Below are 111394 nucleotides of genomic sequence, written 5' to 3'. Positions count from 1 at the left end.
CTCCTCCCTCAGGGAGGCGGCACGCCTGAGATAGGAGCGCGCAGCGGGGCACAGGCAAATCCGCCCGCTTCCGCGGCTAGCCAGCCCGGCGGATACAGCCTCGACCAGCAAGGTTTCGGAAACGATTTGAAGCGAGCCATCGCCGAGGTGCAGTGACAGGGCCGGGCCCTCGCATGCCTGCTCCCGCGCCTCGCCGCGCGCCAGGAACCTCAAAAGTTTCACCATGGCCTTGTTCGCGTCATTCATTCCCGAATACCCCGTTCGATCGAAACACAGAATTGACCGTCCCTTCGACGGCCGCGACGAATTCGTCGAACGCCGGATCGTCACGGCGATCCTCGACGACATGGCAAGCATGTCCGACCGTCGTGCGGTCACGGCCGAAGGCTCCACCGATCTCATAAAGCGGGATCTGGAGAGCGACATGGCAGACATACATGGCGATCTGTCTGATATGGCAGAACGTGCGGCGCCGATCCCGACGCATCTGGATGCGATGGCTGGCAAGCATAACCATCTCGGTGGTGATCTGCGCGCAGATCCGGCACACAGCGCGGACAGACATCGTTGCGGGAGGTGAGGCAAAACCAGAGGCCGCGCCTTGCGCCGTTGCTACTTGGGGAAAGGATGGCGCAGAGGCGCCTGGCAAAGCAAAATTTGCATCGGCATACGAACTCCTAAAATAGGAATTAATTCATACACCCTACACAGGAAAGAAGAAGCCGCGACAGCGCAACTTTCTGTTGTTTTGGTTCGTCAATTTCTTTAACGGGCGGAAATAAATAGGATTATTTTCCGCATGCATTCACCCCAAAAACACAAAGCCGGGCTTCCGCCCGGCTCTACAGGATCAAATCCTTGGCAAAATCAAACGCGTCCGCGCTTGCGACGCTGACCGAGCCCCATTTCCTTTGCGAGGCGCGAACGCGCTTCAGCATAGGCCGGCGCTACCATCGGGTAGTCGACAGGGAGCTCCCACTTCTCGCGGTATTCTTCCGGCGAAAGGCTGTGATGGGTCATTAGATGGCGCTTCAGCGACTTGAAGTTGCCACCGCATTCCAGGCAGGTAATCTGCTCATCCTGGACGGATTTGCGCACCGATACAGCCGGCTTCTGCTTCTCGACGACCGCTGTTGCAGTCTGCGGCGTCGACGTGTTGCTGAGTGCCGAATGCACGTCCGAGATCAAGTTAGCGAGATCGCCAACTGGCACAACGTGGTTGCTGACATAGGCGGCGACAATATCTGCGGTAAGCTCCACCAGCAATTCCGGCCCGCTACCGGCTGCAGTATCCGTCATATTACGTTTCTCCTGTTTCAATGCTCCAAAGGTCTCGACCCCTTAAGACAAGACCGTCATCGTAGAGCAACAGCAAAAAACCCAGGCTACGGCTACCTGTTTCGAAAAACTGAAATCCACCCCTAGATTCCTGAGGCCGAAACCCGTTCTTATACTGCCTGATTTCGAATTAGTACGCTATCACGCAGCCCACTTCCTCAATTAAACACTGAAATTCAAAGCCAAGGAGGAAATAAGCAACGTGATTCTAATTCAATATCAGAACTCTACTTAGACCATCAAATATCACCGTTTTGCGAAAACGCCAATTATTATTTCATATATATCTACCGAAAAATGCACCTTCGCAAGAATTGTTCATCGAGAACCCAAACATTAACCATTAAGAAATCTGCAAGTGGGTGCAAAAATCAACTTAAAATACTGAATCGGAAGCGCTCTCATCTTTTGGCGAGGTCATCGCGCACGGATTGAGGGCCGAGGCGGTATCCTGTCTGATGCGCGGCCTTGGCAAGGAGGTGCGTCGCGACCGGCGCCGTCAACAGGAAGAAGACGAAGCCAGCAAGCGCGCGCGCAAAGGTCGCGACCTCGCCCGATGCGACTCCAGCGGCAAAGAGCAGCATGCCCGAGCCCACTGTGCCCGCCTTGGACGCGGCATGCATGCGCGTATAGAGATCCGGCAGCCGCACAACGCCAAGAGCGGCGACAAGCGCAAACCCCGAACCGGCAAGTAGAAGGAAAGCGACGAGGAGCGCTGCCGCGTAGTCCATCATTTCTTGCCCTTCCTGTCTTTCTTGCCGCTGCGTTTGGCCGCCACTTTGGGCTTTTTCGAGGCACCCCCCGCATTTTCGCTGTACCGTTCCGCGACAGTCGCGCGCGACATGACAAAGCGCGCGAAGGCGACGGTCGCCAGAAAGCCGACCAGGCCCAGCGAAATCGCAATATCGATGTAGAGGCTGAAGCCCGTTTTGACCGCCAGCACGGCAATGAAACCGATCGCCGTGCCCGAGAGCGTATCGAGCGCCAGTATCCTGTCGGGCAGCGTCGGCCCGGCGAGGACCCGCCAGCCGGCCAGAAGGAAGGCAACGCCAAGGATCATCAGAGCAATCGCGGCGGCCGTGGAAATGATCGCGAGCGGTTCGATCATCGGAAGGCCTCCATGATCCGGCGCTCGAAACCGTTGGCGATATTGCGTTTGGTCGCCTCGGGATCGGAGCAATCCAGCGCGTGGACGTAAAGCGTCATGCGGTCGTCGGAAACATCGACCGACAGCGTGCCCGGCGTCAGGGTGATCATGTTGGCAAGAAGGGTGATCTCGAAATCGCGGTCGACAGTCAGCGGAAAGGCGAAAATGCCGGGCTGCAGCCGCATATTGGGCGTCAGCACCGTGACGGCGACCTTCCAGGCCGAGATCGCCAACTCCTTCAGGAACAGAAGTGCAAGCTGCACGATCGCCCACGACCGGCGAAGATACCCCCGGCTGCCATAGGGTTCGCGAACAACGGACAAGCACAAGGCGCCGATCGCAAAGCCGAAGAGGAGGTTGTGCGGCGATGCATTGCCGGTGACGGTAGCCCAGGCGACGGCCAGCAGGACGTTCAGCAGGAGGGCAATCATGGCATCCCTCCATCCGGAAAGACCGATTGCAGATAGGGCGTCGGATCGATGAGACCGTTCGCTGCTAGCTGCGCCATGTCAAGCAACTGTTCGGGCAGTATGCCGAACGCGACGACGAGAGCCGTCAGGATGGCGAGCGGCAATCCCGCCTGCCAGCCGATGGAGGCTGCCGCCTGCGGCGCCGCCGCCGGCCGCCAATAGGCGAGCAGGAAGACGCGCCCGAAGACCACCGTCAGCAGGAAACCGCCGATCAGGATCGCCGCGGCCAACCACCAGGCGCCGACGTCGATCGACGCCCTGACCAAAATCACCTTCGGCCAGAAGCCCGAAAAAGGCGGCAGTCCGCAGGCGGCCACGAAGAGGATGAAGGAGAGCGCAGCAAAGCCGCTGCTCTTGCGATAAAGGCCGCCGAGCCCTGCTAGCGAGAAGCCGCCAGCAAGGGCAGCCGCCTGTCCGGCCAGAAGATAGAGCGCCGTCATCAGCACGATCGAATGCAGCGCGTAAAAGATCGCGCCGGACAAGCCGCCCGGCGTGCCGAGCGCAATGCCGATCAGCATGTTGCCAATGCCCGATATCACGACGTAGCCGAGCAGTTTGCGGATATCGTCCTGCGCCAGCGCCCCAAGCGCGCCGATGATGATGGTCGCTGCCCCGGTTGCCGCGATCAGCAGGCTCAATTGCTCGCGCTCGACCGGCAGCAGCATGACGATGATGCGGATCAGGGCGTAGACGCCGACCTTGGTCAGCAGACCGGCAAACAGCGCCGACACGACGATGCGCGGCGTATGATAGGAGGCCGGAAGCCAGAAATTGACGGGAAAGGCCGCGGCCTTCATCGCAAAAGCCAGCAGCACGAGCGCCGACAGCGTCATCAGCGGCGCGGTGTCGCGCACACTTTCCACCTTGCCCGCGATGTCGGCCATGTTGAGCGTGCCGAAGACCGCGTAGACGATGCCGACCGAGATCAGGAACAGCGTCGTGCCGATCAGGTTCAGCACCGCATATTTCATCGCCCCGTCGATCTGCCCGCGCTCCGAGCCGAGGATCAGCATCCCGAAGGACGAGATGAGAAGCACCTCGAACCAGACGTAGAGGTTGAAGACGTCGCCCGTCAGGAACGCTCCCGAAACGCCTGCCATCAGAAGCAGGAGGAAGGGGAAGAAACCGTATCGCCGGCCGCTTTCGGTGACGTCCTTCAACGCATAGAGCCCGCCTGCGAGCGCCGCGATGGCGGCGGTCAAGGCCATCAGCGCGCCGAAGAGATCGACGGTGAAGGCGATACCGAAGGGCGGAAGCCAGCGCCCCATCACCATGGTCAGCGGACCATGCGCGACGACCTTTGCCAGCAGCGCGGCATCCAGCAGGACCAGAACGGCAAGGCCCGGAATGGCGACCTGCGCCTGCAGCCGCATCGAGTTGCGCATCATCAGCAGCACGGCGCCGAGCGTAATGCAGAGCGCGACAGGTGCGATGACGAGCCAGTTTGAAAGAGGCACGGGCGCTGTGACCATCGCAGCCGAGAGATCGGCGATCGTGTTCGTCGGGGCCGCCATCTAGTACCCCATCGGTGGCAGCGGCGGATCGGCGGGCTCGGCGACACGCATCTTGTCCGTGTTGTCGGTGCCGATGTCCTGATAGGCGCGATAGGTCAGCACCAGCAGGAAAGCGAGGAAGGAAAACGAGATGACGATCGCCGTCAGGATCAGCGCCTGCGGTAGCGGATTGGCGGCGCCTTCGGGGAGCGTATCGAGGTTTGCAGGGATGATCGGCGGCACCTCGCGCGTCAGCCGCCCTGCCGTAAACAGCAACAGATTCACCGCGTTGCCTAAGACGGCGATGCCGAGCATGATCCGGATCGAGAATTTCGACAGCATCAGATAGATCGCGGCGGCGAAGAACAGGCCGACGAGGATGGCAAACAGCGGCTCCATCACTCGACCTCCCTTTCCTCAAGCGCCAGCGCGATCGAGGTGATGGCGCCGACGACGACCAGGTAGACCCCGATATCGAAGAGCATGACGGTCGAGAGCGGCACTTCGACACCTGCTACTTCAGGATAGACCCACAGCCCGGTCATGAACGGTACCGCAAAGACAATCGAGAACAGACCGGCGCAGGTCGCCATAAGAAGACCGGCGCCCGATATCGACAGCGGATGGAAGACGATGGCCCGGCGCACGGCCCCAACGCCGCGGGCAATGCCGAAGATCGCCAGCGCCGAGGCGGCAATCAGCCCACCGATAAAGCCGCCGCCCGGCTCGTTGTGGCCGCGCAGCAGGACGAAGACGGAAAAGAGCAGCATCAGGGCCGTCAGCACCGGCGCGATCGTGCGGAAGATCAGCGTGTTCATGGGCGCTCGACTCCGAGATCCTCAGGCGCATCGGGATCGTTTTCCGCAAGCTTGCGCTCGGTCTGCGCGCGGATGCGAATGAGGGCGAGGATCGCAAGGCCGGTGATGGCAACGACCGCGATCTCGCCCAGCGTGTCGGTGCCACGGAAATCGACGATGATGACGTTTACGACATTGGCGCCGTGCGCGATGGTCCTCGAGTAAGTGTTGAAGAACTCCGTCAGCGCGTTGTTGAAGGGCCCCTGAGTGGCTTTCATCAGAAGAAGCGCAAAGCCGCAGCCGCAGGCGATCGCGATGCAGCCATCCAATATCTTCTGACCAAGCGGCCGCCGATCGGCCGGCGACAATTGAAGGCGGGTCATGACCAGCGCAAGGATGACGACCGACAGGGTCTCGACCATGAACTGCGTGAAGGAAAGGTCGGGCGCACCGAACAGCAGGAATATGATGGCGACAGAGAAGCCCTGGATGCCGAGCGAGACGATCGCCGTCAGCCGGTCGCGCGCGATGACAACGCTGAGCAGGCCAAGGACGGCGAGCAGGAAGATCGCCCATTCGTGGATCTGGACCTCTCGCGGCCAGACGGGCAGCGCCGGCATTTCGCCAAAGAGCCAGAGCGGAACAAGCAGGGTGGCCGCGACGCAGAGGAAGGTGCAGGTGATGTAGAGTTCAAGTCGTCCCGGCTGGACGAAACGCGTCACGCGGACCGACAGTCTGATGAGGCCGGTGATAAAGTAGTCGAACCCACGATCCGGTCCGGGTCCGAGCCTTCGCAGCACCGCCGCGATGGTCAGGCGCTCTTGATCTATCCGCCAATAGACAAGAATGCCGAGCGCGATCGTAAGAGCAGAAAGAAGCAGTGGCACGCCAACGTGCGGGACCAATGAAATCTCGATCATGCTCGACGATCCACGGATAGCGGACGCCGCGGGAGACGAGATGTAGAGGTGCGCGGTTGCAGAGAAGACCGCACCGATCAGGCCCAGTAGTGCCAGGACCACGGGACCAATCCACAGCAAGGGCGGGGCCTCATGCGGGCGCTTTGGCGTTTTCAGGAGCGGCCCGAGAAACGGCTTCAACGCCACCGCGAATCCGACCGCGAACATCAGCGCATTTCCGACCACTGCAACCAGCGTAAAAACGATCGATCGCGGGTCCGCATGCGCCAGCGCGGCATAAATCTCTTCCTTGGCGAGGAAGCCGAAGAACGGCGGCAGACCGCCCATGGAAATCGCCGCGGCGAGTCCGGCCGCAAAGGTCAGCGGCATCGCCGACCTCAGGCCGCGCAGTCTGGTAATGTCGCGCGTGCCGGTCTCATGGTCGATGATGCCGGCGACCATAAACAGCGCGCCCTTGAAGAGCGAATGCGCCACGAGGTAGAGCGCCGCTGCCTCGATGGCGTAGCGCGCGTCGAAGCCCGTCAGCAACACCAGAAGGCCAAGCGACGAGACCGTCGTATAGGCAAGCTTGAGCTTGAGATCAGTCTGGCGGACCGCAAGCAGTGTGCCAACGATCAGCGTCACGCCACCAAAGAGCGGCAGCAAGATCGCCCAGGCTGATGTCCCGCCCATCACCGGATTGAGCCGCATCAGGAGATAGACGCCCGCCTTCACCATCGTTGCGGAGTGCAGGTAGGCGGAGACGGGCGTCGGCGCCTCCATCGCGTTCGGCAGCCAGAAGTGAAACGGAAACTGCGCCGACTTGGTGAACGCGCCGCCGAGAACGAGGATCAGGATTGCCAGATAATACGGATTGGCGCGCAGCAGATCACCCGATCGCAGCAACGTCGACAGGTCGGTCGCGTTTGTTGTGCTCCAGATCAGGAGCAGGCCCGCCAGCAGCAGGAGGCCGCCGCCGCCGGTGACGACGAGCGCCTGCAGGGCGGCGCGACGGGCAGCCTCGCGCTCATGATCAAACCCGATCAGCAGGAAGGACGTGATCGACGTCAGTTCCCAGAAGATGAAGAGCATCAGCAGGCTGTCCGATACGACGAGGCCGAGCATGGCGCCCATGAACAGGAAGATGAACGAGAAGAAGCGCCCCTGATCCGGATGGCCTTTGAGGTATCCGCCGGCGTAGAGGACAATCAGCGTGCCGATCCCGGTAATCAGCAGCGCGAAGGTCACTGAAAGACCGTCGAGCAGCCAGGAAAAACGGAGGTCGAAGCTCGGCACCCAGGCATAGCCACCGGTAATCACCCCGCCGCCTGATATCGCGGGCAGCAGGCTGGCAAAGTGCGCAAAGGCCAGCAGCGGCGCGAGCGCCAGCGGCCAGGCGGCGTTTGCACCAAAGACGCGAACGAGAAAAGGAGCGAGAACGGCGCCGAGAAGTGGCAGACACAAGGCCGCAAATGTCAAAGCCGTGACACCGGCCATGTGCCCTCCGCTGCTGGCGACGCTTCGTGGAGCCGGCCAAAGCCGGAAGTCCCGTCAGGTGTACGAGAACAGGCGCGCTGTCACAAGTCTTGTTCGACAGAGAGCAACCGCCAACGGCAGATAATCACAGGGAACGATCGTTTCGGGTCTGCAGACTGCTTGCGGCATCTTCGAGGCGCTCGTTGAAGCGATATCAACCGAGGCGGTCCAGGGCGCTTTAGGCCTCCGCAGCGACCAACATTCTCGACGAAGCATCAACGAGATCGCAGTTTTCGCCGGACCGGGATGCTGCCTTGACGAGCTCGGCGTCCCTTGATCCATGCGGCCTTCCGCACCACATTGCTGTCGAAAATCAGAGCCGTACCCCCGGCGCGAAAGGAACAAGCCATGGCCGATACGACAATCGCCAAAGTTCACAAGACCGACGCGGAATGGAAGGAACAGCTGACCCCCGAGCAATACCGGATCACCAGGCAGCATGGCACCGAGCGTGCCTTCACAGGACCCTATTGGGATTCGTTCGAAACCGGGCTCTATCGCTGTGTCGGCTGCAACTCGCCGCTGTTCCGCTCGGATACGAAGTTTGATGCCGGTTGCGGATGGCCGAGCTACTTCGAAGCGGTCTCGCCCGACGCGGTGACCGAACACCGCGATACGACCTACGGCATGGTCCGTACGGAAATTCGCTGCGGCACCTGCGATGCCCATCTCGGCCATGTCTTTCCCGACGGCCCGCCGCCGACCGGCCTGCGCTACTGCATCAACGGCCACGCGATGGTATTCGAGCCGGAGCAATAACGCTTCGGCCCGAAGGCCGGTCAGAAGCGTTCGACGACCGCGCGGACGCTTTCATCCAATGACAAGCGGGACGTGTCCAGTATCGCGCACTTCTTCGCCACGGCCTCGCGGCGGAGGAAGGATGCCCAGATCATCATTTCGGCGTTGGCAAGCTCGGGCTGCCGACGCTCGACAGCCAGGCGATGCGTTCTTGTTTCGTCATCGCAATCGGCCAGCAGCGGCAGATAGGCAATGCCTGTTGCCGCTGCCGCTTCTTCCAGAAATGCAAGGCGCATCTGGCCTTCGAGCAGTTGATTGCGGCCTGAGTGCTGCGCCTGCGCGAGGCTCTCAAACCACTTGAAGGTCATGGCCCGCTGCCAACCAGCCGGCGAGCCGTAGTCCGCCGCCATCCTTGAGAGGGGGGGAACGCCGATGTCATCGAAATGGTAGACGTCGATCTTACCTGCGAACCGAGCGGCAACCGCCTTGGCAATCGCCGTCTTGCCTGATCCAGAAGCGCCGGTGAGGATGATGAGGCTCACTTCGTGACCCTAAGCTCCATGCAGGTCAGATCCAGCCAACGGCCGAACTTGGTACCGACTTCCAGGAAGGTTCCGGTAATACGGAAACCAAGCTTTTCGTGCAGTTTGATGGAGGCCGTATTCGCGGCCTCGATGCCGGCGATCATCACATGGATGTTGGCGTCGGCGGCGCGCTCGATCAACGCCCGCATCAGCAATTCACCGATGCCCGCGCCGCGGCAATCCTTGTCGACGTAGACCGAGTGTTCGACCGTGTGGCGGTAGCCATCGAAGGCCCGCCAGTCGCCATAGGAGGCATAGCCCGCGACCTTGCCATCCTTCTCCGCAACGATGACCGGGAAGCCCTTCGTCTTCCTCGCCTTGAACCATTCGATACGGTTGTCGAGATCGACCAGCGTGTCGTTCCAGATCGCAGTCGTGTGCTCGACAGCGTCATTGTAGATATTGCGGATCGCCGGCAGATCGGCTTCGGTGGCATCGCGCACGAGAACGGCGTCGGTCATTTCAGGTCCAGTTTCGTTCGGTTCCGGCAAGCGGCATACGCCCGGCATTCAGCGTTGTAAACCAGCTAGATCGAGCGCACGCCGCATTGGACATAGCCATTGGGGCCGTGTCTGAACGCAACGATCAGAGCCCAGCGTTTGCCATGCTGAAGCAGGTGAGTACCGCCGAATAGTGCACGGCCGCCGCGGCCACCACGAAGCCGTGCCAGATGGCGTTCTGGAAGCGCAGCTTCTCCCACACGTGAAAGATGACGCCGAGAGAATAGATGACACCGCCGACGAGGATCAGGAGCATCGAAACATAGGGGATGCGTTCCGCCACCGGCCCGGCAACCAGGATGCCGCTCCAACCCATCCCGAGATAGAGAAGGATGGCAAGCTTGTCATAGCGGCCGGGAAACGCGCATTTCAGGAGGATGCCGAGCGCTGCGATCGCCCATATGCCGATCAGCATGCCTAACAGCAGCGGGTTGTCGGCACCGCGCTCGAGGAAGGGCGTATAGGTCGCGGCGATCAGGATGAAGATCGAGGAGTGATCGAGACGGCGAAGGAACCACTTCGTCCGCGAAACCGGCCAGGCGTTATAGGAGAAGGAGATGCCGATCGTCAGCACCAGGCCAACGCTGTAAATCCAAGCAGCGGCGAGTTCACCGTGGGAGCTCCAGAGCGTGGCGTAAAAGATCAGGACGGTCGCACCGATGAGCGCAAACGCCAAGCCCACGCCATGGACGACGCCGTCGGCGATCAGTTCATATTTGTCGTAAGCCCAGCGAATACCGTTGAACTCTGTCATGCTGGGAACCCCTCACCTTTCCACCCGATCGTCGCACCGAAACGGTGTGCAGGCAACACAACAGAGATGGCGAACCATTAAATCTTCGTGAGCTTTGGACACCGATTCTTGCGCTTGGAGATATACGGGCGAAAAAGGGTAGCCGTGAAAGCGCCACCCCTGATAGCACGACAGACAAATCAGCCCATGCAATCCTCGCAAAGGGGCGCATAGGGAACAGCGCCAAGGCGCTCCTTGGAGATCGGCAGGCCGCAGCGCACGCAGGTGCCATAGGTGCCCTTTGCGATCCGGTCGAGGGCAGCACCGATGGCCCGCAGCTCTTCCTGACCGGCCTGCCCAAGCCCCTCGAGCACTTCGTCGTTTTCGCTCTCTGTCGCGCGATCGTCGCTGTCCTGCTCCTTGGTGCGCCCGAGATCGACGTCGATGCGGTTCAACCGCGATTCAAGCTCGCGCTGGCGATCGCGCAGGATCTTCTCATAGGTCTGCATGTCGGTCATGGATGTTCCTCCATCGGTCCTTTGCCGTTTTTCTTCTTAGCGCTGCCTATCGACCAGCACCGAGCATTTGGCATGCCTGACGACACGGTCGGCGGTGGCGCCGATGAAGTAGTTGCTGAAGTCGGGGGTATGTGAAGCGACGATGATGAGATCCGCACCATGCGCTTCCGCGGCGGCGAGGATGCTGTGGGCCGGGCGGCCGTGACCGATCTCGATCATTGCCGGTATGCCGCTCGTTCGGATCAGCATGCCGAGCTTTTGCTCGGCATCATCGATGGCGTTCTGGATCAATTCGGCGGGCAGATCGATCGCAACATAGGTGGGCACGTCCTCGACAACGTTGAGCAGGACGATCTCGCCTCCCGTATCAAGGAGCGTGGATGCCTTGCGGAATGCCCTCTCGCCGCGGTCCAACGCGCCAATTTCGATCGGAACGATGATTTTCTTATACATTCAGGCCCTCCAGCGGTGCCGTTTCGAACTGCCCACATCCTCTCAGGAGATAAATAAGGCGCTTTGATCAAGATCAAGATCGGCACCGATTGTCGTCAATGATTGTCGAACGCTGAATCGCCAAAAACTGGGCTTCTGTGAACAATCGAAATCCGCCATATAGGGACCAAGTACAGCAACCAAGGATCTCTGAGGCACATGAACCGGCGCAAATTCCTTGGTATCGCTACGGGCGGCGCTTTCGCCGCCACCGCCGGTACGCCTCTCTCATCCAAGGCAGGAGAAAGACGCATGACCACTGAAACTTCCTACGCTCTGACGCGCCCTGCCTATGTCGACCAGTCGCATCTCGTCGTTACCGACCTGCCGCTGGTTTCCAGTTTCTATCAATCCATGCTTGGCCTTGAGGTCATCGAGAATAGCGCCAGCGGCGAAGTTCTCGGTGTGGACGGCACGCCGCTTCTGACGCTGACGACAGGCAAGGATGTCCGTATCGCGCCGCGCAATGCCGCCGGTCTTTTCCATACGGCCTTTTTGATGCCCAGCCGCACCGAGCTTGCCCGTTGGCTGCGCCACGCAGCACACAACAACGTCGTGCTGGACGGCGCATCCGATCACCTCGTCAGCGAGGCCATCTATCTCTCCGATCCGGAAGGCAACGGTATCGAGATCTATGCCGACCGTCCGCATGAGCAATGGAAATTCCATCAAGACGGCCAAGTGGAAATGGCGACGCTTCGGCTCGATCTCCAGTCGCTCTACAACAGCGCGCCTGACGACGCCTGGGACGGCATGGCCGGCGGCACAGCCATCGGCCACATCCACCTGCAGGTCGGCAATATCCCGGAGGCCGACACCTTCTACCGCGATGTGCTCGGTCTGAAACTGATGGCGCAGCGTCCCGGCGCCAGCTTCTTCGCGACCGGCGGCTACCATCATCATGTCGCCGCCAACGTCTGGAACAGCCGGGGCGCCGGACCCCGCGCGGACGGCATGACCGGTCTCTCGGACTACACGCTTTGCTTCAACGACAAGGCTTCGCTCGACAAAGCCGTCGCCAAGCTCGACGAACTCGAGATCAACAGCGAAAAGCGCAATGGCGGCGTCTTCCTGCACGACCCCTGGGGCATCGGCCTGACGCTCTCTGCCTGACCCCTCAGGAACCTCAAGGGGTTTCCACGCGTTTCCGTCGCGAAGCATCTGGGCTTCCGGGGGACCTTGTAACGATGGGAATTGCCAACGGCATCCGCAAGCAGGCCAGCAAGATCACGATGGGCGAGCGCCCTGTCAGTGCCTGGGCCGAAAAACTGAGCCAAGACGCGGAGGAGATGCCGCAGGCGCCGACGCGCCGCGTCGAAAAGGACGGGCTGGATATCACGATGGCCTGGGCGGTTATCGGCATCTTTGCGGTACTGGCTCTTTCGGCCATCTACATGATGTCGCTCATTCTCGTCCCGGTGACGCTTGCTGTGGTCGTCGGCATGATTCTCGGGCTGCTGGCGGAAAAGCTCAGCAGACTCGGCGTTCCACGCATCACCAATGCCGTCATCCTGTCGACCGGCGTCGCGCTGGTGATCATTCTCGTCGCCAATTCGCTTGCCGGACCGCTGACGACCCTTGCCAATGAGGGTCCGGCTTTTGTGGAAAAGACTTTCAACCGGCTGATGCCTTATCTCGAGCGGATCAGGTGGCTGCACATTACGCCCGAGACCTTCCAGGGCGGGCCGATGTCGAGCGAAAAGCTCCTGGAAAACACCGGCAACGTGCTGCATCTCATCGGCGCCAACCTTACCCCCGCCCTTGTCCAGGCGCTGATTTTCTTCGCCGCGCTGCTGCTCTTCCTTGCCGGACGTGTCAACCTGCGCAAATCGATCATCATGGTCTTCCGGACTCGCTCACAGCGGCTTGCCGCCATCCGGGTGATCAACGGCGTCGAACAGGTCCTCGGCTTCTACTTTGCCACGGCTTCGCTGATCTATGCGTGCCTCGGCGTCGTCATGATGGTGATTGCCTATCTCGGCGGCCTCTCAGCGCCGGTGCTCTGGGGCTTCTTTGCCTTTCTTTCGAGCTTCATCCCCTATCTCGGCATTGCCTCCATGACGCTGGCCGTCGCCATCGCAGGCATCCTCACCCATGATGGCCTCGTGGTGGGGCTCGCGCCGGCCGCGGCCTTCTTCATCGTCCACCTCGTCATGGAAAATCTGGTCTTCCCCGCTGTGATGGGAAAGCGCTTGGAAATCAATCCTTTCGTGGTGTTTCTGGCAATTCTGTTCTGGACTTGGATGTGGGGCGCGGTTGGTGCTATGCTGGCTTTGCCACTATCACTGATTGTCATGACCATCATCGATGAACTTTTCGTCGAGGAGAGACCGCAGCCGCAATTGCCGAAATAATTGAGGTAAGACTCGTCAGATGGCAGAAATCGATCTTGCAGAGTCCAGCCAGAACCGGCTGAAGAGCGGCACCCCCCCGTGGAGCCGTGCCGGCACGAAACCCGCCTACCAGCCACTTCAGGATAATCTCAAGGTCGACGCGATGATCATCGGCGGCGGGATTACCGGCGCGCTGATGGGCCAATACCTTTCCGAACGCGGCCTTTCGGTGGTCGTCATCGACCGCGAGACACCCGGCCTCGGCAGCACTACGGCGAGCACGGCCATGCTGCAATGGGAAACCGACCGGACGCTCGGCGAACTCGAGCACTTCTATGGCTTTGAGCGCGCCGTCGGCATCTACAGGCGAAGTGCCGCCTCGGTCGCAGGCCTCTCCAAGCTGATCGTCGCCAACCGCATCGCCTGCAATCTGCTGCCACGGCAATCGCTGTTCCTGACCAGCAACCAGGAGGGCGCGGGTGATCTTCTGAGAGAGGTCGAGCTTCGTCGCCGGGCCGGTCTGCCGAGCCGGTATCTGGAGCATTGCGATCTCTTTACCGAGTTCGAATTTGACCGCGACGCGGGCATTCTGTCCCGCGGCTCTGCGGAGGCAGATCCGCTGCTCCTGACCTGGGGGCTGCTGGAGATTGCCGTGAAGCAGGGTGCACATCTCATTGGCGCTTCGGTAACCAAGCTTCACAGCGAAGGCGGAGATGTAACGGCGGAAACCGACGGCTCTTTCGTCATCGAGGCGAAAACCGCGGTGCTTGCCACCGGCTATGTCATGCCAGGGATCGAGATGCCGAAACTACATCGGACGACGTCGAGCTGGGCTCTGGCGACAATCCCGCAGGATCCTGCGGCGCACTGGCGGGACCAAGTGCTGATCTGGGAAGACAGCCACCCCTATCTCTACATGCGCACGACGCCGGACGGGCGGATCATCGCCGGCGGCGAGGATGACGACACTATTGATCCTGATGCCCGCGACGCCAAGCTTGCCGGGAAGATCATGGCAATCCGGGAGAAGATGAAGCGGCTCTGGTCGAGGGCCGACACCCGCGTCGCGACGGCATGGTGCGGCACCTTCGGCGAAACGTCGGACGGACTGCCGCTGATTGGCCCGGTTCCCTCGATGCCGCAGGTCTATGCCGCCTACGGCTACGGCGGCAACGGCATCACCTTCTCTTATCTTGCGACACAGGTTATCGGCGCAATGATCGGTGGGGGATACCGCGACTGGTTTGACGATTTCGCCCTCGATCGCGATGCGCCGGCGTTCGTTGAGCGTCTGAGCATCGGCGAGGACAGCCGGGAGGTCGCCCTTAGCTAACTCACTGCGTCGTCTGGTCGTCGCCCATGTCGTCGACATCCTGCAGGCGGACGAATTCGACGCCCTTGGCCTTCAGGTCGAGGATCGCTTTGGCGACGCCCTCGCCGGCCGCATGGGTCGGCTGATTGATGTGGGAGATCACCACGTCGCCGTCCTTGGCGGCTGCAATCCGCTTTTCTGTGACACCAGCGCCGAGCAGCGAGCCGCCGTCGCCGTTCACGGAATAACCGGCGATGCGGTATCCCATTTCACGGATCTGCACGATCGAGGAGCGGTCGTATTTGGCCGTCGAGCCGCGGAACCAATGCGGCGGGGCAATGCCGGCCGCAACCATAGCATCGGCGCCACCCTGCACTTCCTGGCGCACGGCCTCCGGCGACCCGGCTGCCGCAATGCCGTAAATCGAGACCGGCTTGTCGACGGCTGGAGTGTGGTTCTGCCCGTGATTCTCGATTTCGAACAGATCGGGATTCTGAAGGAGGACCTGCAATGCCTGCGGATTGTGCTTCAGCCAGCGCGCGGTGACGAAAATGGTCGCGGAGATCCGCTCGTGGACCAGCACCGAGAGGATACGGTCGTCGGCTTGGCCCATGCAGGCGTCAAATGTCAGCGCCACGCGTGCGTGACCCTTGACGCCCGACGCGCCAATGCGCAGCCGCGGCTCCACCAGCTTGGGCCCGACCGCCTTAGGCGCCTGCGCGACATTCGGCGGTGCAGCGACGATGGTCTCGTCCTGCGCGGGAAGAGCGGCAGCAGCGGCTGCCGAGACGGAGGCGATCACCAGCGCCGAAACAAGAAAAAGACGATTCATGCCAAAGAGAAGCCATTCATGGTTCAAGCACTGCATAATGCACGCAGCGCGCCGGCGCCATGTGGTCTGATGCCGCTTGCGATTCGCGCCAGCATCAACGAAAGAGCTGATGCCTGAGGACTAAGGCTTCACAAAGGCAAAGCAGGAGAAGGCCTCTCCGCCACGCAATCAGTCATAGAGATAGTACTTTTCCCACTTCTCGCGCGGGACCTTCCCGCCGATCGTGTATTGCAGATCGCGGACGTTCATGTGCTGCGGACCGGTGATGCAGGTATAGGACAGATGATACCAATCACCCTTGCTGCGGAAGACCGCGCCGGGCGCCTCCAGCTTGTCGTCGCTAGGGACCGGATCCTTGAAGGTATAGGCAATCACCTTATCGGGCTTGTAACCGGTCTCGTCCTTGTTGATTCGGCTCATGGCCTCTGTGTCGCAACTCTGTTCGAGACGGGTCGCGGGATCGAGCTTTTCGAGTTGCTTCTTGATTGCGGGATCGACTGCGAAGGCTGGAAAGGCAAGGCTAAATGCGGACAGAAGCAACACGAGACGTTTTGGCATTACGGTGGGATTCCTTTGCATTCTCATTCCGGAATCGCCTGTGGAGAACCGAGGTTTCCGCAGTCGTACAAGGGGGCAAATTCCGGGCGACGTAGCGGACTTTCTTAAACAATGTGGTGACATCAAGGCAACGTGAGCATTCCTTCGGTTTTGCCGCTGACCTGTCTTCGGCGCTTGATCGAAGGCATCCGCGTCTCTATCTCTTGCCCACCTGACACCACGCATCCGGAGCCTTCCTTGACTGTCTTCAAGAACCTGCCGAACCCGCCCGCTGCCGCCAAGAAGCCGACCTCGGATACGCGCCACGGCATCACCCGCACCGACGACTACGCCTGGCTGCGCGCCGACAACTGGCAGGCGATGTTCAAGGATCCGTCGATCCTCGATCCCGCGATCCGCCAGCATCTCGAGGCCGAAAATGTCTACATGAACGCGGCGATGGAAGACACCAAGGCGCTGCAGAAGACGCTGTTTGCCGAAATGCGCGGCCGCATCAAGGAAGACGACAGCTCCGTGCCGATGAAGGACGGCGACTACGCCTACGGCACCTTCTTCGTCACCGGCGGCGAACAGCCGCGCTACTTCCGCATTCCGCGCAACGGCGACGTCAAGGACGAGGCGATCCGCAGCGTCCTGCTCGATGGCGACAAGGAGGCCGCCGGCAAGGCCTATTTCCGGCTCGCCGGCCTTGACCATTCGACTGACCACCGCCGCGGCATCTGGGGCTATGACGACAAGGGCTCCGAGTTCTATGCGCTCCGCGTCCGCGATCTTGCGACCGGCGAGGATATGGCCGACGTGATCGAGAACACCGGCGGTGGCGGTGTCTGGGCGCCCGACGGCAAGAGCTTCTTCTATTCGGCGCTCGACGAGAACCACCGTCCCTCGAAGGTGTACCACCACATTCTCGGCACGCCTCAATCCGAAGACCGGCTGGTCTACGAGGAGAAGGATGCGGGCTTCTTCATGGGCGTCGGCGGTTCGCTGCTCGACGACTTCATCTACATCGACATCCACGATCACGAGACCTCGGAATACCGCCTGCTTTCCACGAAGGACCTGACGGCCGAGCCGAAGCTGGTCGCCGAGCGCGAGGAAGGTATCGAATACTCGATGACGGAAGGCGGCGACGTCTTCTACATCCTGACGAACGACGGCGACGCCAAGGATTTCAAGATCATGGAAGCGCCGGTTGAAAACCCGGGCAAGGTGAACTGGCGCGAGGTCGTGCCGCACAAGCCGGGGACGCTGATCATCAGCCACATGGCCTTTGCCCACCACCTGCTGTGGCTGGAGCGCAAGGACGGCCTGCCACAGATCATCATCCGCGACCGGCGCACCGGCGAGGAACACGCCATCGCCTTTGCCGAGGAGGCCTATTCGCTCGGGCTGCAGGGAGCCGCGGAATATGACACCGATGTCATCCGCTTTTCCTATTCCTCGATGACGACGCCGTCGCAGCTCTACGACTACAACATGGTGACGCGCGAGCGCACGCTCCTGAAGACCCAGGAAGTGCCCTCCGGCCACAATCCGGACGACTATGTCACCCGCCGCGTCTTCGCCCCGGCCTGGGATGGCGAGCAGGTGCCGGTTACCCTGCTCTATCGCAAGGACACACAGCTCGACGGTTCGGCGCCCTGCCTGCTCTATGGCTACGGCGCCTATGGCATCACCATTCCGGCCGGCTTCAACACCAACTGCCTGTCGCTCGCCGACCGCGGCTTCGTCTATGCCATCGCCCATATCCGCGGCGGCAAGGACAAGGGCTTTGCCTGGTACGAAGACGGCAAGATGGAGAAGAAGACCAACACCTTCAAGGACTTCATTGCCGCCGCTGGCTATCTGAATCAGGAGAAGTTCACCTCCTACACCAACATCATCGCCGAGGGTGGCTCGGCCGGCGGCATGCTGATGGGCGCCGTTGCCAACATGGCACCGGAAAAGTTCGCCGGCCTGATCGCCGCCGTTCCCTTCGTCGACGTGCTGAACACCATGCTCGACGACACGCTGCCGCTGACCCCGCCGGAATGGCCGGAGTGGGGCAACCCGATCGAGAGCAAGGAAGAGTACGAGCAGATCGCCGCCTACTCGCCCTACGACAATGTCGGCGCACAAGCCTATCCACCGATCCTGGCGCTCGGCGGCCTCACCGATCCGCGCGTCACCTATTGGGAGCCGGCGAAGTGGGTGGCGCGGCTGCGCGAAAAGACGACCGGTTCGGCGCCGATCCTCTTGAAGACCAACATGGACGCCGGCCATGGCGGCGCTTCGGGACGCTTCCAGCGCCTCGAGGAAATCGCCTTCGAATACGCCTTCGCGATCAAGGTTGCGGGCAAGATGTAAGAGGCTGGGAGAAGCCCGTGACGGTCTATGTGGCGCTCCTGAGAGCCATCAATGTCGGCGGCACGGGCAAGCTGCCCATGGCGACGCTGAAGGCGGTCTGTGAAGAGCTCGGCTTCAGCGATGTGAAGACCTACATCCAGAGCGGCAACGTGCTGTTTCGCGCCGATGCGGCGGAGGCCGAGGTCGAGCAGAGGCTGGACGACGCGCTTGGAAAGCTGCTCGGCAAGAAGCCCGGCGTGATGCTGCGCAGCCGCAAGGAGCTGGAAGCGATCGCCGCCAACGCGCCCTTCCCCGACGCCAAGCCCAACTATCTGCTGGTGAGCTTCCTCCCTGGAGCACCGCCAGCCGATGCACTGGACAAGATGGTCGCCCCTGATGGCGAAGGGGCTGTTGTCGCCGGGCGCGAAATCTACGTCCACTTCCCTATCGGTTCCGGCAGATCGAAGCTCAAGCTGCCGGCCCTGAGGCCGGGAACGGCGCGCAATCTGAATACCGTGCGCAAGCTCGCCGAGATGGCGGCTCAGATGGAGGATGGAGGTTAGGCTCCGTTCCTGGCCTCAGTGCTCGACGGCGTGTGCGGCCTTGCCAACCTCGTGACCGCTGATATCGGCGCCAGCGCTCCGCGAGAAGCGCAGGTTCCAGAAAGTCGCCGTGATCGAGATCGCGGTGACGAAGAGGAAGGCCGCGGAGAAATCGTGAAGCTGCGGCGTCTCGCTGCCGTTGACCGTCATCGATGTGTGCAGTGCCAGCGCGCCGACGCAGATGCCGAGTGACAGCATCAGCTGCTGGAACGTCGTATAGAAGCTAGTGGCCGAGCTCATCCGGTCGCGGTCGATCTCATCGTAAGCCACGGTATTGTAGGCCGTGAACTGGAACGACATGAAGAAGCCGCACATGACGAGGATCGCGAAGATCAGCGCCAGCGGCCAGTCCGGGCGGAAGGCGGCGCAGAGCGCATAGCCGCAGGTGGCGATCACGCCGTTCGCAACAAGGCTGTTGCGAAAGCCGAAACGGCGCAGCACGCGCGGCGCAAAGGCTTTCATCGCCATCGAGCCGAGCGCTGCTGCAGTGACGAGCTGGCCGGCCTTCGCGGCCGAAAGGCCGAAACCGAGCTGAAAGTAGAGCGGCAGCAGGAAGGGTTGCGCGCCTTGCGTGATGCGGGTCAGCGAACCCGCGATGACTGACGTGCCGAAGCTCGGCACCTTCATCAGCGAGAAATCCATGATCGGCGACGGATGGCGGCGAGCGTGCTTGAGATAGGCGGCGCCGAAGAGCAGTCCGACGGCGATCAGGAACAGTGAGAAAGCGCCCTCGCCCGGACGGCTCGAGCTCTCGAAGCCGAACAGCAGGGAGCCGAGCGCAATGCCGGAGAGGATGAAGCCGACTGTGTCGAACCGGCGCTTCGCCTCTCCCTTGAAGTCCTCGATGAAGATCGAGACCAGCGTGAAGCCGATGATGCCGATCGGCACGTTGATGTAGAAAATCCAGCGCCAGTCGAGATAGGTGACGATCAGACCGCCGATCGGTGGCCCGACGATGGGGCCAACCAGGGCCGGTACGAGCAGCCACGACATGGCGTTGACCATGTCCTTGCGGCTGACGCTGCGCAAGAGGACCAGTCGACCGACCGGCAGCATCATCGCCCCGCCAAGACCCTGCAGCAGCCGCGCCAGGACGAGACAGAGGAGATTGGGCGAAAGCGCGCAGAAGATCGAGCCAGCCACGAAGACAGCGATCGCCGAGCGAAAAACGGTGCGCGAGCCGAAGCGATCGGCAATCAAACCGCTGGCCGGAATGAAGATCGCGAGACTGAGAAGATAGGAGGTCAGCGCGATGCTCATCGACGGGGCGCTGACGCCGAAGTCGCGCGCCATGGTCGGCAGCGCCGTTGCCAGAACGGTGGCGTCGAGCTGTTCCATAAACATGGCGCTCGCCACGATCATCGCTATCACGCGGAAATTCGGCTTGGCGCGCGCGATGGTCGCCGCCTGGTAGATCTGATCCGACATCGTCAGGGATCACTCGCAATGGCGTGGCCGACGCGGAAGCGATGGCCGCGGTATGGTATGGCGTGATGCCAAAAGGGGATTAGAGATCTTTGTATACGCCCGCAAATGTGGCGTCGTTATGCTTTTATGGAAAGGCAGCCGTGCCGTCCGGGAATGGCTGGGAATCGTGTCTGCTCAGTTGTCGCGCAGCAGTGCTTCGTAATCCTGTCCGCCGGCGAAAATGTTGGTAATTTTGACCACATGACCTTCGACGACGTAAAGTATCACGATGCTTCTCTCAAAAACCGCCATACGCAGGTTGGTGCCGAGGTCCGGTCTCGCCACGCCGCCCAACGGCGCATCGCCGATACGCTCACAACGGTCGTACAGGCGCTCTATGTAGCGCTCCGCCGTAACGTGATTTTGACTGGCTTCGAGAACATAAGTGAAGATTGAGACGATCGCATCGAGTGCCGCTGGCCGGTATTCAACCTGATAGTGCTCCATTGCTCATCGGTGCTTTGCAAAGAGGGCATCGATGGCCGTTCTCATCTCCTGGCTGCTCAAACTCGGCCTTGGGTCGTCCAATGACGCCCGCACCTGAGCGCGGATCGCCGCGATACGCTCCTTGTGCTCCTCCTCGCGCCGCATCCAGACGCGCATGGCTTCACGCAGCACTTCGCTGGTCGAAGCAAAGGTGCCGGCCTCGACTTCGGCCTTGATCACATTGACCATCTCGGTCGGCAGGGTGATGCTCAACTTTTCCATCGAACGTGCTCCATGCGGAAGTAGGATAAAATCCTACCACCGCTTATCGCTTGCGACAATCGGCGCTGAACCCTACTTATGAAGCATGACCCAGGCCCTGCAAAACACCGCGCGCACCGGCGCCCCCTTCGCCTTCGACAACAGCTATGCACGGTTGCCGCAGCAGTTCTTTACGCGCCAGGCTCCCGCGCAGGCCGCCGAGCCATGGCTGATCAAGCTGAACGAACCGCTTGCCGAAGAACTCGGCCTTGATACCGAGGCACTGAGGCGAGACGGCGCGGCGATCTTTTCGGGCAACCTCGTGCCCGAAGGCGCGGACCCGCTGGCGATGGCCTATGCCGGGCATCAGTTCGGCTCCTTCGTGCCCCTGCTAGGCGACGGGCGGGCGATCCTGCTTGGCGAGGTCGTCGATCACAACGGTCAGCGTCGCGATATCCAGCTGAAGGGCGCGGGCCAGACGGCCTATTCCCGCCGTGGCGATGGACGTGCCGCACTCGGGCCGGTGCTTCGGGAGTATATCGTCAGCGAGGCGATGTATTCGCTCGGCGTCCCGGCGACCCGGGCGCTTGCCGCGGTTTCGACAGGGCAGCCCGTCTATCGCGAAGACATCCTGCCGGGCGCGGTCTTCACCCGCGTCGCCGCGAGCCACATCCGCGTCGGCACGTTCCAGTTCTTTACCGCGCGCGGTGATACGGACAGCGTGCGGGCGCTGGCAGACTATGTGATCGACCGGCACTACCCAGAACTCAAGGACAGGGACAATCCCTACCTTGCGCTCTATGAGGCCGTTTGCGAGCGGCAGGCGGCATTGATCGCCAAGTGGCTTCACATCGGCTTCATCCACGGCGTCATGAACACCGACAACATGACCATTTCGGGCGAGACGATCGATTTCGGCCCCTGCGCCTTCATGGACGCCTATGATCCGCGCACCGTCTTTTCCTCGATCGACCAGGGCGGGCGCTATTCCTATGCCAACCAGCCGGGCATCGGCCAATGGAATTTGGCGCGACTCGGTGAAACCCTGCTGCCGCTTTTTGATGCGGATGCGGAGAAGTCCGTCGAACTCGCCAACACCGTGATCCAGCAATACGGCGAGCGCTTCCAGATCCACTGGCTGCGCGGCATGCGCGAGAAGATTGGTTTGGCGACCGTCGAAGACGGCGATCTGGACCTCATCCAGTCGCTGCTTGCAGTGATGCAGGCGAGCCAGGCCGACTTTACCCTCGCCTTCCGCCGCCTTTGCGACTGTGCCGGCCCTGGAGATGGCGAGGCACTCTTCCTCTCGACCTTCCGTGAGCCGGACGGTGTGCGCGAATGGCTTGCCCGTTGGCGCGATCGCCTCACGCGCGACGAAGGTCGGACCGCAGCCGACCGCAGGATGGCGATGCGCGCGGTCAATCCCGCTTTCATTCCACGCAACCATCGCATCGAGCAGGCGATCAACGCCGCCGTCGAGGATGCGGACTTCTCGATCTTCGAGGCCCTGCTTTCGGTGCTCGCCAAGCCCTACGACGATCAACCCGGCTTTGCGGCATACATGGAGCCGCCGAAACCGGAAGAACGCGTGCTGCAGACCTTCTGCGGCACGTGATCGGGCGAGAACCCTCTCCCTCTGACACCTATGGTCGCAGTTGACGCTCGTTGCGACCGCTCTATCTCGCTGATTTGCAGACTTTTTTCGCGCTCTGATCGCACCCGTCTAACATCAGCGGGAGTCTTCCCAGATGGCAATCGTCATTACCTCCGTTGTTTTCATGCTTTTCGGTCTTGCCCTCGTCGGTGGTGGGCTCTGGCTCATCATACTCGGCGGCAGCTTCTTTTATCTCTTCGCCGGCGCCATGTTCCTGCTGACCGCCATCCTGCTCTTGATGCGCAGGGCAGCCGCGTTGTGGGTCTATGCAGCGCTCATCGCCGTCGCTTTGGTCTGGGCGATCTGGGAAGTCGGCTTCGACTGGTGGCAACTCGGGCCGCGCGGCGGACTGATCATTCTTTTCGGCCTGTGGTTGTTGACGCCCTGGATCCGCCGGCCGCTTGGCTTCGTCAGCCCGACCGGTATTTCCTATGGGGCAACCCCCTGGCCGCTGGCGATACCAGTTGTGATCGCGATCGCGATCGCCGGCTATTCGATGACCACCGATCCGCAACGGATCACGGGCAATCTGTCGACGGCGGCCGTTGCAAGCCCCGCGACCTTCGGCGGTGTCGTGCCCGATGGCGAGTGGCATCAATACGGCCGCACACCCTTCGGCCAGCGCTATTCGCCTCTCGACCAGATCAATGTCAGCAACGTCAAGGATCTCAAGGAGGTCTGGCGCTACCAGACCGGTGATGTGAAGCGACCCGAGGATGTCGGCGAGACGACCTATCAGGTCACACCGCTGAAAGTCGGCGACACGCTGTACCTCTGCACGCCGCACAATTGGGCAATCGCGCTCGACGCCAAGACCGGCAAGGAGAAATGGAAGTACGATTCCAACTCCGGCATGAACCCGAACCGCCAACACCAGACCTGCCGCGGCGTCACCTACTATCGTGACACGGCCGCAGCCCCCGGCTCTGCCTGCGCCGAGCGTGTGTTTCTGCCGACCTCCGACGCGCGCCTGATCGCGCTCGATGCGGCAAATGGCCAGATCTGCACGAGCTTTGCCGAAGATGGCGTGCTGCATCTCGAAAAAGGCATGCAGTACAATCCGGCCGGCTACTACTATTCGACCTCGCCGCCGGTCGCGGTCGCAGGCAAGCTGATCCTCGGCGGCGCCGTCAACGACAACTATTCCACAAAGGAGCAGTCCGGCGTCATCCGCGCATACGACATCAATACCGGTGCGCTCATCTGGAACTGGGATTCAGGCAATCCCGATGTCACCACGCCGCTGGCCGAAGGCCAGACTTACACCACCAACTCTCCGAACAGCTGGTCCGTCTTCAGTGTCGATGACGGTCTCGGCATGGTCTACATCCCGCTTGGCAATCAGGTACCCGACCAGCTCGGCATGAACCGCAGCGCCCATGTCGAGAAATACTCCTCCTCGATCGTCGCGCTCGACATCGCCACCGGACAGGTGAAATGGGTGCAGCAATTCGCGCACCACGACCTGTGGGACATGGACGTCCCCGCCCAACCTGTGCTGTTCGACATGACGAAATCAGACGGAACGCCCGTGCCGGCGCTTGTTGCCCCGACCAAGCAGGGTGACATCTACGTACTCGACCGGCGCACCGGCAAGGCGATCATCCCGTTCAAGGAGATACCCGCCCCAGGCGACGCGATCCCTGAAGACCATACGTCGCCAACCCAGCCGATCTCCGACCTCACCTTCTCGCCGCCGCCGCTGCAGGAGAAGGACATGTGGGGCGTGACGCTGCTCGACCAGCTCGCCTGCCGCATCCAGTTCCACCGCTACAAGTACGAAGGCCGCTATACGCCGCCGTCGCTGGTGGGTTCGATCATCTATCCCGGCAATTTCGGCACCTTCAACTGGGGCAGCGTTGCTGTCGACCCGGAGCGGCAGATCATGTTCGGCATGCCGACCTATCTCGCCTTCACCTCGCGGCTGGTTCCCGCCGCCGATATCCCGCCAAAGGGGCAGGATGAGAAGGGCAGCGAACAGGGCCTCAACCGCAACGATGGCGCGCCCTACGGCGTGTTCATGGGGCCGTTCCTCGGACCACTGAAAATCCCCTGCCAGGCGCCACCATGGGGCTATGTCACAGGTGCGGATCTGCGTACCGGAAAGATTGCCTACAAGCGCAGGAACGGAACCGTCTACGATATGACGCCACTGCCGTTGCCCCTCAAGGTAGGCGTACCGGGCATCGGCGGCCCGATCCTGACAAGGGGCGGCGTTGCCTTCCTCGGGGCCGCCGTCGACAACTTTCTGCGCGCCTATGACATCACCAATGGCGACCAGCTCTGGCAAGCCCGTCTGCCGGCCGGCGGCCAGGCGACGCCTATGACCTATACGACGAGCGACAACAAGCAGTTCGTCGTCATGGTGGCCGGCGGACATGGCTCGATCGGAACCAAACCCGGCGACTATGTGATCGGCTACGCCCTGCCCTGAAGTCTCCCAAACGTGCCGGATGGTCGCCGCCGAAGACGGCCATCCGTGCCCGCAGCCACCAGCTCCGGGCAGGTCTGCTGCACCATTCTCCCCCTCATTGTTTCAGAATTTTCGTGAAGATCGGCAGCAGCATTTCCAGCACCTATGGACTGAGCAGCCTCTTTAGCCAGTCCGGCCAGCGCAACAAGCAACAGACCAGCGATTCCGAGGTCGGCGTTCGCCAAAGCGGGGCGGCACTACAGCCAAGCAGCACGCCAACGTCGATCTCCAACACGATGTGGGCGCTGCAGAGCAGCGGCACGGCGACCATGGATGGCACCGAAGCCCTCAAAAGCGCGTCATGACGCTGTCATCTTTGAGTTCACGGACCTCGCCAACCAGACCCCCGCGGAGCGGATGCGCAGCCAGATCCTCGAGCGGCTCGGGCTGACAGAGGACGATCTGAAGGCGATGCCGCCGAAGGAGCGCGAGGCTATCGAAAAGCAGATCGCGGACGAACTGAAGCGGCAGCTGACCGGTGATGACGGCAAGGACGAGCCGAGCGCCGATACGCTCGTCAGCGCCTGAGACCTCCATAAACTAAATTAGATCGATGCGACGGAGTTTCACGTTTCCGTCGCATCCCTTTGACGGGAAAGCCCTATCCGACCATGTCGGCCACGATCTTGCCGACTTCGGCAAAGACCGGGTTGATCTCGGACACCGGCGCTTTGGCCTGCGTCACGTAAGCCGCGACCAGGATCGCGCCGTGACCAGGCGGCCAGATGACAGCAATATCGGCAGCGCTGCCATTGTTGGCGGTGCCGGTCTTGTCGCCGATCTTCCAGGTATCCGGCAGGCCTGCGCGCAGGCGAGCGCCGCCTGTCGTGTTCGCCACCATCCACTCTATCAGCTTGTCGCGCGACGGTTCCGACAGGGCGGAGCCCTGTGTCAGGTTGCCGAGCGTGTCGACCATCGCATCGGGAGTGGTCGTATCCTGCGGATCGCCGTCCTTGGCTTCGTTGAGCGCCGTCTCCCAGCGGTCGAGCCGCGTCGAACGATCGCCCAGCGTGCGCAACCATTTGGTCAGCTCAGCCGGTCCGCCGAAGCTTTCCAGCAGCAGGTTCCCGGCCGTATTGTCGCTAAGGGTGATCGCCGCCTGGCAGAGTTCACTGAGGCTCATGCCCTCGCCGCCGACGTGCTTTTCCGTTTCCGGCGAGTAGGTGACGAGCTTGTCCTTTTCGTAGACGACGCGCCGCTCGAGAGTCTCCTGCCCCTTGTCGACACGCGCCAGCACCAAGCCGGCGGCTAAGACCTTGAATGTGCTGCAGAGGGGAAAGCGCTCAGTCTCGCGATAGCCGAAAGAAATGTTGGTGTCAGTGTCGATGGCCGACACACCGATGCGACCGCCGATGGCTTTTTCGAGCGCATCCATCCGCCGATTGATTTCATCATCGCTGTCCTCCGACCACGCAACGCGCGGCAGAAGCAAGGCGGGGGAAAGCAGTGCCGAACCGAGAAGGGTTCGGCGGCGGATCGAAAAGCCACTCATGAAAATTCCTCTGCCTGAATCAATGGACACAGGGCTAGAGCCTGATTGTGGCCCGGATGCGTCGCGTCAGGCCGCTGCCGACTGCGTGACCTCGACGGTGACGTGCGAGAGGCCGGTAACGGGTTCGAGCTTCGCCTTGTAGAAAGCCGGGCTTTCCGGCTGCGGCGTCACCAGAGCGACAATCGCGGCGTGATGGCCGGGTCCGACCTGCCAGACGTGAAGATCGGTGATCCGCTCGCCACTCGTTTCCAGCGCCGAACGAATCTCGTCCTGCAGATCCGCTTTGGGCGTTGCGGTCATGATCGGCGCCCAGGAATACGTGGCTATGTTCAAGTGTTTCGGTCTGTACGCTCATCGTACGCTCCTCATGTCGGTTGTCTTAGCGAATATAGGTTCGCAGAACTTCGGATATTTCCTCGACGGCTTCCGCCCGGGCCCTCTCATCGGCGGCACGCAGGACATGCTCGTGCAGATGGTCGTCCAGCACCTCGCCCGTCAGGCCGTTCAGGGCGCCGCGGATCGAGGCAAGCAGCTGTAAAATCTCTCCGCAGGGCCGCTCTACATCCAAGGCGCGCTCGACGGCCTCCAACTGGCCTTTCAGGCGGCTTACGCGGGCCATCAGCTTTTTCTTCTGGTGTGTGGTGCGGGACATGACGTATCCATTTAGTATAGGGGGGTACCCTATATAAATGACCTGATGATGAAATCGGTGGACAGCGGCCGTGTCGACAGACGCCGTGCGCTTCCGGGCGCCAACGCGCAAACCCCATTGACAAACGGCACGTTCTGGATGATCTATCGACGCATGATCAAGAACGCGCACATCACCAGCTCGTATTTTTGGCTGTACCTGTAAGGGGCGGCCGGACAGATCATATTGTCAACAAGCCGCCGTCAGGCGGCTTTGTTGTATCGGCAGCGTCCTGACGGCAGAACACCACACAAGGACGCGAAGACCATGGTTGAAATCGAAGACAGCGAAATCTCATTGATCCGCCCGCCGGTGATCAATATCCGCGCCGCCAAGCCGCGCGATCTCCCTGAACTCAGCGAAATGATCGGCCTGCTCGCCAAGCATCACGGCGATCCATCCGCCTCGAGCCCGGAGCAGCTCGAGCGTGATCTGTTCGGCCCGGTGCCGTGGATCAGCGCGCTGGTTGCCGAGAGCGATGAGGGCCTGATCGGCTACGCCATTCTCGTGCCGCTCTACAGGGCGCAGGACGGCGCGCGCGGCATGGATCTGCATCATCTCTTCGTGCGTGACGGACATCGCGGCCACGGCGTCGGCCAGCATCTCGTCAACCGCGCCCGCGACACGGCTCGCAGCGCCGGCTGCGGCTACCTCTCGGTCAGCGCCGCCACCGGCAACGTGCAGGCCCATCGCTTCTACGAGAATATGGACTTCGTGCCTCGCCCGGTCACCGGCATGCGCTATATGCAAGCTTTGGCATGAGCGGCATTGGCCGCGCCGGACAGCCTGCAAGGAGAAACGAATGACCCGACTTGCAATTGTCCTCACCGATGGATTCGCCGACTGGGAGGTCGCCCAACTGACGGCCTCCGCACGCTCCTATTTCGGCTTCGACGTGGTGATCGCAACGCCGGAGGGAGAGGAAGTGCGCTCGATGGGCGGCATGCGCGTCGCGGCCGATGCCGTCGCGGAAAATCTGCACGCCAATGCATTCGACGGCCTTGTGCTCTGCGGCGGGACGATCTGGGAGACCGAAAAGGCGCCTGATCTGAAATCTGTCATCGACGACTTTATCACGCACGGCAAACTCGTCGCCGGAATCTGCGGCGCGACACTGGCGCTTGCGCGTGCGGGCGCGCTTGATGCCACCGACCATACCAGCAATGCCGCCGATTTCATTGCCAGCGCGCCGGGCTATGCTGGCCACGCGCTTTACAAGGATAGCCCGCAGGCGGTGCGTGTCGGAAAGCTGGTAACGGCGCCAGGATCGGCGCCGATGACCTTTGCCGCGGAAATCTACCGCGCGCTCGGGCACGGGGGCGACGAACTCGACCAGTACGTTCTGATGTTCGGCGCCGAGCATCAGCCGAAAGCGGCCTGAGCCGCGCTGCCGGGGTGTTGGCCCCCTATTGTTTCGGAACCGCCTTCAGGTAGGCTGCGATTGCCTCGAGTTCCGGTTTCGGCAGGTGAGCGAGGTTGCGTTGCACGTCGGCCATCGAGCCGCCGGCCGAATCGAAGTCGGGGGTGAAGCCGGTTTCGAGATAGTTGGCGATATCCTCCTCGCTCCACGACCCGACGGTTTTCGCGCCCGGCGTGATGTTGGGGATCCTGCCCTTGCCTTCCGGATTTGGCGCGCCCGCCAGCCACTTGCCTGCCTCGAAGCCTCCAAGCCGGTCGCGCGGCGTGTGGCATTCGCCGCAGTGGCCGGCGCCTTCGACGAGATACTGGCCGCGCTTGATCCTGTCGTCGACATTGGCAGCGAGCGCAACACGCGGTTCATCGTTGAAATAGAGGAACTTCCAGCCGCCGAGCGCCAGCCGGATGTTGTAAGGGAACGGCAACTCATGCGACGGGGAGACATTGGTGCTTTTTGGCAGCGTCTTCAGAAAGCCGAAGAGATCGTTGACGTCCTTGTCGCTCATCCGGGCATATGAGTTGTAGGGAAACGACGGATAGAGGTGCTGTCCGTTTGGCGCGACGCCACGTTTCATCGCGTTGCCGAACTGGGCCAGCGTCCATGTCCCGATGCCTGCCTTTTCGTCAGGCGAGATATTGGGAACGTGGAAAGTGCCGAAAGGGCTCTTCAGCGCCAGGCCGCCTGAGAGCGTGAGCTTGGCATCCCCCTCCGACCCCGGCGTCGCATGACAGCCCGCACAGCCACCCGTCCAGAAAACCATCTCACCGTTCTTCAGATCGGGTTCGCCAAGATTGGCCCAGTGACTTTCGGGAAGCGCGTTCGGCGCGGTGATGAAATAGACGGCCGCTCCGCCGATGACAACCACGCCCACGAGACAGAGCAAAAACCGGACGAACCTGCGAACCATCTGCCGCTCCTGCTGCCGATAACGTTATTGAAAACATAAAACGATCCGCTCCAGCGGCAAGACTGGCGCGGATCGTTGGGTTGAAATGCCGGGATCGCTATTCCGTCTTTATGCGGTATTTCTCATGACAGCCCCCGCAGTTGCCGCCAAGCGTCTTCAGAGCGCCGCCAACACCGGCCGCGTCAGCGGGAAGCTGAGCGAGAACCTTCTCGGCATCGGCTGAAAGCTTGTCGGCACGTGCCTTGAAGTCCGCGTGGTCTTCCCAGATCTTCGGGCTTGCTGCCTTATCACCCGTTTCGGTGCCAGGCTTGAACTGATCCGGGAAAACCTTTGCGGTTTCCGAGATCGTCGTCAGCGCAACCTTCACCGCCTCTGCGTCATAGGGCTTCTCGCCCTTGGCGATCGCGGTCATCGCCCCTGCCGCGCCACCGACCTTCTTCATCAGCGCAGAACGCGCATCGTGCGTGCCCTCCTCCGCTGCAATGGCAACACCTACCGCCCCCAGACCGGCGATGAGCACTGCCGCGGTTATAGCTCTCACTCTCATGTCTGCACTCCTATTTGATTTGATTCCAAGGTCCTTTAAGCCCGGCTTCGCTGGACGGGCGGCATCATTACAAATTTTTCCTGCTCTAAAAGTAACAAGTGGGTGAGATTTCAGGAAAGACAGACCGTTGGACCGCGTCACGCGCCTTACGCCGGCGCGCGCCAGCCGTGCCATGCGGTAAGGATAGAAACGGCGATGAGGAGCGCTCCGGCAATTCGGCCAACGAGGATTGTCGCCCTCGGATTGGACACCAGCATCGTACGGCTCCGCGCCGCTGTCAGGGCCAGGGTGCCGTAGACAGCGGCCTGAGTCGCCATCGTCATGATACCCATGACGAGGCCCTGCGCCCAAATCGGACCGTAGATCGGCTTCAGAAACTGCGGATAGACCGCGATCATGAACAGATACGCCTTGGGATTCATCAGGCAGGTTGCCGCGCCCTGGCGAAACGCCCTCCAACCCGAACGCAAGCCGCCTGGCCCGACAGCATCGACGGTGATCGAACTGCGGATCAGCGTGTAGCCGATCCAGGCCATGTAAGCCGCGCCGGCGAAGAGCAGGGGATTGAACAGGGTCGGCAGGAGGACGGCGAGTACACCGACTCCGATCGAGCCATAGAGCGAATGCACCGCCCCGCCGGCCATGATACCTGCGGTCGCGGCGATGCCGGTGCGCCTGCCACCGGTCAGCGAATTGGCGAGCACGAACAGCATATCCATGCCCGGCACGATGATGATGCCGAAGAGAAGCGTGAAGTAGAGCCAGAGATTTTCGCTGTAGGTCATGTCAGTTGTCCGCTATCCAATTCAAGGTCGATTTCAAAGACCATGTTGATTTTCAATTCGATAGCGAGAGCTATACGAGGACCCAACTGACAGTGTATTGTCAGGAGCCTAGGCACAAGGAGGCGAAAAATGCGCAAGGCCTCACGACTTTTCGAGATCATCCAGATCCTGCGGGTGGCGAGCAAACCGATGACGGCAGCTCAGATGGCGGAAACGCTCGAGGTGACGGTGCGCTCGATCTATCGCGACATCGCGGCCTTGCAGGCGATGCGCGTCCCGATCGAGGGCGGCCGCGGCATTGGCTACATCATGCGGCCGGGCTTCGACCTACCGCCGCTGATGTTCTCGGTCGAGGAAATGGAGGCAATCGTCTTGTCGCTGGCGCTGCTCGACCGGACCGGCGACGAGGAACTCAAGCGAGCGGCCAAGGGCGTCAATCAGAAGATTGCCGGCTCCGTGCCGGCGCCGCTGCGACAGGCGATGGAGCGAAAAGCGCTTTATGCCTGGGGATCGGTGGCGCAATCCCCCGTCGGGCTCGATCTTGGTTTGGTTCGCCGCGCCATCCGCGACGAACAGAAGCTGATGCTCGACTATCGCGACGAACTCGGCCGCGCGACAGAGCGCAGGATTCAGCCGATTGCGCTCATCTATTACTCGCAGACCGCAAACATTGTCGCCTGGTGCGAGCTACGCCAGGCGATCCGCAATTTCCGCAGCGACCGTGTCGAGTATTGCGAAACGGCCGACGCCTATTTCCGAGGCGACGGCGACCGGCTGCGGCAACTCTGGACGAGCGGATGGACGAACCCGCCGGCTGCCGCAACGGCCTAGATCAGGATTCAGATTGCAGGTCGAACGACCTAAAATCATCCTGATCTGGTGGATCAGAGGTGCATGCCACCGGACACCTCGATGCGCTGACCGTTGACCCAGCGATTATCGTCGGAAAGCAGCGAGGCGATCATCGGGCCGATATCGTCGGGTACGCCGGCACGACCGAGCGCCGTCGCATCGGCGACCATCTTGTTGTGGGTCGGATTGTCCCGCACCATACCGCCGCTGAAGTCGGTGGCGATTGCGCCCGGAGCAACCGTATTGGCCGTGATGCCGCGCGGGCCGAGTTCCTTGGCGAGGTAACGCGTGAAGACCTCGACCGCCCCTTTCATCGACGCATAGGCGGAAATGCCGGGCACTGCGAAACGAGCAAGACCGCTCGAGATGTTGATGATACGCCCGCCATCGGCCATCAGCGGCAGGAGCTTCTGCGTCAGGAAGAAGACGCCCTTCAGGTGCACGTTGACGAGCTCGTCGAAAGCCTCTTCCGTCGTTTCGGCAATCGTTGCGTGATAGCCGCTGCCGGCGTTGTTGACGAGGTAGTCGAATTGAGTCCTTCCAAGACCTTGCAAAGCGTACTTCACCTTGGCCACAAAGGCGTCAAAATCGGCGACCCGACCAGTGTCCAACTGCAGGGCAATGGCCTCGGCGCCGAGCGCCTTGATCTCCGAAGCCGCGGCCTCCGCTTCTGCCCGATTTGCTCGGTAGGTGAAGATGACGGTCACGCCACGACGGGCGAGATTGATCGCCGTGTTACGGCCGAGCCCACGGCTGCCACCGGTGACAATCGCAACCTTGGATGCTGAATTTGCTTGTGTTTCTCTTGGCATGATCTCTTCCTTTTACTGGGAGTTCGTGCCGCTACGGTACGCCTGCCAAGGCCTTTTGTTGAATGCCGGAACTCTCGAATTTCTTGCCTAATCCTCCAAGCGGCTTGCGAACCGCGCGGCGCGGCGCCTATCTTCTGATGCCGCCCAGGAATGCCGAGGAGCCGCTGGTAATGCTCGATACCCTGAAGCAAGCAATCCAGACCTTTATCGACCGAACTGCCGGTGACGCCGACGGACGCTTCGAGACCCCGTTGCCCTCGCTTTCGGTGTCGCGCGTCACCTATCCCGTCATGCCGAACCACATGATCTATCGGCCGACGATCTGCATCGTCGTCCAGGGGGCCAAGGAAATCATGGTCGGCGACCGGGTCCTGGAGTACGGCGAGATGCAGTCGCTGATCGTCACGTTCGAGGTGCCGGCCCTCGGACAGATCACGAAAGCCAGCAAGGAAGAACCCTATATCGGCTTGAACATCGATTTCGACGTGACGATCCTGCGCGACGTGATGGAGGCGATGGAACAGCCGCCTCGCCCGGTCGGCGATGGCGCGGCCGGTGTTTTCGTGCAGAATTTCGATGGCGTGCTTGCCGACTGCGTGCTGAGGCTTGTCCGCCTCGCCGACACGCCGAAAGCAATTCCGGTACTCTATCCCGCCATCATGCGCGAGATCTGCTACTGGCTGCTGACCGGACCGAATGCGGCCGAGGTCAGCAAGCTGGCGCTACCGGGCAGCCATGCCCGACGCATGACCGATGCGATTCATCTGCTGCGCGAGAACTTTGCGGCACCGGTGCGCATCGAGCAGCTTGCGTCCGTCGCGCACATGAGCCCCTCCTCCTTCCATCAGCATTTCAAGCAGATGACGGCGATGACGCCGCTGCAGTATCAGAAGAACATGCGATTGCTGGAAGCGCGCCGACTTATGGTGTCGGACGGCGCCAGCGTTGCTACCGCCGCCTATCAGGTCGGTTATGAAAGCGCTTCACAGTTCAGCCGCGAATATTCGCGCATGTTCGGCACACCGCCGAAGCGCGACACCATGGAGCGAAAAGAGTTGCCGATGGTCACGGCCGCCTGAGCCGATGCCGACAGAGACGAGGCAGCGCACTCGATCTTCCCGTCCTATCCCGCAAACGCCACTATTGTCGGCCCGATGCGGTCATCCCCAGCTTTTCATGGCGTGTCGTCGATACGAAATCCGACCTTCATCACGACCTGATAGTGCGCTACCGCGCCATCCTTGATATGACCTCGGATTTGATCCACTTCGAACCATTCGAGATTTCGCATCGTCTTCGAGGCTCGCGCGACGGCGGTCTCGATCGCCTCGGTGACTGACTCCTTCGAACTCCCAATGAGTTCCACCTTCTTATAAACGTGATCGCTCATCCCATCCTCCTCCTATTTGGTGCAGGCTGTGGTTCTCTGTTTCACCCGTCCTGAAACCGAGCCTACTTGACCCCGATACCAGCGGAATTTCAACACTAAAGCCGACAACGATACAAACCGAACGGTACAAGCTGCGCCCTGCCTCGCCGCGTGGGCTTGCGCTGGTTGCAATTGGCGCTCCCACGCCTACTTTCTGTCCTGGTCACCTCCCTCGGAGTGGCAGAGATGACCGGGAGCAGATCATGTGCCGAAATATAAAACCCCTCTTCAATTTCGATCCGCCAGCGACGGACGAGGAGATCCACGATGCCGCGCTGCAGTTCGTGCGCAAGGTGAGCGGAACGACCAAACCGTCGAAGCGCAATGAGGTCGCGTTCGAGCGCGCGGTCGGTTCGATCGCAGCATGCGCGCGCGAACTGCTCGATTCGCTGGAAACTTCTCAACCCCCTCGCGATCGTGAGGAGGTAGCGGCAAAGGCGCGCGCGAGAACGGCGGCCCGGTTCGCGTAAGAGAGACCGTCACGCAGGAAAACGAGCGTCGTGTTCAGAACCCGTTATCCAAAGGGAGGATGCCTTGCCTAGATCATCATTGTTTTTGTCACTAGCGCTGGCTGTTGGCCTGTCCGTCACATCAATATCCGTGCCGACGGAAGCAAGCGCACAGACCCATATTTCCATCAGTGTTGGTACCAATCTCAACAGAGGCAGAGGGATTAGCTGTAGTCAGGGAGAGAGGCTGCTCCGTAACCGCGGCTTTAGGGACGTCAGGCGGATCGACTGCCGCGGTCGTTTCTTCATCTATCGTGCATGGAGGGGCGGCAGCCGGTTCGAGATTGCCATACGGCAGCGCGATGGCCGCGTTGTGGATATGCGCCGCATCGGTGGAAGGCGATAGTGCCAAGACGCTGAAACCGACGATCTGTACACGCGCTTGCCCGATCTGGCGCAAAACCTACCGTCACGGTTGGTGGGACCTGCGACCGAATTTGGTGATCTTCGCCACAGCTGCTTCCGGAATCCGCCGCTCTTCACTCGTCGTCCTCTCGCTTGGGGATGTCGAGTTCGATCATGACAGGAGCGTGGTCGCTCGTGTGTTCCCAGCTTCTCGGCTTCCTGCGCACGCTCGCCGACTTCAGCCATGGGGCGACCGTCGGGCTGAGCAGGAAGTGATCGATCCGAAGACCGGCATCGCGCTCGAACGAGTTTCGCCAATACTTCCAGAAGGTATAGATGCGCTCGTTGGGATGCAGATGCCTCACGGCGTCGGTCCAGCCCTGTGCAACGAGGTCAGCATAGGCCTTGCGGACTTCCGGCCGAAAGAGGGCGTCATCCAGCCAACGCTCCGGCTTATAGACATCGATTTCCGTCGGCATCACGTTGAAGTCGCCAACCAGTAGCGCAGGAATGTCGAGGTCATGCAGTTCGGCGGCATATACGTTGAGCCGTCGGAACCAGCGAAGCTTGTAATCGAACTTCGGTCCAGGCGCGGGATTTCCGTTGGGAAGATAGAGGCAGCCTATCAGGATGCCGTCGACGGCTGCCTCGATATAGCGGCTATGCTTGTCATCTGGTTCGCAGGGAAGACCGCGCCGTGTCAGGATAGGCATTGAGCCCCTGGAGAGGATCGCGACGCCATTCCAGCTCTTCTGTCCATGCCAGATCGCGCCGTAGCCGGCCCGCTCCAATGCGCTGCGTGGAAACCGGGCATCCTCCGTTTTCAGTTCCTGTAGGCAGACGACGTCGGGCTTGTCCTCCTTCAGCCAGCGAAGGAGGATTTCCAGGCGTCCGTTCACGCCGTTGACGTTGTAGGTCGCGATCTTCAAGAGCCGAAGCACGCTTCGATGAGTTTCGATCGGAGGGAAATAGAAAGCCAGGCGGGCAAAATCCAGAGTCCGGAGCGACCGCTCTGGAATGACGTGGCGACGGGGTCGGCATCATGGCCAACAGCCGCGCCGCCAAGGCTGGATATTCCCCACGCGCGAAACCCCATTCGGTGATACGGTGGCGAGCCGAACGTCTCTGATGCAAACGGGAAAAGTGGGAGAAGTCAGATGCCGACAATGTTCATAAGGCATGAGGTTTCGGACTACGCTGCCTGGCGCAAGGTCTACAACGCGTTCGCGCCGGTGCAGAAGGCAAACGGGGTTATCGCCGAGGCGGTCTATCAAGCCGCCGACAATCCCAACGACGTGACCGTCACCCACGATTTCGCTACGGTCGAGGCAGCCCAGGCCTTCGGCAAGCTGGAGGAGTTGAGGGCGGCGATGCGCACGGGAGGCGTGCTGGGCGCGCCGACGGTGTGGCTCACCAACAAGGCGTGAAACGACGGCATCGTTTTCGGCAGGGCTGAGACACGGGCAGCGCCCGGCGCAAGGAGCGTCGGGTAGCACACCCTGCATGGGATTGCTCGGCTATGTCTTAATTAATAGCCCGCCTTGCCGCGGGCGGTACAATCACGCATCGGTCGGTATTAGTCCTTGGCAACGGCCGCTTGGGAGTCACGTGATTCTGCCTGTGCGGAGCAATGACAGATAGCCGATCTATCCGACACGATTTGTTTTGCGGGCGACATCGGTGTCGTTTTCGAGGCGCTGTCCAGCTGGCGTCATGCACACAAGGTCGATCCCAACAGTCTCGATACGTCCCGGGCGGCCTCGATGCTCTTTGAGCTTTTCCAGAATGGCTACGACACCAAGGACAGGCTCTTGGCGGCGATGGATCGCGCCGATGCTGCCCGGCAGGGCGAGCAGCTGTCGGCGACGCCTTGAGCTCCGCCCCTATGTGTCCTACCGAAGCGTCAGTGTCCGGCTGTCCTCGCGTCCGAAACCACGGACGTCGATGCGGTCGGCGCGGATCTCGACAATCGCGAATGTGTTCTCGGCCTCGGTATCGACCATGCCCTTGAAATTGAGGAAATGGCATCCCTCGATCGTGCCGAAATTGCCCGCGTGGTTGTGGCCGCTGAAATAAGCCGCGACGTGGTCGTGCGCCGTCAGCAGCGCGATCATGCGCTCGCGGTCCCAGCTGTCGTGCTCGTTAGGCGGATAGACCGGGTAGTGGTTCATGACGATGACGCCCTCGCCGGCAGCGCCAGCCTCCTTGATCTGGTCGGAAAGCCAGGCGAATTGTTCGTCGCTCGGCATGGCGTTCCAGTCCTGCGCGTTGATGGCGCCGGCAGCCCTCAGCTCGGCGAGCCGGCGAGCGGCGATTTCCCGATAGGGATGGCCCTCCGGTGGAGCGAAAGTGCTAACCTCGTTGCCATTGAGAACAATGAACCGCCAGCCCTGCCTGACGCAGCTGTAGCAGGGTGACGCCAGGCCGACACGGCCGGCGACATCGGCCAACCGGTCGGCTGCGACGGAAAAATCGTGATTGCCGAGCAGGAAGAAGTTCTCGTGCTTCAGGCTGTCGTAGAGCGGCAGGATATCGTCGAAGCTGTCGAAATCGCGGTCGATGATATCGCCGAGCGTGATGACGAAGCTCAAATCCTCGCCGTTGAAGACCTCGATCGCCTCCGAAAGCTTTGCGAGGCTTTTGGCATAATGGCGATCCATCCCGGCATGCGGCTCTCGCGCCGCGTATTGCGGATCTGCGACGACGCCGAAGCGGAGAATGGGAGGATTGGAAAAGGATGTCATGGCAATGCTTTAGGCGCGCGGCATGACAAGCTTGTGACGTTCATCGAAACGAAAACACCCGGCGTTTCGAGGCGCCGGGTGCCAACATCTTGTTTTGCGAACCGCTTACTTCGCAGCGGCTTCGTAGCGCTCCAGGACGTAGTCCCAGTTGATCAGGCTGTCGACGAAGGCTTCGAGGTACTTCGGCCGAGCGTTGCGGTAGTCGATGTAGTAGGAGTGTTCCCACACGTCGACGCCGAGGATCGGGGTTGCACCGTGCACGAGCGGGTTTTCGCCGTTCGGGGTCTTGGAGATTTCAAGCTTGCCGTTCTTGACGGAAACCCATGCCCAGCCGGAGCCGAACTGCGTCGTGCCGGCGGCGATGAAATCAGCCTTGAACTTGTCGTAGCCGCCGAGGTCGGAATTGATGGCAGCTTCGAGCTTGCTCGGCAGCTTGTTGCCGCCGCCGCCCTTCTTCATCCACTTCCAGAAGTGGACGTGGTTGTAGTGCTGGGCCGCATTGTTGAAGAGGCCGGCATTGGTGCCGAACGACTTCTTCACAACGTCTTCGAGGGAGAGATCGGAAAGACCTGCCTCTGCAGCGAGCTTGTTGCCGTTGTCGACGTAAGCCTTGTGGTGCTTGTCGTGATGGAATTCCAGGGTTTCCTTCGACATGAAGGGCTGAAGCGCCTCGTAGTCATAAGGAAGTTCGGGCAATTCGAAAGCCATTGTGGGTCTCCTCTTGGCAATAGTTTGCGTGATCGGCAGGTGAGGCGGAACATAGGAGCGCAAGCATGGAGAGGCAACCGGCGAATTATCAAAAAAGACGGGCCGAGAGGAAAATTTGCCTTCGCCAAACACTTGGCTTTGGAGCCCTGAATCGCCGATCATGGGCGCGTTTCATAACAGAAGGAAGACGAGGGCTTTTCAGATGCAGAGGAATAAAATCCGCTTTTGCACACTTGCCATCGCAATGGCTGCGGCAGCAGGGGCTGCCCGCGCCTCCTCAGGCGATGCCTGGCAGGAGTTTGCTTCTGAGGTCGAAGGCAAGTGCAAGCAGGCGGCACGCGCCTCGATCGAGTTTCCGCATGCCGTCGTCGACCCGTTTGGCAGCGAGCACTACGGCATAGCCTTGGTGACCGGCAAGCCGAAGGGCGGGAATGGCTTCGTCAGCTACTTCTGCGTCTACGACAAGCAGACGAAAAGCGTCGAGCTGGGTAGCGAACTTCAGACCGATGAGATGCGGATTCTGCCCGAGGAATAAGGTCACCAGCTGCCTGTTGCACAAACATCACAGGTGCGCCCGTCAAACCTGTTGATTGTCATGCTGCATATTTTGACACCGACACATAGCCGTTTCTAGATGTAAGCGCAGCATGCGTTTACGGACTCACGGTAATTTTCAATCGGTCGTTTAATTAGCTGAAATCCATATTTCGCCGGCGTTTTTGGCAAGTACTTTTGGGGTACAAGTCATGGTCATGAACTTTTTTCGTCGCGCAGAAGACGGCGGCAAGTCGCTGTCGACAACAGGATACCGACCCGCGTCAATAACCGATCAGCGCCCAGCGGCCGACGAGGCGCTGCGTTACGCCATTCCTGATGTAAACGCCTTCGCGGCCTTCGGCTCGGCGCTGGAGGAAAACCAGCGGACGTCGGAAGACCTGTTGTCGAGCCTCACATCGCTGCAGGAGCGCGTTTCCTCGCTGCTCGGGACCCACAGCCAGTCGTTGGACGAGACCGGCGCGCTGCGCGCCGAATGCGCGCGCATCAGCTCGCTTCTCGATTACGAAAGCAACGCGCGCCAGAAAGCCGATCAGGACAATCTTCGCCTGATCACCGAAAACAAGGATTCTCGTGCCGACAACACGCAGCTTCGCTCCGAGATCGAAGCCTTCCGCGACGAGCTGACGAAACTGCAGGGCGTGCATCAGGTCACCCGCGAAGAATTCACGATCATCGAGAACCGGTTGCTTGACGCCGAACGCGAACTGACGGATCGCGCCATCCAGTTCGATGAAGCCTCGACGCTTCTGAAGCGTGCACAGACCGAGCTTGACCAGCGCAGCCGCGAACTTTCGGCCACGCGTGAGAAGCTCGACAACGAGACGACGGCGCATCAGCTGCCAATGGAAACCTCGCGCCGCGAGAACGGCATCCAGACGCGCGAGATGGCCCGCCTCAACGAGGAACGCAGCCATCTGAAGTCCAGCCTCATCGAGCAGGAAGCCCAAGTGCGCAATCTGCAGATGGCTGTTACCAACCTGAAGCAGGACCTCTCCCTCTTCGAGGAACGCCACAAGAGGCTGGAAGTCGAGCATGAGACCCTGCAGGCCTCCTCGGCGCTCGAAATAGCCCACCTGACGACGAAGCATGAGGCGATCGGCTCCAAGGCCGAACTCGTGGAGAAGCTGCTCATCACAGCCGCAACAAGATGACGGACGAGGAACTGCAGGCGGCTCGCGCCGATCTCATGCGTGTCAAATCGGAACTCGCCACCTCCCTCTCCCGCTCCGAGCGGCTTGCAGAGGAACTGCAGCGCGCCCGCACGACCGGCGCCGAGAGCGAGGCAGCGCGCCGCGAACTCGCGACACAGGCCAACGAGCTGACGCTGAAGCTGCGCGAAGCCGAAAGCCTACGCGTGCGCCGCGACCGGGATGCCGATGCGCTGCGTCGCGACGTCGATACGCGCATGGATTCGGATCGCTACGAAATCGGCCAATTGCGCACCAGCCTGGAGATCGCCAAGTCGGAGATCCGGCAACTGCGCGCCGAGCGTGCCATCCTGACCGGCCAGCTCGAAGTCGCGCGCAGCGACCGGACCGGCGGCATGACTCCAATTGCCCCCCGCGATGAGGGCGACGAGGTCCGCATGCCGGCAGCAAGCTTCACGCCGATGATCGACATCTCCGAGAAGTCGCTGCGTGGGCCATCGGCCGACAGCACGCCCGCCGAATGAGGTTTGACGGCGCCAGGCTCCGGCCTCGTGCCAAACCTTGCTTTTGCCTGTATTGTATTGGCTTCTTAAGGGGCTAAGGCCGATCGCGTGAACAAAGACTTACGCGATCTGCCTTAGGTCTTTGTTGTTATGCACGGCATGGCCTTGAAACGACTGTGCGCTTTCGGAGGGCATGCCTTGGGCCGGAGAGGACGATGGCGCTCGGGATATCGCATCGCTTGCAGGATGGCATCGAATCCGTAGAGACCATGACCCGTTTCGCGTTCGCGGTCCTGGCGCTTGCCTCCGGCGTCTACACCTATCTCGGCGTGCGTAGCATCCTCGACGGATCGGCGACCGCCGTGTTCTTCGCAGCACTCATCTATTCCAGTGCCGTTTCGGTGGCGATCTACGCCTTCTGGACCTATATGGCTCGCTTCTATCCGCATGTGACCGGTACAGGCGGCCGGGCCGCCATGCTCGGCGTCATGGCGCTCGGTTGCGCGATGATCATCGCCATGTCGAGCTGGCTGAACGCGGCCGCCCTGGCCGGCTCGGCGGCGCTTGAACAGCATCTGGCAGAAACACTGGAAGGCTACACCGCCGATCTTGACCAGGCGCATCAGAACGCGCTCGCCGCGCAGAGCCTGCTTCCCGACATCCAGCGCACACAGGAGCGGTTCCAGCGGCTTGCCGACCAGGAGCGCGAGACCGGCGCGCTGACCGGAACAACCGGGGCCGGCAGCGTCGTCCAGCTTCTGTCGCAGATGGCCTCGCAACTGACCGAGCTGGAAAACGGCATCAACGCCTCGCGCGAGCGCGTGACGACCCTCTTCGACGAGGGCCGAAAGCACCTTGAGACGATGCGGACGCTGGTTTCAGCGCCGGGCGCGATCAACCCGCGCGCCGACCAGTTCGCCGCCGAAGTCGTCGGGCTTTCCGGCGTCATCACCTCGCTGGAACAGACCTCGATCGCGCCATCGGTCAAACGCGCCGCGGAAGACCTGTCGCTCGGCTTCATTGCGCCGGTCGCGGACGGACGCGAGGCAGATCTTGTCAACCGGCAGGATCAGGTCATGGAGACGATCCGATCCTCCGTCGCGGCGCAGTCCAAGGTGTTGTCACAGGCAGCCGACCAGATTCTCGAGCGCGAGCCGGTGGCCGAGCGGCGTTTCGTGCCGCTGTCTTCGGCCGAAGCCGTGCTGCGCTACGCAGGTGATTTCATTCCCAGCTGGGCCGGCGCCATCTCGATCGATATCCTGCCCGCGGTACTGATCTTCATGCTGGCGATCGTCCATTCGACGCTGCGTCGGCAAGAACAACGCCTTCCCTTCGCCGAACGGATCACTGCAGCCGAGCTCCTGCAGGCGCTGGAGGTGCAGCGTGAAGTCCGGCGGCACGGCGTCGACATCGAAGCTGCCATGGATGCCGCAGAGCGGAGCGAAGCGACGGAGCAATCGAACATTGCGAGCTTCGATCTTTCCGGCAAGGGGCCGCGCAAGGGGCCGCCGGCATGAAACTGGAAACAGCGGGGCAGAAGCTGAAGGACTACGTGCTCTCCGCCGATGACGGCACGCTGATGCGGCATGTCTTCCATGCTCTGCTGACGTTGGCCGCAATCTTCGTGATCATCGATTGGCATGAAATCGGCGCCACCAGTTCCGACATTCCAGCCTTCGATCCGATGATGCCGGATGCCATGCCGATGCTTCCGCCGGCTCTCACGCAGGGCAAGCCCCAAAACGCACCTGCCGAGATCACCACAGACCCCGAGGTCTTGAGAAAGCCGATCCGCTTCGAACTGCAGGCAGGCGGTGTGCTCCTTGCACAAGGCACGATCGAACCGGGTGCGGCCGCACGCTTTGATGCCGAAATCAAAGCCCGTGGCGAGTACGTTAAAACAGTCTCGCTCGACTCGCCGGGCGGATCGATTGGCGATGCGCTGGCCATCTCCACGGTTATCCGCGAACGCAAGATTGCAACCACCGTCGCCAGCGGCGCCCTTTGCGTCTCCTCCTGTCCGATCATCATGGCCGGTGGTGTCGCGCGCACGGCGGACAAGGACGCCGTTATCGGCGTGCATCAGGTTTTCAACGGCACCGGTGAGAAGCTTTCGCCTGAACTTGCCATGTCGGAAGCCCAACGCACCACTGCCGATGTGACCCGCCACTTCGACGAAATGGGAATCAAGCCCGGGCTCTGGATTCACGCCATGGAGACGCCGCCCGACAGGCTCTACTATCTCTCGCCCGATGAACTGAAGGAATTCGCACTCGTTGCGCCGTTTGTTGCGGCGGCCAAGAAGGCAAAATAGGGGGGCCTTTAAGCGGATCTTCCATTGATGGTGCTTGCTGTTGCTCTCGCCTTTCTTGGGAAGCAAGTCATTTCATGGCATGGGTGCGAGTGGTACGCCCATGCCCAACGCGTCGTGGCCGAGCCATCTGGCGGGCTGTTCTATTGGTCCGGCTCCGGCAAGGATCGGGGACGCATTGCCCGCTCCAACTGGAAACGGCAGAATGACCGAAATGGGCCGAGACCGGATATTTCAATCGCATTGTCGGATTGACAAAAACTGGTTCGTCCTAGGGGCACTCTCAAGTGTTCTGTCCATTGGAGGATCATCATGCCGAACACGATACGTCTTCACCGCGTCCTGGCCGCCAGTCCCGAGAAAGTTTATCGAGCATTCGTAGAGGCGGATGCGCTGGCCAAATGGCTTCCCCCGAATGGGTTTGTCTGCACGGTGCATCATTTGGAGCCAACGGTCGGCGGAACACACAAGATGTCCTTCCGGAATTTCACGACCGGTGGAAGCCATTCCTTTGGCGGCAGCTATCTCGAATTGGTGCCAGGCGAGAAGCTTCGTTACACGGACAAGTTCGACGACCCCAACCTGCTTGGCGAAATGGAGGTCACCGTGACATTGAAGAAAGTCTCGGTCGGAACCGAACTCGATGTCGTCCAGGCGGGCGTCCCGGACGAGATCCCCCCAGAGGCCTGCTATCTCGGTTGGCAGGAATCGCTCCGTAATCTGGCAAAACTCGTCGAGCCGGAAATCAACGAATAGATCTCAGAACCTGCGCCGTTTAGAGAACGGCCGCTCGATCGTTCATGAGAGCAAAGGCAAAGACCCGTCTGACGAGGTGGCATCGGCCTGCGCGAACGCGCTCGCCGAGCTCCTCGTTACCTCCGGGGCGGAGCGACCGAAGGGCCTGACAGCTCGCCCAGGACATCGATCTCGATCTCCACGCAGACCGTCTCATATTCCGCGATCAGACGGTCGCCGCCATCGAGGTTCTGGCGAAACCTCTCCAGCGCCGAGCATGCCGCATCGTAAGCTTCGAGAATTCCGTCGAGCGGAGACCCTTCCTCCAAATGTTGAAGCTGCTACGAACGGCGGGAAGCTTCAGCATCAGCCTGGCTCGTCCACGCTGCGTTGCCTCTTGGCTCCCGTCTCTCTCGATGCGATCGCGCCCCATCGAGCGCCCCCTCCTCAACACATGCCGAGAATTATGACAGGACCGCCCTCGGCGCCTCGATTGTCCTCTCGACCGACGGCAGTCCATTTCAGGGTGCATTGATAAATATGCTTGTCGCTATGTTTTTGAGCCTCTATCGTTTGAGTATCCCGTTGTAAATTCTACTTAATCAGAATCGTGGTGTTCCGATGAGCAGTGCAGAGACGGACAGAATCGGCCTGGTCGAACCGGCGCCAGATGACGTGCAGGAACAACTTACGCGTATTCTGCGGAGCCAGGAGTTCCGGTTGCCCGCGCGGGCACGCCAGTTTCTGCAGTTCGTTGTCGAAGAGACCCTCGAAGGGCGGCGTGATTACCTGAAGGCTTTCACTATCGCCCAAACGGTATTCGGGCGGGATGCGAATTTTGACGCCCAGAATGATCCATGTGTCAGGATCGAAGCCGGGCGGTTGCGAAGAGAGCTTGAGCGGTACTATCTGGTGGCCGGGGCCGATGATCCGGTCATCATCACGATCCCGAAGGGCGGGTATGTGCCGGTATTTCGGCGGAACTCGGAGACCAGCCCCGCGGGTGTCGCCGACGAGGTGTCGAGCGTTTCGGAACATGCCGAGGTGGGTTCGGCGCAGATCGATGCTCCTCCCGGACGAATGAAGCCGCCCTTGATGAAGCGTTGGCATTGGCTCGCTGCGGGAGGCACGGCGATTGCCCTCCTCGCCGCGATGGTAGGAATGCATCAAGGGATGAAGGCGCCGGAACAGAAAGAGACATCGGCGAGTGCGGAGAATCGCCTCACACTCGTCGTGGAAAGTTTCGATACAGTCTCGGGTGGGCCGCTTGCATCGAGTGTCTCCCAAGGCATCACCGATGAGATTATCGACAAGCTTGTCCCCTTCAAGGACATTGTCGTCCTCACCGACGATCAAGCCCGTCAAGCCGGGGACATTCAAAACGAGCCATTGTATTCGCTCCAGGGGAGCGTCCGGCTGGAAGGCGACAAGCTTCGATCTTCCGCGCGCTTGGTCCGGCGGGCGGATGGAGCGGTGATTTGGGCGAACAACTATGACGCTGATTTGCGCGCACAGAGCGTCCTTGAAACAGAAGCAGCTCTTGCCGATGACATTGCGACCGCTGTCGCCCGCCCTTTCGGTGTCATTTTCCAGACGGACGCCGCCAACGTCGCCGGAAGCTGGGACACATATTCCTGCACTCTTTCGTACTACAGCTACCGAAACGAGATGACCCGGCTGGCACACGATGTTGCGAAGACCTGCCTGCAGCAAGCAATCGAGAAGAAAGAGACCGATTCCTCCCTTGCTGCCCTTCTTTCGCTCACTCTTCTCGACGAATTCCGGTTTCCTTTCCAACTCAATACCAAGCCGACGCCGGCGACGCTCAAGACCGCAAAAGACCTGGCCGAACGAGCAGTACAGCTCGACCCACAGAACGCTCGTGCCCTTCAGGCGCTGATGCTTGCCAACTTTTTCGGCAATGATATTGCCGGAGCCTTGAGAGCCGGTGAGGCAGCCTATGCCATCAACCCGAACGACACCGAGGTCGCTGGCGAATACGGCCTGCGTCTCTCCATGTCCGGAAAATGGGACACAGGCTGCGAACTGATATCAACGGCGGTCAGAAAAAATGCCGGGCCAGGAGGTTATTACGAGGTCGGGATGGCGCTCTGTGCCTTTATGAGAGGCGATGCTCAGGCAGCCGAACTCTGGTCGCGGATGTCGGACCTCAACTACAATCCGATGCACAGGCTCGTCTTGCTGTCCATTCTCGGAGCATTGGGGAAGCACGAGCAGGCCAAGGAACAACTTGATTGGCTGACCACCAACAGCCCAGCCTTGATCCCGAATGTCCGGCAAGAGGTCGTCAAGCGTTTGGCGAGCCCCAAGGACCAGGAGCGGTTCTTCGCAGGATTGCGCTCTGGCGGGATGATCGTCGAGGACGAGCAGGCCGTTAACTGACATAGCAAGAAAAAGGGCCGCAGCTGGGCTGCGGCCAAGGCACTGCCACCAATCAGGCAAGTGTAGGTTAGGCTCGAAACCTGGCGCAGCCTATCACGACTTTGGGCGAAACTCCGTGCCCAGGGCCGTCAGTATGGCCACCATCCCAAATGTATCAACAGCGACAGAACACCCTGCGCGATGGCGATACCGACTAACGCCACAACCGCCGAGCCGCGCAGGAGTTTCCACCACCTGTTCTTCGCCACGATTTCCCTGGTTGAAGCGTTACGCATTGCGAAACCGCCTCCTTGGATAGCACGTTCCCCCTCAGGACTTCTTCGTGAATATTCCGAGGTTTATAAGCTGGACACGGCGGTTGTTCGAGGCATTTGCATCGGTTCCTTCGATCGGCAGATGTTCGCCGACGCCGACTGCGTAAAGACGCTGCGGGTCGACGGCGAATGTCGTCGAAAGCGCTTCCTTGATCGCCGCGGCCCGCTGCTCACTCAATTCCAGATTATGCTTTTCGTCGCCCGTGGCGCTGGAATGCCCGATGACCAGGAACTTGTAGTCCCACAAGTTCGGATGATGAAGGGCGTCGGCGAGCAGCCCGAGCGTCCGATAGGACTTCGGCTGGATGGCGACGGAGTCGTTCTCGAAGTTGATCTCCAACACCATCTGCGGAAGCTTTGCGATGCGCTTCCAGTTCGGCAGCGCCGACATTGGCTTGTCTCCGCCGCTGATTGCCTCCTGCCGCAAGATTTCCACGTCGATTGCGGGTGCGGCCGCAGTCAGCTTCCCCAATCCTTTAACGATTCGCTCTTGCGATACCTCCTGCGCGAACGCCAAGCCAGGGAGGAGAATACCGGCAGCCAGCGCAACTACGGTTTTTGAAAGCATTCTTGTCATCGGCTTATCTCCATCCCGCGTCGGTGATCACCTGATTGCATTCCTCGCTGACCCGTTTCTCCTTCTTGACGAGGCAGGCGAGAACGAAGCCGTCGCCCTTGATGCCCGAGCAGCTCTTGGACATGTCCCTCTGGCAGACCTGCTCGTAAGACGCTTGGGCGTGTTCGCGCTGCCCGATTGACTGGAAGACGGCGGACAACGAACTCTTGCAGGTGGGCGAAACCTTTGCGGCGTTCTGCTGCAGGCAGTCGGCAATACGTCCGCCTCCGAGGTTGAGACCTTTGCAAAGCTTTTGGATATCGGCCCCACAGTCATCGGCGAGCTTCGTCACCGCGTCTGCGTAGCTTAAGGTCTGGGCACTAACTTCTCCAGTATGAACAAGGGAAGCGACCAGAACAGCCGCCACCAGCAAATTGCGCTTCAGCATATCGCCCTCTTTCAGTCTCGGGGTGAGATCGAACACGTGAAGCTTGCATGATGCGTCGCGTTTGGGCACGTATATTACGGTAAAACACACCCCCGATACTCGGACGGTTTTTATCGCGCCGCCTTCTTGTGTGGGTGCCTGTCGGCCACCAATCGGCTAGCGAGTGCGGATCGCCACGTTCGGGAGACGCGCTCTAAACGTTGCGACCGAAATAGACGTCTACCGAGGTGATCCGATCGCCCATGAAGCGCAGGACTTCCATGTTGCGGAACGCTCCGCCGTCATGTTTTTCGGCCCTGTACCGAACGACGGCCTCGTCATTGACGATCTCGAGATACTCGATCTCCATGGCGCGAAACGGCGGCGGTTCGGGCCAGCAGCGGTTGAAATACTCGATGCGATCGATGTGATCGTCGCGCGGGCTGGAGAAGCGGAAATCCTCCGAGAGCATCGCGCCCGCATCATCCTTGCGTCCGTCAATGTAGGCTTCATAGAGGTTGCGAACGATCCGTTCGCGTCGTCCATCATCATTGGCCATTGCACCGGTCCTTCCCGTTCATTCCGATTGCAATTTGCAATCAGTTTATAACGGGTGGAGCTGTTTTGCACAACTTCGGCTTGGAAATCCGGTGGCAATCGGCCAAGATCGTGTGATTACAGTCCCAGGCCATCCCCATGTCGGAAGCGCAAACCATATTGCAACGGCTGAGCAAGCTCGCCGCCAAGGACAATCGGCCGTCGGCTCTGCCGGCGGGAGGCGCACGCGCGTCGGCTCTGTTTTCCTTCGTGACCCGCGAGCGTGAACGGATTGCCGGCTGCGCTTTCCCACGCACCTCGATTGTGGTGATCGTAGAGGGGTCGAAGGAACTGGTCACCATGGGCCGGCAGATGCAGTTTGTCGCGGGCACGGTGCTGGTGTTGCCCGCAGGCTGGCGCGGCGACGTCGTCAACGATCCCGATCCAAAGAGCGGCGTCTATCGCGCCATCTTCATCGATTTCCAGGACGAACTGGTCAACCGGGCAAGGCGCTCGCTTCCGCCGCAGCGAGCCAGCGCACGGCTTCACGTCGCCCTTGATCCGGTGCTGGTGGCTGCGATCCACCACGCCGGCGAAGGCATTGTGGCTGGCACTCTGCCGGCAGCGCTGATCGAGCACCGCTTGATGGAAGTGCTGATGGTTCTCGGCATGCGCGGCGCCCTGCCCGAGGACACGACAACGCTCAGTGATGCGGTGCGCGCCTTGATCCGCTGGCAGCCGAACAAACCCTGGACCGCAGATCAGATTGCCGCTGAACTCGGCACCAGCAACGCAACGTTGCGGCGACATCTCGCTGGCGAATCCACGTCGCTGCGCGCCCTGCTGACAGAGGTGCGTGTCGACCTCGCTTCCACGTTGCTGTCGCAGGATGGTCTTTCGCTTCGCGACGCCGCGCTTGCGGCGGGCTACCGATCGCCGCGACGCCTTGCCGAGCGGATGCGTGCCGAGCCGAAGGGCAATTCACCCGCCGACATTTGAGCGTTTCCGGCTGATCTTTGAGCGTTTCAGTGCGCCAGATCGGCCGATACAATTGCTAGTTCTCCTGCACCGAAACAAGGAGACGCTCATGCTCACGATCGCCCGCACAGCCATCATTCTCGCCTTTACCGCTTCGCCACTTCTGGCGGCGGATATCAAGGTCGTTTTCGAGAACAGCGGACAAGGCGGCACCTTGCCGGAGAACAACGCCTCCTGCGTCGCAGCGGGCGGCAAGGCCGCAGCCGGAAGCAACAAGAGCCCGGCGCTCTCGTGGTCGAAGGGTCCGGAGGGTACGCGCTCGTATGCGCTCGCGATGACGGACCCCGATGTGCCGCAGGACCTCTCGCTGTTGAACAAGGACGGAACGGTGATCGCCAGGGATGCGCCCCGCATGGAATTCACTCACTGGATCCTCGCGGACATTCCAGCCACGGTCACCCAACTGACGGAAGGAGCTGACGGCGATGGCCTGCCGCAGGGCGGATTGCCGCTGGAGATGACCGGACATGGCCGCCGCGGCAAGAACGGCTTTGCGGCCTTCTTGAAGGACGGTCCATACGGGGGCTATATGGGCGCGTGCCCACCCTGGAATGACCTGCGCATTCACCGCTACCGGATAACGGTCTATGCGCTCGATACCGACCGGCTCATGCTTCCCGACGCCTTCACGCGCGCCGATTTTCTTGCCGCTGCAAAGGGACATGTCCTTGCCTCCGGCGCGGCTGAACTGACCTATACGATCAATGCAAAGGCCACGAAATGACCGATACCAAATGGGAGGCCGCCGTCATCGATAGCGGCTCGATCTACTGGAAGCGCAATCTGGTCATTTCGCTCCTCGGCTCCTTCACGACGATCGTCGCGATGACGCTGCTGCTGCCCTTCCTGCCGCTCTATGTCGAGGAGCTTGGCGTCAGCGACCACGCGGCGATCGTGCAGTGGTCGGGCATCGCCTATGGGGCGACCTTCCTGGCCGCCGCCTTCGTGGCGCCGCTCTGGGGCCGGCTCGGGGATATCTATGGACGCAAGCTGATGCTGGTGCGCGCCAGCGCTGGCATGACCGTTGCGATCTCGCTGATGGGCATGGCCGACAATGTCTGGCAGCTGGTGGCGCTGCGCCTGTTCGTCGGCCTTGCCGGCGGCTATTCGTCTGGCTCGATGGTATTGGTCGCGACGCAGACGCCGAAGGACCGTTCGGCCTGGGCGCTTGGTGTCCTCTCCTCCGGCATCATGGCGGGCAACCTCGTCGGTCCGCTGATCGGCGGCGCGCTGCCGCCGTTGATCGGCATCCGCAACACCTTCCTTGCCGCCGGCGGGATGATCTTCCTGGCGTTCCTCGCAACCACCTTCCTGATTAAGGAAGAGAAGTCCCCTGCCCGCAAGCAGGCCGCGAAGGCCAGCGGCGGCTGGGCCTCGATCCCTGACAAGGCGCCCGTCATCGCGATGCTCGCGACCGGCCTGCTGCTGATGCTCGCCAACATGTCGATCGAGCCGATCATTACCGTCTACGTCGCGCAACTGGCGGAAGATCCTCGCAGGGTGACGATGATATCGGGCATCGTCATGTCGGCGGCCGCGCTCGGCAGTATCCTGTCGGCCTCGCGCCTCGGCAAGCTTGCCGACCGGATCGGCCACTGGCCCGTGACCGCCGGCGCACTTGCCATTGCCGGCCTGCTCCTGGTCCCGCAGGCGTTCGTGACCAGCTCCTGGCAGCTGATCATCCTGCGCTTTCTGATGGGGATAGCGCTCGGCGGGCTGCTGCCCTGCATCTCGGCGGTCATCCGGCATAGCGTACCGGACAGCGCGGCGGGCAGCATCCTTGGCCTGTCTGTCTCCTCGCAATATGTCGGCCAGGTCGCCGGCCCGGTGCTCGGTGGCTTCACCGGCGGCCATATCGGCATGCGAGCCGTCTTTCTCGGGACATGCCTGCTTTTGATTGCCGGTTCCGCCTATGCCTGGCTCGTGCGACCGCGCGCCGCCGTCACGGCGCGCCGCAGATAAGATCGACGCCGCAGCGCGCCAGCGCTTCCAGCGCCTCACGGGTTTCCCCGGCTCGCGCCCGGACCGCCAGTGAGTGCATGATCGTCGAGGCCAACCGCGCCAATGCCTTCGGATCGGTCTTCTCCGGCAGCTCTCCGCGTTCGATCGCGAGGGCGAGCCGACCTTCTATTGCGCGGTCGAAATCGGCAAGGCTGCGGCCCAACACCTCGCGCACCCGCTCGTGCCGGACGGCTTCGACGGTCGCAGTGCTGATCAACAGGCAGCCACGCGCTGCCGTATCGCCGTGAAGGTAGGTCGCAAGGGCGCGATCATACATCCGCGCCAGATTCTCGCGGACCGGCAAGGACGGATCCAGCGCGTCCTCGAGCGCAACCATGCTGTCGGCCCGGTAGCCCTCCAGCGCGTCCAGATAGAGATCCTCCTTGTCGCCGAAGGCATTGTAGAGGCTCGGCCGATTGAGGCTCGTGGCGGCGCTCAGATTGTCCAGCGACGCCGCGGAAAATCCCCGATCCCAGAAAACCTCACGCGCCTTGCCGATCGCGGCGCTCGCATCGAACCCGCGCGGACGGCCGCGCTTTTTCTCATCCTTCATATTTTTGTACCGCTTCGCATTAAATTCTTGACGAACATATTTTTATGCGAAACAGTACAAATGTCTAATGAATTGACACCGGCACGCCAATGCCGGTCTGCGGAGGAGAAAATCCGATGAAACTTTACATGCGTGCTGCCGCCTGTTCGCTTTCGCCGCATATCGTTTGCCGTGAACTCGGGATCGATGTGGAACTGATCGCCGTCGACCCCGCGAACCACCGAGCGGAGAATGGTAGCGACTATCTTTCCGTCAACGGCAACGGCTATGTGCCGGCCCTGATACTCGACGATGGCAAGGTGTTGACCGAGGGGCCGGTTATCGCCCAGTTCCTTGCCGATAGTGCAGCCGAGGGAACATCGATGCTGCCGGCTGCCGGCAGCTTCGAACGCAGTCAGGTGCAATCGTACCTGAACTTCGTCGCCTCGGAGCTGCACAAGCCGATGGTCATGTTTTTCGATGCAGCCTATGCCGGCGCCCATGACCAGATCCACGCCCTGCTCCTCAAACGGTTGGAATGGTTGAACAGCCGTATGAAAGGGCCTTACCTGACCGGCGAAAATTTCACCGTGGCCGATGCCTATCTCTTCGTCTGCCTGAACTGGTCGCCATGGATCGCTATCGACCTCAGACAATGGCCGACGCTTTCCGCTTTCATGAAGCGTGTTGCCGAGCGGCCAAGGGTGAAAGAGGCGCTACAGGCCGAGCAACTACTGGCCTTCGAACAGGACGGCGTCTTTTTCGCCCCGGAAGTCTACCTTGCCGCGGCCAACCGGACCGGCACGCCTGTCCTGCCCTGACTTGTGTCCGCGCATGGGCGCCGGAGGTGCCTACATTAGCAGGTAATCCACCGGCACTGGGAGAGGCGGCAGATCCGTCTCTCCCAGAGCTTCGCGCAGATTGATCTCGATCATGTCGGCAAGAGCGCCAATCGGCAGTGCGTTCGGCTGGATGCCGAAGGGGGCCTCCAGCTCGTCGCCCAGCGCATCGAGGCCAAAGAAGGTGTAGGCGACCAGCGCCGTGGCAAACGGCATGAACCAGCCGAGAACATCGTCGAAGCCGAAGGGCAACAGCAGGCAGAAGAGATGCGCCGTGCGGTGCAGCAGCAGCGTGTAGCCGAACGGAACCGGCGTCCAGCGGATGCGCTCGCAGGAGGCCTGCGCCAGCGTCAGCTCACCGAGCGTCTTATCCAGTATCTGATAGGAGATGTCTGACAGCATGCCCTTGGCGCGTAGATTGGCAAGCTCCCGCGAGATTTCCAGCGAAATCGCCTCCGGCGGCGTGCGGCTCGCGTGATAGCGCGCCTTCGGTTCGGGCAGCAGCAGGCGCTCGACCTTTTCGCGGCCGCTGCCGGCGCGCAGATGCGGCACCAGCGACTGAATGAAGGCGATGACGAGTGTGGCCAGGCGTTTGCGTGCTTCGGTGCCGGCCTCGCCCTGCCCCCGCTTCGAGGATCAGTGTCTGCCGCGCGAAGTGGCGCGCGGAGAAGATCAATTGCCCCCACTGCTTGCGCGCCTCCCACCAGCGGTCATAGCAGGCGTTGTTGCGGAAGCCGAGGAAGATGGAGATTGCGATACCGAGCAGTGCGAAGGGAGCGCCGTTGAAGACCGGCAGGATCCCGGGCCAGACATTGTGGACAAGGACCACGAGCGAGGAGATGAAACCGGTCAGCAGAATCTGCGGGAAGACCTGCTTGATGATCGAGCCACGGAGAATGAAGAGGAGCTGAAGCAGGCTGGGGCGGGGGCGCACGATCATGACGCGGGCTTCTCGGTCGTTCGAATGACGGGATCTCGGCCTCCTCCCTACAGCCGACCGAATGGCCGCGGCAAGCGCGGCCATTGCATTCAGGTCTGAGGCGACGGGCTCAGCTGTCGCTTTCGCTGCGACCGAAGGCCCAGTCCATGTAGAGTTCGAGCGCCTTGCGCGTGACCGGCCCTTGCTGGAAATCGCGGCCATCGAGGCGGCTGATGCCGACGACCTTGGAGTAGTTGCCGGTCGTGAAGATCTCGTCGGCACTCATGAAATCCTCGACGGAGAGCGTCATTTCGCGCACCTCGAAGCCCGCCTTGCGTAGCAGGCCGATGACGCGGGCACGGGTGATGCCGGCAAGGAAGGTGCGGTTGGCGATGGGCGTGGAGACGATGCCGTCCTTGACCATGAAGATGTTGGAAGACGCCGTCTCGGCGACGTTGCCGTTCATGTCGCGCATCAGCGCATTGTCGAAACCGCGGCTTTTGGCTTCGGCGATGGCACGACCGCTGTTCGGATAGAGCGAACCCGCCTTGGCGTCCGTCATCGCCGTTTCCGGCGACGGGCGGCGATAGGGCGAAACCGTGAGCGAATTCGGCGCATTGTTGCCGAGCGGGGCTTCGAACAGGCAAAGCGCGAAACGAGTGGACTCGCCATCGACCGTGACGACGCTGCCGGCCGAGCCATGCTCGCCCCAATACATCGGCTTGATGTAGATCGGCGTCTTGCCGTCGAACTTCTTGATCCCTTCCCAGGCCAGCGCCTCGATTTCCTCGGCGGTCTTGACCGGCTTCAGGCCCATGTTGATCGCCGAACGGTTGACGCGCTGGCAATGCAGGTCGAGATCCGGCGCGATGCCATCGAACCAGCGTGCGCCATCGAAGACCGTCGAGGCCAGCCACATGGCATGCGAGGTCGGCCCGATCAGCGGCGGATTGCCGGTAAGCCACTCTCCCTCGACATAGGTCCAGGTGGTTGAACGGGGCGATGTATCGACGGCCATGGCATTCTCCTTGAAAAGACCACAGAGCAAAATCCCCGTGCAAAGAGCCGGTCAAGCGGAAATCCACGCCTCTGAGCCCTACGCAAGAAAATGGCGAAGAGGTTTCGCAGGGAGTAATATTCGTTCGCGATCCCTTGCGCGCTATCGATGGGTGTATCACTGAAAATCATGGATGGCGCGATTGGATGCGACATCGGCGCCGTGGCATGATGCGCTGGAATCGTTGCGACTGACAGGGAGTAAAATCGATGAAAGCCATGTTCTACGACGCCTTCGAGAAGGCTCCCGAAATCCGTACCCTGCCCGATCCGACGCCCAGCGAGGATGGCGTGGTCATCGCCGTCGGCGCGACCGGGCTTTGCCGCAGCGACTGGCATGGCTGGATGGGTCATGATCCGGATATCAAGTTGCCGCATGTGCCGGGCCATGAGCTGGCTGGCAAGGTGGTTGCGACGGGAAAAGGCGTCATGCGCTTCAAGATCGGAGACCGCGTGACCGTGCCCTTCGTCTCCGGCTGCGGCCACTGCAGCGAATGCCATTCCGGCAACCAGCAGGTCTGCCCGAACCAATTCCAGCCGGGCTTCACGCATTGGGGCTCGTTCGCGGAGTATGTGGCGATCGACTATGCCGATACCAACCTCGTGCATCTGCCTGACAGCATCGATGACGCGACGGCGGCAAGCCTCGGTTGCCGCTTTGCGACGTCGTTTCGCGCCGTCGTCGATCACGCGGGCACTGGCCCCGGCGAATGGATTGCCGTGCATGGCTGCGGCGGCGTTGGCCTGTCGGCAATCATGATCGCAACGGCGCTCGGCGCCAACGCAATCGGCATTGATCTCTCCGACGAGAAGCTTGCTTTTGCCCGCGAATGCGGTGCGGTGGCGACGATCAATGCGCGTAGCGTGGCCGATGTCACGGAGGCGGTGCGCGAGATCACCAGGGGCGGCGCGCACGTATCCATCGACGCGCTCGGTCATCCCGTCACCTGCTTCAACTCGATCAAGAATCTGCGGCGGCGTGGACGGCATGTACAGGTCGGCCTCATGCTCGACGACTACGCGACGCCGCAGATTCCGATGGCCCAAGTGATCAGTCACGAGCTCGAGATCTATGGCAGCCACGGCATGCAGGCCTGGCGCTACGATGCGATGCTATCGATGCTCACTGCCGGCAAGATCGCGCCGCAGAAGCTGATCGGCCGGCGCGTCACGCTTGAGGAGGCGATACCGGGCCTGATGACACTGGATCAAGCCGAAGGCGTAGGGATCAGCGTCATTACGCAGTTCTGACCGCAAGCTCACAACCGACAGCAACCAAAAAGAGCGTTTCAGTTTGTAGTACTATTACGGTTGTAATTCATACCCTCCACGACCGGATGAACCGGTACGGGAGGGGCAAATGGCAACGCGTTTTATTCTTTCGATCGACGGCGGCGGCATCCGTGGCATTATTCCGGCCGTGATCCTGGTGGAACTGGCACAGCGACTTGGACGGGCTGCCGCTCCACAGGGCCTTCGACCTGATTGCGGGAACATCGACCGGCGGCATCATTGCGGCCGGCCTCACCTGCCCTCACCCGTCAAATTCCGACGAGGCAGCCTGCACCCCGGCCGATCTTCTCAGCCTTTACGTGAATGAAGGGGCCGACAACTTCAGCAAGCCGCCGCTCGCCGATGTCATCAATCCGTTCGGGCTAAACGACCCCAGCTACAGCGCAGACGCGCTGGAGGCGAAGCTCAAGCAGCAGCTCGGAACTGCCACGCTCGACAAGGGACTATCCACGGTCCTCATCCCTGCTTACGACATTCGCCGCCGCGCCGCGCTCTTCATGTCCAACGCGGACAGGAAGAACAGCAATTTCCGTTTCTGGGAAGCCGCACGGGCAACGTCTGCCGCGCCGACCTATTTCCCGCCGGCGCTGATCGAGCGTGTTGGCGTGAAGAAGCCGGAAGATCGTTTCGTGCCGATGATCGACGGCGGCGTGTTTGCCAACGACCCTATCCTTGCCGCATACGTCGAAGCCCGCAAAAAGCAAAAGACTGGGGCGCCATCGGATGGATGCATCCGGCCCACGATACGCCCTTGATTTCCATCCTGATGCAGGGACAGGCGAGCACGGCTTCCTATCAGGCGAATGCGCTCCTCAATCCCGCCGGCACCGATCTCGATTACTCCACCGTCGTCACGGACGCCAACGTCCAAAGCCTCGATAACTTCCGTCTCGACCGGCAGCTGACGCAGAAGGAAAACGACGCCCTCGACGATGCCTCGCCAACAAATATTGCAGCGCTGAAGGCGATTGCGGCATCCATTGCCAAGGACAATGCGAAGGCTGTGGAGGAAGTCGCTCGGCGCATTCTGGCAGCGCAGAGCGGAGGCCAAGAGAGTGCCGCCGCTTGAAGCGGCAAGCGGCAAAACCCATATGCGCCGGGACAGATCGCGACAGCGATGATCGGCGGCAGCGGGTTGCCAAGGGCTCCGGAAAGGTCTAACGGGCTCGCCGCCAAGAAAAAGAAAAGCGAGACATGATGTCCAACTCATTTGTGAAAGCGCCTGCCCAGGCGAGTGCGAAGGTCTTCTTCGTGCTGGGCGATCGGATCGAGCGTCGGGCTCGTCTGCAGGGAGCCTGGCTCAACATTTTCGACGTTACCGTGCCGGCGGGCAGCCGCACGCTGCTGCATCGCCACGCGAGCCCCGAGGTCTTCAGGATCATCGAGGGTCGGCTGACCGTCCGCCGCGCGACAGAGAACGGCATCGACGAGTTCGAGGCGACGGCGGGCGACATCGTCCGCATCGCGGCAAACCAGGCGCACTCCTATGCCAATCCCGGCCCTGAAGCCGCTGTCTTCTCGGCAATCGTCGACAGCGACATGGCGGACTACCTGGAAGCTGCCGGCTCGCAGGAGCCGCCGAAGGCAACACCTTCCGCGGAAACGATGGAACGCATGAAGGCCGCAGCCAACGCCCACGGCATCACCATCCTGGCGGCCTGATCTTCATCTCCGCCCGGGCATTCAGTTCGGGCGGTCTCCTGCCGTTAAAAATATCGTCATCTAAAGGCGATATGGGCGATTTCGGACGCGGCCCCTTGCGCTCGTTGCCGTTCCTCGACTGTATTTTGGTGGTCGCCGTGCGCGCTCTCTTGTATTTCGGCCTTTTGCTGGTCGTCGGGCCGCAAGATCGACAAGGTGGGCGTCCAGCGTATCGAGGAGGCTATGATCAAGGAGGCGTTTGATGGCATGGTCCGCCAGCCAGTATGTCAAATTCGAGGATGAACGCACGCGCCCTGCACGCGATCTGTTGGCGCAGGTGCCACTTGAGCGCGTTCGTCGCGCCGTGGATCTCGGCTGCGGGCCGGGCAACTCGACGGAGCTGATCGTCGAGCGGTTCGGCGCAACTGGCGTTTCCGGCCTGGACAGCGACCTGAACATGCTGGAAGCGGCCCGCAAGCGCATGCCCGGCACGCCCTTCGTCGAGGCGGACGTTGCCACTTGGCAGCCGAGTGAACCGGCAGACCTGCTCTTTGCAAACGCCGTCTTCCAGTGGCTGCCGAACCATCTCGATATCTTTGACCGCTTGATGGACGGACTTGCGCCGGGCGGCGTGCTGGCGATGCAGATGCCTGATAACCTAACCGAGCCGACCCATCTGTTGATGGAGGAGGCGGCCCGTGCCGGGCCTTGGAAAGCGGCCTTCGAAGCGAGGAGCGTTCGCCGCCAGCCGCTGCCACAGCCCTCCACCTATTACAGCCGGCTCATCGGCAAGGCGGCCCGCGTCGACATCTGGCACACCGCCTACAACCATCCTATGGCGGATGCCGCGGCGATCGTCGAATGGGTCAAGGGAACCGGCCTCAGGCCCTATCTCGATCACGCCGGCGAAGAGCATCGAGAGGCATTCCTGGCAGACTATCTCGGCCGCATCGAGAAGGCCTACCCGAAGATGTCGGACGGTCGCGTCTTGCTGCGGTTCCCGCGGATCTTCATGGTTGCCGTCAAGGGCTAAGAGGCGCTTGGGCCAAGGCGCCAGGGCTACCCGAGAAGAGCGCGACAGGTTTCACTGACATCACCTTGCAACGGACGAGCAGCATGCTGCTGCTTGCCGCCGCACCCGCGCGCACTATAGTCGTCGCAAACAGCGAGGAAACCTTCATGGACGCCGCCCCTATCCCCCCAGCCACACTCGTCATCTTCGGTGCCACCGGCGACCTGACACGGCGTCTGCTGATACCGGCGATCATCAATCTGACGCGAAGCGGATTGGTCGGCGACGATCTGAAGATTCTCGGCGTCGGCATTGACCCCGGCGATGACGCTTCCCTTGTGGCGCGGCTGGACAGCTTCCTTGCCACCCTGAGCGATCCGATCCTGCCAGAGACGGACGATGCATGGCGGCGACTGCGCCAACGCATCTCCTACATTTCAGGCGATTTCACGCAGGACGCCATATTCCTCGAGATCAAGAAGCACCTGACGAGTTGCAATGCCGCCTTCTATTTCGCCGTGCCGCCGCAGTTTTTTGGACCACTCGTCGAAAAGCTCGCCGCACATGGGCTAACCAGCCAGGCCGAGGGATGCTTCCGGCGGATCGCCATCGAGAAGCCTTTCGGCACCGATCTCGCCTCGGCCCGCGCGTTGAACGCGCATATCCTCAGCAATGTCTCGGAGAACCAAGTCTATCGCCTCGATCACTTCCTGGGGAAGGAGACGGTACAGAATATTCTGACCGCCCGCTTCGCCAACATGATGATCGAATCCCTCTGGAATAACAATTACATCGACCACGTGCAGATTTCCGCGGCGGAGATTGTCGACGTCGGCTCCCGCGGCAAATTCTACGACGCGACCGGCGCGCTGCGCGACATGATTCCCAATCATCTGTTCCAGCTGCTGGCGATGATCGCGATGGAAGCCCCGAACGGCTTCGGCGCCGAAGCGATCCGCACCGAAAAGAGCAAGGCGCTGAGCGCCCTGCGCATCTATACGCCAGAGGAAGCCACATCCCATGCCGTGCGTGGCGCCTACACGGCCGGCAAACTCAACGGAAACGACATTACGGCATTCCGGGAGACAAAGGACGTCTCGCCCGACAGCAACACCGAAACCTTTGTGGCGCTGAAGCTCTACGTCGACTCCTGGCGCTGGGCGGGCGTGCCCTTCTATCTACGAACCGGCAAGGCACTGAAGGCGCGCGATACGGAAGTCGTCATTACCTTCCAGCAGGTGCCGTTTGCGCAGTTTCGGAAAACGGACGTCAACCGACAGCTGCCGCCGAACAAGATGGTCATCCAGGTGCAGCCGGATGAAGGCTTGAGCGTCGAGATCTCTATCAAGTCGCCCGGTCTTTCCGTCGACACCGTCCCGGTCTCGCTCGACTTCCGCTATGCCGACAAGTTCGACATCGGCAAGATGACCGGATACGAGTCGCTTCTCTATGACCTCTTCATCGGCGACCAGACGCTATTCCAGCGTGCCGACGGCATTGAAGCAGGATGGGCGGCGGTGCAACCCTTCCTGGATGTTTGGGCAAAGAGCAGCGAAACGCCGGAGGCTTATGCACCCGGAAGCAGTGGCCCATCCTGCGCTGACGGACTCATCCGACGCGATGGTCGGGAATGGCATGAACTGGGCGAATCGAGACACAACCAGGACCGAAAATAAGGCAGAAAATACACGTTTACCTAAAGTACAAACGCAATAGTATTTTCCCACAGTTCGCGCACAAGGCGAAGAAATATTGTACCATAGCAGCACACCGTAATTCCATCCCCGCAGTTTTATCGTGCACTGTACAAAATATGGATGAGTTGACCCTTTTCCTTTGTACAGTGAAGCTTTTCTTGCTGACCGCGTTGCTTTTTCTGTGCGACAAAGAAGGCGGGGCTCGCCCAACCCCGGCGGGCCCTTCTTGCGTTTTTCTATTATTTCGCGAATAAAACCAAACTTAGTCGAAATTATTAAAGCGTGACTAATATATTTACTTGCGCTCTTCCACCGCCTTGCTAAATCTATCCTCAGGGTTTTGGGGTATTCACATGGCAGATACTCATTTGTCTAAGAATCGTTCGATTTCCGATCAACGTATGGAAACCTGCCGGTCCGAGTTCGAGCCGATTCTCTTCGAACTCATCCGCAACGGTGAGAAGCGTGGATGGAAGGCGGCAGAAATCGCGATGGCCCTGGCCGACGCCGCCGACGACGTCATCCTCAGGCTGTCAAGGGAAACGAAGAGCAAGCATTGATCCGCTTGCCTTTGCCGATCTTGATGCAATGACATACTCAGAAATGCTTCCCTAGCAGGTGCAAGAAGCTGTAGCCTGGCTGCAGTGATTCTTTTGCCGGTTACGGAGCCCGATGTTACAGTTGATCGCCGCAGCTCTTCTTGCCTGTGGATGCGTCAGCCTCGCAGAGGTTGCCGACTGGCCGCCTGCCGAAAGCTATGTGCCGAAAATAAGCTGCCATCAGAGCGACGCCGCCGAGCGCTGCGAGCAGATTCGCGCGGACTGGACCGGGCTTTACGCGGATGCGATCGGCGGCCGTATCGAAAGCCAGCGGAAAGTGTCGTTCTGCCTGAGCACCGGCTGCGACAAGGGCATTGTCGTTGAGCCGATCCTGGGCTGTGCCTGGCGCCAGGTCATCGCGGCTTCGCGCAATCCTCAGATCAACGACGCAGACCGGAGCAACATCGAGCGCTATTGTGGCCCTCATGTGCTTGACGATGCCGGACGCACTGCTGCCGATGACCAGTCGCGAAACTGGCTCGCTTTGCTCGGTGTAACGCGGTAGCGCCAATGGAAACGGGCGGGAACGAGCCCGCCCGCTGAACGCTTTATCCCGCCGCTTAGACGAACTGGCTGAGACCCGGAACCGAGCCGACAACCTCGTCCACCACTTCCTTGCCGGCGTGCTGTTCGGCAATCGCGATGGTTTCCTTGGCAAGCGTGGTGATCTCACCCATTCCGAGACCTTCCGACATCAGCTGCTGGCCGAGCGCCATGATACCGCCGCCGCCGAGCGCGCCAATGATGCTCCCGAGGATTCCGCCGCCACCACCCTCGCCTTCGCCATTGTACTTGGCAACGAGGTCGGAAGCGCCGGGAATGGCTTCGATCATCTTGGCGACCGGGCCGTCTGCCGCTTCGCGCTGCAGGAAGCCGAGCATCATGCCGAGCGCCTTCTCGGCAACCTCTGAGGGGATACCCACGCGCGCCGCGATCTGGTCTATGATTTCATTCATTGTCAGCCTCCTATTTTTGACGTTAACGTCAACGTTAATCGAACTTGCGGGGCAACTCAAGACGCCTGCCGCGAAAGCAGGCTTTATCCTACTTTTCCTTTTAATGCAGACAGTTGTCCGCACCGGGCTCCCTGCTTATAACAGGGAAGCGATATTACAATGACCGTGCGGAAAACGTTGCTCCGCATTTTGACGCAATAGGGGCCGACAGCCGCAGGGAGAATTTTCGAAATGCTCGAGGATGGCAAGATTTTCGTTGGCGTCAGCCGCAATCCTGATGACAGCATCAACAAGCCGGAATATCTCGACCTGAAATTCGGAAACCGCCACGGCCTGGTAACGGGCGCAACCGGCACCGGCAAGACGGTGACGCTGCAGGTACTTGCCGAGGGCTTTTCGAAGGCCGGCGTGCCCGTCTTCTGCGCCGATATCAAGGGTGATCTTTCCGGCATCGCCGCCAAGGGCGAACCGAAGGATTTCCTCACCAAACGCGCCGAGCAGATCGGCTTCGACGATTACGAATTCGACCAGTTCCCGGTCATCTTCTGGGATCTCTTCGGTGAAAAGGGTCACCGCGTCCGCACCACCATCGCCGAGATGGGACCGCTGCTGCTCGCGCGGCTGATGGACGCTTCGGAACCGCAAGAAGGCGTCATCAACATCGCCTTCAAGATTGCCGACCAGGGCGGCCTGCCGCTGCTCGATCTCAAGGACTTTTCCTCGCTGCTAAACTACATGGCGGAAAACGCTACCGAGCTTTCCAGCCAGTTCGGCTTGATCTCGAAGGCCTCTGTCGCCTCCATCCAGCGAGGCCTGCTCGTGCTGGAACAGCAGGGCGCTGAACATTTCTTCGGCGAGCCTGCGCTCAAGATCAGCGATATCATGCGGACCAACAATCGCGGCTATGGCCAGATCTCGGTGCTCGCCGCCGACAAGCTGATGATGAACCCGCGGCTCTACGCAACCTTCCTGTTGTGGCTGCTGTCCGAGCTCTTCGAGGAGCTGCCGGAAGTTGGCGATCCCGAGAAGCCGAACCTCGTCTTCTTCTTTGACGAAGCGCATCTCCTCTTCAACGACGCGCCGAAGGTGCTGCTCGAGCGTGTCGAGCAGGTCGTTCGCCTCATTCGCTCGAAGGGTGTCGGCGTTTATTTCGTCACGCAGAATCCGCTCGACGTGCCGGAAACGGTGCTGGCGCAGCTCGGCAACCGGGTGCAGCATGCGCTGCGCGCCTATTCCCCGCGCGAGCAGAAGGCGGTGAAGACCGCCGCCGACACCTTCCGACCGAACCCCGCCTTCGACTGCGCCACCGTCATCACCACGCTCGGCACCGGCGAGGCGCTGGTGTCCACGCTGGAGGCGAAGGGCTCTCCTTCGATCGTCGAGCGGACGCTGATCCGCCCGCCGTCCGGCCGCGTCGGTCCGCTAACCGATGCGGAACGCCAGCAGGTCATGGACAAGAGCCCTGTGCTCGGCGTCTACGACGAAGATCTCGATCGCGAATCCGCCTTCGAGATTCTGGCGGCGCGCGCCAAGAAGGCATCGGACGCTGACGCAGCCAAGCAGGCACAGCCGACGCAGCCGACCGAGGGCAGTGCCTCGGGTCGCTGGACGTTGCCGGGCTTCGGCGATGACGATAATGAACCACAGGACAAGAGCCAGGGCCGCGCCCGATCCTCCGGCTACCAGCGCGAAACGGTCGTGGAAGCCGCGATGAAGAGCGTGGCCCGCACAGTGGCAACGCAGGTCGGCCGAGCGCTGGTGCGCGGCATTCTCGGCAGTTTGAAGCGCTAAGCGGAAAGGGCGTTCCCGCCCTTTTTCCGCCTGCGGATGCTCTTCCCGTTGCGCCGCTCAGCGCTTGCGGACGAATTCGGTGCGCAGGACAAGACCCTTGATGGTGTCGTGGCGGCAGTCAATCTCTTCCGGGTTTTCCGTCAGCCGGATCGACCTTATCACCGTCCCCTGCTTCAGGGTCTGATTGGCACCCTTGACCTTGAGGTCCTTGATGAGGGTGACGGAATCGCCGTCCTTGAGGACGTTTCCAGAAGCATCCCGAACCTCAGCGGCCTGCGCGGCGGCCGCAGCCAGCTCCGAAGCCGGACGCCATTCACCCGTCGCCTCGTCATAAACGTAATCGTCGTCACCACCTGCCATGGTCTTCTCTCCTGAACACAAGAATTTGTTGATTGGGCGCTTATAACAGCCAAGCCGCCCTGTGCAAGAGAGAGCCTCCGAAGGGCCTGACGTGACCGCTTTGGTTGCATTTTTGCATGCCTGCTGCTATTTCTGCTGTGCACTCAAAGAGAAAGGAGGGTCGCGTGCAAAATTTCTATTTCCGGTTCAACCGGCAACGTGGCCCCGTCAACGCCCTGCAAATGAGTTTGCAGGGCTGACCAGAGACTGTTTCTCACAAACTTTCTTCCTGGTCTGCCCCTCGTGGCAGCAGTTCGAGCATCCGGCTCGTCTGCAACTATCCATCCACCGAGCTCCAAGCACACGCACGCGATGAAGGCTGCATGCCCTCGCCCGTGTGATCGCTCGGCAAGGCCAGAGCAAGATCATGCCCCTTATCAATATCCGCAATCTCGGCGTCACCCTCAGCGCACCGCTTTTCGCCAAGCTCGACCTCGTCATCAATGCCGGCGACCGCCTTGGGCTCGTTGCCGCCAATGGCCGCGGCAAGTCCACTCTGCTCCGCTGCATTTCAGGGGCGCTGGAGGCAACCCATGGCGACATCACACGCTCACGCGGGCTGGCGATCGGCTATGTCGAGCAGGACGTGCCGGCCAAGCTGCTCGACGTTCCGTTCCACGATGCCGTTCTGCAGGTGCTGCTGGCCGACCAGCAGGCCAACGAAAGCTGGCGTGTGGACATCGTGCTTGACACACTCGACGTTCCCGAAGCCCTGCGCAGCCGCCCGGTCGGGCAGCTCAGCGGCGGCTGGCAGCGGCTGGCGATGCTGGCGCGCACCTGGGTGATGGAGCCTGATGCACTGCTGCTCGACGAGCCGACGAACCACCTCGATCTCGGCAAGATAGCAGCACTCGAGGATTGGCTGAATGCCCTGCCTCGCGATGTGCCCGTTGTCATCTCCAGCCACGACCGCGCCTTTCTCGATGCCGTCACCAACCGCACGCTGTTCCTGCGGCCGGAGCAGTCGCAAGTCTTCTCCCTGCCCTACAGCCGGGCGCGGGCAGCACTGGACGAGGCGGATGCGGCCGACAGGAGACGCTACGAACGTGACATGAGGACGGCCGAGCAACTGCGCAAGCAGGCGGCCAAGCTCAACAATATCGGCATCAACTCCGGCAGCGACCTGCTGGTGGTCAAGACCAAGCAGCTGAAACAACGCGCCGAGAAACTGGAGGATGCGGCCAAGCCCGCTCATCTCGAGCGATCGGCCGGGACGATCAGGCTCGCCAATCGCGGCACCCATGCCAAGGTGCTGATTACGCTTGATGATGCCGAAGTCCGCACGCCTGAAGGCACACCGCTTTTCCGGACCGGCAAGCAGTTTATCTGCCAAGGCGACCGGATCGTCCTGCTCGCGGAGAACGGTGCCGGCAAATCGCGGCTGATTGCGATGCTGCGAAAGGCGATCGGCAACGCGGAGACGGCGCAGGACGGCATCAAGGCCACGCCCTCGCTGGTGCTCGGCTATAGCGACCAGGCGCTTGCCGACTTGAAGGACAGCGAGACGCCGATGGAGACGATCATCCGGCGCTTCGACGTCGGCGATCAGCGGGCGCGGGCACTGCTGGCGGGCGCCGGCATGACCATCGACATGCAGTCGCGTCCCGTCGGGCGGCTTTCGGGTGGCCAGAAGGCGCGGCTGGGCATGCTAGTTTTGCGGCTGACGGAGCCGAACTTCTATTTACTCGACGAACCGACGAACCACCTCGATATCGACGGGCAGGAAGCGCTGGAGGGCGAGCTCATGGCCCATCAGGTGAGTTGCCTGCTGGTCTCCCACGACCGCAGCTTTGTGCGCGCCATCGGCAACCGGTTCTGGCAGATCGAGCGCCGGCGGCTGGTCGAAGTGGAAAGCCCGGAGCCTTTCTTTGCGGCGGCTCGGCCTTAGAACAATTGGCCCGCCTCTCACGCGGCGGGCTTTAGGTCTGGGAAAGCGTGCCGTTTATCAGGACAAGGACCGCATCTGCTGGCCGGCCCACCATGCGCTTACACAGCGCGGGGGAGATGGCGGACGCTTCCTCTGACCAATGTCCAAGATTGCGAGCTATCAGAACGAGGCCGGCGTGGCGCCGAGCAAGCTGAGCTTGCCGCCGCTGAGAGAATAGAGGCTCATCTTGCGCTCCACGGTTCCGGCCGGCATCAGCCGGAAGAGACCCGTCACACCGCGAAAGCCGACCTTGCTGGTCAGGTTCTGCGCGTTCATCCCCTCCGGCCCCTTTGTCCGGACAATGCCCGAGGCAACCGCCACCGCATCGTAGCCGTAAGCCGCATCGGTGGAGAGCGTGCGCTTGTAGTGGCGCTGGTAACGCTCGGCAATCATCGTCGCGCCTTCAGGCTCGACCATGGCGATCACCGCGCCTGCCACCGAGGGATCGGTGTAGGTCTGCGGCGGCCAGGCGCTCGTGCCGACGACGGCGACGTTCGTTTTGACGCTGGCTTTTACAGCGCCGGCAATAGTGGTCGTGATCACCGTCTTCCCGAGGACAAGCACGGCGTCGGCATTCTGCAGATTGACGCTGGCTTTCTTGACTGCATCCGATGCGGCAGCATCTGTCAGATCATAACGGGCAAGGCCGAGATAGGTACCGCCGCCGGCGCGGATCGCGCTTGCCAGCCGCTCCTCGCCCGCAGCCGGAAAATCGCTCTGCGCGAAAACCAGCACCTTCTTATGGCCGCTGGCAGCCGCTGCCCGCGCGCCTTCGATGGCGCTGTCGATCTCGTCGGAAACGAAGTTATAGGCATTCCCCGATGTCGGCGGCACAGGCACGCCCAGATTGAGCAGAGGCGGTCGCTGATCAGCCGGTATCGCGGCGATGGCCGCTGTGACGACAGGCGATGCATAACTGACGAGGAGAACGGAGCCGCGTGCCTTTGCCGCGCTGACCGCGGTCGCGACAGCAGGACCGCCGGAGGCCACGTCGACAACCTTCACGAAAACCTGGTTGCCCCCGAGTTCGCCGACGCCGAGGCCGGCGCCATCGCGCACGTCACGCGCAGCGCCCTCATAGATCCCGGTCGCACCCTTGGGCAGCAGCAGCGTGATCTCCGCTCCGGTTTCTCCAAAGCTCTCCTCGACCTCGCTCGACGGTGCCTTGATGTCGTTGGTCTTCACATTCTTGGCGACACCATCGACGTCGGATTGGCAGCCGGCGAGCGCACCGCAGGCTACCACGATCGACATCGCGAGAACGGACTTGATGCGTTTCAGGGGACGGACGCCTTCCGAAGGCGACATTTGCCGTGGCGAGCGTAAACCATGCGAGCCTTGCACCGGCTCGATCGACTGCACTGTCACCTGCTCTCCACCCTCGTAATTGCGGCCTTTTCCTGGCCTTTAGCAGGACTACATATCTGCACAGGCAACACCGGAAAGCAAACCCTTCACCCAAACTTGGTTGACGGGCGCACTAAACTTTTATGTTCTTTTGAATGGATAGTTTATACTGACCTTATCCATGCTTAAATACCTGATTTTTATAGATGTTTTGTACGTTTCTCACAACCAACGAGAGACGACGATCCATGAAGTGCAGTATAAGAATAAGCAAAATTGCTGCTTTTACTTTCTCCGCATTTTCCCTTGCGTTCTCGCCGAACATGTCGTCGGCATCCGCCCTTCCGTCTGCGCAGTTTTCCGGCGCGATGCACTCGGTCGACTTCGCTGTCGATACGGCGCGCGTCCTGACGCTCGGTAGCGTTGCCGATCTCCTGAGCCTGGCAACGAATGTCATCGGCAGCATCGACGTTGCTGCGCTGACGCGCTCGCTTCAGCCCGAGCCTGCCGGCTGGGTGAAGGAGAGCGTCGCACCAGCGCAACCGGTCGCGCGCCCGGCGATTGCCGCGCCGACGGGCAACGCCGCTTTCGGGACCGTCGCCATTCCTTTCAAACGACTTGCCGCCCTGCAGAAGTTCGAACCGTCTTTGGCGGAAATGACGGATGGAACCGCCATTAATTGCAGCGCCGGCGCATGCTCCGAGGCCGCAACCACCATCAAGGTTGCCTTCACCAAGACCTCGCAGTCCTCGATCCGCGACAAGCTCAACGCCATCAACATCACCGTCAATCACACGATCCGCTACAGTCGCGACATCGACACCTACAAGGTGGCTGATTACTGGGCGACGCCCGCCGAAACGCTCGCGCGCCAGCAGGGTGATTGCGAGGATTTCGCGATCCTGAAGATGGCCGCTCTGCACGCGGACGGCGTTGACCTCAAGGACATGTCGATCGTCGTGCTTTTCGATCAGAAGCGCCACTTCTACCACGCGGTCCTTTCCGTCGCGGTGAACGGCAACCACTTCATCCTCGACAACATGCGTGACGAGGTGCTGCCCGACACGAAGCTGCCTGATTACGTGCCGCTCTACTCGATTGCGGACGGCAAGGGCTACCTGCACGGAACGCGCACCGGCGCTAAGCAGGTCGCCTCCGCCATGCCGTTGGAAAAGGTTGCCCCCGGCGAAGGCGTTGCGTTCTGACAATCAGAGGCAAGACAAGAAAAAAAGTGGCTGAAATTCAGCCGCCTTTTTCGTGACGGGATTTGGCGGTCAGTAGCGGGAGATATAGCCGATCAGCATCGGCTTCTCGTGGGTCGGCGCGAGAGCCAGATTGATCTGCCCCTTCATCGAGGCAGAGCCGACGCCGATGGTGAAACCGGTGTTCAGAGTCTTGCCCCGGTTGCGATAAAGCGTGGCAATGGCCTCGTCGATCTGCGTGTCGATCGAGAACCGCAAGCTCTTCGTCAGTTGCGCCGCATCGCCGAGCGGAAGTCGCTGGCGCAGCATGGTCAGAAAAGGATCGTTGAAGAGCTGGATCTTCTTTTCCTGCGTCAGCAGGATCGTCGGCGACGGCGACGCCTGAATGATGGCGTTGACGTTTGCCATGGACGAGGCGTCCTCGACGGTATCCAGCCGGCGCAGCGCCCACTTGAAGCTAAGCACACGCAGCAGCGAGGCAAGGTTGCCGGACTCCGGCATCTGCGAGGCTGTGTAGTGGACGAGGTCGGCAGTGCTCATCTTGCCGGCAGCCGACATGCGGCCGAGGCCATCCCAGTAAATCCGCTCGAGGCGAATGCCGCGACGCTCGCCGCCTCGGCCGACGACCGCCCGGAAGCGCGGCTCGATCTCATCGGCGCCGATGGCCGGCAAAGGCTCCTCGATCTGTTCGAGCTCGGAGAGTGCGTTGCTGCCAGGCTTAACGATCAGCATCCTATCGCTCCGTCAGCGCTTCGCTGCGCGCCTTGTTGATCGGCTTCATCAGGTAGCTCAGCACCGTCTTGTTGCCGGTCATGATCTCGACCGAGGCAACCATGCCGGGGATAATCGGATAGGACTTTCCATCACGCTCCAGCGCGGACTTGTCTGTCTTGACCTGCACCAGATAGTAGGTCTCGCCCTTTTCCTTCTCCACGAGGCTGTCGGCCGAGATGTTCTCGACGACGCCTTCGAGGCCGCCAAAGATCGAGAAATCGTAAGCCGTGATCTTGACGACGGCCGGCTGGCCGCGGCGCACGAAGGCGACATCGCGCGGCGAAATCTTGGCTTCAACCAGCAGCGTGTCGGCAGTCGGTACGATGCCGGCAATGACACGGCCCGGATCGACATAGGCGCCGATGGTGTTGACCTCCAGAGTATTGACGATGCCATCGACGGGCGAACGGATATCGGTGCGCTTGACGCGGTCGGAGGCGCCGCGGATGGTCTCGTCGACGACCGAAAGCTCGGCCAGCGCCTGCGCCTTGTCGGTCAGCGCCTGCTGGCGCAGCTCAAGTGCAAGATCGCCGAGCTGCAGCTTGGCCTCCTGCACGGCAGCCTGCAGGCGGTCGATGCTTTCCTGATAGACCTTGAGCTGGCCCTGCTGGTCGGTGAGATCGCGCTCGGTCTTCAGCACTTCCGTCTGCGCCACCAGCTTCTTCTGCGCCAGCGGGAAAATGAGGTCATACTGGCGCTGTGCGCCTTCGATGTTCTGCTGTAGGCGATCGATGTTCGCATGCGCTTCGCTGAGCTCGTTCTCGCGCTGGCGGACACGCTCCTGCAAGACGCCGAGCTTGTTCTGGTAGCTGGCGCGATCAGCGGCGAAGAGCTTCGCCTCGTTGCCGCAAACATCCTTGGCGACCGACATGATCTCCTCGGGGCAGATGAACTCAGCGTCGTACTGGCCCGCCTCCTCGAGCTTCAGGCGTGCAACCTTGGCACCGAGCGCACGCGCCTTGGCAACGGATTCACCAAGCGTGGACGTCGTTGTCGTGTTGTCGAGCTGGACGAGCAGCTGGCCCTTGCGGACGACCTGACCGAGGACGACGGCGATCTGCTGAACGACGCCGGGCTCCGAAGACTGGATGATCTGCGTCTTCGACACCGGAATGACCTTGCCCTCGCCGCGGGCGATCTCGTTGATATCGGCGATCGCCGCCCATGCGATGAAGCTCGCAATCACGAGGGCTACCAGAGCCAGAATGCCGCGGGCGAGAAGCGGAGGATTGTCGTGGCGGTTGCTGGCGAGGCTCATGACTGCGCCCCCGCCGGCTTGCGCTGCATCGCTTCGATCACCGCATTCTTCGGACCGTCGGCAATGATCCGACCCTTGTCGATGACGATCAGGCGATCGACGAGCTCAAGCATGCTGTAGCGATGAGTGGCGATCAAAAGCGTGGTGTCACGGCTGATAGCCTTCGACAAGCGCGCAATCAGATTGCGTTCGGTTGCCAAATCCATGGCGCCCGATGGCTCGTCGAGAAATACGATCTTCGGCTTGGTGAGCAGCAGGCGTGCAATCGTCAGTGCCTGCTTCTGGCCGCTCGACAGGTTCGTGCCGCGCTCGCCGACCGGCATGTCGAAGCCGCGAGGATGATTGCCGACGAACTCGTCGACACCGGTCATGCGGGCGACCTCGAGCAGTTCCTCGTCGGTCGCGTCGGCGCGTCCGATCAGCAGGTTTTCCTTGACCGTGCCGGAGAAGAGATCGGACGACTGGCCGGCCACGGCGACCGCCGAGCGAACCTCTGCCATGTGGTACTGGCGGATATCAACGCCATCGATCAGTACGCGGCCGCCCGAGGGGCAAAAGAGGCCGTCAAGCAAACGACCGAGCGTGGTCTTGCCGGAGCCGATGCGGCCGATGATGCCGACGCGCTCGCCCGGCTGCACCGTGAAGGACAGCTTGTTGATAACGGGATAGTCCGACCCCGGATACTGGAAAGATACATCCTGGAAGCTGAAGGCGCCGCGGGTAATCTCCCGGTTGACGAAACCGACGGTAGACGGACGATCGTCGGGCTGCTCCATGATCTTATCGAGGATGCGAAGGGACATGGTTGCCTGGCGGAACCGAGCCAACGTCATGGCGATCTGGCCGAGCGGCGCGCCGGCGCGGCTCGCCAGCATGACCGTCGCGACGATCGCGCCCATGGCAATGCGGCCTTCGGCGAACTCGTAGGTGCCCGCAATCACGATCAGGACGCTCACCATCTGCTGGATGAACATCGTCATGTTGATGGCGTTCGTCGAGATATGCTTGATGTCTTCGCTGGTGCGGCTCGAATATTTGGTCAGCTCCTGCCAACGGCGGAGCATCGTCGCTTCGGCGCGCAGGCTCTTCAGCGTTTCGATCGTCGAAATCGTCTCCACCAACAGGGATTGGCGACGCGATGCCTCGTTGGCGGCCGTCGCCATGCGCTTGCCAATCGCGGCCTGCGCCCACAAGCCGATCGCAACCGACAGGACGAAGGCCACGGCCGGGATGACCACTAGCCAGCCCGAGATCAGATAGATCACGCCGAGGAAGATGAAGACGAAAAGGCTGTCGATGAGGACGCCGATCGTGTTCGACGTGAAGAACTCGCGAACAAATTCATACTGCGTCACGCGGTTGGCATATTCGCCGGTCGACAGCGGCCGCGAGGCGAGCGTCGAATTCAGCACCTTGTCAAACAGCAACTGCGACAGGCGCAGATCCGCCTTGCGTCCGGCATAGTCGATCAGCGACGAGCGCGCCGTCTTCAGAAGAAAGTCGAAAATATAGGCAAGCGAGATACCCCCGGCCAAAACCCAGAGCGTCGGGATCGCCTTGTTCGGCAGCACCCGGTCATAGACGTTCATCGTGAAAAGCGGCGAGCCGAGCGCAATCAGATTGATAAAGAGCGCCGCGATCATGACGCGGACATAGGTGCGCCAGTAAGGCACGAGCGTGGTTGCCAGCCAATGCCGCTTCTCGATCTCCACGGCATTGCCGACCAGCGCCTCTTCCGAGGCGTTCTGATAATAAAGCGTAAAGGCAAAGGCCAGCTGCGGCTTCAGCGCCAGGAATTCTTCCCGCGTCAGCCGGATGGCGTTGCCGGCAATCGGAACGATATCCGTGACATAGGAGCCGTCCTCGGCGACCTCGAGCAGAGGCAGCACGCTGCCATCGGCAAACGCGACGATCGCCGGACAATCGAAATTGCCCTGGCGGCATTCGCGCTCCTGGTGCTTGATCACCTGCAGACCGATCCGTTCGGCCATGCGCTCGACATCGTCCACCTCAAGCGACTCGGTCACCTCATCCGGAAGACCGGAGAAGAGGACCGTGTCTGAGCTTGGTCGGCCATAGAACGCAGCCACGGACTTGAATGCGGCTTTGAAGGTCTGCAGCGGCGTGCTGCTGGAAGTCTCTGGCGCTACGTTCAGCATCGTTCCATGGCCGTTCGACTACTGCTGTCGAATTGGCGCTAGGAGATCCAGGGGCATGCCGGCCTTCTGATGGGAATCAAGCTCGACATATCCAGGATTCGCGACGCTCGCGGGGACAGCAAACCCTTCCCGCGCATAAGGCTGGCTTTGCTCGACCGGCTTCAGCTTCATCGTCTGCAGCAGATTGCCGGATGCCGCCAGAATCTTGTACTCGGCAAACTGCGACGCGACCCGCGCCGTGTCGGCAAGGACCTGTGTATTGAACTTCGTGTTCTGCGCATCGAGCACGTCGAGCAGCGAGCGCTGACCAACCTTGAACTGCTCGCGGTAGGAACCGACGAGCTGGTTGTTGATCAAGGCCTGCTTGTTCAGGATGCCGGACAGCTCGCCGCGGCTGACGCGCTCGTTCCAAGCGGAACGGACCGACTCTTCGACCTCGCGCTGAACCTGAGCGAGATTATAGCGCTGCTCACCGGCGCGGCGGATCTGCTCCTGCTCGCGAGCAACATCGATGCCGCCGCGATAGAGGTTCCAGCGGGCAACGACACGGACCTGGTAGTCGTTGGTGTTGCCTTCGTCGCCGTCGATGTCGTTGCCGACGCGGGCGGCGCCTTCGAGATTGACCTTCGGCAGGTAGTTGGCGCGCGCGCCGCGAACACCGGCATCGGCCGCATCGACGTCGGCATTGGCCGAATAGATGCGCGGGCTGTTCTTGCCTGCAAGAAAGACCGCGTCGTTCAACGTCTTCGGAACATACTTGCCGACCGATGGCGGCGTCTGCGCATTGGTGATCGGCTCGCCGACTGCCTGCAGGAAGCGGATCTTCGTCTGCTCGAGTTCCTCGAGCGCCTCACGCAGCCGCGCCTTGGCGGCCTGCAGACGCTCGCTGCCCTGCAGGCGGTCGGCGTCGGTCAGGGCGCCACCCTTGATGCTCTCGTCGATATCGCCGACCATCTGCGTGTGGAAGGCGACGTTCTGCTTGGCGGCAGCGACGATCTGATTTTGGAGCATATATTCCAGATAATCCTGCGTCACTTCGAGGGCGAGCGACTCAGACCGTTCAAGGACGCGAAAGGATGCGCCATCGACGCGCGAAGCCTGCTGCTCGACCTGCGCGCGGCGGCTGCCGCCATCGTAAAGTGTCTGCGTAATCGTAAGACCAACATCGCCCGGCGACAGATAGTCATGATCGTCTCTCAGCGAACCGGAGCTGGCATTCGACAAGCGACGACGGCCGATCCCGCTCTCCAGGTCTACCGATGGCAAGTATAAACCGCGCGCCTGGCGCAGTTCAAACTCGACAGCTTCACGATCCTTCGCAGCCTGCAAGATCTGCGGGTTCGTTTTCATCGTTTTTTCGATAGCCTGCTGCAGAGATATTGCATTCGCATCAGCATAAAACGAAAAACTGAAAGCAACCGTCGCAGACAATGCTGCAAAAATTCTTTTGCCTTTAAACAAGATCGATGCCCCTCAACATCAAAGATTCACCGGCGTACCCGTATACCAAAGTCTCTTCTTCAGCAAATAAGTAACACCAATCTTTCCACATTCCAATTGCGGCCCCAAGCATTCCTGCCAAAACAGTTAATCGCGGTGGACAACTGCCTAAAGCGAGAATTTTACAGGATTTTTTAACGGGGGCTTTGCCCGAACCTGTTTATCTGGCATGACTTTCAAACGGACAAGAACCCCGATGAATTTAAGCCAGCGTTACTCTTCCGCCACAATCGTTTCAGCTCTTCGGATCGCCACCCTCGGCGCGGTCTGCTTTGCGGCTGGATCCGTCGGCGTTTTACTTATCTTAAACCTTATCGTGCCGGATCGACCATTTTTGGTAGGATTTATCGGCGCAGGCTTAATTTCACTTCTTGTTGCATTTCCGCTGCTTCTGATCTTGCAGCTCAAAGTTGGTGACCTCAAGAAACTACAAGAAACGGTTAACTATGCTGCGCGCCACGACGCTTTAACGAAGACGCTGAACGGTACTGCCTTTGCAGCTGCCGTCGAGCACTACATCGATCGGCGCAAGCGAATCGCAACCGATGCCGGCGGCGTGATGATAGCCGTCGTGATCGATACGCTCGACGAGATCAGTCGGCGTTACGGCCCGCAATGGGCCGACACGGTCATGCAGTCGCTTGCCGCGATCATCCAGTCCTCGGTCAGAAAGGGCGATCTTGTTGCTCGCCTCGCCACCAACGAACTCGGGGTATTTCTCCCGGGTGCGACGGTCGAAAACGCCCAGGATGTCGGCACCCGTATCCGCCGGCGCGTGGCCGAGGCCTCCTTCTCGGCGGAAGGCACGCCGATGACGATCGGCGTGCGCCTCGGCGGCGCGGTCTTCGAGGGAGCGACCGACTTCAATCACATCCGCCAACTGGCCGACGAAATGGCGATGCAGCGCGGCGGCGAGACCGAAGACGCCATTCCGTTGTCGCGGCTGCCGGCCGCCTGATCCGACCGATCAGTAACAACGAGCAAAGGGCGCCGAAAGGCGCCCTTTGCTCGTTGAACCCTATTGTCCCGCGTATCCGGCGTCTCTCTTCCTTTGAGAAGAAAAGCTGCCTGCGGCCGTGCACTGGCGGGAGACGCGGATCATCTCCAAGCCCGGCCGAGGAACCGCTCGGCAATATAACAGGCGCAAGAGGATGGGTAATCCGACGTGCGGAAGATTGCCCAAACCGATCCCGGAAGGCAGAAGGTGCGCCGATAAAGCACCTTTTCTTCCGAGGTGAGCGCGCCTCGGTCGCCCGTGACCGGGCCAGTCTCGCTAGAGTCGTCGTCCGAGCCAGAGCCGACTCCGTCCGCTTCGCGAAAGCGGTGGCGAATGACCATGCGGGGACAGCAGCAAGAGAAGGGCTTGCCCCGAATCGGTACCAGAAAGCAGAAAAGGCGCCGAAGAAGGGCGCCTTTTCCTTTGCAGGTTCGTACGAACATCAGCCGACGTGCGGTGCCGTCGTCGTGTCGTGCTTGTCGTCGTAGAGGATCTTGACCGCTTCCGTGGTGTTCTGGAGAACCGCCACATCGTGCCAGCCGCCACTGGCGTTGACGCTGACGACGGTATCCGCGCCGGTGACCGTCGTCTTGACGCTGGCGAGCGCCTCTGCCTCGCTCGCCTGGTGGCCGAGCAGGCTGTCGAGGAGCTTAGACACATCGAGGGTGTCGCCTTCGCTGGCCTTGAAGTCGGTGATGACATCGGCGAGCTTGACGTCGTTCAGAGCATCGGCGTCGAGGACGAAGGTGTCGGCCCCTGCCCCGCCCGATATCGTGAACATGCCGCCGCTGCCCGACAGGATGTCGTCGCCGTCGCTACCGATCAGCGAATAGGCATTGCTGCTATTTTCGCTGCCACCGAGCGACGTATCGAAGGCAACCTCGACGAAGTGGCCGGTCGCGCCGTCTGTCAGAGTGTAGTCGCCATCGGCGAGGATCGACTGGCCGTTGATCTCCGCGTTGGAGGCGCTAGCGTCGAGCGAGATGCTGCTGATCGAATGATCCGCCAGGCTCGAAAGCTCGCCGCTATCGGTGATGCCGTTATGGTTCAGGTCCTGCCAGACGGTGAGCTTCGAGAAGACCTCGTCGGTCGCATCGATCTTGCCGTCATGGTTGCTGTCGAGCGTTGAAAGCGCCGCCAGACCATCGACGTAGGTGCCACCAGCAAAGTGCGGCGAGAAGATCTCGCTGCCATTGTCGATCTTGCCGTTGCCGTCCACATCGAGTGCCAGGATGCCGTCACTGCCAGCCGTCCAGGCGATCTGGTCCTTGTGACCGTCGGCATTGATATCGAACTGGACGCCTTGATCGAGCGAGGTCAGCGCGACTCCATTGTGGTCGAGGTCGAGGACGATGGGGTCCGCCATCGTGCTATCGATGTGAACATTGATGTGAGCGGTCGCCTGGTCTCCATCGCCGTCCGTCGCCGTCACGTTGAACGCAAGATTTTCAGAAGTCCCGGAAATTGACGTTACCCCGGTGAGGTCGACCATCCCAAGTGAACCATTGGCAGTAAAGCTGATGTAGGCGATCTGGTGGCCGAGCGCACCCAGGTGGAGCGGGGTGTTTTTGGTCACATCGACCGTCTCCGGGTCGCCGCTGCTGCCATCGACATAGTGGATGGTATAGGTCAGCGAACCGCTCTTCGTGAACGTGAAGTCAGCGAATACCGGAGGCGTCGCACCGAAGCCGCTGACAGCCGCCGGAGAATGCGCGGCCCCACTGGTGAAGTCGAACGTCAGCTTTTCGTTCGCATCGAAATTGCCGTTGTCGACACCCCAGCCATTGGAGCTACCCATCAGACTACCCGATGCGGATACTACAGCGATCGGCGTGGTGCCACTCCAAAGTGCCTGCTCCACGCTGGGGCCTGAGCCGAAGGCCGTGCTGGAGGAATCGACGCTGTGTTGGGTAGTGAAGGGCGTAAGCAAGTCGAACGTGTAGGTTCCCGTCGACGCGTTCAACATGAGCGTAAATACCTTCACATCCTGCGTCGTGCCTCCATCTTGAAGGTCGGCCCAAGCTGTCAACGTTAAGCCATCGCCACTGATCGCATAGCTGACGGGATGCTTCCCATCCAGCGTCAAGCCGCTCGGTGCCGTATTGCCAGCGAGGCTGAGCGAGCCAAGCCCGTCCGCGCCCACCGACAGGTGCAGCGACCCGGTTGTCGCGTGGGCGGCGTCGACCGCTTTGTCCGCCACGGTTGCCGTGTCCGGCGCTCCGAAGGACGGCGCGTCGTCGGTGATCGTCAGCGCCACCGAGCCCGAAACCTTGTCGCCCGTGGTGTCGGTCGCAACGACCTGAATGCCGCTGATGGTCAGCGAGCCTACGTTGTTGCCGTCGATGAGGTTGTCGACCAGCGTTGCGGTAACGGTCGGCGTTAGCGTCTGGCCGGCGGCCGCCGTGGTGCCCGCCAGCGAAAGCAGGACGAAGGCACCGAGATCGACGCTCGTCGGCGAAATGAGGTGGCCGACCAACTGGCCGCTGCTCAGCTCCCAGTGCACGCTGTAGCCGTTGGCAAGTCCATTCACAGTCGGCGCCTGCCAACCGCTAGCGCTGACGCCGGGAGTGGCGAAGGCCACGGTGAGCGCCTCACCGGTTGCGGTGAAGTTGATACCCGACGTCGCCTGCGCCGTCTCGCCACGACTGCCCGGCGCGGTGCCGGTTACAGCGCTCGCGGCAAGATCTGCTGGGACGGTGCTGTTGTCAAGCGTCGTATCGAGCGCCGCCTCGCTGAGCGTCAGCGAAACGTTGCCGCCGCCGGTCGGGAAGGTGTTCACCGTCGTATCCGTCGTCCCGTCGGGGACCAGATACTCGTATTCGCCACCGCCTGTGATACCGGCGATCGAGTTGTGAACGGAAGTGCCAGTACCAGAACCGAAGGTCACATCGGCGTGCCCGCTTGAAGCTCCCGCGAGGATCGTCACCGTCTGGCCCGTCTGCAGGGTGAAGGTGAGGTTCGTGGTCGGCGCGACCGGCAGACCATCGGCGTTCGACAGGGTCACGGTGTAGGTGATCGTCGCGCCCGCTCCGCTAAGAATGGCCTCATCGGCCGTCAAGGTGGCTGTCACAGTGTCCGTGGTATCGCTGACCGTCAGCTTGGCCGTCGAGCTGGTGTCGAGGTTCTCGTAATTGCCGCCGGTCGTCGAGGCGATCGACAGCGTCGAGGTAGACCCGTCCTTGAAGACGTCCTCGCCCTGCGCCGCCTGCGGATCGGACGAACCCGTCGTCGCACCTGCCGCAAAGTGGATCACCACATTGTTGTTCAGCGTCACGTCGAAGGCCGTCTGCGGCGCATGATCAACGCTCGCCGTGTAGACGATCTGCTGAGCTTCCGTCACCGTCACGTCGTGCAACGTCACAGTCGTCGTGTCCGTGGTATCGCTGACCGTCGCGATCACATTGGCCGAACTGTAGACAGGGTTCTCGAAGTTGCCGCCCGTCACACCCGTGATGTGTGCCGTCAGCGACGAGGCATCCTTGTAGACGTCCTCTCCGTTGCCGGACGCGATGGAAACGCTGCCCGTCGTCTGACCGACGGCGATCGTGATGTCGTGCGACTGGCCGTTGCCGTCCACGATCGTCACCGTAACCGGCGTGTCGTGTACCTGGTCCGCAAGGGTCGCCGTGAACGTGTAGTTCGTGTTCGTCCCCTCGGTCACAGACGACGCTGTCAGCGTCACCGGCTCGTTCGTTTGCGTATCGGCGACATTGAACGACACGTTCGCCGTGGACGTATCGCCGTCTCCGTCCTTTACGGTGAAGGTAAAGCTTGCCGATCCGGCGTCCTTGTAGACGTTATCGCCGTGCGCGGTGAACTGATAGGTGCCGTCAGCCTTGATCTGCAGCGTGCCTTGCGCAGTCTGAATGGCCTGAGACCAGCCGTCATTGCCGAAGGTCAGGTTGACGCCATTGATCTGAGAGACAGTGGCTCCGTCGGTGCCCTGAACGAAATCGAGCGTGCCGGTGACAACCGAGCCTTCGGCAACTTGCCCGACCGTATCATGTGCGATCGGGCCGTCGTCCTGGAACTGCACCGTCAGCGAGACTGGCGAGGTGGCGCTCGCCTGGTCGCCGTCGGCGTCGGTCAGGGTCCCCGTGATGTGGAGGCCCGCCGTCACGGTGGCGATCTTGTCATAGGCGGCCTGGTTCGAACCACCGGCGCCGTTGTGGATCGCCTGGTACTGGGCGATCCAAACATGGCCGTCGGTATCGACGTAGACCTTGAAGACCTCGGTGCCGTTCGCCGAGCCGACCAGCGCGCCATCGGCGCCGGTTGTGAGCATGATGTGCGTGTGGTCGAGCGTCGTCAGGCCCGAGTCCTGCGTGCCGTTGAAGGCATGACCGCTGGCATCGGTGATGGCGAAGGTCCACGTGCCGCCGCCCGAGGCGTTGTGGTCGGCGCCGACGCTGCCAGTGAACAGGCCGCCGTTCGGCTTGAGCACGCTCTCCGACTCGGCATAGCCGATGGCGCCGTCCTTGTAGATCGCGCTATAGGCGTCAGTCCCGGCGGCCGGCGCGGCGTGATCATTCGACGCGTTGGGATCGGCTGCGGTGTTGACGCCCGCCGTCTCGTCCTGGCTAAGAGTGAAGGCCTCCGTCGTCGTCGTTACCGTTACGGTGGTAACTGCGGTTTCGACACCCGAGATCCGGAACTGGTCGCCGGAGAAGCTGTTCGCTCCGTCGTCGACATTGGCGTAGTTGGCGACCTCTATAGTGTCGAACACAGCGCCGGTCGTTGCGGAATGGACGGTAACGACGTCGCCGTCGTGAACCCCCGTGAGCACGTAGCCGTTGGCGACCACGGTCGCGTTGACGCTGTGCCCGTTCACCTCAAAAGTCAGACCAACGAGGCTGCCGCCCGGGCCGCCATGGGTCGCATTGACGAAGACGGCGGCCGTCGACTTGCTTCCTCCGCTCACATCGACTGTGAAGGAAGCCTCGGAATAGGTCTCGCGTCCACCGACAAAGGTATTAGTGTTGAGGTCGAGGTCGTGGCCGAATTGTACCAACACGTACTGCGCGTCGGCCTTCTTCGAGGCGCCGTTGATCCAAGCATTGTCAACGCCGACTTCACCGTTGTTCGTGTTGACGGAGTGCCCGTCCGCCGTGGTCAGCAGCAGATCGTGCCCGCCTTGGCCCACACCGCGCACCAGAACGTTACCGGCACGCAGGCTATAGTCGTTCGTCGTCGTGTCAGTGCTGGTGTGGCTCATGACGATCGCGTCGCGCGCCGAGACGACCGGCACGTCGTCGATCACCGTGATCCTGAAGTCAGCGACCGACGCGTGGTCTCCGGCCTCGCCGGTATCAGAAACCGTTACGAGCCCGCCGAGGTCGATGACCAGCGAGTCCTCGCCCGTCGTCGGGGTCGACCCGTGAACCGGGTGGTCAATCGGACCCTGCAGCGTGAAGGTATAGGCGCCGGTCGTTTGGTCGGTAATAACCAGCGTGAAGATGGTTGTGCTGCTGGCGGAATACCCGCTCGATCCGGTGTCGTTGGTATAGCCAACCAAGGTACCATCATCGCTGTGATGAAAGTAGACCGTGAGCCCCCCCGACGTCAGCGGCGTAGAACCTCCTCCGCTGACCGTTGTGACTGCAACACTGTCAGCAACGGCGCCGATGGCGAAGCTGAGCGGTCCATCCTTGCCACTAATGCTGAGTGCGCTCGTAAGGACACCCTGCACCGCATTCGAAAGCGTGGCGTCATCATTGCCACTGAGCGACAGGAGATCCGGGTTGCCTCCAGAAAGCTCCTCTTCCTCGACGACGCCGGTCGCCGAACCGGTGATCTCCAGCGGCGTGTTCTGGTGAGGGACAGTGATCGTCAGCGTCGCCGTGTCGGTGTCGCCGTCGCCGTCCGTCAGCGTGTAGGTGAAGGTGTCGGTACCGCCTGTGTGGTCGGCGGGGTCCTGAGCGTAGATGTAGTGGCCATCAGCAAAGAGCGTCAGCGTGCCGTGAGCGCCATGGACCTCGAAGCCCGCACCGTGAGTTCCGTCTGTGACGTTCGTCACGGTGGCATTGCCGAAGCTCACCTCGCTGACATGCGCGCCATCGGCGCCGGTCACATCCTTGCCGGCGGTGCCGCTGGTGGTGTCGGCGCCGGTGATGACGTTGCCGTCGGTCGAGAACGTGTCCGTGTCGAAGGAGTCCGTGTCGTCATTGGCCGTCGGGCCGTCGTCGTTGATGGCAATCGTTAGCGTGCCGTTGGCACTGTCGCCATCGGTGTCCGTAACGGTGATGCCGTAATTAGCGGAGACCTGGTCGTCCACGCCGGTATGGGCGGTGTCACCATGCGTTGCGTTATTGGCGAGCGTGAATTTGTAGGAGACCTCGTGGGTCGCAGCGTTGTAGCCAGTGAGCACCAGCGTTCCGAGCGACGAGCCGGCGGGAGTGACAGAGATCGGGAACGTGGCCGCGTTCAGGAGATCGGCGCCGTTGATGGTCGTCGTGCCAATTGTAACGCTCGCCAGGCCATCCGGAGCCGAGATCGTGAACTTGCCGTCCACGACAGTCGGATTGGCGGACAAGCCCTCGGCCGAGCCGCCGGGGAGCCCGGCTTCCCAGACCACGGCGTCGCTGCCGGTGGCAGCGCTGTCGAGGTCGCCGATCGTCACGCCATTGTCCGTGATGTTGATCTTGAGCGTCGCGGTGTCGCTGTCGCCGTCGCCGTCGGTGAGCGTGTAGGTGAACGTGTCGCTCACCGTGTCGGCCACGGGCGAGTCGTTGGTACGGATATAGCTGTAGTGGCCATCCTCGTAGATGGTCAGCGTGCCGTAGGTGCCCGTAACCTGGTGGCCATGGCCATACGCGTCGGTGACGCTCGTCCCGGTTTCGTTGCCGAACGCAACGTTCGTCACACTGGCCCCGTCAGCGCCCTTCGTGTCGAGGCCCGCGGTGACGCTCTCGTCCGCCCCGCTGATCACGTTGCCGGTCGCGCTCGGGCCTGAAACCGCATCCTCGTCATTGGCGGCCGTCGGGCCGTCGTCGTTGATGGCAATCGTTAGCGTGCCGTTGGCACTGTCGCCATCGGTGTCCGTAACGGTGATGCCGTAATTAACGGAGACCTGGTCGTCCACGCCGGTATGGGCGGTGTCACCATGCGTTGCGTTATTGGCGAGCGTGAATTTGTAGGAGACCTCGTGGGTCGCAGCGTTGTAGCCAGTGAGCACCAGCGTTCCGAGCGACGAGCCGGCGGGAGTGACAGAGATCGGGAACGTGGCCGCGTTCAGGAGATCGGCGCCGTTGATGGTCGTCGTGCCAATTGTAACGCTCGCCAGGCCATCCGGAGCCGAGATCGTGAACTTGCCGTCCACGACAGTCGGATTGGCGGACAAGCCCTCGGCCGAGCCGCCGGGGAGCCCGGCTTCCCAGACCACGGCGTCGCTGCCGGTGGCAGCGCTGTCGAGGTCGCCGATCGTCACGCCATTGTCCGGGGTGGGCGTGTCGACGCTCGGCGGGTTTGCGGCCAGAAGATTGCCGCTGCCGCTGTCGCGGCCGCCGAAGAGGCCGCCGGGCTGCCCATCGGGCTGGTCTGTGGGTGGGAGAAGGTCCGCTATCAGCGGCGGCAGATGGGGAGGCTGCTGGATCGTGTCGAAGTTGCCGCCTGAGCTTGGAGCGGATGCGCTCGCCGAATAGGAGCCATCGGGACCCGCAGCGACGTTGATGTTGTTCTGCTCGAGGGCGGCGATCACGGCCTGCTGCGGCAGCTCGACTTCGCCAAGCAGGAAGGTCGGCACGTGCAGGGCGCCGTTGACGATGACGATCTCCGTGCCATCAGCCTGGACCAGTACAAGATTGTTGCCTTCGACGCGGATGTCGTCGATCGATACGTCAGCCGGCAGATGTGCAACGTTGTGCTGATCCGGGACGACTTCAACCGCATTGCCGTTGGCAGCTACGATCTGCGGAGCCGCCGGCACGCGGTCGGTCTTCTCAGGTTGCTGGCTATTATCGGCCTGCGCGACCTCGACGCCCTGCCGGGCGGAAGTCTCAATACTTGCATCTTCATGAATGTCCTGGCGGAAGTCGTGCGAGACGTTTTCGCTTGCGATAGCGGAAATGCGCGGATCTTCGATAGACATAACAAAACAACCCCAATGTGAAACTGGGACCAATCAATTACGCAGAAGAGCCAAAATCAATACTTACGGCCGCTTCAGACATAGCCGGTTATGCATCCACCCAAAAATGTTTGAGGAAGAGTTAATAGCAGGCGCCCGAATATCGCCGGAAACGCTAAAATTCTAATAAAATTAATGAAATACGAACGAGCTTCGGCATTCGCCGCAGCGCGCCCTCGGCTCTCGATTCGATGTCCGCGCCACGCTGGATCACATTCCATCAACCGGCTTGAAACCCTCAAATCAAGCAGCGCAGGACGGCGTCCGGCCGTCTTACGCTGCGCTGATGTCATCGTCAGTCGCGTCTATCTGGCGGGCGCCACGAGACAGAAGAATGCGCCCTGCGGATCGGTCGCCTGGATGATCCAGCTGCCGCCGGGCACTTCCATCGGACCGTTCAACACCGTGCCGCCGCCGGCCTTGACGCGCTCGATGGCCGCATCGATGGCCGGCACATTAAAGTAATAAGCCCATGCCGGCATGGGGACATTCGGCGGCTTGGTCATCATGCCGCCGACAGGGGTGCCGTGTTCGGCAAAGATCGTATAGGCACCCATCTCGCCCATGTCGAAGTCATGATCCTTCGTCCAGCCGAAAAGCTTCGAATAGAATGCGAGGGCTTCCGCACCGTTGCCGGCATAGAGTTCGTGCCAACCGATGTGGCCCGGCGTGCCCATCGGCGCGGGAGGCGTTGGATTGTCCCTCGGCAGCGGCGTCATGATGCAGATCACCGCGCCGTGCGGATCGGCGACGACGGCAAAGCGTCCAACCGTCGGAATATCCGCAGGCTCGCGGCGGACCGAGCCGCCGTTGGCGGCAAAATCCTTCGCCGTCTTGTCGACATCATCGACCGCGACGTAGCCCGTCCAGTTCGGCGGCATACCCTTCCCCTCCAGTTCGGCGGGAAAATCCATCAGCCCGGCGACGCCCGCGCCATTGGCTTCGAAGATCGTATAGGGCGGCAGGTCCTGGATCGTCATATCGTTTGTGGTCCACCCGACAACCTTGCCGTAGAATTCGGCTGCGGCCTTGGGATCGGGGGTCATCAGTTCGCACCAGATAAATTTGCCGTGGGTTTCGGACATCGTGTTCTCCATTTTGGGTTTGACGAACGGCACGCCGTTCTGCCCGCAGCTACTGCTTGCGGGTGTAGTGCGCCTCCATGAACTGCTTCCAGGAGCCGTCGGGCTGCCTGGCGGCAGAATTGAACGTGCGGTGGTCGCGATCGTGAAAAATGAGCTGCTCGCGATACTCGGCAAGCTTCCTTGCGTCAGCGAAGTCGGGGCCTGTCGTATAGAGGCTCAAGGTCTTGCCGTCGTCGGACACATCACCCTGATAGACCCACAGATGGTCCATCATGGTGCCGATCCAGGTGCCGACATATTTGCCCTTGTCGGCGTTGTAGCCGAGGGTGAGAACGGTCGTTGCCGCGCCGCCGCCCGGCATCTGGCCGGAGCCTTCGGCGACGAACCAAATACCGTGGAGCGACCGCACGATTTCCGTCCAAGGCTCTTGTCCGGTCATCCCGGGCGCTATTACATCCCAGACGCCGACAAGGTCTTCCAGGAACTCGTGCTCCTTCAGAGCTTTTGCTTGCTGCATCGTCCTTCTCCCGTGGGATGATGGTCGCAGATCTCAGTGACAGCAGGACGGCTCGCTCGTGGCCGGCTCGTATTCGTCGTGACGCTTGACGAAATCCATCGTGCTATCTTCGTTGCGGCCCTTCGGCGCGCGATCGAGGATCATCAAGGTGCCGACCGCCTCTTCAAGCCCGCGTGCGTAGGTCGAGTAAGTGTGGAAGACCTCGCCGTCGTCATTCTTGCAGAACGCGCTGAGGCCGGGCAGCTCGTCATGGGCATTGGCGGGCTCGATCGCCTCGAAATTGTAGATGACCTTGTCCTTCGCCAGATCCTCCGGGCTGAAAGACACGTGGTAGTCGAAGTTGAAGCTGTTATCGAAGGATGACACCCACGGGAATTTCCAGCCCATGCGCTTCTTGTAGGCCTCGATCTTGGCCACGGGCGCGCGTGAAACGGCGACCCAGGTGACATCGTGATTGTTGAGATGCGGAAGCGTTCCGTCCACATGATCCGACAGGAACGAGCATCCGGGGCAGCCGGCCTCCCAATCGGGGCCAAGCATGAAGTGATAGATCAGGAGTTGGCTGCGGCCATCGAAGAGTTCGGCAAGGCTTTTCTTTCCCTGCGGCGTATCGAAGACGTAATTTTTGTCGACCTTGACCCAGGGCAAGGCCATGCGCTCGGCATTGACCTTGTCCCTCAGATGCGTTGCTTCCTTCTCCTTGAGAAGCAGCGCGCGGCGGGCTTCCAGCCATTCTTCACGGGAAACGACTTGGTTATGCATCACGAGCACCCTCCTCCGGCGCGATCGAGACGTGGCAGTCCATGTTGCTTTTCCTTGACTAATTACATTGATATCAATAGAAATTGGACATGTCAAACGCGGTAGAGATTCCCTTTTCAACGACGCTTCTGGTGCGCGACACGTGCCTTTGCCTGCATGTGCAGCGGGCTGCGCGCGCACTGGCGCGGCTCTTCGACGATGCGCTTCGCCCTGTCGGGCTCACCAACGGCCAGTTCTCGCTGATGATGTCGCTGAACCGCCCGGAGCCACCGCCGATGGGACCGGTCGCGACCCTGCTTGCGATGGATCAGACGACATTGACGGCAGCGCTCAAGCCATTGCAGCGCCGTGGTTGGGTAAATGTAACGCAGAATGCGAAAGACAAGCGCCGGCGCTTGCTAAGCCTGACGCCGGAGGGCAAGGCGGTGCTCGCGGCCGCAGTGCCGATCTGGGAAAGCACCCACGCCAGCCTCGATCAGGCCCTGCCGGATGGCGACATCGGAAGATTGCGACGCGACCTGCAGGCGCTCTCCTGAAGACCGGTCGCATGTGACAACGCTTTAGTCGCGCGCCATGCGCGGGTCTGAGGCGAAATCCTCGACCGAGAATCCAATTCTGACTTTCGGAAATTCGCAGAGCGCCTGGACGCCAATGCCCGAAAGCCGGATCCTCCACGTCTGGCGCTCAACGGGCTCGCGGGCAGCAAATGCCGCCGCCGTCAAAAGCGCGATGTTACGGCCGCGCTGCGGATCGCGCACGGATTCGTAGAGGATTGCTTGGGAGCCCGCCTCCCGCGCAGCGTCCGCGAGGGTCTGGCACGGCGCGTAGTTCTGGGGATCGGTCCAGATCTCCCGATCAGAATCGAGCGGCGGGCACGTGAGATCGATTGCTGACGGCGTAGCGATCGCAGCGGCAAAGGCGGTGTATTCGGCGGCGTTAGCGGGAAGCGACGTGGCGGGCGATTCCGAATAGAACAGCAGCCTATAGAAAGCCATTTCCGCAAGCGCGGTTTCTACCCGCTCGGACGCATAGAAGACGCCGAGCGTGCGGCCTGCCCGTCGGAAACGCGAACCATATGGATAGACCGCGCCATAGCGGAACGGCGTGGCAAGCAGGTAGTCCAGCCCGACACATTCCGGCGGCAGCGCCGGCTTGCTTTCCTCGAGCAGGTTTTCGAGCAAGGCCTGCTCGTCGAGCGTATCGACAAGCTTCAGCGTCGATATCTGATGCTGCGCCTCGACCAGCCGCCAAAACCTGCCCGAGATCGCCCGCGTCTCAGACGATAGCGCGGCGGGCGTCCAGATAGGCAAGGACATCGGTCAATCCCGAGATGCTGACAATCTTTTCGAGCGGTGTCGCGCCGAGCGCCGTATTGGCGTTGCGCAGCCATTGACGGGCGATGGCTTCGTCGCCGCCGACGATCGCGTCGAGCGAGCGAAACAGACGCACGAGCAGGATCGCGAGTTCAAAGGACTTCGAGCCACGCTCAAGCAGATAATCCTGCCGCTTCATACGCGAGACAGTTGCCTCCGAAACGCCGAGCACCGCCGAAAGCGTTCGGGCATTGAGGCCGAGATGGTCGGCGGCATTGACGGCGGCCTTGGTGATCACGGTTGCTTCAGGAGACCGGACGCCAGAGATCTGATGCGCTATAGCCATGCCATATTCCTTTCACAGGAAAGAATATAGCACTTTATTTTCATATGAAAAGAGCGTCGCGATCCGCGACGCTCTTCCACAATTATAATCAGGCGACGGTGACCGGAACCTCGGTCGACGTGCGCATGGCGTGGCTATAGGGGCACACGATGTGGGCGGCGGCGGCAAGCTTTTCAGCCGTTGGCTTGTCGAGACCGGGAATGTTCACCGTCAGGGCGACTTCAATGCCGAATCCCGTGCCATCTTCGCGCGGGCCGATGCCGACCGTCGCGCTGACCGCGGTGTCCTCGGGAATCTTGACCTTTTCCTTGCCGGCGACAAATTTCAAAGCACCGAGGAAGCAGGCCGAATAACCGGCTGCAAAGAGCTGTTCAGGGTTGGTGCCAGTCGCGCCGTCGCCACCGAGTTCCTTCGGAACCGTCAGCGTCACATCGAGAACGCCGTTTTCGGAAACGGCGCGGCCCGCGCGGCCACCGGTGGCGGAAGCTTTGGTCGTATAGAGGATAGGCATGTCAGTCTCCTTTGCGTTGGGGTTGGATTTTGTATATTGCACAATTAAATTGTACGCAAGTTAATTTTGCAAATTGCATTTCGAATTCGAAAAGAGGACAATCACGCCTCAAGGACAACGACAATGAAAGCGCATCTGGCAAAGACGATGGAAATTCCGGAAGAAGAGAAACGGCTGGAAAACCAGCTCTGCTTTGCGGTCTATTCGACGGCGCATGCCTTCACGCGCGCCTACAAGCCGATTCTCGACAAGGTCGGCCTCACCTACCCGCAATATCTGGTCATGTTGGCGCTGTGGGAGAAGTCCGAACAGCCGGTCAAGGCAATCGGCGAGCAACTCGATCTCGACTCCGGCACCCTCTCTCCCCTGCTCAAGCGCCTGGAGCAAACCGGACTGATCAAGCGCAAGCGCGATTCCCGCGACGAGCGACAGGTCATCGTATCGCTGACAGACAAGGGCCGGGCGATGCGGAGCGAGATCGACACAATCATGACCGCCATCGGTCAGGCGGCGGGCTGCACACTCGAAGAAATGAAGACCATCCGAGGCCTGTTGAGGGGCCTGCGTTCAAACCTTACGGCTGCGGTATAGAGGTCGCGGTCGCAGCAACAGGATTGGCCAAACCCTACCGATCCCAGAGCGCCGGATGGCCGGAATGGTTGCCCGGCAGGTCAAATTCTCGTTGGTTTTCGACGACAGCAGCGCCGCGGCCTTGCGGCAGAAGCTCGATCTTCAGCCGCTCGACAACGGCCGTTGTTATCTCGTCTTGAACCTCGAAGATTTGCCCGAGATGACGATCGAAGCGGTCCGCCCAGACGATTCCGCCGGTTCGCGCGTCGACAAGTTCGGTCGTCAATCGCAATTCGCGGCCGCTCACGCGGGCACTTCCGCTAAGGACGTAGGCCACACCAAGCGCTAGGGCGACGTCCGGCAGGCGACCGACCTTGTCGCGATAAGCAAAGCTCAAGTTCTTCGATGCGACAAAGAGATTGGGAATCTTCGCCAACGCAGTGATGATGTCCTCGACAATGCCGTCTGCGATCCATGTGTGCCGACCACCAGGCACCGCGACCGTGAACGGAAGCACCGCAATCGAGGGCCGCCCCGACGGACTGACTGCCGCAGACGGCAACAGAGCCTCGCTGCGCCGCATGAGTTTCTCGTCCAAGGCATAACCGCGGCACGGAATGGTGCGAATGAGCTTTACTGCGCCCTCGCCCAGCGTCCTGCGTATATCCGTCACGCACTGGCTGAGCGAGCCGTCCGTGACGGCTACATTTGGCCAGACGGCTGAAACCAGTTCGTCCTTGGTGACGACGCGCCCCGAATTTTCAAGCAGATAAGTCAGCAACGCCAGGGATTTGGGGCGCAAACGAACATCCTGCCCGCCCTTGCGCAACCGGCCCTGTTGCAAATCGAGTTGGTGTCCCGCGAATTCGAACATCGACATTGGATGCTCCGAATGTTGGCGCGCAATTTAGCAAACGCTTCCCACCACGACAACGAAGTGTATCGAAGCGCGACACCGAAACCAAAGAATTTCAGAGAAATTTCAAAAGCGCTTCAGCCGGGCTTCACGACAACCACACGGACAAATGGGAGGCTTTGCCGTTACAACTGCAGCTTGGGGGAGCCACCATGACATTCCTGCACCTACATGGCGTTCGCACTTTTTCGCCGACAGCAGCGTTTTCGGGAACATGGCACGCGCTCGCGCATCTGGTCCCGCATGGGGAATACCATTCAACGACAGATCATGCTGCATGCCGGGCGTTGGATAAGCTTGACGACGAGCAACTCGCCGATATCGGCATCGTCAGACACGACGAGTTTGCCGGTTGGCATGAGTCAGCCAGAGGCATCGATCCTGACGCGATCATCTCACATAGCTACTCGTGGCGGTAAATTTCGGCCCGGCCAAATGTGGGCGGAGAGACGGTACCGTCTCCCCGGTAAGGCGCGATTTCCCTTGGCGGGAAGATGCTGTCCCCCAGGGGAAAAGGGAGACAGCGGGACGCAAATCGATCACTGCAGAACGACGACCGGCGCCTTGTTCGGCACGCGATCATAGAGGTCGATAATATCCTGGTTCAGCAGTCGCACGCAGCCCGATGACACGGCCTTACCGATGGAGCGCCATTCCGGGTTGCCGTGCAGGCGGTAGAGCGTGTCTTCGCCATTCGAGAAGATGTAGAGCGCACGCGCGCCGAGCGGATTCTTCAGGCCTGGCTCCATGCCGCCGTTTTCAATCGAATACTTGGTGAGCTCCGGCTGGCGTGCGACCATCTCATTCGGCGGCTTCCAGCGCGGCCACCTCTGACGCCACTGAATGACGCCCGTGCCCTGCCAGGCAAATCCTTCGCGGCCGACACCAATGCCGTAACGCATCGCGGTACCGCCGGGCTGCACGAGGTAGAGGAAACGTGAGGGGGTATCGACGACGATCGTGCCGGGCGCCTGGCCGGTCGGATCGACGACCTGCTGACGATAAAAGCGCGGATCGATCTTCTGGTAGGGCACGGCCGGAATGAGAAAGCCGCCGTCCTCTATCGGGCCGTACATGACCTCCAGCTCGGCATCACCCGGAGCCAGCGGGGCCTGGAACATGTTGACCGGGGGGGTGCGCATGACGACCGGCTGAGCCATGGGAGGCGGCCCGGCCGTGGATGCGCAGCCAGCCAGGGCCGAAGCCGCGGTCATGGCCGAAAGCGAAAGGAAGCTGCGGCGGGAAAGGGATGTTTCAAAGCTCATAACGCGGGTCTGGGTTCCTGTTGCGCTGGAAGGACGACGCCCTTCGCGGAGGGTGGTTCAACGCCGGTGACGACAAAGGAAATTACCGTCTTGCGCTAAATAAACCACTACCTCACGAAGTCGTGTCCGTCCGACGACCGACGATATCGCCCGCGCTGTTGCGCGTCTACATCACGACGATCTCGGCCTTCGCCGGAACGCGGTCATAGAGGTCGACCACATCCTGGTTCAGCATGCGTACGCAACCCGACGACGTGGACTTTCCGACCGACTGCCAATCCGGAGTCCCGTGGATGCGGTAAAGCGTATCCTGACCATCCTTGAAGATATAAAGAGCGCGCGCACCCAGCGGGTTTCCAAGACCTGGGTTCATGCCGCCGTTTTCCGCCGAGAAGGCCCGGACGTCAGGCTGGCGTGAGACCATTTCGGCGGGCGGCGTCCAACGCGGCCATTTTTGCTTCCACTGAATGACGCCCCGGCCGGACCATGCATAGCCTTCGCGGCCGAGGCCGACGCCGTAGCGCATCGCCTTGCCGCCAGGCTCGACAAAATAAAGGTGTTTGGTTTTCGTATCGACGATGATCGTACCGGGCTTCTCTTTGGTCGGATAGGCGACCTCCTGCCGCAGATACTGTGGGTCGATGCGGCTGATCGGTATCGCTGGCAACGTGAAGTCGGTATCGCGCACCTGGCCATACAAGGTGCCATTCACCGGATTGGTGACCGGCAGGCCGTAGGTCCGGCTGAAGTTCGCGCCTGGGATACCATAGGTCTGATTATAGATCGTCGGCGGCACACCCGGCCTCTGCGGGACCGGCGTATCCACCGGCTTGACGCGCATGGGATCGACACCGGGTGGGTTATAGAAAACAGGGGATGTTTCCTGCACGAAGCGGGCAGGATCGGTGGCACCGGTATCCGGAATGAGGATATTGCAACCACTCAGGCAAAGAGCAGCGGCCGCAAGCCCGGCAAATGGCGACACCCGGCTGAGAACAGTCATAAAACACCCTCATCGACAACAGCGAGACGTATAGCTGCGGCAAGGATGGCACTTGCGGCTGGCGCGAGGCTGGTCACCAGATCAGCCTCGCATCAATGGACGTCAGACCACGATCAGGCCGAGACCCCGTGGAAAAACTTTATGCTCTGTTCAATCTCCGCCGGCAGCGCCGAGGTGTGGTTGCCGGTCACCGTATCCGTTTCGATCTGGACACCGCCGGAGCGGGCGCGGCTGGCAAGCAGGCCGGCGCGGTCGTTGAAATGCGCCTCCTCAGTGCCATGGACGACACGGACGGGGCATTTGAAGCTCTTGGCATAGCAGAGCGCACTGCGGACCTCGAATTCGTGGGCGTTGCTGTCGTCGAAACGAATGTCCTGCGGGTAGCGATTGAAGAAACGAAACGCATCCGGATTGCCGGAGATCGGCGCCGCGGCGCGGAATTTGTGGCTGCTCATCGCCGCAAGCATGGTCAGCGTACCGCCGATGCTGTGGCCGGCGATAAACAGGCGGTTGCCATCGACGCCGGGAAGATGCTGCAGACGGTCGGCCGCCGAGAGCACATCGTCGACCTCGTCGTAGAAGCCCGAGAAATTGCCCATCTGGCCATTTTCGCCGCGCAGCGACGGCATCATCACCACGAAGCCCGCGTCGACATAGGCCTTGAGCAGAACCCAGTGGCCAAGACCCATGGCGTTGCCGCCGTGCAGGAACAGAACACCTGGCTTTGGCTTGCCGCCGCGCTTGTATTTGGAGACCCAGGCAACCAGTTCCAATTCGCCGCCATAGCCGGACCGGTAGAAGATCTTCTCACCGTCCGCGGGCGCGTCGAGCGGTTCATACTTGTCGGGAGCCGGCCCCTTCTGCAAGAGCTTGGTATGGAAGTGCTTGCGGACCTTGGCATAGTCGTGATCGATCAGTCTCGGCACGTCCGGAACGTCGAATGCACTAGCCATGCGCGGGAGCAGGAGGGCTCCGGCCAGGCCTGCAAGAACCGTGCGGCGTTGGCGGAGAAAAGAATTACCTTTGTCTGACGTCATTTCACACTTCCATGGTTCCCGGCGATTCGAAAATTGCACCGGAAGCGCGCGGTCGCCAACACACGTTGTGTTGAAAACTGTGATCCTGCGGCGTTTTGCGCCAGAAAAACTACTGATCGCCCTTGGCATCGATCATCGCGACCAGCGTCTGAAGGCGATCCGCCTCGTAGGACGGCTTATCGGGGCGCAGACGGGAGATCCGCGGAAAGCGCATCGCCACGCCCGACTTGTGGCGGGTAGAGCGATTGATGCCTTCGAAGGCGACTTCCACGACGAAGCCGAAATCCTTGTCCGCCCTGACGGCCCGTACCGGACCAAAGCGCTCGGTCGTGTTGTTGCGAACGAACTTGTCCAGCAGTTCCAGTTCGGCATCCGTGAAGCCGAAATAGGCTTTGCCAACAGGCACCAGCTGTTCTCCCTCCGGTGTCTCCGTCCAGACGCCGAAGGTGAAATCCGAATAATAGCTCGACCGCTTGCCATGGCCGCGCTGCGCATACATCAGCACGGCGTCGACGTTGTAAGGGTTGCGCTTCCATTTGAACCACGGCCCCTTCAAGCGCCCCGCCTGATAGATGCTGTCGCGGCGCTTGATCATCACCCCCTCGATGACAGGATCCGGCGGTGACGACCGCAGTTGATCCAGTTGGTCCCATGAAGAGAATTCGACCAGAGGCGAAAGATCGAAGCGGTCGTGCGGTGCACGGTCAATGACCTCCGCAAGACGTTCACGACGATCGACGTAGTAGCGACCGCGCACGTCCTCCTCCCGATCGAAAAGCAGATCGTAGGCACGAATGAAAGCCGGATACTCGTCGAGCATCCTCGTCGTTACCGTCTTGCGGTTCAGGCGTTGCTGCAGATCGGAAAAGGTACGCGTCGGGCTGTTCGAGCGGGTGGTTCCGCCAACAAGCAGCTCGCCGTCCATCACGCCGTCGAAGCTGATCGAATCGACGATATCGGGAAATGCGCCTGATATATCGTCGCCGGAACGCGAGTAGATCTTGCGCGTGTCGCCGGAGCGCGACAGCTGCACGCGAATGCCGTCCCACTTCCACTCTGCTGCATATTCGGCTGGATCGAGCTGATCGAGATCCCCCTCCTCGACCGGATTGGCAAGCATGACGGAATGAAAGATCGCGGGCGTTGCCAGCACCGGCTTGTTACCCTGCCCTTCCAGCCAGCGAAACAACGCTTCGTAGGGAGGCTGCAGGCCATGCCACAGCGTCTCGATTTCGGTCACGTCGCGGCCACCCATATCGGCGAGCGCCTGCTTCGCCAATCGCGAGGACACACCGATGCGGAGCGCCCCGGTCGCGAGCTTGATGAAGGCGAAACGACCTGACGTATCCAGCCGATCGAGCAAGTCGCGCACGAAGCTGCGGACCTCGGTGCGCCCGAGCGCGTTCATCTCTCTGACGACATCACCAAGCCGAGGCTGGGCAAGCGCCGGCCGTTCGATGTCTTTCTCGGCGTCCCAGACAAGGGAGATCGTTTCCGCCAGATCGCCGACATAATCGTAGGAATAGCGGAAGAGCACCTCGTCCATCCGCTCCAGCACCAGCTCGCGCAGCATAGCCGGCTTGACGTTGCGCACTTCAAGCGTGCCGGCGATGGCGGCAAGACCGTAGCCGCGATCCGGGTCCGGGGTGTCGCGGAAATAATCGGTAAGCAGTTTCAGCTTGCCGTTGCGGCTGGGGGTGAGCACGAGGCGATCGAGAAGGTCGGCGAATGCTTTCATCAGTCGGCCTCGTCTTCATAGCCGACCAGATGGAGCGGCCGGGCCTTGATGCCTTGCAGCTGGCACCAGCGGACCAGCGCCTCCTCGCGACCGTGCGTCACCCACACTTCCTCGGGGCGCAGGTCGCCGATCGTCTCGGTCAGTTCCGGCCAGTCGCAATGATCGGAGATGACCAGCGGCAGTTCGACGCCCTGCTGCTTGGCGCGCTGACGCACCATCATCCAGCCCGACGCAAATGCCGGCAAAGGCTCGTTGAAGCGTCGTGCCCAGCGATCGGCAAAGGCCGAGGACGGGCCGACGACAATGGCTCCCTTGAAGGCGGACTTGTCGCGGCTCTCGATTGTCGCCGGGCGAAACTCACCAAGATCGATGCCCTGCTCCATGTAGTAGTCGCAGAGCCGTTCCATCGCGCCGTGGATATAGATCGGCTGGTCGTAGCCGGTATCGCGCAACAGGCGGATCACGCGCTGCGCCTTGCCGAGCGCATAGGCGCCGATCAGATGCGTGCGCTCCGGAAACTGCCGCAGCGAGGCGTAGAGCTTGCCCATTTCATCGACCGGATCGGGATGGTGGAAGACCGGTAGCCCGAAGGTCGCCTCGGTGATGAAGACGTCGCAGGGCACCGGAACGTAGGCCGCGCATGTCGGGTCTGCGCGCCGCTTGTAATCACCCGAGACGACGATGCGCGTACCACTCTTCTCGATCGCGATCTGCGCCGAACCGAGCACATGGCCGGCAGGATGAAAGCTGACCTTCACGCCGTTGATCAGGATCTCTTCGCCGAAGGCGGCAGCCTGCTCGCTTCCGCAGAAGCCGTCGCCATAGCGGATTTGCATGATGTCGAGCGTCTGGCGCGTCGCGAGCACGTTTGCATGGCCGGGCCGCGCGTGATCGGAATGGCCGTGGGTGATCAGGGCGCGCTCGACCGGCCGCACGGGATCCACATAGAATCCTCCCTCGGGACAATAGAGCCCTTCGGGGGCGGGATAGAGCAAGGCGTCTGGTCTCATGCCTGCAAAGATAGCGGGAAAGAATGGAAGGGCCAGTGGCATGCGTGACGCGGCCGGGAGATGCTTGCCTGTACCAAAATGAAACAAGCCCACTGGCACGTTTCCTGCAAGAATGATGGCAATGAGGAAAACTTCGTTAACATCTTCGCGCCGCGACCTCTTCCGCCTTGCGGGAGCATCGGCCCTCGCGCTGATCGCTTCCCGCAGCTTGGCGGCAACACGCGAAGGCGATCTGCGTGGAGCGATCGACGCGGTCGAATACAAGACGACGCCCGGCGCGGCCGACCGCAAGAGCGTCGGCCTGCAGAAGATGATCGATCAGGCCGCAGCGGAAAACGTGCCGGTTTTCCTGCCGCCCGGCACCTACAAGGTTTCCAATCTCGTGCTGCCGGAGAATACGCGGATAACAGGCGTACCGGGAGCGTCGCGTATCATCTACACCGGCGACGGCCACCTCTTTAGCGCTGACAATATCAAGCGTGTCGAGCTGTCGAACATAGCCATCGACGGCCAGAACCGTTGGCTCGGCGACTACGCCGGCGCGCTGTTGCAATTTACCGGCGTCGACGAGGTGATGATCGACAATTGCGAGATCGGCGGCAGCCGCAAGCATGCCCTGCAGCTGGAGCGATGCGGCGGTCGGATCGAGCGCAGCCGCATATCAGGTGCGGGCCAGTCCGGCATCTATGCCGTCGAATCCGACGGGCTCTCGATCACCGGCAACGAAGTCTTCGACTGCGGCAATGGCGGCATTCTCGTGCATCGCTGGAAGAAGGCGGCTGATAGCAGCGTCGTCAGCGGCAACCGCGTCTACCGGATCAAGGCCAATGACGGCGGCACCGGCCAGAACGGCAACGGCATCAACATCTTCCGCGCCGACAACGTGATGGTGGCGAACAACCACATTTCCGATTGCGCTTTCACCGCAATCCGCGCCAATTCGGCGTCCGATGTCCAGATCACCGGCAACCAGTGCCGACGCTCGGGCGAGACGGCGATCTATGTCGAGTTCGAGTTTGTGGGCGCCGTTGTCTCCAACAACATCGTGGACGGCGCGGCAAACGGCATCTCGATCGCCAACTTCGACCAGGGCGGCAGGTTGGCCAGCGTGACCGGCAATGTGGTGCGCAACCTGACGCTCAAAGGCCCCTACGAGCATGAGGTCGGCTTCGGTATAGGCATTGCCGCCGAGGCGGATACGCTGGTCACCGGCAACATTATCGAAGGTGCACCACGATGGGGCATGCAGCTCGGCTGGGGTCCCTATCTGCGCAACCTCGTCGTGACCGGAAACATCATCCGCAAGGCGCCGGTCGGCTGTGCGGTCTCGGTGGCGGAGGATGCCGGAACGGCGGTCATCACCGACAATGTGTTTCAGGAAACGTCCGGCGGCGCCGTCCTCGGTTTCGAATGGGACAAGAAGGTGTCGGGTGAACTGGCGGCGACGGACTCCTCGCGCTATCCTCAATTGACGATCGAGCGCAACCGCATCTCCTGAGAAACATCAAAAGCTTTCATCGATTCATAAGGCTCGGCGGCTTCCGTCAAGACGTTTCCGCTCCTACCCTGCAGCCAGCGAATTAAGGGGGATATCGACATGCTGACGATCTATGGAGTCTATCGCTCGCGCGCCTCGCGCGTTTACTGGATGGCTGAGGAGCTGGGGCTGGAATTCGACTCGGTGCGGGTCATCCAGGCCCGGCGACTTGCCAATCCGCTTGCCGCCGATGCACCTATCAATACGCTGTCGCCGGATTTCCTGGCAATCAATCCGATGGCGCTGATCCCGAGCATCAAGGACGGCGACCTCGTGATACACGAGTCGCTTGCCATCACGCTTTATCTCGCACGTAAGCATGGCGGGCCTCTCGCCGGCCAAACCGTCGAAGAAGACGGTTTGATGACCATGTGGACCATCTGGGCAGCAACCGAGGTAGAACCGCATACGGTGAAGATCGTTTACGTCTATGACGACGAGAAGCAGGACAGCGATGAGGGCAAGGCGACGATCAGTGTTGCGGTGCGTTCGCTGAAAAAGCCATTCGCGACGCTGGAGAGGCACCTTGCGACGAACGAATACGTGGTCGGCAACCGCTTTACGGCCGCCGACCTCAACATCGCGGAGGTGCTTCGCTACGCCCAGACGGAACAGGCACTGTTCGACGCCCATCCGAATATCAGCGCCTGGATCAAACGTTGCCAGTCCCGCCCAGCCTATATTGCGATGCAGGCGACGCGTTCGCAGGAACCGGTCTGATCAGGGAAAGAGCTTGAGGGTACCGGCCATTTCCTCGCGGATCCAGGCCTTGAAATCCTTCACCTTCTTGGGTTCGCGCGCGCCTTCGGCCGTCACGAAATAGTGGCCGAAACCGGTTTTCGCGCGAATGCCGAAAGGCGCAACCAACTGGCCCTGCTGCAGAGCAAAGCCCGCCAGCGTCTGCCAGGCGAGCATGACGCCCTGCCCTGCAATCGCCGCATCAAGGCAGAGCGAGGCGTCATTGAAGACGTGACGCGTCTCGAGCGTGGAACCCGAGAGGCCGACCTCACGCATCCAGACTTCCCAGCTAAACATCGCGCGGCCGTCGATCACGGCCGGCAGCGACAGGATATCGGCGGGCTCGCGCAGGCGCGCCGCCATGGCGGGCGAGCAGACCGGAAAGACTTCCTGCTGAAGCAACAACTCCGCCTTCACGTCGGGCCACTGCCCGCTGCCAACCCGGATGCCGACATCGACGTCGCAGAGCGCCGGATTGACGAGCCGGGTGGTGGCATCCATCCGCAGGCTGATTTCAGAGTGCCGCTCGGCAAAGCGATCGAGCCGATAGACGAGCCAGCGCGCGGCAAAGACCGGCGCAACCGAGATCGTCAGGATACCGTCGTCGCGCCGCTGTGTCGTCGCGACGGCCTGTGACAGCGCGTTGAAACCCTCGGTCAAACCGACCAGGAGGCGCGCGCCTGCCTCCGTCGCGACCATGCCCTTCGGCGTGCGCTCGAAAATCACGTGATCGAGTTGTGCTTCGGCTTTGATGACCTGCTGGCTGACGGCGCCGATCGAGACCCCGAGTTCCTCGGCCGCGGCCTGCAGGGAGCCGAGCCGGCCTACTGCCTCGAGCGCGCGCAATCCATTCAGGTGAACCGAGTTCAAGTTTCGCATATAGTTTTTCTATACTGATATGATGGTAATCTCAATTGAAACGTGCCCGGGTGGCCGCAATAATCAGGCTGTGTTGAGCAGATGCTCCGTTCGCCACCCTGGAAGGAAGCGAGGCACGCCATGCAAATCCTGAAGTTTTTCCTGAGCGTCGAGACAGTAGTGCCGCCATACAGCGCGGATATCAAGCGAGATCCGTTGTACCATCCTGACCTGGCACGGATGTCACCGACGGCGTTAGCCGACCTGCCGCTCGGCCCGCGACCAGGCGCGCAAACGCCCGAACGGCAACCGCTCGCAAGATGCGCATGACGCTCAGAAATCTGTTAGTTTGAGTGAGCTGTCATTCGAGCGAACCGAAATGACCGACAGTGTCGACACGATATATGCGCGCCTCAAGCGTCTTTCCTCGGAAGCCAATCTGCCTGATGTCTAGGAAAGCACATCCTACGGCAACCCGGCGCTGAAGGTCGGCGGGAAATCCTTCGTGGCTGTCAAGAACAACGAGACCATCGTGCTTTCCATCGCGATTGACGCAAGGAGCGGCTAATCGAGATGGCGCCTGACATCTACTATCAGACACCCCACTATATCGGCTGGCCATATATGCCCCTGCATGCCGCCATGATCAGCGACGCCGAACTGAAGGAACGGCTGATCAGCGCATGGCGGTTCCGTGCGCCAAAGAGACTTGCCGCTAGTTTTCAGGGCTAGCGCATCGCCCGGCACTTGCCTCCGGCGGTGCTCGGGATCTGGAACCGCTTGTTAGGCCTGCTCGCGCTCCAATGCTCGTTGCACGGCCGGCCGTTCCATCATCTGGGCGTAATGTGCGGTCGCCTTTCTGAAGCGAGCCGGATCGACGCCGTCTGGCCGAAGCCAGCCAGTCATGACGAAGAGATAGGGATCGGCGACCGAGTAATACTCGCCCATCACCCACGGACCTTCCAGCATCTGCGCATCGATGAGTTCGAAGCACTCGGCCATCGTCTGCGGCACCTTCGCCTTCATCGCTTCGTGAGCTGTCGGATCATCCGCCCAACGGCTACCGCGGCGGCCATGCGCGTGGTTCACATGCACGGTCGAACACAGGTAATTGTTGAACGCCTGCATCCGGGCGAACTCGAAGGGATCGAGCGGCGCCAGCTGCGCGGCCGGCGCGACCTGCGCGATGTAGGCGAGGATCGCCGGCGTTTCGGTGACAATGCCGCGATCCGTTAGCAGTGCCGGAACCCTGCCCTTGGGATTGACCGCCAGATATTCTGGAGAACGCTGCTCCGCTGTGGCAAAATTCAGCTTCTTCGTCTTGAACGGCAGCCCAGACTCTTCCAGTGCGATGAGGCTTGCGAGCGCACAGGTATGCGGCGCGAAATACAATGTCAGCATGATCGACTCCCTTCGATGCTGACTTTATAGCGCGGCGATCCGCAAACGCACAGATCGAGGCCGGCAAGCCGGCCTCTCAAAATCAAGCTGCTTCAGGCACTGTCTGGAACATCTTCGATCCGATGCCAGACTGGAATGCCGCGTTCACGCGCGATCCGCACATCGTTGTCAGCGCCCTTGGATTCTCCCTCAAGCCGAAGCACCCCATCGCAAAGCTGTAGCAGCCGGCCAGCAACGGGATGGAATATCTCCTCGTAGAGATCATCGCCAACGGTCTTTCCGCCGGCGGCGTTCCACACCGGCAGAGCCACCCATTCTCCAATCATCGGCACATGGCCCGCTTTGAACAGCCTGTGCGAGGGCTGCTCCAGCCGCTGCAGGTTGGCCGCCATTTTTGCCGGGTCGTCCCCGGTTCCCGACCTGTAGGGCCCGGCAATCAGAATCAACATGATCAAGCTCCATTTCCCTCGGCTTCATGCACGAGATATCCGATATCTGCACGATATTTCTTGAATGTCGAATCATTTCGTGCAGTATCACGATAATTCGTGCACAGATCGAATGAGGGCCATGCTTACAAGCCAGCGCAAATCGTTGATCCTCGACATTCTCAGGCGGGACGGCCAGGTGATTGCCAAACGCATCGCCGAAGATTTCTCGCTGTCGGAGGACACGATCCGTCGCGACCTCAGAGAGATGGCGGCGGAGGGATTGTTGAAGCGTGTGCACGGCGGGGCGATGCCCGTTGCGCCTGACCTGCCGGACTTCTCGACTCGAAAGGGTGTGTCTTCCGAAGAGAAGGCGCGGCTCGGAAGGAAGGCAGCCTCACTCGTGCGGCCGGGCCAACTGATCTTTCTGGATGGCGGTACGACGACAGCGGAGATCACACGGCACCTGCCACGCGACTTTGCGTTTTCAGTCGCGACACATAGCCCGACGATTGCCGCGGAGTTCGAACACCACCCGACGGCCAGCGTGATCCTCATCGGCGGCAAGCTCTACAAGCACTCGATGGTGGCGGTCGGGTCCGTTGCCATGGCCGCGATCTCGCAGCTTCGACCAGACATCTTCTTTCTCGGAGCGACGGCTGCCCATCCGGTGCATGGGTTGTCGACGGGCGATTTCGAGGAAGCGGCCATCAAGCGGCACATAGCATCCTGCGCAGCCGAAACCTACGTGCCGCTAACGCAGGAAAAGTTCGACCGCGTCTCCCCGTGCCAAGTGCTGCCGATCTCAGGCGTATCAGGGATCATTGTCACGGCAGACGTCGCCGCCACTACCATCGACCCCTACCGCAACCTTACGGCCGAGATCCTCGAAGCATGAACGGCTGGATGAGGCGCGCCTTCAGTTCCTCCAGGTTCTGCGGCAACAGGCTTAGGGCAAGTCCGGCAACAAAGACTGCCAGGACAATGTAGGCGAAGGTGTCCCGGTCCATCCCGAGTGTCAGGAGATCATGCAGTCCGGGCTGCAACGCCGCGATCGACGTGGTAAGCCGCACCTCCCCGAGCATACGGCCCGGAATGGTCGCGAAGGCAGGCGCCTCCGACAGCGCCAGCAGCGCGCCATAGACGGCAGCGACGGAAATGGTCGCTCGCAGCAGGCGCCACCCGCCGAGTGGCCGCGCGCCACTCTCTTCGAACGACCAGCCGATATAGGCGCAGAAAGCCACGAAGAACAGGAACGCCACGGGCAGCCCGTCGAGAACGGCTTCCGGCTTCAACTGGCCGGTCCAACCATTGGCGAGCAGCAGTGGAAACGGCGCCGATGCGACGAACCAGATTGCAGCGATAACGCCCCACATCCAGCTCATCGACAGATAATGGATGCGGGCAAGGGTAACGACGAGGATGATGCCGCCCGCGAGATAGACGCCCGACGGTTTCATCGACCCGGTCATGGTGACGACGATCGGTCCGCAAGAGCCGGCGATGCGGGTGCAGCCCGACGAAACGACCGTCAGCCAGGTCACGTAATCGAAACACATGGTGAAGAAGAGGAAGATCGCGATGGCGATCAGCATCCACCAAAGATAGCGGCCCGCAAACATATCCTGCCCTCATGGCGTTCGATGTACTGGGCGAAGGGTAACTCAGCCTAGGAAAACCGCATCCGTTCTCGTGGGCTGTAGTTTCACATACATTAGCAATTTCTGTTCCTGCGGCGAGACTGTCCCGTTCCGGAACGGCTTATGCCGTCAACGCAGCCGTCGCGCGAATGTCGCCGACATGAATACCGTTCCAATTGTGCATCTGGACGGTCGCCATCACGGTCAAGTTCGCGCGAATCGGATCGTCCTTGCCGAAGAAACGACTCAGCGCAGCCGCAACCATCGCCTCCGAGGCACGCGAATGGCCGTCGTCGCACTTGATGGCGATCGCAATTCCCTGCTCGGGAATGGCCGCGCAGAAGACACCCTCGGCACCTGTTTTGGCGAAGATGCGGCCCGGAGCCACCTCCATCAGCTCGGTGCAAGCGCGGCCGGTTCCGGCCACATAGAAAGGCTCTGCCATGCAGGCATCGAAGAGCCGCCGGGAAGCCTTGGCGCGAAGCGGCTCGAGGCCGTGACCGGTCGCCATCTTGGCAAACCCATGCGCCAAGCCGCGCAGAGGAACCGCATAGGTCGGGATGGAGCAGCCATCCGTGCCGCAATTGTCACGGCCGAGCGCCGCGCCGGTCAGGCTTTCCATGACGCCACGGATTTCGGCCTGCAGCGGATGGTGGTAGCCGACATATCCCTTCGGATCGACGCCCTGATGGCAGCAAGCGCAGACAAAGCCGGCATGCTTGCCCGAGCAGTTGTTGTGCAGGGCAGTTGGCTTCCCGATCGTGCGCGCCTGGTGGATCAGCACCTTCTGGCTGGAGGACCAATGCGCCCCGCATTCGAGCGTTTCGACGTCACGCCCGGCTTTTGCCAGCATGGCGGCGGCGAGCGCCACATGCTCGTCCTCGCCATTGTGCGAGGAGCAGGCGAGCGCCAGTTCCTTGTCGCCGAAGCCATAGGCATCCGCCGCGCCGCTTTCCATCAGCGGCAGCGCTTGCATGGCCTTGCAGGCAGAACGCGGGAAGGTTGGCGCGTCGATATCGCCGATCGAGAACACGATCTTTCCATCACCATCGACGGCGACGACCGCGCCGCGATGCCGGCTTTCAACGAGCGAGCCTCGTGTGACTTCGACGGTGACGGGATTGGTCATGGCTTAATCCTGATCGTGTACGCAGATGCCTCACGCATAGCGAGTCGCGTCGATAAAGCAATTGTCTTTTAAAGGCTCAGCACCGCGCCGATGCCAGTCAAGGCGGCGTGATGCGGTAGGCGCAGCGACGGGCACCAAGCAAGATATGCTCTTCGCGCTCGACTTTGGCGCCGAGCACGGCTCGAAAGGTCTCGAGCTCGGAGCGGCAGAAGCCGGCACAAATGCTTGCCGCGGCACAGATCGGGCAATGGTTTTCGACGAGCAGCAGCGAGCCGTCCGCCTCCTCCCAGCAGTCGGCCATATATCCTTCGCTGCTGCGAACGGCCGCAAGCTGCCGCACGCGGGATTGGATGTCCGCCGCGTCGACTTCTTGACGATAGCGCTTGAGGGTGTCTGCTTCGCGGGCCGAAATGACGGCATCCAGGGCCGGCGTCCCCAGCTGCGCGACCAGCGTACTCAGGATCGTGGCGGTCAGTTCGGCATGGCCATCGGGAAAGGTTTGGTTGCCGGCAGCCGTCAGGTTCCAGAGCTGTCGCGGCCTCCCCCTGCCTGCCGCGCTTTCGCTCATCGCTTCGACCAGCCCCTCCTCCGCCATCTTCGTCAATTGCTGACGGGCGGCTTCCGAGGAAATGGCGAGCTTTGAGCCCACCGTCGCGGCAAGCTGAGGTCCTTCGGTCTTGATTAACAGCAGGATTCGGTTGGCAGGCGACAGTCTCATTTATTTTTCCAAGTTAATGCTTGCTTTAATAGCATGGCCGTGTATTTTTCCAAACAATAACTTGTAAAAATAATACATACCCAGGAAACACACAAGGCATGACCTATGATCGGCATTGAAGAGATTTCCGCAGACAGGCCCTCCGTCTTTCATCTGTTTTCCGCGCCGCTGCTGCCCGCGACCCTCATGCTCGGCGGCGGCGTCACCCTCTACGCCGTCGAGACCTACATCACGGCGACAATCGCGCCGTCAATCGTGCGCGACATCGGCGGGCTCGAACTGCTGTCATGGATGACGACACTCTTCGTTGCCGCGGCGGTCCTGGGGTCGATCTTCGTCGCGATGCGCCCGCGAGGCATCGGGCTGCGGAGCGTCTACGTCGCAGGCGCACTCATCTTCGGCACGGGCAGCCTGATCTGCGCGCTCGCCCCTGCGATGCCGTTCGTGCTCGCCGGACGCACGGCACAGGGATTCGGCGCCGGCATTCTTGCCGGCCTTGCCTATGCCTTCATTCGCTTCGCCTACCCCGAACCACTATGGCAGAAAGCGTCAACGCTTTATGCGGCCATATGGGGTATCTCAACCTTGCTCGGCCCCAGCCTCGGAGGCCTGTTTTCCGAAGGCAGCGCGTGGCGCCAAGCCTTCATACTGCTTGTTCCGCTCTGTGTGCTGATGGCGGCGCTCGCGCCTTGGCTCCTGCCGCGCGCCGAGGATGACCGCGCCCAAGGCAAGACGCCGATCCTGCAGATTGCCCTGCTGCTTGCGGCCGTGCTGCTGGTCAGCATTGCTGGAACGATTGACGAAACAAGCTTCAAAGCATGGCTGATTGCGGCATCGATCGTCACGATCGTTTTTATGTTGAGCGTCGAGCGGCGCGGCAAGAACCGTCTGTTGCCGACAGGCGCCGTCATACTCGCAAAGCCGGTGGCCCGCGTCTACCTGACGATGTTCGTGCTGCTTCTGGTGCTGACAAGCGACATCTACATAGCATATTTCCTGCAGGTGCTGCATGCCGTAACGCCGCTGGTATCGGGGTATCTGACCGCCCTCGTCGCACTCGGCTGGACCTTTGCGGCCTTCTTCAGCGGAACGCTCTCGGGACGCCGCGCCAACAGGGCGATCGTCGCCGGTTGCCTGATCGAAATGGTTGCTGTTGCGTCCCTGACGATCTTCCTCGCAACGGATAATCAATCCAGCAATCTCGCCATTCTCGGCCCAGCCGCCATCGGCATGTTCCTTATGGGTTTCGGCGTCGGTCTCGGCTGGGCTCATCTAGTGACCAAGGTTCTGAGCCTTGTCGACAACTCCGAACAGGACAAGGCCTCGGCCGCGATCTCGACGATACAGTCGCTCGGCAGTGCCTTCGGCGCCGCCGTTGCCGGCGTGATCGTCAACAGCACCGGGCTGGTGAACCCCGGTGGCATAGCCGGCAGCGTTTCGGCTGCGCACTGGCTCTACGTGCTGATGGCTCTTCCCGGCCTGATTGCAGTCACGACGTCCTTAACCCTCTCGTCGCCCGCCGAACGGCAGGCCCGGTGAGCGACGTGCGAGCGGTCACAGACGCAGCATGATCTGCCGATGTGACCGCTCGTTTCCATGCGGGCGATCGGGCGGACCCGGCTTTTAGCCACCGACAGCGATCACGGCATGAGGCCACCCATCACGTGATTTGACAACTGCCATCACAAACTCTCGTTTTTCGAAAGCACACTACTGGTTTATGTCAGGGGCATCGGGAACCACGCCATGCCATCCGCCTTTTCGTCCATTCTCCGCGATCGCCAAATCCGCGTCCCAGCGCTGACACTGATTGCGCTCGCCTTCACCTATGCCTCTACGATGCCCTATCAATCGATCATCGGCATCAACGAACTCGGTCTGTCCGACCGCACCTATTCCGGGCTGATCTTCGTTGCGGCGCTCGTGAACGTCGCGACCAGCCTGACGCTCGGCATCTGGTCCGACAGGCTCAACGATCGCCGCCCGCTGGTGCTGGCGCTGTCGGTAAGCGGCATGCTCGGCTTCGGAATGATCTACGAGTTCCGCACCGCCGGCGCCTTCATCTTCGGCATACTGGTGCTGATCCCCATCAGCAATTCCACCTATTCAATCCTGTTTGCCAGCATCCGCGCAACGACGAACACGATGGACCGCGGAAGGGCGGCGGCGATCACATCCACGGTTCGCGCGCTGTTCTCGGGCTCCTGGGCACTGGCACCCGGCCTGATCGGCCTGTACCTCATCAATTCGCAATCGATGACGCCGGCCTACGGCATCGCAGCTCTCGCAAGCCTGACCTGCTTTTGCCTCTACCTGTTCGTGGCCAAGCCCGCGCCGGCGGGCGAAGCCTCCCCTTCGCTGAATATCGGCTTCTTCTCATCGCTCGGCAGAATCTTTTCCCCCCATGTGCTGGTGAGGGTCTGCCTCATGGCGCTGCTGCTCGGCCTGCAGCGGTTGAACAGTGTCGTGTCGCCGCTGATCATCACCAATGCCGCGGGCGGCACGGTGATCGATGTCGGTTTCATGGCCGGCCTCGTCGCCTTCCTGGAAATGCCGTTCATGCTGATGTGGGGCGCGCTGCAGCGCCGCTTCCGCAGCGTGCACGTGCTTGCCCTGGGAGCACTGATCTATTGTCTCTATCTGACATTGCTGAGCTTTGCCTCGGCGCCCTGGCAGATCTATGCCCTCGTGCTGATCAACGCCAGCGGCGCTGCAGCCATCCTCAGCGTGCCGATCACCTACCTGCAGGATCTGATTGCCGATCGCCCGGGACTCGGTAGTTCACTGGTCTCGGTCAACACGTTCATCGCCAACGGCATCAGTGCATCGATCTTCGCAGCCGGGACCGCTTCTACGGGATATTCAGGCACAGCACTGCTTGCCGCTGCCGTCGGTCTCGCTTCGGTTGGCCTCCTGCTGTTCCTTGAGCGAGCTCCCCGACCGGTTCGGCAGCCGGCCTAGAGCCGTTCAAGGTTAGAGCCGCAGCATGATCTTGCCGATGTGACCGCTCGTTTCCATCAGCCGATGCGCGTCGGCGACGTCTTCGAAAGCAGCAACGGTATCGATAACAGGCGTAAGCTTGCCTTCATCGAGAAGTGGCCAGACCTGGGAAAGGAGATCGTCGCGGATCGCGCGCTTTTCCTCCGCAGTGCGCGGGCGCAGCGTAGAGCCGGTGATCGTCAGCCGTTTGACCATGATCGGCGCCAGATTGACCTTCTCCGCGACGGCCCCGCCGAGAAAGGCGATGATCGAGAGGCAGCCGTCCTTCGCAAGCGACGCCACGTTCCGTTCAAAGTAGGCAGCGCCGATCATGTCGAGGATGATATCGACACCATGACCGGTCTCGGCCTTGATGACCTCCGCAAAATCCTCTGTCTTGTAGTTGATGGCCCGCTTTGCGCCGAGCTTGACGCAAGCATCGCATTTCTCCTGCGAACCGGCCGTTGCGTAGACCTCGGCGCCGAAGGCCCGCGCGAGCTGGATGGCCGTCGTCCCGATACCACTCGAGCCGCCATGCACGAGAACCTTTTCGCCCTCGGTCAGCCCTGCCATCTGGAACATATTGGCCCAGACCGTGAAGTAGTTTTCCGGAAGTGCCGCAGCTTTGACGGCGTCATAACCCTTTGGGAAGCGCAGAGCCTGGCCGGCGGGCAGCAGGCAATATTCGGCATAGGCGCCGCCGTTGGTCAGCCCGCACACATTGTCGCCGACGGCGAAATCCCTGACGCCCTGGCCGATGGCGACGACCTCGCCTGCCATTTCGAGGCCGAGAACCGGGCTCGCGTCCTTTGGCGGGGGATAAGTTCCTTGACGCTGTGCGACGTCAGGCCGGTTGACGCCGATCGCCGCAGTGCGAACAAGGAGCTGGCCCTCCCCCGGTATCGGCAAGGGTCCGGTGGCAATCCGCATCACTTCAGGCGCGCCGAAGCTCGGCAGGTCGATGAAGCGCATCTGCATGGGCAAGGACATGATCCGGTCTCCTCGTTCCGAAAGCATGTCAGATAGTCCAGCGCTACGGAGTTGAGAAGGCAGGAAGAGCGGGTGGCGTCAATTGGTCTCGCCCAGGAGGTGGAAGACCAAGCCTTCTTCGCTTTCCTTGGCCTCCGCCTTGATATGGGCGATTTCGGCGCTGACGCGATTGATGTCGTCGATGACGAGACCTTCCGGCAGTTCCAGCACACCGATCGAGCAGCGCATCAGCGGGAACAGCGCCTCGACGCCGGCGCGATCATGGCCCCGAATACGGCCAGCGGCACGATCCGCATCGGAATAGAGGTCGAGCACATCGTCGTGAAAATCGCTGATCAGGCGATCAAGAATTTCGGTCAGTTCCTCCTTGGTCCAGCCACGCACGCCGATGAAGAAATCGTCGCCGCCGACATGCCCCAGGAAATGACGCTCGGCGAAGAAATAGCGGCGCATCAACGCTGCAAAGAGCGAGATCGCGTGGTCGCCGAGGTGGAAGCCATAGGCATCGTTGAACGGCTTGAAGTTGTCGAAGTCGCAGTAGCAGAAGTGACGCTTCTCGTCGCCATCAAGGCTCGACTCGCGCATGAAATCGCGGATCGCCCTGTTGCCCGGCAGCCCGGTCAACGGATTCTGGTCCTGGGCGGTCTTCAGCTTCTTCTCGTTCATGACCTTGATGAGCGAGGCGGCCGAGACGACGCCCGCATAGCGCATGTTGTCGGTCAAAAGCAGGCAGTTCGTGCCTTCCATGTTGGCGAAGATCGCCATCAGCTGCTCGGTATCGGAATCAAGCCCGACGATCGGCGCCATCTCGACGAAGTGCGAGATCGTTCGCTCGTAGACCTTGTTCTTGAGGAGATCGCGACCGAAGGGCTGATAGATGTATTCCTTAAGATGCCGTTCGTGCAGGATGCCGCGCGGCTCGCCGTTCGCGTTCAGCACCGGGAAAAACGCCTGCTGCGGATTGCGGCGGAAAAGCTCGAAGACGCTGTCGATGGTGTCGTTCTCGTAGACCGTCGGCAGCATCTCGATCTGCTTGCGGATGAGGATCTCGTCGAGGGATTGCGGATTTCGCTTGCTCTTGCCGAGATCCAGAAGGTGCGGAAACGACGGCTGCAACTCGGTCATATGGGTCGTCGGGCGCGAGATAAACCAGCCCTGGACGAGATCGACGCCAAACTCGCGGCAGGCAACGAATTCCGCCTCCGTCTCGATGCCCTCGGCGATGACACGAGTGCCAAGGACGTGCGCGATGTGGACGATGTTCTTCAGAAGGTGGCGCTTGCGCGGGCTGCTGTCGATATCGGCGATGAAATGGCGGTCGATCTTCAGGTAGTCGACCGGGTGGTCGCAGAGCAGCTTCATTTCGCCGTGGCCGACGCCGAAATCGTCAATCGCCAATTTGAAGCCCGCCTTGCGGAGCAGCGATACAAGCGCCGCAAACTCCGGCACGCTGGTATTGTCGAAACGCTCGGAAAACTCAAAGCAGATGGACGACGGAGGAATATTGGCAAGCTTCAAATGCTGTAGCAGACCCTCCACCAGCCGTTCGCCATGCGGAATCAACCGGACATCGAGATTGAGGAACAGCGTCGAACTCGAGAAGTGCGGGAGCGTGGCGAACTTCGCAAGCGCGCGGCTTGCCACCATCTGCTCCAGTTGTAGCAACTGGTGGTTCTTGTACGCCTCATCCAGAATCTCGGCGGGGGAACCGAAACCGATGCGTTCCTGCCCGCGCATCAGCGATTCATAGCCGAATGCAACGCCTGTTCCTGCCTCGACGATAGGCTGAAAGGCATTTTCGATAACGAGCTTTGCAAGCGTTACGATCTGGTCGCTTGCATAACGCCGAACAAGGGCCGGATCGACGGTGGCAGCCAAAGACATGCCAATCTCCACTGTGTCTTATTGTTTTTCGCAGGGAGACTGGCGGAGAAGGATCAACGAACCCTTTCCCGAATGTGAAATTTTTGTGAAAGCCCGGCCTTTTTCGATCGAATTTTATCGATCAATCAATGGCTTGGTCAGGCTGTACGCCTGTTCTCAGCCTCATGATCGGCGAACATGTCAGCGACGCACTGGCCGCCATGGGGGCCTCTGCCCTGATCGAACATGTCTTCGTGGTATCCGCCAAGTTTGCGGGCGGCGTCCCACATGCGCAGGGCCTCGCGCACGACCTCGCTGCTCGATGCGTAACTCCCGTTGTCAACGGCGGCCCGGATGTCGGCAGCCTGCAACGGTGAAATGGATACGGTGACCATCGGCATGAGATTCCTCCCTTTACCTCGTGGGGCACGTATGCCCGGTCAGGGGACGGTTAATCCGTCCACGGCATAACCGACGCGCGCCGCCGCCTCGGCTGCCTCTTCGTGCTGAAATTTTAGCCCCCACTCACATACTTGTCAAAAAGGAAACAGTCCGTGATGTGAGCCTGTGAATTGCGGGCATAACTCAGCGACGGACGGCCAGACCGAAGGCAAGCATCGACCAGCCCTGGATGAGAAGGTCGCAGGCCAAGAAAAGGCCAAGGACCCAGAGGCTGTTGACGGGCCATCCAGTGGCAATCACAACCCCGGCCAGCGCGGTAATGATCCCGCTGACAAGAACCCAGCCCCACCCCCTGACCGGACGCATGCGCCAGCCGACCCAGGTGCGGAATACGCCGGCGATCAGCAAGGCGATCGCAAGAAACAGCGTCAACACGGCCGATGCCAGAAGGGGATTCTCGAAGGCAAAAAAGCCGGCCAACACATAAAGAACACCGCTCAGGGCCCAAACCAGTACCTGCCCCCAGGTTCTCACCTGAAACGCGTGAACCAGATAGACGATGCCGCCTATCAGCATCAGTATTCCGACATAGTAGACGGACACAACGGTCGCGAGCGCAACGTTCGCCAATGCGATCAGGCCGCAGACGATCAGCAGTGCGCCAAGTACGGCGAACCAGCCCCATTTCGATTGCAGAGATGAAAAGCTTAGTCGATCAGACATGTCTGCCATGGCACACCTCCTGGTTGCTACAAGAATATGCCGCAAAAACACGGAATTGGAAGGGGTTAGACCTTATGTTCCAAGGGTGAAGGTGGCCCGCCCCCGCGCTAAGCTGAATTCGGGGATTGCTCTGGATAGGCCGGAGCCGAGCCCCACGCTTAAGCGAGGGCGAACCATGAAAGAGAATAGCGTAACTTTCATCGGCTTGGATACGTCGAAGCTGAAGATTTCAGTGGCGGTTGCAGATGGTGAGCGCAACGGCGAGGTGCGATTTTTCGGCGCCATCTCCTCGGAGCCGCCATCGGTTGCATCGATGGTCAACAAGCTTTCCAAGCGTGGAACCAAGCTTCACTTCTGCTATGAGGCAGGTCCGACCGGTTACGGTCTTTACCGGCAGATCATCGAACTTGGGCATGACTGCGTGGTGGTCTGCTGCATCCTGGTCGATGGCCCCGGTTGTGGCCGCCTATCAAGTGATGCGCGGCGTTGCATTCATAACGGCGGTTACCTGTCGTCGAAATCGGCGATGTGCGCCGTTTCGACAATCCTCGTCAGTTGATGGCGTATCTCGGTCTTGTACCGTCGGAAAACGCAACGGGCGAACGGGTCAAGCGTGGCGGGATCACCAGGGCGGG

The 111394-nt window shown here is 61.1% G+C and carries 114 protein-coding genes and 4 pseudogenes (1 of these 118 cut by a window edge); 50 read left to right on the top strand and 68 right to left on the bottom strand.

Translation table 11 applies throughout. The annotated features are described in order from the left end of the window. From ATY79_RS31420 to ATY79_RS10375, 10 genes are all read right to left on the bottom strand, one after another. A protein-coding gene (locus ATY79_RS31420) for a hypothetical protein (RefSeq protein WP_088703789.1) crosses the window boundary here: on the bottom strand, positions 1-246 show its 5' portion. The gene continues 114 nt to the left of window position 1, outside the view; the window shows 246 of its 360 coding nt (coding positions 1-246); its start codon is at positions 244-246; its stop codon lies off the left edge, out of view. Further along, positions 239-694 (bottom strand): helix-turn-helix domain-containing protein, encoded by a 456-nt coding sequence (locus tag ATY79_RS30815; RefSeq protein ID WP_088703788.1) that lies wholly within the window; start codon positions 692-694, stop codon positions 239-241. The genes ATY79_RS31420 and ATY79_RS30815 overlap by 8 nt, the downstream gene beginning before the upstream one ends. 173 nt (positions 695-867) lie before the next feature. Continuing rightward, a complete protein-coding gene (locus tag ATY79_RS10410; protein WP_007801148.1) occupies positions 868-1299 on the bottom strand; it encodes a MucR family transcriptional regulator in 432 nt (143 codons plus the stop codon). Between the two features lie 440 nt (positions 1300-1739). After that, positions 1740-2072, bottom strand: a complete 333-nt coding sequence (mnhG, locus tag ATY79_RS10405) for a monovalent cation/H(+) antiporter subunit G (RefSeq protein WP_189637996.1) — start codon at positions 2070-2072, stop codon at positions 1740-1742. After that, positions 2069-2446, bottom strand: a complete 378-nt coding sequence (locus ATY79_RS10400) for a cation:proton antiporter (protein ID WP_088703787.1) — start codon at positions 2444-2446, stop codon at positions 2069-2071. The genes mnhG and ATY79_RS10400 overlap by 4 nt, the downstream gene beginning before the upstream one ends. Then, positions 2443-2916, bottom strand: coding sequence for a Na+/H+ antiporter subunit E (locus tag ATY79_RS10395; protein WP_088703786.1), 474 nt, complete (start codon positions 2914-2916; stop codon positions 2443-2445). Before ATY79_RS10395 ends, ATY79_RS10400 begins: the two co-directional genes overlap by 4 nt. Beyond that, positions 2913-4469, bottom strand: coding sequence for a Na+/H+ antiporter subunit D (locus ATY79_RS10390; RefSeq protein WP_088703785.1), 1557 nt, complete (start codon positions 4467-4469; stop codon positions 2913-2915). Before ATY79_RS10390 ends, ATY79_RS10395 begins: the two co-directional genes overlap by 4 nt. After that, entirely contained in the window at positions 4470-4847 is a 378-nt protein-coding gene (locus ATY79_RS10385) for a Na+/H+ antiporter subunit C (protein WP_088692333.1), read from the bottom strand. It abuts the gene before it with no gap. Further along, the gene (locus ATY79_RS10380; protein ID WP_088692332.1) at positions 4847-5266 is read right to left on the bottom strand and encodes a Na(+)/H(+) antiporter subunit B; all 420 of its coding nucleotides are present in this window, start codon (positions 5264-5266) and stop codon (positions 4847-4849) included. The genes ATY79_RS10385 and ATY79_RS10380 overlap by 1 nt, the downstream gene beginning before the upstream one ends. Beyond that, positions 5263-7641: a putative monovalent cation/H+ antiporter subunit A gene (locus ATY79_RS10375; RefSeq protein WP_088703784.1), complete on the bottom strand. Its 2379-nt coding sequence runs from the start codon at positions 7639-7641 to the stop codon at positions 5263-5265. The genes ATY79_RS10380 and ATY79_RS10375 overlap by 4 nt, the downstream gene beginning before the upstream one ends. A gap of 387 nt (positions 7642-8028) precedes the next feature. Here ATY79_RS10375 and msrB point away from each other — a divergent pair, with 387 nt between their 5' ends. After that, positions 8029-8439, top strand: coding sequence for a peptide-methionine (R)-S-oxide reductase MsrB (msrB, locus tag ATY79_RS10370; protein ID WP_088692330.1), 411 nt, complete (start codon positions 8029-8031; stop codon positions 8437-8439). A 20-nt stretch (positions 8440-8459) separates the two neighbouring features. On the opposite strand, the gene ATY79_RS10365 is transcribed toward msrB, so the two are convergent. The 5 genes from ATY79_RS10365 to ATY79_RS10345 form a co-directional block, all read right to left on the bottom strand. Further along, entirely contained in the window at positions 8460-8960 is a 501-nt protein-coding gene (locus tag ATY79_RS10365; RefSeq protein WP_088692329.1) for a hypothetical protein, read from the bottom strand. Beyond that, a complete protein-coding gene (locus ATY79_RS10360) occupies positions 8957-9463 on the bottom strand; it encodes a GNAT family N-acetyltransferase (protein ID WP_088692328.1) in 507 nt (168 codons plus the stop codon). Before ATY79_RS10360 ends, ATY79_RS10365 begins: the two co-directional genes overlap by 4 nt. A 124-nt stretch (positions 9464-9587) precedes the next feature. Then, positions 9588-10256 (bottom strand): hemolysin III family protein, encoded by a 669-nt coding sequence (locus ATY79_RS10355; RefSeq protein WP_088703783.1) that lies wholly within the window; start codon positions 10254-10256, stop codon positions 9588-9590. A 179-nt stretch (positions 10257-10435) separates the two neighbouring features. Beyond that, positions 10436-10753 carry a TraR/DksA family transcriptional regulator gene (locus ATY79_RS10350; protein ID WP_088692326.1) on the bottom strand — a complete coding sequence of 106 codons (318 nt, stop codon included), beginning with the start codon at positions 10751-10753 and terminating at the stop codon, positions 10436-10438. 36 nt (positions 10754-10789) lie between these two features. Next, complete coding sequence (locus ATY79_RS10345) at positions 10790-11206, bottom strand: universal stress protein (RefSeq protein WP_088692325.1); 417 nt, start codon at positions 11204-11206, stop codon at positions 10790-10792. A 291-nt stretch (positions 11207-11497) separates the two neighbouring features. Between ATY79_RS10345 and ATY79_RS10340 the strand changes: the two genes are divergently transcribed. The 3 genes from ATY79_RS10340 to ATY79_RS10330 all read left to right on the top strand — a co-directional run bounded on the left by ATY79_RS10340 (position 11498) and on the right by ATY79_RS10330 (position 14911). Beyond that, positions 11498-12358 carry a VOC family protein gene (locus tag ATY79_RS10340; protein WP_088703811.1) on the top strand — a complete coding sequence of 287 codons (861 nt, stop codon included), beginning with the start codon at positions 11498-11500 and terminating at the stop codon, positions 12356-12358. 74 nt (positions 12359-12432) lie between these two features. Then, on the top strand, positions 12433-13599 hold the full coding sequence (locus tag ATY79_RS10335) for an AI-2E family transporter (protein WP_088703782.1): 1167 nt from the start codon (positions 12433-12435) through the stop codon (positions 13597-13599). A gap of 19 nt (positions 13600-13618) precedes the next feature. Further along, entirely contained in the window at positions 13619-14911 is a 1293-nt protein-coding gene (locus ATY79_RS10330) for an FAD-dependent oxidoreductase (RefSeq protein ID WP_088703781.1), read from the top strand. A 1-nt stretch (position 14912) separates the two neighbouring features. Here the strand turns inward: ATY79_RS10330 and ATY79_RS10325 are convergent, their stop codons facing one another. Beyond that, positions 14913-15722 (bottom strand): polysaccharide deacetylase family protein, encoded by an 810-nt coding sequence (locus ATY79_RS10325; RefSeq protein WP_088703810.1) that lies wholly within the window; start codon positions 15720-15722, stop codon positions 14913-14915. Positions 15723-15890: 168 nt separating this feature from the next. Next, positions 15891-16280 (bottom strand): DUF930 domain-containing protein, encoded by a 390-nt coding sequence (locus ATY79_RS10320; protein ID WP_088703780.1) that lies wholly within the window; start codon positions 16278-16280, stop codon positions 15891-15893. A gap of 237 nt (positions 16281-16517) precedes the next feature. Between ATY79_RS10320 and ATY79_RS10315 the strand changes: the two genes are divergently transcribed. Continuing rightward, on the top strand, positions 16518-18626 hold the full coding sequence (locus ATY79_RS10315; protein WP_088703809.1) for a S9 family peptidase: 2109 nt from the start codon (positions 16518-16520) through the stop codon (positions 18624-18626). 17 nt (positions 18627-18643) lie between these two features. Continuing rightward, entirely contained in the window at positions 18644-19168 is a 525-nt protein-coding gene (locus ATY79_RS10310; RefSeq protein WP_088703779.1) for a DUF1697 domain-containing protein, read from the top strand. Between the two features lie 15 nt (positions 19169-19183). Here the strand turns inward: ATY79_RS10310 and ATY79_RS10305 are convergent, their stop codons facing one another. The 3 genes from ATY79_RS10305 to ATY79_RS10295 form a co-directional block, all read right to left on the bottom strand. Further along, positions 19184-20635: a DHA2 family efflux MFS transporter permease subunit gene (locus ATY79_RS10305; RefSeq protein WP_088703778.1), complete on the bottom strand. Its 1452-nt coding sequence runs from the start codon at positions 20633-20635 to the stop codon at positions 19184-19186. A 174-nt stretch (positions 20636-20809) separates the two neighbouring features. Then, positions 20810-21121, bottom strand: a complete 312-nt coding sequence (locus ATY79_RS10300; RefSeq protein WP_088703777.1) for a type II toxin-antitoxin system RelE/ParE family toxin — start codon at positions 21119-21121, stop codon at positions 20810-20812. A gap of 3 nt (positions 21122-21124) precedes the next feature. After that, the gene (locus ATY79_RS10295; protein WP_088703776.1) at positions 21125-21382 is read right to left on the bottom strand and encodes a type II toxin-antitoxin system ParD family antitoxin; all 258 of its coding nucleotides are present in this window, start codon (positions 21380-21382) and stop codon (positions 21125-21127) included. A gap of 85 nt (positions 21383-21467) precedes the next feature. Between ATY79_RS10295 and ATY79_RS10290 the strand changes: the two genes are divergently transcribed. The 4 genes from ATY79_RS10290 to ATY79_RS31410 all read left to right on the top strand — a co-directional run bounded on the left by ATY79_RS10290 (position 21468) and on the right by ATY79_RS31410 (position 26016). Continuing rightward, on the top strand, positions 21468-22976 hold the full coding sequence (locus ATY79_RS10290) for a protein adenylyltransferase SelO (protein ID WP_088703775.1): 1509 nt from the start codon (positions 21468-21470) through the stop codon (positions 22974-22976). Positions 22977-23109: 133 nt separating this feature from the next. After that, positions 23110-25449, top strand: a complete 2340-nt coding sequence (locus tag ATY79_RS10285) for a glucose/quinate/shikimate family membrane-bound PQQ-dependent dehydrogenase (RefSeq protein WP_088703774.1) — start codon at positions 23110-23112, stop codon at positions 25447-25449. A gap of 113 nt (positions 25450-25562) precedes the next feature. Then, positions 25563-25793, top strand: a complete 231-nt coding sequence (locus tag ATY79_RS31415) for a hypothetical protein (RefSeq protein ID WP_245312349.1) — start codon at positions 25563-25565, stop codon at positions 25791-25793. Continuing rightward, a complete protein-coding gene (locus tag ATY79_RS31410; protein ID WP_245312348.1) occupies positions 25762-26016 on the top strand; it encodes a hypothetical protein in 255 nt (84 codons plus the stop codon). The genes ATY79_RS31415 and ATY79_RS31410 overlap by 32 nt, the downstream gene beginning before the upstream one ends. A 73-nt stretch (positions 26017-26089) precedes the next feature. On the opposite strand, the gene bla is transcribed toward ATY79_RS31410, so the two are convergent. The 3 genes and pseudogenes from bla to dmeR all read right to left on the bottom strand — a co-directional run bounded on the left by bla (position 26090) and on the right by dmeR (position 27632). Then, complete coding sequence (bla, locus tag ATY79_RS10275) at positions 26090-26980, bottom strand: class A beta-lactamase (RefSeq protein ID WP_088703773.1); 891 nt, start codon at positions 26978-26980, stop codon at positions 26090-26092. Positions 26981-27046: 66 nt separating this feature from the next. After that, positions 27047-27265: pseudogene (locus tag ATY79_RS10270) on the bottom strand (cation transporter); the annotation flags it as partial. Between the two features lie 94 nt (positions 27266-27359). After that, positions 27360-27632 carry a Ni(II)/Co(II)-sensing transcriptional repressor DmeR gene (gene dmeR, locus ATY79_RS10265; protein ID WP_088703772.1) on the bottom strand — a complete coding sequence of 91 codons (273 nt, stop codon included), beginning with the start codon at positions 27630-27632 and terminating at the stop codon, positions 27360-27362. A gap of 306 nt (positions 27633-27938) precedes the next feature. Between dmeR and ATY79_RS10260 the strand changes: the two genes are divergently transcribed. Together ATY79_RS10260 and ATY79_RS10255 are read left to right on the top strand one after the other, a co-directional pair. Next, positions 27939-28433 carry a GNAT family N-acetyltransferase gene (locus ATY79_RS10260; protein ID WP_088703771.1) on the top strand — a complete coding sequence of 165 codons (495 nt, stop codon included), beginning with the start codon at positions 27939-27941 and terminating at the stop codon, positions 28431-28433. A gap of 40 nt (positions 28434-28473) precedes the next feature. Next, the gene (locus ATY79_RS10255; protein ID WP_088703770.1) at positions 28474-29052 is read left to right on the top strand and encodes a type 1 glutamine amidotransferase family protein; all 579 of its coding nucleotides are present in this window, start codon (positions 28474-28476) and stop codon (positions 29050-29052) included. Between the two features lie 25 nt (positions 29053-29077). On the opposite strand, the gene ATY79_RS10250 is transcribed toward ATY79_RS10255, so the two are convergent. From ATY79_RS10250 to ATY79_RS10240, 3 genes are all read right to left on the bottom strand, one after another. Beyond that, positions 29078-29995, bottom strand: coding sequence for a cytochrome c (locus tag ATY79_RS10250; RefSeq protein WP_088703769.1), 918 nt, complete (start codon positions 29993-29995; stop codon positions 29078-29080). A 97-nt stretch (positions 29996-30092) separates the two neighbouring features. Continuing rightward, positions 30093-30542: a cytochrome c gene (locus tag ATY79_RS10245; RefSeq protein WP_088692309.1), complete on the bottom strand. Its 450-nt coding sequence runs from the start codon at positions 30540-30542 to the stop codon at positions 30093-30095. A 146-nt stretch (positions 30543-30688) separates the two neighbouring features. Continuing rightward, entirely contained in the window at positions 30689-31327 is a 639-nt protein-coding gene (locus tag ATY79_RS10240; protein ID WP_088703768.1) for a LysE family translocator, read from the bottom strand. Positions 31328-31456: 129 nt separating this feature from the next. On the opposite strand from ATY79_RS10240, the gene ATY79_RS10235 reads away from it, so the two are divergent. Further along, positions 31457-32158 carry a YafY family protein gene (locus ATY79_RS10235; RefSeq protein ID WP_088703767.1) on the top strand — a complete coding sequence of 234 codons (702 nt, stop codon included), beginning with the start codon at positions 31457-31459 and terminating at the stop codon, positions 32156-32158. Between the two features lie 53 nt (positions 32159-32211). On the opposite strand, the gene ATY79_RS10230 is transcribed toward ATY79_RS10235, so the two are convergent. Next, positions 32212-32991 (bottom strand): SDR family oxidoreductase, encoded by a 780-nt coding sequence (locus ATY79_RS10230; RefSeq protein WP_088703766.1) that lies wholly within the window; start codon positions 32989-32991, stop codon positions 32212-32214. Positions 32992-33161: 170 nt separating this feature from the next. On the opposite strand from ATY79_RS10230, the gene ATY79_RS10225 reads away from it, so the two are divergent. Next, positions 33162-34070, top strand: coding sequence for an AraC family transcriptional regulator (locus ATY79_RS10225; protein ID WP_088703808.1), 909 nt, complete (start codon positions 33162-33164; stop codon positions 34068-34070). 95 nt (positions 34071-34165) lie between these two features. Here the strand turns inward: ATY79_RS10225 and ATY79_RS10220 are convergent, their stop codons facing one another. Further along, a complete protein-coding gene (locus ATY79_RS10220) occupies positions 34166-34381 on the bottom strand; it encodes a dodecin (RefSeq protein ID WP_088692305.1) in 216 nt (71 codons plus the stop codon). 242 nt (positions 34382-34623) lie between these two features. Here ATY79_RS10220 and ATY79_RS10215 point away from each other — a divergent pair, with 242 nt between their 5' ends. After that, the gene (locus ATY79_RS10215; RefSeq protein WP_088692304.1) at positions 34624-34890 is read left to right on the top strand and encodes a DUF2277 domain-containing protein; all 267 of its coding nucleotides are present in this window, start codon (positions 34624-34626) and stop codon (positions 34888-34890) included. Positions 34891-35408: 518 nt separating this feature from the next. On the opposite strand, the gene xth is transcribed toward ATY79_RS10215, so the two are convergent. Continuing rightward, a complete protein-coding gene (xth, locus tag ATY79_RS10205; RefSeq protein ID WP_088703807.1) occupies positions 35409-36203 on the bottom strand; it encodes an exodeoxyribonuclease III in 795 nt (264 codons plus the stop codon). 228 nt (positions 36204-36431) lie between these two features. Between xth and ATY79_RS10200 the strand changes: the two genes are divergently transcribed. After that, the gene (locus tag ATY79_RS10200) at positions 36432-36701 is read left to right on the top strand and encodes a cyclase (protein WP_088692302.1); all 270 of its coding nucleotides are present in this window, start codon (positions 36432-36434) and stop codon (positions 36699-36701) included. Between the two features lie 465 nt (positions 36702-37166). On the opposite strand, the gene ATY79_RS10190 is transcribed toward ATY79_RS10200, so the two are convergent. Together ATY79_RS10190 and ATY79_RS10185 are read right to left on the bottom strand one after the other, a co-directional pair. Further along, positions 37167-38018, bottom strand: coding sequence for a metallophosphoesterase (locus ATY79_RS10190; protein ID WP_088703763.1), 852 nt, complete (start codon positions 38016-38018; stop codon positions 37167-37169). 105 nt (positions 38019-38123) lie between these two features. Then, on the bottom strand, positions 38124-38726 hold the full coding sequence (locus ATY79_RS10185; RefSeq protein WP_018116360.1) for a superoxide dismutase: 603 nt from the start codon (positions 38724-38726) through the stop codon (positions 38124-38126). A gap of 202 nt (positions 38727-38928) precedes the next feature. Here ATY79_RS10185 and ATY79_RS10180 point away from each other — a divergent pair, with 202 nt between their 5' ends. The 6 genes from ATY79_RS10180 to ATY79_RS10160 all read left to right on the top strand — a co-directional run bounded on the left by ATY79_RS10180 (position 38929) and on the right by ATY79_RS10160 (position 44002). After that, positions 38929-39261, top strand: coding sequence for a hypothetical protein (locus tag ATY79_RS10180; protein ID WP_189637995.1), 333 nt, complete (start codon positions 38929-38931; stop codon positions 39259-39261). A gap of 217 nt (positions 39262-39478) precedes the next feature. After that, on the top strand, positions 39479-40435 hold the full coding sequence (locus ATY79_RS31405; RefSeq protein ID WP_245312347.1) for a hypothetical protein: 957 nt from the start codon (positions 39479-39481) through the stop codon (positions 40433-40435). Further along, the gene (locus ATY79_RS31400; protein ID WP_245312346.1) at positions 40432-40956 is read left to right on the top strand and encodes a hypothetical protein; all 525 of its coding nucleotides are present in this window, start codon (positions 40432-40434) and stop codon (positions 40954-40956) included. The genes ATY79_RS31405 and ATY79_RS31400 overlap by 4 nt, the downstream gene beginning before the upstream one ends. A gap of 194 nt (positions 40957-41150) precedes the next feature. Beyond that, positions 41151-42452, top strand: coding sequence for a hypothetical protein (locus tag ATY79_RS10170; RefSeq protein WP_141105716.1), 1302 nt, complete (start codon positions 41151-41153; stop codon positions 42450-42452). Further along, entirely contained in the window at positions 42449-43249 is an 801-nt protein-coding gene (locus tag ATY79_RS10165) for an ATP-dependent Clp protease proteolytic subunit (RefSeq protein WP_088703762.1), read from the top strand. The genes ATY79_RS10170 and ATY79_RS10165 overlap by 4 nt, the downstream gene beginning before the upstream one ends. Positions 43250-43558: 309 nt before the next feature. Beyond that, positions 43559-44002: an SRPBCC family protein gene (locus ATY79_RS10160; RefSeq protein WP_088692299.1), complete on the top strand. Its 444-nt coding sequence runs from the start codon at positions 43559-43561 to the stop codon at positions 44000-44002. A gap of 116 nt (positions 44003-44118) precedes the next feature. Here the strand turns inward: ATY79_RS10160 and ATY79_RS31395 are convergent, their stop codons facing one another. Next, on the bottom strand, positions 44119-44310 hold the full coding sequence (locus tag ATY79_RS31395; RefSeq protein WP_088703761.1) for a hypothetical protein: 192 nt from the start codon (positions 44308-44310) through the stop codon (positions 44119-44121). 292 nt (positions 44311-44602) lie between these two features. Between ATY79_RS31395 and ATY79_RS10150 the strand changes: the two genes are divergently transcribed. After that, complete coding sequence (locus tag ATY79_RS10150) at positions 44603-46384, top strand: hypothetical protein (protein WP_088703760.1); 1782 nt, start codon at positions 44603-44605, stop codon at positions 46382-46384. Positions 46385-46693: 309 nt separating this feature from the next. Here ATY79_RS10150 and ATY79_RS10145 read toward each other — a convergent pair whose 3' ends face one another. From ATY79_RS10145 to ATY79_RS10135, 3 genes are all read right to left on the bottom strand, one after another. Then, the gene (locus ATY79_RS10145; protein ID WP_088703759.1) at positions 46694-47275 is read right to left on the bottom strand and encodes an OmpA family protein; all 582 of its coding nucleotides are present in this window, start codon (positions 47273-47275) and stop codon (positions 46694-46696) included. 4 nt (positions 47276-47279) lie between these two features. Continuing rightward, positions 47280-47702, bottom strand: a complete 423-nt coding sequence (locus ATY79_RS10140) for a hypothetical protein (RefSeq protein WP_088703805.1) — start codon at positions 47700-47702, stop codon at positions 47280-47282. A gap of 193 nt (positions 47703-47895) precedes the next feature. Then, positions 47896-48240, bottom strand: coding sequence for a nuclear transport factor 2 family protein (locus ATY79_RS10135; RefSeq protein WP_088692294.1), 345 nt, complete (start codon positions 48238-48240; stop codon positions 47896-47898). Positions 48241-48377: 137 nt separating this feature from the next. On the opposite strand from ATY79_RS10135, the gene ATY79_RS10130 reads away from it, so the two are divergent. The 3 genes from ATY79_RS10130 to ATY79_RS10120 all read left to right on the top strand — a co-directional run bounded on the left by ATY79_RS10130 (position 48378) and on the right by ATY79_RS10120 (position 51218). Then, positions 48378-49217 carry an AraC family transcriptional regulator gene (locus tag ATY79_RS10130; RefSeq protein ID WP_088692293.1) on the top strand — a complete coding sequence of 280 codons (840 nt, stop codon included), beginning with the start codon at positions 48378-48380 and terminating at the stop codon, positions 49215-49217. 88 nt (positions 49218-49305) lie between these two features. After that, positions 49306-49980: a YbhB/YbcL family Raf kinase inhibitor-like protein gene (locus tag ATY79_RS10125; RefSeq protein ID WP_088692292.1), complete on the top strand. Its 675-nt coding sequence runs from the start codon at positions 49306-49308 to the stop codon at positions 49978-49980. Continuing rightward, positions 49977-51218 carry a multidrug efflux MFS transporter gene (locus ATY79_RS10120; RefSeq protein ID WP_088703758.1) on the top strand — a complete coding sequence of 414 codons (1242 nt, stop codon included), beginning with the start codon at positions 49977-49979 and terminating at the stop codon, positions 51216-51218. Before ATY79_RS10125 ends, ATY79_RS10120 begins: the two co-directional genes overlap by 4 nt. On the opposite strand, the gene ATY79_RS10115 is transcribed toward ATY79_RS10120, so the two are convergent. Continuing rightward, positions 51199-51810: a TetR/AcrR family transcriptional regulator gene (locus ATY79_RS10115; RefSeq protein WP_088703757.1), complete on the bottom strand. Its 612-nt coding sequence runs from the start codon at positions 51808-51810 to the stop codon at positions 51199-51201. The genes ATY79_RS10120 and ATY79_RS10115 overlap by 20 nt on opposite strands. Before the next feature lie 116 nt (positions 51811-51926). Here ATY79_RS10115 and ATY79_RS10110 point away from each other — a divergent pair, with 116 nt between their 5' ends. Then, a complete protein-coding gene (locus tag ATY79_RS10110; RefSeq protein ID WP_088703756.1) occupies positions 51927-52610 on the top strand; it encodes a glutathione binding-like protein in 684 nt (227 codons plus the stop codon). 30 nt (positions 52611-52640) lie between these two features. On the opposite strand, the pseudogene ATY79_RS10105 reads toward ATY79_RS10110, so the two are convergent. Next, positions 52641-53568 (bottom strand): annotated as a pseudogene (locus ATY79_RS10105) (bestrophin family protein). A gap of 109 nt (positions 53569-53677) precedes the next feature. Beyond that, positions 53678-54565 (bottom strand): branched-chain amino acid aminotransferase, encoded by an 888-nt coding sequence (locus ATY79_RS10100; protein WP_088703755.1) that lies wholly within the window; start codon positions 54563-54565, stop codon positions 53678-53680. Between the two features lie 248 nt (positions 54566-54813). Between ATY79_RS10100 and ATY79_RS10095 the strand changes: the two genes are divergently transcribed. The 8 genes from ATY79_RS10095 to ATY79_RS10070 all read left to right on the top strand — a co-directional run bounded on the left by ATY79_RS10095 (position 54814) and on the right by ATY79_RS10070 (position 61350). After that, positions 54814-55854, top strand: coding sequence for a zinc-dependent alcohol dehydrogenase family protein (locus tag ATY79_RS10095; RefSeq protein ID WP_088703754.1), 1041 nt, complete (start codon positions 54814-54816; stop codon positions 55852-55854). A gap of 197 nt (positions 55855-56051) precedes the next feature. Beyond that, positions 56052-56651 (top strand): patatin-like phospholipase family protein, encoded by a 600-nt coding sequence (locus tag ATY79_RS31390; RefSeq protein WP_245312345.1) that lies wholly within the window; start codon positions 56052-56054, stop codon positions 56649-56651. After that, positions 56648-56965 (top strand): hypothetical protein, encoded by a 318-nt coding sequence (locus ATY79_RS31385; protein WP_245312344.1) that lies wholly within the window; start codon positions 56648-56650, stop codon positions 56963-56965. Before ATY79_RS31390 ends, ATY79_RS31385 begins: the two co-directional genes overlap by 4 nt. A 125-nt stretch (positions 56966-57090) precedes the next feature. Continuing rightward, the gene (locus tag ATY79_RS10085; RefSeq protein WP_088692286.1) at positions 57091-57558 is read left to right on the top strand and encodes a cupin domain-containing protein; all 468 of its coding nucleotides are present in this window, start codon (positions 57091-57093) and stop codon (positions 57556-57558) included. 241 nt (positions 57559-57799) lie between these two features. Beyond that, complete coding sequence (gene tam / locus ATY79_RS10080; RefSeq protein WP_088703753.1) at positions 57800-58570, top strand: trans-aconitate 2-methyltransferase; 771 nt, start codon at positions 57800-57802, stop codon at positions 58568-58570. Positions 58571-58716: 146 nt separating this feature from the next. Continuing rightward, positions 58717-60225, top strand: a complete 1509-nt coding sequence (gene zwf, locus ATY79_RS10075) for a glucose-6-phosphate dehydrogenase (RefSeq protein WP_088703804.1) — start codon at positions 58717-58719, stop codon at positions 60223-60225. A gap of 374 nt (positions 60226-60599) precedes the next feature. Then, entirely contained in the window at positions 60600-60806 is a 207-nt protein-coding gene (locus ATY79_RS30455) for a hypothetical protein (protein ID WP_141105546.1), read from the top strand. Positions 60807-60918: 112 nt separating this feature from the next. Continuing rightward, positions 60919-61350: a hypothetical protein gene (locus tag ATY79_RS10070; RefSeq protein WP_088703752.1), complete on the top strand. Its 432-nt coding sequence runs from the start codon at positions 60919-60921 to the stop codon at positions 61348-61350. A 55-nt stretch (positions 61351-61405) separates the two neighbouring features. Here ATY79_RS10070 and ATY79_RS10065 read toward each other — a convergent pair whose 3' ends face one another. Further along, positions 61406-61801: a hypothetical protein gene (locus tag ATY79_RS10065; protein WP_088692283.1), complete on the bottom strand. Its 396-nt coding sequence runs from the start codon at positions 61799-61801 to the stop codon at positions 61406-61408. A 231-nt stretch (positions 61802-62032) separates the two neighbouring features. Here ATY79_RS10065 and ATY79_RS10060 point away from each other — a divergent pair, with 231 nt between their 5' ends. Next, entirely contained in the window at positions 62033-63592 is a 1560-nt protein-coding gene (locus ATY79_RS10060) for a helicase HerA-like C-terminal domain-containing protein (RefSeq protein WP_088703751.1), read from the top strand. 57 nt (positions 63593-63649) lie between these two features. On the opposite strand, the gene ATY79_RS10055 is transcribed toward ATY79_RS10060, so the two are convergent. Beyond that, positions 63650-63952: an alkylphosphonate utilization protein gene (locus ATY79_RS10055; protein WP_088692281.1), complete on the bottom strand. Its 303-nt coding sequence runs from the start codon at positions 63950-63952 to the stop codon at positions 63650-63652. 406 nt (positions 63953-64358) lie between these two features. Here ATY79_RS10055 and ATY79_RS10050 point away from each other — a divergent pair, with 406 nt between their 5' ends. Next, positions 64359-65879 (top strand): ABC-F family ATP-binding cassette domain-containing protein, encoded by a 1521-nt coding sequence (locus ATY79_RS10050; RefSeq protein WP_088703803.1) that lies wholly within the window; start codon positions 64359-64361, stop codon positions 65877-65879. Between the two features lie 159 nt (positions 65880-66038). On the opposite strand, the gene ATY79_RS10045 is transcribed toward ATY79_RS10050, so the two are convergent. After that, positions 66039-67286 carry a hypothetical protein gene (locus ATY79_RS10045; RefSeq protein WP_245312343.1) on the bottom strand — a complete coding sequence of 416 codons (1248 nt, stop codon included), beginning with the start codon at positions 67284-67286 and terminating at the stop codon, positions 66039-66041. Positions 67287-67513: 227 nt separating this feature from the next. On the opposite strand from ATY79_RS10045, the gene ATY79_RS10040 reads away from it, so the two are divergent. Beyond that, on the top strand, positions 67514-68470 hold the full coding sequence (locus ATY79_RS10040; RefSeq protein WP_088703750.1) for a transglutaminase-like cysteine peptidase: 957 nt from the start codon (positions 67514-67516) through the stop codon (positions 68468-68470). 69 nt (positions 68471-68539) lie between these two features. Here the strand turns inward: ATY79_RS10040 and ATY79_RS10035 are convergent, their stop codons facing one another. Genes ATY79_RS10035 through ATY79_RS10020 form a run of 4 tightly spaced genes read right to left on the bottom strand, consistent with a single transcriptional unit; the run spans position 68540 to position 74038 of the window. Then, positions 68540-69199, bottom strand: a complete 660-nt coding sequence (locus ATY79_RS10035) for a ribbon-helix-helix domain-containing protein (protein WP_088692278.1) — start codon at positions 69197-69199, stop codon at positions 68540-68542. Position 69200: 1 nt separating this feature from the next. Next, positions 69201-70499: an HlyD family type I secretion periplasmic adaptor subunit gene (locus ATY79_RS10030; protein WP_088692277.1), complete on the bottom strand. Its 1299-nt coding sequence runs from the start codon at positions 70497-70499 to the stop codon at positions 69201-69203. Continuing rightward, entirely contained in the window at positions 70496-72658 is a 2163-nt protein-coding gene (locus tag ATY79_RS10025) for a type I secretion system permease/ATPase (RefSeq protein WP_088703749.1), read from the bottom strand. Before ATY79_RS10025 ends, ATY79_RS10030 begins: the two co-directional genes overlap by 4 nt. A gap of 18 nt (positions 72659-72676) precedes the next feature. Then, on the bottom strand, positions 72677-74038 hold the full coding sequence (locus ATY79_RS10020) for a TolC family outer membrane protein (RefSeq protein WP_088703801.1): 1362 nt from the start codon (positions 74036-74038) through the stop codon (positions 72677-72679). 454 nt (positions 74039-74492) lie between these two features. On the opposite strand from ATY79_RS10020, the gene ATY79_RS10015 reads away from it, so the two are divergent. Then, the gene (locus ATY79_RS10015) at positions 74493-75116 is read left to right on the top strand and encodes a diguanylate cyclase (RefSeq protein WP_245306787.1); all 624 of its coding nucleotides are present in this window, start codon (positions 74493-74495) and stop codon (positions 75114-75116) included. A 481-nt stretch (positions 75117-75597) separates the two neighbouring features. Here the strand turns inward: ATY79_RS10015 and ATY79_RS10010 are convergent, their stop codons facing one another. The 4 genes from ATY79_RS10010 to ATY79_RS09995 form a co-directional block, all read right to left on the bottom strand. Further along, complete coding sequence (locus ATY79_RS10010; protein WP_088703748.1) at positions 75598-83241, bottom strand: immunoglobulin-like domain-containing protein; 7644 nt, start codon at positions 83239-83241, stop codon at positions 75598-75600. 344 nt (positions 83242-83585) lie between these two features. Next, positions 83586-84365, bottom strand: a complete 780-nt coding sequence (locus tag ATY79_RS10005; RefSeq protein WP_088703747.1) for a VOC family protein — start codon at positions 84363-84365, stop codon at positions 83586-83588. A 49-nt stretch (positions 84366-84414) separates the two neighbouring features. Beyond that, the gene (locus tag ATY79_RS10000; protein ID WP_088692271.1) at positions 84415-84882 is read right to left on the bottom strand and encodes a DUF1579 domain-containing protein; all 468 of its coding nucleotides are present in this window, start codon (positions 84880-84882) and stop codon (positions 84415-84417) included. 33 nt (positions 84883-84915) lie between these two features. After that, a complete protein-coding gene (locus ATY79_RS09995) occupies positions 84916-85644 on the bottom strand; it encodes a thioredoxin family protein (RefSeq protein WP_088703746.1) in 729 nt (242 codons plus the stop codon). An 89-nt stretch (positions 85645-85733) separates the two neighbouring features. Here ATY79_RS09995 and ATY79_RS09990 point away from each other — a divergent pair, with 89 nt between their 5' ends. Then, the gene (locus ATY79_RS09990) at positions 85734-86180 is read left to right on the top strand and encodes a MarR family winged helix-turn-helix transcriptional regulator (protein WP_088703745.1); all 447 of its coding nucleotides are present in this window, start codon (positions 85734-85736) and stop codon (positions 86178-86180) included. Positions 86181-86204: 24 nt separating this feature from the next. Here the strand turns inward: ATY79_RS09990 and ATY79_RS09985 are convergent, their stop codons facing one another. The 3 genes from ATY79_RS09985 to ATY79_RS09975 all read right to left on the bottom strand — a co-directional run bounded on the left by ATY79_RS09985 (position 86205) and on the right by ATY79_RS09975 (position 87814). After that, on the bottom strand, positions 86205-86960 hold the full coding sequence (locus ATY79_RS09985; RefSeq protein ID WP_088703744.1) for an RES family NAD+ phosphorylase: 756 nt from the start codon (positions 86958-86960) through the stop codon (positions 86205-86207). Then, positions 86920-87303 carry an antitoxin Xre/MbcA/ParS toxin-binding domain-containing protein gene (locus ATY79_RS09980; RefSeq protein WP_088703743.1) on the bottom strand — a complete coding sequence of 128 codons (384 nt, stop codon included), beginning with the start codon at positions 87301-87303 and terminating at the stop codon, positions 86920-86922. Before ATY79_RS09980 ends, ATY79_RS09985 begins: the two co-directional genes overlap by 41 nt. An 88-nt stretch (positions 87304-87391) precedes the next feature. Further along, on the bottom strand, positions 87392-87814 hold the full coding sequence (locus tag ATY79_RS09975) for an organic hydroperoxide resistance protein (RefSeq protein WP_088692266.1): 423 nt from the start codon (positions 87812-87814) through the stop codon (positions 87392-87394). Between the two features lie 123 nt (positions 87815-87937). On the opposite strand from ATY79_RS09975, the gene ATY79_RS09970 reads away from it, so the two are divergent. After that, the gene (locus ATY79_RS09970) at positions 87938-88405 is read left to right on the top strand and encodes a MarR family transcriptional regulator (protein WP_088692265.1); all 468 of its coding nucleotides are present in this window, start codon (positions 87938-87940) and stop codon (positions 88403-88405) included. 34 nt (positions 88406-88439) lie between these two features. Here ATY79_RS09970 and ATY79_RS09965 read toward each other — a convergent pair whose 3' ends face one another. Next, positions 88440-89264 (bottom strand): winged helix-turn-helix domain-containing protein, encoded by an 825-nt coding sequence (locus tag ATY79_RS09965; RefSeq protein ID WP_088703742.1) that lies wholly within the window; start codon positions 89262-89264, stop codon positions 88440-88442. On the opposite strand from ATY79_RS09965, the gene ATY79_RS31380 reads away from it, so the two are divergent. Beyond that, positions 89264-89719 (top strand): DUF1127 domain-containing protein, encoded by a 456-nt coding sequence (locus tag ATY79_RS31380; protein WP_245312342.1) that lies wholly within the window; start codon positions 89264-89266, stop codon positions 89717-89719. The genes ATY79_RS09965 and ATY79_RS31380 overlap by 1 nt on opposite strands. Positions 89720-89839: 120 nt before the next feature. On the opposite strand, the gene ATY79_RS09955 is transcribed toward ATY79_RS31380, so the two are convergent. From ATY79_RS09955 to ATY79_RS09935, 5 genes are all read right to left on the bottom strand, one after another. Next, complete coding sequence (locus ATY79_RS09955; protein ID WP_088692262.1) at positions 89840-90565, bottom strand: L,D-transpeptidase; 726 nt, start codon at positions 90563-90565, stop codon at positions 89840-89842. 166 nt (positions 90566-90731) lie between these two features. Next, complete coding sequence (locus ATY79_RS09950; RefSeq protein WP_088692261.1) at positions 90732-91568, bottom strand: L,D-transpeptidase; 837 nt, start codon at positions 91566-91568, stop codon at positions 90732-90734. A 113-nt stretch (positions 91569-91681) separates the two neighbouring features. Beyond that, positions 91682-92605, bottom strand: a complete 924-nt coding sequence (locus ATY79_RS09945) for an alpha/beta fold hydrolase (RefSeq protein ID WP_088692260.1) — start codon at positions 92603-92605, stop codon at positions 91682-91684. A gap of 109 nt (positions 92606-92714) precedes the next feature. Then, positions 92715-94343, bottom strand: coding sequence for a cisplatin damage response ATP-dependent DNA ligase (locus tag ATY79_RS09940; protein WP_088703741.1), 1629 nt, complete (start codon positions 94341-94343; stop codon positions 92715-92717). Further along, the gene (locus ATY79_RS09935; protein ID WP_088692373.1) at positions 94343-95353 is read right to left on the bottom strand and encodes a ligase-associated DNA damage response exonuclease; all 1011 of its coding nucleotides are present in this window, start codon (positions 95351-95353) and stop codon (positions 94343-94345) included. The genes ATY79_RS09940 and ATY79_RS09935 overlap by 1 nt, the downstream gene beginning before the upstream one ends. A gap of 121 nt (positions 95354-95474) precedes the next feature. On the opposite strand from ATY79_RS09935, the gene ATY79_RS09930 reads away from it, so the two are divergent. Both ATY79_RS09930 and ATY79_RS09925 read left to right on the top strand, forming a co-directional pair. Continuing rightward, positions 95475-96851 (top strand): TIGR03808 family TAT-translocated repetitive protein, encoded by a 1377-nt coding sequence (locus ATY79_RS09930; RefSeq protein ID WP_088703800.1) that lies wholly within the window; start codon positions 95475-95477, stop codon positions 96849-96851. Positions 96852-96950: 99 nt separating this feature from the next. Next, positions 96951-97610: a glutathione S-transferase family protein gene (locus ATY79_RS09925; RefSeq protein WP_088703740.1), complete on the top strand. Its 660-nt coding sequence runs from the start codon at positions 96951-96953 to the stop codon at positions 97608-97610. On the opposite strand, the gene ATY79_RS09920 is transcribed toward ATY79_RS09925, so the two are convergent. Beyond that, positions 97611-98507: a LysR substrate-binding domain-containing protein gene (locus ATY79_RS09920; RefSeq protein WP_088703739.1), complete on the bottom strand. Its 897-nt coding sequence runs from the start codon at positions 98505-98507 to the stop codon at positions 97611-97613. Positions 98508-98627: 120 nt separating this feature from the next. Here ATY79_RS09920 and ATY79_RS31375 point away from each other — a divergent pair, with 120 nt between their 5' ends. Both ATY79_RS31375 and ATY79_RS09910 read left to right on the top strand, forming a co-directional pair. Continuing rightward, positions 98628-98816, top strand: a complete 189-nt coding sequence (locus ATY79_RS31375) for a hypothetical protein (RefSeq protein WP_088692256.1) — start codon at positions 98628-98630, stop codon at positions 98814-98816. Between the two features lie 49 nt (positions 98817-98865). Beyond that, a pseudogene (locus ATY79_RS09910) lies at positions 98866-99218 on the top strand (MmcQ/YjbR family DNA-binding protein). A 51-nt stretch (positions 99219-99269) separates the two neighbouring features. On the opposite strand, the gene ATY79_RS09905 reads toward ATY79_RS09910, so the two are convergent. Next, complete coding sequence (locus ATY79_RS09905) at positions 99270-99887, bottom strand: glutathione S-transferase (protein WP_088692254.1); 618 nt, start codon at positions 99885-99887, stop codon at positions 99270-99272. A 92-nt stretch (positions 99888-99979) separates the two neighbouring features. Continuing rightward, positions 99980-100336 carry a DUF4406 domain-containing protein gene (locus tag ATY79_RS09900; protein WP_088692371.1) on the bottom strand — a complete coding sequence of 119 codons (357 nt, stop codon included), beginning with the start codon at positions 100334-100336 and terminating at the stop codon, positions 99980-99982. Positions 100337-100457: 121 nt separating this feature from the next. Here ATY79_RS09900 and ATY79_RS09895 point away from each other — a divergent pair, with 121 nt between their 5' ends. Further along, entirely contained in the window at positions 100458-101213 is a 756-nt protein-coding gene (locus ATY79_RS09895; RefSeq protein ID WP_088692370.1) for a DeoR/GlpR family DNA-binding transcription regulator, read from the top strand. Here the strand turns inward: ATY79_RS09895 and ATY79_RS09890 are convergent. The 3 genes from ATY79_RS09890 to ATY79_RS09880 form a co-directional block, all read right to left on the bottom strand. After that, the gene (locus tag ATY79_RS09890) at positions 101188-101937 is read right to left on the bottom strand and encodes a hypothetical protein (protein WP_088703738.1); all 750 of its coding nucleotides are present in this window, start codon (positions 101935-101937) and stop codon (positions 101188-101190) included. The two genes, ATY79_RS09895 and ATY79_RS09890, sit on opposite strands and share 26 nt — an antisense overlap. A 139-nt stretch (positions 101938-102076) precedes the next feature. Continuing rightward, positions 102077-103084 carry an asparaginase gene (locus ATY79_RS09885; protein ID WP_088703737.1) on the bottom strand — a complete coding sequence of 336 codons (1008 nt, stop codon included), beginning with the start codon at positions 103082-103084 and terminating at the stop codon, positions 102077-102079. A gap of 97 nt (positions 103085-103181) precedes the next feature. Next, positions 103182-103802 carry a MarR family transcriptional regulator gene (locus ATY79_RS09880; protein ID WP_088703736.1) on the bottom strand — a complete coding sequence of 207 codons (621 nt, stop codon included), beginning with the start codon at positions 103800-103802 and terminating at the stop codon, positions 103182-103184. Positions 103803-103907: 105 nt separating this feature from the next. On the opposite strand from ATY79_RS09880, the gene ATY79_RS09875 reads away from it, so the two are divergent. Together ATY79_RS09875 and ATY79_RS09870 are read left to right on the top strand one after the other, a co-directional pair. Beyond that, positions 103908-105341 (top strand): MFS transporter, encoded by a 1434-nt coding sequence (locus tag ATY79_RS09875; RefSeq protein ID WP_088703735.1) that lies wholly within the window; start codon positions 103908-103910, stop codon positions 105339-105341. A gap of 207 nt (positions 105342-105548) precedes the next feature. After that, positions 105549-106763: an MFS transporter gene (locus tag ATY79_RS09870; RefSeq protein ID WP_088692249.1), complete on the top strand. Its 1215-nt coding sequence runs from the start codon at positions 105549-105551 to the stop codon at positions 106761-106763. A 12-nt stretch (positions 106764-106775) separates the two neighbouring features. On the opposite strand, the gene ATY79_RS09865 is transcribed toward ATY79_RS09870, so the two are convergent. The 4 genes from ATY79_RS09865 to ATY79_RS09850 form a co-directional block, all read right to left on the bottom strand. Next, entirely contained in the window at positions 106776-107771 is a 996-nt protein-coding gene (locus ATY79_RS09865) for an NAD(P)H-quinone oxidoreductase (protein WP_088703734.1), read from the bottom strand. A 78-nt stretch (positions 107772-107849) separates the two neighbouring features. Continuing rightward, positions 107850-109655, bottom strand: a complete 1806-nt coding sequence (locus ATY79_RS09860) for a GGDEF domain-containing protein (protein WP_088692247.1) — start codon at positions 109653-109655, stop codon at positions 107850-107852. A gap of 137 nt (positions 109656-109792) precedes the next feature. After that, positions 109793-110035, bottom strand: a complete 243-nt coding sequence (locus ATY79_RS09855) for a type II toxin-antitoxin system ParD family antitoxin (RefSeq protein ID WP_088692246.1) — start codon at positions 110033-110035, stop codon at positions 109793-109795. 184 nt (positions 110036-110219) lie between these two features. Next, positions 110220-110768, bottom strand: coding sequence for an HdeD family acid-resistance protein (locus tag ATY79_RS09850; RefSeq protein WP_088692245.1), 549 nt, complete (start codon positions 110766-110768; stop codon positions 110220-110222). Positions 110769-110934: 166 nt separating this feature from the next. Between ATY79_RS09850 and ATY79_RS09845 the strand changes: the two are divergent. After that, positions 110935-111394: pseudogene (locus tag ATY79_RS09845) on the top strand (transposase); the annotation flags it as partial.

Origin of the sequence: Rhizobium sp. R693, assembly GCF_002211315.1 — a bacterium.
GTDB lineage: Bacteria > Pseudomonadota > Alphaproteobacteria > Rhizobiales > Rhizobiaceae > Rhizobium.
This window is presented reverse-complemented; position numbering and strand designations above follow the sequence as displayed.

Excerpts from the sequence above, each read along its gene's own strand:
- ATY79_RS10355 (WP_088703783.1), bottom strand. The coding sequence starts at position 10,256 with ATGACAGAGTTCAACGGTATTCGCTGGGCTTACGACAAATATGAACTG.
- ATY79_RS10400 (WP_088703787.1), bottom strand. The coding sequence starts at position 2,446 with ATGATCGAACCGCTCGCGATCATTTCCACGGCCGCCGCGATTGCTCTG.
- ATY79_RS10290 (WP_088703775.1), top strand. The coding sequence starts at position 21,468 with ATGACCCAGGCCCTGCAAAACACCGCGCGCACCGGCGCCCCCTTCGCC.
- ATY79_RS09925 (WP_088703740.1), top strand. The coding sequence starts at position 96,951 with ATGCTGACGATCTATGGAGTCTATCGCTCGCGCGCCTCGCGCGTTTAC.
- zwf (WP_088703804.1), top strand. The coding sequence starts at position 58,717 with ATGGACGCCGCCCCTATCCCCCCAGCCACACTCGTCATCTTCGGTGCC.
- ATY79_RS09975 (WP_088692266.1), bottom strand. The coding sequence starts at position 87,814 with ATGCCTATCCTCTATACGACCAAAGCTTCCGCCACCGGTGGCCGCGCG.
- ATY79_RS10040 (WP_088703750.1), top strand. The coding sequence starts at position 67,514 with ATGAAGTGCAGTATAAGAATAAGCAAAATTGCTGCTTTTACTTTCTCC.
- dmeR (WP_088703772.1), bottom strand. The coding sequence starts at position 27,632 with ATGTCCCGCACCACACACCAGAAGAAAAAGCTGATGGCCCGCGTAAGC.
- ATY79_RS10350 (WP_088692326.1), bottom strand. The coding sequence starts at position 10,753 with ATGACCGACATGCAGACCTATGAGAAGATCCTGCGCGATCGCCAGCGC.
- ATY79_RS09880 (WP_088703736.1), bottom strand. The coding sequence starts at position 103,802 with ATGAGACTGTCGCCTGCCAACCGAATCCTGCTGTTAATCAAGACCGAA.
- ATY79_RS09965 (WP_088703742.1), bottom strand. The coding sequence starts at position 89,264 with ATGTCGATGTTCGAATTCGCGGGACACCAACTCGATTTGCAACAGGGC.
- ATY79_RS10395 (WP_088703786.1), bottom strand. The coding sequence starts at position 2,916 with ATGATTGCCCTCCTGCTGAACGTCCTGCTGGCCGTCGCCTGGGCTACC.
- ATY79_RS09980 (WP_088703743.1), bottom strand. The coding sequence starts at position 87,303 with ATGGCTATAGCGCATCAGATCTCTGGCGTCCGGTCTCCTGAAGCAACC.
- ATY79_RS10235 (WP_088703767.1), top strand. The coding sequence starts at position 31,457 with ATGCGCAAGGCCTCACGACTTTTCGAGATCATCCAGATCCTGCGGGTG.
- ATY79_RS10255 (WP_088703770.1), top strand. The coding sequence starts at position 28,474 with ATGACCCGACTTGCAATTGTCCTCACCGATGGATTCGCCGACTGGGAG.
- ATY79_RS09900 (WP_088692371.1), bottom strand. The coding sequence starts at position 100,336 with ATGTTGATTCTGATTGCCGGGCCCTACAGGTCGGGAACCGGGGACGAC.
- ATY79_RS10285 (WP_088703774.1), top strand. The coding sequence starts at position 23,110 with ATGGCAATCGTCATTACCTCCGTTGTTTTCATGCTTTTCGGTCTTGCC.
- ATY79_RS10390 (WP_088703785.1), bottom strand. The coding sequence starts at position 4,469 with ATGGCGGCCCCGACGAACACGATCGCCGATCTCTCGGCTGCGATGGTC.
- ATY79_RS10410 (WP_007801148.1), bottom strand. The coding sequence starts at position 1,299 with ATGACGGATACTGCAGCCGGTAGCGGGCCGGAATTGCTGGTGGAGCTT.
- ATY79_RS10385 (WP_088692333.1), bottom strand. The coding sequence starts at position 4,847 with ATGGAGCCGCTGTTTGCCATCCTCGTCGGCCTGTTCTTCGCCGCCGCG.
- bla (WP_088703773.1), bottom strand. The coding sequence starts at position 26,980 with ATGAGTGGCTTTTCGATCCGCCGCCGAACCCTTCTCGGTTCGGCACTG.
- ATY79_RS10230 (WP_088703766.1), bottom strand. The coding sequence starts at position 32,991 with ATGCCAAGAGAAACACAAGCAAATTCAGCATCCAAGGTTGCGATTGTC.
- ATY79_RS10120 (WP_088703758.1), top strand. The coding sequence starts at position 49,977 with ATGACCGATACCAAATGGGAGGCCGCCGTCATCGATAGCGGCTCGATC.
- mnhG (WP_189637996.1), bottom strand. The coding sequence starts at position 2,072 with ATGATGGACTACGCGGCAGCGCTCCTCGTCGCTTTCCTTCTACTTGCC.
- ATY79_RS10300 (WP_088703777.1), bottom strand. The coding sequence starts at position 21,121 with ATGGAGCACTATCAGGTTGAATACCGGCCAGCGGCACTCGATGCGATC.
- ATY79_RS09865 (WP_088703734.1), bottom strand. The coding sequence starts at position 107,771 with ATGTCCTTGCCCATGCAGATGCGCTTCATCGACCTGCCGAGCTTCGGC.
- ATY79_RS10100 (WP_088703755.1), bottom strand. The coding sequence starts at position 54,565 with ATGGCCGTCGATACATCGCCCCGTTCAACCACCTGGACCTATGTCGAG.
- ATY79_RS09950 (WP_088692261.1), bottom strand. The coding sequence starts at position 91,568 with ATGACTGTTCTCAGCCGGGTGTCGCCATTTGCCGGGCTTGCGGCCGCT.
- ATY79_RS10190 (WP_088703763.1), bottom strand. The coding sequence starts at position 38,018 with ATGACATCCTTTTCCAATCCTCCCATTCTCCGCTTCGGCGTCGTCGCA.
- ATY79_RS10095 (WP_088703754.1), top strand. The coding sequence starts at position 54,814 with ATGAAAGCCATGTTCTACGACGCCTTCGAGAAGGCTCCCGAAATCCGT.
- ATY79_RS10360 (WP_088692328.1), bottom strand. The coding sequence starts at position 9,463 with ATGACCGACGCCGTTCTCGTGCGCGATGCCACCGAAGCCGATCTGCCG.
- ATY79_RS10070 (WP_088703752.1), top strand. The coding sequence starts at position 60,919 with ATGTTACAGTTGATCGCCGCAGCTCTTCTTGCCTGTGGATGCGTCAGC.
- ATY79_RS09895 (WP_088692370.1), top strand. The coding sequence starts at position 100,458 with ATGCTTACAAGCCAGCGCAAATCGTTGATCCTCGACATTCTCAGGCGG.
- ATY79_RS10180 (WP_189637995.1), top strand. The coding sequence starts at position 38,929 with ATGCAGAGGAATAAAATCCGCTTTTGCACACTTGCCATCGCAATGGCT.
- ATY79_RS09890 (WP_088703738.1), bottom strand. The coding sequence starts at position 101,937 with ATGTTTGCGGGCCGCTATCTTTGGTGGATGCTGATCGCCATCGCGATC.
- ATY79_RS09905 (WP_088692254.1), bottom strand. The coding sequence starts at position 99,887 with ATGCTGACATTGTATTTCGCGCCGCATACCTGTGCGCTCGCAAGCCTC.
- ATY79_RS09940 (WP_088703741.1), bottom strand. The coding sequence starts at position 94,343 with ATGAAAGCATTCGCCGACCTTCTCGATCGCCTCGTGCTCACCCCCAGC.
- ATY79_RS10330 (WP_088703781.1), top strand. The coding sequence starts at position 13,619 with ATGGCAGAAATCGATCTTGCAGAGTCCAGCCAGAACCGGCTGAAGAGC.
- ATY79_RS10345 (WP_088692325.1), bottom strand. The coding sequence starts at position 11,206 with ATGTATAAGAAAATCATCGTTCCGATCGAAATTGGCGCGTTGGACCGC.
- ATY79_RS31405 (WP_245312347.1), top strand. The coding sequence starts at position 39,479 with ATGAACTTTTTTCGTCGCGCAGAAGACGGCGGCAAGTCGCTGTCGACA.
- ATY79_RS10055 (WP_088692281.1), bottom strand. The coding sequence starts at position 63,952 with ATGGCAGGTGGTGACGACGATTACGTTTATGACGAGGCGACGGGTGAA.
- ATY79_RS10010 (WP_088703748.1), bottom strand. The coding sequence starts at position 83,241 with ATGTCTATCGAAGATCCGCGCATTTCCGCTATCGCAAGCGAAAACGTC.
- ATY79_RS10135 (WP_088692294.1), bottom strand. The coding sequence starts at position 48,240 with ATGGCCAATGATGATGGACGACGCGAACGGATCGTTCGCAACCTCTAT.
- ATY79_RS09885 (WP_088703737.1), bottom strand. The coding sequence starts at position 103,084 with ATGACCAATCCCGTCACCGTCGAAGTCACACGAGGCTCGCTCGTTGAA.
- ATY79_RS10340 (WP_088703811.1), top strand. The coding sequence starts at position 11,498 with ATGACCACTGAAACTTCCTACGCTCTGACGCGCCCTGCCTATGTCGAC.
- ATY79_RS10220 (WP_088692305.1), bottom strand. The coding sequence starts at position 34,381 with ATGAGCGATCACGTTTATAAGAAGGTGGAACTCATTGGGAGTTCGAAG.
- ATY79_RS10240 (WP_088703768.1), bottom strand. The coding sequence starts at position 31,327 with ATGACCTACAGCGAAAATCTCTGGCTCTACTTCACGCTTCTCTTCGGC.
- ATY79_RS10380 (WP_088692332.1), bottom strand. The coding sequence starts at position 5,266 with ATGAACACGCTGATCTTCCGCACGATCGCGCCGGTGCTGACGGCCCTG.
- ATY79_RS09945 (WP_088692260.1), bottom strand. The coding sequence starts at position 92,605 with ATGACGTCAGACAAAGGTAATTCTTTTCTCCGCCAACGCCGCACGGTT.
- ATY79_RS10320 (WP_088703780.1), bottom strand. The coding sequence starts at position 16,280 with ATGCCAAAACGTCTCGTGTTGCTTCTGTCCGCATTTAGCCTTGCCTTT.
- ATY79_RS10215 (WP_088692304.1), top strand. The coding sequence starts at position 34,624 with ATGTGCCGAAATATAAAACCCCTCTTCAATTTCGATCCGCCAGCGACG.
- ATY79_RS10260 (WP_088703771.1), top strand. The coding sequence starts at position 27,939 with ATGGTTGAAATCGAAGACAGCGAAATCTCATTGATCCGCCCGCCGGTG.
- ATY79_RS10325 (WP_088703810.1), bottom strand. The coding sequence starts at position 15,722 with ATGAATCGTCTTTTTCTTGTTTCGGCGCTGGTGATCGCCTCCGTCTCG.
- ATY79_RS09935 (WP_088692373.1), bottom strand. The coding sequence starts at position 95,353 with ATGAGACCAGACGCCTTGCTCTATCCCGCCCCCGAAGGGCTCTATTGT.
- ATY79_RS10140 (WP_088703805.1), bottom strand. The coding sequence starts at position 47,702 with ATGCTGAAGCGCAATTTGCTGGTGGCGGCTGTTCTGGTCGCTTCCCTT.
- ATY79_RS10030 (WP_088692277.1), bottom strand. The coding sequence starts at position 70,499 with ATGAGCCTCGCCAGCAACCGCCACGACAATCCTCCGCTTCTCGCCCGC.
- ATY79_RS09995 (WP_088703746.1), bottom strand. The coding sequence starts at position 85,644 with ATGCATAACCAAGTCGTTTCCCGTGAAGAATGGCTGGAAGCCCGCCGC.
- ATY79_RS10025 (WP_088703749.1), bottom strand. The coding sequence starts at position 72,658 with ATGCTGAACGTAGCGCCAGAGACTTCCAGCAGCACGCCGCTGCAGACC.
- ATY79_RS10145 (WP_088703759.1), bottom strand. The coding sequence starts at position 47,275 with ATGACAAGAATGCTTTCAAAAACCGTAGTTGCGCTGGCTGCCGGTATT.
- ATY79_RS10250 (WP_088703769.1), bottom strand. The coding sequence starts at position 29,995 with ATGGTTCGCAGGTTCGTCCGGTTTTTGCTCTGTCTCGTGGGCGTGGTT.
- ATY79_RS10110 (WP_088703756.1), top strand. The coding sequence starts at position 51,927 with ATGAAACTTTACATGCGTGCTGCCGCCTGTTCGCTTTCGCCGCATATC.
- ATY79_RS10245 (WP_088692309.1), bottom strand. The coding sequence starts at position 30,542 with ATGAGAGTGAGAGCTATAACCGCGGCAGTGCTCATCGCCGGTCTGGGG.
- ATY79_RS10335 (WP_088703782.1), top strand. The coding sequence starts at position 12,433 with ATGGGAATTGCCAACGGCATCCGCAAGCAGGCCAGCAAGATCACGATG.
- ATY79_RS09860 (WP_088692247.1), bottom strand. The coding sequence starts at position 109,655 with ATGTCTTTGGCTGCCACCGTCGATCCGGCCCTTGTTCGGCGTTATGCA.
- ATY79_RS10375 (WP_088703784.1), bottom strand. The coding sequence starts at position 7,641 with ATGGCCGGTGTCACGGCTTTGACATTTGCGGCCTTGTGTCTGCCACTT.
- ATY79_RS09990 (WP_088703745.1), top strand. The coding sequence starts at position 85,734 with ATGTCAAACGCGGTAGAGATTCCCTTTTCAACGACGCTTCTGGTGCGC.
- tam (WP_088703753.1), top strand. The coding sequence starts at position 57,800 with ATGGCATGGTCCGCCAGCCAGTATGTCAAATTCGAGGATGAACGCACG.
- ATY79_RS10085 (WP_088692286.1), top strand. The coding sequence starts at position 57,091 with ATGATGTCCAACTCATTTGTGAAAGCGCCTGCCCAGGCGAGTGCGAAG.
- ATY79_RS09855 (WP_088692246.1), bottom strand. The coding sequence starts at position 110,035 with ATGCCGATGGTCACCGTATCCATTTCACCGTTGCAGGCTGCCGACATC.
- ATY79_RS10060 (WP_088703751.1), top strand. The coding sequence starts at position 62,033 with ATGCTCGAGGATGGCAAGATTTTCGTTGGCGTCAGCCGCAATCCTGAT.
- msrB (WP_088692330.1), top strand. The coding sequence starts at position 8,029 with ATGGCCGATACGACAATCGCCAAAGTTCACAAGACCGACGCGGAATGG.
- ATY79_RS10150 (WP_088703760.1), top strand. The coding sequence starts at position 44,603 with ATGAGCAGTGCAGAGACGGACAGAATCGGCCTGGTCGAACCGGCGCCA.
- ATY79_RS10160 (WP_088692299.1), top strand. The coding sequence starts at position 43,559 with ATGCCGAACACGATACGTCTTCACCGCGTCCTGGCCGCCAGTCCCGAG.
- ATY79_RS10000 (WP_088692271.1), bottom strand. The coding sequence starts at position 84,882 with ATGCAGCAAGCAAAAGCTCTGAAGGAGCACGAGTTCCTGGAAGACCTT.
- ATY79_RS09920 (WP_088703739.1), bottom strand. The coding sequence starts at position 98,507 with ATGCGAAACTTGAACTCGGTTCACCTGAATGGATTGCGCGCGCTCGAG.
- ATY79_RS09985 (WP_088703744.1), bottom strand. The coding sequence starts at position 86,960 with ATGTCCTTGCCTATCTGGACGCCCGCCGCGCTATCGTCTGAGACGCGG.
- ATY79_RS10165 (WP_088703762.1), top strand. The coding sequence starts at position 42,449 with ATGAAACTGGAAACAGCGGGGCAGAAGCTGAAGGACTACGTGCTCTCC.
- ATY79_RS10200 (WP_088692302.1), top strand. The coding sequence starts at position 36,432 with ATGCCGACAATGTTCATAAGGCATGAGGTTTCGGACTACGCTGCCTGG.
- ATY79_RS10305 (WP_088703778.1), bottom strand. The coding sequence starts at position 20,635 with ATGTCGGATCAGATCTACCAGGCGGCGACCATCGCGCGCGCCAAGCCG.
- ATY79_RS10065 (WP_088692283.1), bottom strand. The coding sequence starts at position 61,801 with ATGAATGAAATCATAGACCAGATCGCGGCGCGCGTGGGTATCCCCTCA.
- ATY79_RS09970 (WP_088692265.1), top strand. The coding sequence starts at position 87,938 with ATGAAAGCGCATCTGGCAAAGACGATGGAAATTCCGGAAGAAGAGAAA.
- ATY79_RS10125 (WP_088692292.1), top strand. The coding sequence starts at position 49,306 with ATGCTCACGATCGCCCGCACAGCCATCATTCTCGCCTTTACCGCTTCG.
- ATY79_RS10050 (WP_088703803.1), top strand. The coding sequence starts at position 64,359 with ATGCCCCTTATCAATATCCGCAATCTCGGCGTCACCCTCAGCGCACCG.
- ATY79_RS10170 (WP_141105716.1), top strand. The coding sequence starts at position 41,151 with ATGGCGCTCGGGATATCGCATCGCTTGCAGGATGGCATCGAATCCGTA.
- ATY79_RS31410 (WP_245312348.1), top strand. The coding sequence starts at position 25,762 with ATGGCACCGAAGCCCTCAAAAGCGCGTCATGACGCTGTCATCTTTGAG.
- ATY79_RS10005 (WP_088703747.1), bottom strand. The coding sequence starts at position 84,365 with ATGTCCGAAACCCACGGCAAATTTATCTGGTGCGAACTGATGACCCCC.
- ATY79_RS30455 (WP_141105546.1), top strand. The coding sequence starts at position 60,600 with ATGGCAGATACTCATTTGTCTAAGAATCGTTCGATTTCCGATCAACGT.
- ATY79_RS09850 (WP_088692245.1), bottom strand. The coding sequence starts at position 110,768 with ATGGCAGACATGTCTGATCGACTAAGCTTTTCATCTCTGCAATCGAAA.
- ATY79_RS10295 (WP_088703776.1), bottom strand. The coding sequence starts at position 21,382 with ATGGAAAAGTTGAGCATCACCCTGCCGACCGAGATGGTCAATGTGATC.
- ATY79_RS10035 (WP_088692278.1), bottom strand. The coding sequence starts at position 69,199 with ATGCTGATCGTTAAGCCTGGCAGCAACGCACTCTCCGAGCTCGAACAG.
- ATY79_RS10130 (WP_088692293.1), top strand. The coding sequence starts at position 48,378 with ATGTCGGAAGCGCAAACCATATTGCAACGGCTGAGCAAGCTCGCCGCC.
- ATY79_RS10185 (WP_018116360.1), bottom strand. The coding sequence starts at position 38,726 with ATGGCTTTCGAATTGCCCGAACTTCCTTATGACTACGAGGCGCTTCAG.
- ATY79_RS31400 (WP_245312346.1), top strand. The coding sequence starts at position 40,432 with ATGACGGACGAGGAACTGCAGGCGGCTCGCGCCGATCTCATGCGTGTC.
- ATY79_RS09955 (WP_088692262.1), bottom strand. The coding sequence starts at position 90,565 with ATGAGCTTTGAAACATCCCTTTCCCGCCGCAGCTTCCTTTCGCTTTCG.
- ATY79_RS10225 (WP_088703808.1), top strand. The coding sequence starts at position 33,162 with ATGCTCGATACCCTGAAGCAAGCAATCCAGACCTTTATCGACCGAACT.
- ATY79_RS09875 (WP_088703735.1), top strand. The coding sequence starts at position 103,908 with ATGATCGGCATTGAAGAGATTTCCGCAGACAGGCCCTCCGTCTTTCAT.
- ATY79_RS09870 (WP_088692249.1), top strand. The coding sequence starts at position 105,549 with ATGCCATCCGCCTTTTCGTCCATTCTCCGCGATCGCCAAATCCGCGTC.
- ATY79_RS09930 (WP_088703800.1), top strand. The coding sequence starts at position 95,475 with ATGAGGAAAACTTCGTTAACATCTTCGCGCCGCGACCTCTTCCGCCTT.
- ATY79_RS10115 (WP_088703757.1), bottom strand. The coding sequence starts at position 51,810 with ATGAAGGATGAGAAAAAGCGCGGCCGTCCGCGCGGGTTCGATGCGAGC.
- ATY79_RS31375 (WP_088692256.1), top strand. The coding sequence starts at position 98,628 with ATGCAAATCCTGAAGTTTTTCCTGAGCGTCGAGACAGTAGTGCCGCCA.